Below are 113,336 nucleotides of genomic sequence, written 5' to 3'. Positions count from 1 at the left end.
CTGCCGCGCATCGTGTGGCACCTTGACGACCCGGTCGCCGACCCGGCCCTGGTGCCGCTGTTCTTCCTGGCCGAGCGCGCGGCCCGGGACGTGACGGTGGTCCTCGGCGGCGACGGCGCGGACGAGCTCTTCGGCGGGTACCCGATCTACCGCGAGCCGCTGTCCCTGGCCGGCGTCAGCCACCTGCCCGACTCGATGCAGCGCGGGCTGCGGGCCGTGTCGCGGGTCATCCCGCAGGGTGTGAAGGGCAAGAGCTTCCTGGAGCGCGGCACGACCCCGATCGAGGAGCGCTACTACGGCAACGCGCGCATCTTCACCGACGACGAGAAGGCCGCGCTGCTGCGCCACTACGAGCCGGACGTGCGCCACACCGACGTCACCGCGCCGGTGTTCAAGGAGGCCGGGGCGCTCGACGACGTCACCACGATGCAGTACATCGACCTGTACACCTGGCTGCGCGGCGACATCCTGGTCAAGGCCGACCGCATGACCATGGCGCACTCCCTGCAGCTGCGCACCCCGTTCCTGGACCGGGCCGTGTTCGAGGTCGCCGCGACCCTGCCGAGCGAGCTCAAGGTGCCGCCGCGCTCGCAGGAGACGAAGGTGGCGCTGCGGCGGGCCCTGGCGGGGGTGGTCCCTGAGCCGATCGTGCACCGCAAGAAGCTGGGTTTCCCGGTACCCATCCGGCCGTGGCTGCGCGGGGAGATGTACGACTGGGCCCATGGTCTGCTCGACACCTCCGGCGCCGGCGATCTGCTCGACCTCGATGTGGTGCGCGGGCTGCTCAAGAGTCACCGTAAGAAGGAGGCCGACCACTCGCGCAAGCTGTGGACGGTGCTCGTCTTCTGCGTGTGGCACGCCGTCTTCGTGACCGGAACCATGCGCCCCGGCTTTGCCGGCGCCCCGACCGAGGAGGTGCTCCCATGACTGGGTACGGCGTGGTGATCGGCGAGGCGCTGATCGACCTGCTCGAGTCCACGGCGGGGGGCGACCTCGTCTACCGCCCCGCGGTCGGCGGCGCGCCGTTCAACGTGGCCGTCGGCATCGCCCGGCTCGGCGCCGACGTGCACTTCCTGGGCTCGTTCGGCGACGACCCCTTCGGCCACCGCCTGCTGGACTTTCTGGATAAATCCGGCGTCGGTACCGATGGAGCCGTCACGGTCCCGAACGTCCCCACCACCCTCGCCGTCACCACCTTCCAGGGCCACGAGCCGACCTTCCGCTTCTACGGCGAGCCGCCCTCCTACGGCCTGCTCGACGCCGACGCCGTCGACGAGCGGCTCGTGGCCCGGGCGCGGCTGCTGTACTGCGGCTCGATGTGCCTGCTCGCCCCGCCCGTGCTCGCCGCGGCCCGCCGCGCCTGGGCGGTACCCGGCCCGGTCCGCGTCTTCGACCCCAACGTCCGCCCGATCGTCGGGCTCAACCCGGACGTCGTCGAGGAGTTCGCGGCCACCGCCGACCTGGTGAAACTGAGCTCGGCCGACGCCACGGCGCTCTGGGACGAGTCCCCCGAGCAGGCGGCCGCCCGCCTGCTGTCCTGCGGCGCGGGCGCGGTCGTCGTCACGCTCGGCGCCCAGGGCGCCCTCGTGGCGAAGGGTCCGTCGACGGTACTCGTACCCGCCCCCCGCATCGCCCCGGTCGACGCCACCGGGGCGGGCGACGCGACCATGGCCGGCCTGAGCTGGGGCATCCTCGCCCACGGCAAGCCGGACGACCTCGGCGGGTGGGCGACCCTCACCCGGGTCGCGGTACACGTCGCCGGGTGGGTCTGCGAGTCCCCGGGCGGCGCGGTGTCGATGCCGACCGTGGAGGACCTGCGCACCCGCTTCGTCGACCTGGCCGTGTGACGCCCCATCCGTGCTACGGTCGCCGACTCTCGCACCAGGTTCGTAGACTGGGCGGCGTGACGCCCGTGCGGTTCGGCCGGTACGTGCTGGCGAGCAAGGCGGCGGCCGTGGGCGTCGCCTTGCTGATCGTCGTGCTCCGGGTCGTGTACGAGTTCGGCGTCACCTCCGCGAACACCCCGCTGTGGGCCGCGGCCGCGCTGCTGTTCGCCCCGATCTTCGTGCTCAGCGCCGCGTTCATCGTCTTCGGCGTCGTCTTCCGCCCGATCCTGCACCCGCCCCCGGCCGCACTGCGCGTGCGCGGCGACGCGTTCGTCGTGCCCGGCTCCCCGGTCCTGATGGGTCGCCTGACCATGGGCTGGGCCCTGCTGGGCACCGTGTTCCTGGAGGGCGACCCGGCCCTGTCCCCGACCACCCGCCTCGGCGTCAACGCGGGCGCCGCCCTGGTCATCGCCGGCGCCGCGCTGCCCCTGCTGCGCGGCCCGCGGATCGTGGTCAGCCCGGCGGGCCTGAACATCCGCGCCGGCGGCCGCCGCGTGCTGGCCTGGGACGACCTGGTACGCGTGCCGGCCAACCCGCTGCCGATCCCGGTACGCTCCCCGAAGCTGGCCCTGAGCATCCGCCGCCCCGGCCGCCCGGAGCCCGGCTGGCTGCTGATACCGCTGGACCTCCTGGCCGTGGAGCCCGTCTTCCTGGGCACGGTCGTCGAGCACTACGTGGAGCACCCGGACCGCCGCGGCGCCATCGGCACCGCGGCGGAGTACACCCGCCTGACCGGCGTCGCCGCCTGACCTGCTTGCCTGCCGTTGGCAAGGCGTTTGCAAGGCTCCCGGCGGATGCTGGGAATGTGACTGCTTTGCTGCTGGTACGCCGGGTGCCGACCACCCGCCTGGAGCTCACCCGCACGACGGCCCGCCAGTGGGACGCCGCGCTCGCGGGCGACACGACCGTGCAGTGGTGGGAACTGGTCGACCCGGCCGACGACGACTCCGCCCCCGCGGCGGCCCTGGCCGCCCTGCGCCCCGACCCGGTAACCGTCCGCCTGGCGGGCGTGGCGACCGCCCCGGGCGAACGCGACCGCGCCGTACAGGTCGTCGTGGCGCTGGTGGACGCCCTGCGAGCCACGTCCGCGCGCACCCTGGAGGCGCTGCCGTCGACGGGCCTGCTGGGCATCTTGCGCGACGCGGGCTTCCGCCCCGGCCCCGACGGCCGTGAGGTCGTCGAGCTGTAGGCGAGGTACCACCGGCTTTTGGGAACTGCGCATCCCGGACCCCCGGCGAACGTGCGGAGCTGGCACGCGCGCTCGCGCAGGCTCGTAACCCGGCGCGCAGAGCAGGCCACGGCAAGGGCTGGGACGGCCTTGCGCGTTTAACAAGACGGACGTACGGTTTGGTTGAGCGACGACAGCGACACCCCCTTGCCTGGCCCCGGCGCGTGCTGGGGAAGACTGGCGTATTGGAAACACGACTTGACGGAAGAGGAGCACACGCCGTGGCGAGCCTCGACTCCTTCGGAGCAAAGAGCCAGCTGAGCGTCGGTGACGCGAGCTATGAGATTTACCGGATCGGCCAGGTCGAGGGCGCCGGGCGGCTGCCGTACAGCCTGAAGATCCTCCTCGAGAACCTGCTGCGCACCGAGGACGGCGCGAACATCACCGCCGAGCACATCCGGGCGCTGGGCAACTGGGACGCGTCGGCCGAGCCCAGCGTCGAGATCCAGTTCACCCCGGCCCGGGTGCTGATGCAGGACTTCACCGGCGTGCCCTGCGTGGTCGACCTCGCCACCATGCGTGAGGCCGTCGTCGAGCTCGGTGGCGACCCGAAGCGGGTCAACCCGCTCGCCCCGGCCGAGCTCGTCATCGACCACTCCGTCATCGCCGACCTGTTCGGCCGCCCGGACGCGTTCGAGCGCAACGTCGAGCTGGAGTACGGGCGGAACAAGGAGCGCTACCAGTTCCTGCGCTGGGGCCAGACCGCGTTCAACGAGTTCAAGGTCGTCCCGCCGGGCACCGGCATCGTGCACCAGGTGAACATCGAGTACCTGGCCCGGGTCATCATGGCCCGCGGCGGCCAGGCCTACCCGGACACCGTGGTCGGCACCGACTCGCACACCACGATGGTCAACGGCCTGGGCGTGCTGGGCTGGGGCGTCGGCGGCATCGAGGCCGAGGCCGCGATGCTCGGCCAGCCGGTGTCGATGCTCATCCCGCGGGTCGTGGGCTTCAAGCTCAGCGGTGAGCTGCCGGAGGGCACCACCGCCACCGACCTGGTGCTCGTCATCACCGAGATACTGCGCAAGCACGGCGTGGTCGGCAAGTTCGTCGAGTTCTACGGCCCGGGCGTGAGCGCGGTGCCGCTGGCCAACCGGGCCACGATCGGCAACATGAGCCCCGAGTACGGCTCGACCGTGGCGATCTTCCCGATCGACGACGAGACCATCAAGTACCTGAAGCTGACCGGCCGCGACGAGGCCCAGGTCGCGCTCGTCGAGGCGTACGCCAAGGAGCAGGGCCTCTGGCACGACCCGGCCGCCGAGCCGGAGTACTCCGAGCGCCTCGAGCTGGACCTGGGCACCATCGAGCCGTCGCTCGCCGGCCCGAAGCGCCCGCAGGACCGGGTGCCGCTGGCCAGCGCCAAGACGATGTTCCGCTCGGTGCTGGACAACTACGTCGGCGACGGCGTCGAGGGCCCGACCGACGAGGCCAGCGCCGAGTCGTTCCCGGCCAGCGACTCGCCGGCCAACCACCAGAGCACCAACGGCGACCGCCCGCACGAGCTGGTCTCGGCCGCGACCGGCGCCAACGGCCGCACCTCCAAGCCGGTGCGGGTCGAGGACTACGAGCTCGACCACGGCGCGGTCGTCATCGCCGCCATCACCTCGTGCACCAACACATCCAACCCGCAGGTCATGATCGGCGCGGCGCTGCTGGCCCGCAACGCGGTGGAGAAGGGCCTCACCCGCAAGCCGTGGGTGAAGACGACCCTGGCCCCCGGCTCGAAGGTGGTCACGGACTACTACGAGCGGGCCGGCCTGACCCCGTACCTGGACAAGCTCGGCTTCAACCTCGTCGGCTACGGCTGCACCACCTGCATCGGCAACTCCGGCCCGCTGCCGGAGCCGATCAGCGCCGCCGTGAACGAGCACGACCTGACCGTCGTGTCGGTGCTGTCGGGCAACCGCAACTTCGAGGGCCGGATCAACCCGGACGTGAAGATGAACTACCTGGCCTCCCCGCCGCTGGTGGTCGCGTACGCCCTCGCCGGCACCATGGACATCGACCTCACCAGCGACCCGCTGGGCACGGGGTCGGACGGGCAGCCGGTGTACCTGCGTGACCTCTGGCCGAGCCCGAAGGAGATCGAGGACACCATCGCCTCGGCGCTCGGTGCCGACCTGTTCTCGACCCGCTACGCCGACGTCTTCGCCGGCGACGAGCAGTGGCGCTCGCTGCCCACGCCGACCGGCGACACCTTCGACTGGGCGGGCGAGTCGACGTACGTGCGCAAGCCCCCGTACTTCGAGGGCATGGCCACCGAGCCGTCGCCGGTGAGCGACATCAGCGGCGCCCGGGTCCTGGCCAAGCTCGGCGACTCGGTCACCACCGACCACATCTCGCCGGCCGGCTCGATCAAGGCCGACTCCCCCGCCGGCAAGTACCTCGCCGAGCACGGCGTGGACCGGCGGGACTTCAACTCCTACGGCTCCCGCCGCGGCAACCACGAGGTCATGATCCGCGGCACGTTCGCCAACATCCGGCTGCGCAACCAGCTCGCGCCGGGCACCGAGGGCGGCGTGACGGTCAACCACCTCAACGGCGAGCAGACCACGATCTACGACGCCTCGGTCGCCTACGCCGAGGCCGGGGTGCCGCTGGTGATCCTGGCCGGCAAGGAGTACGGCTCCGGCTCCTCGCGCGACTGGGCCGCCAAGGGCACCGCGCTGCTGGGCGTGCGCACCGTCATCGCCGAGTCGTACGAGCGCATCCACCGCTCGAACCTCATCGGCATGGGCGTGCTGCCGCTGCAGTTCCCGGCGGGCGAGACGGCCGACTCGCTGGGCCTGTCCGGCACCGAGACGTTCACCGTCACCGGCGTCGAGCAGCTCAACGACGGCAGCATCCCGCGCACGGTCAAGGTGAGCACCGACAGCGGCGTCGAGTTCGACGCGGTCGTGCGCATCGACACCCCCGGCGAGGCGGACTACTACCGCCACGGCGGCATCCTGCAGTACGTGCTGCGCAAGATGATCGCCGCGTAACCCAGGCCCGCGGATACACCGACGGCGGCCGTCCAGTCCGGACGGCCGCCGTCGCCGTGTGTGCTACTTGCCCGCGGGGATCTGGAAGCGGTACACCTTCGCGTTGTCGCTGTCGACGAGCACCATCGAGTCGTTGCTCAGCGACACCGCCTGCAGCAGCGTCGGCACCCCGGCCGAGCCGATCGCCTTGCCGTCGAGGCCGTAGATGTACGCGTTCCAGGTGCCGGTGCCGGGCACGACGCTCTCGATGACGACCTTGTTGCCGTAGCCGGCCAGGGCGTCCTGGTTCCCCAGCCCCTTGCCCAGCTCGACCTGGTCGTTGCCGTTGGACGGGTCGAGCACGGCCGCGTCGCCGACCGAGGTGAACACGCCGTGGCCGCCGACGAGCTTGCCGTCCATCACGACCCAGTTGGGCTGCTCGGTGCCGGAGATGGTGCCGCTGCGGTCGCGGATCGACTGCCGCGTCCACTTCGCCTGGCCGTTGGTGCTGTCGATGGCGATGAGCACGTCCTTGCCGGAGTTCTGCTTGCCCGCGACGCAGACCATCTTCTCGCCGCACGGGCGCAGGTCGTCGATGTCGGTGCCGGCCGTCGCGCGGTACTCCCAGGCCTTCTGCCAGTTGCGGATGTTGTACGCGATCACGGTGCCGTCGGTGTCGGGCCGGAACATCGCCAGGTCGTTGTAGACGAGCCAGGAGTCGTTGGTGATGCCCTTGCTGTAGGTGCCGCTCGCGGTCTGCTTTCCGGTGTTGAGGTCGATCGTCGCGGCCTTGGTGTCGCTGAGCAGCTGCACCGCGAACCCGGCGTCGGCGGTGAGCGACTCCTGGAACGGCACATAGCGGGAGAACGACAGCCCGTAGGTCGGCACGATCAGCCCGGCCGGGGTGTCGGACGTCGGCCAGCGCAGCGACGGCTTCGCCCCGCGCTCGCCGTTGATGCGCTGGCCGTCACCGGCGGCCGCGGTCCACTTCGTCGAGCCGTCGGCGAGGTTGACCCGCTCGATCGACGGCTTCTTCCAGTCGCGGTTCTCCACGACGGCTTCGGTGCCCGAGTACAGCAGGTCGATCCGGCTCGTCCACGCCTTGGTCCACTTCGCCGTGTGCGTGGCCAGGTCGATGACCGAGCGCGACTCCTGCTTGCCGTCGCCGCCGAGCTTGACGTCGTCCTCGCCGTCGACGATGAGCAGACTGCCCACCACCCGCAGCGCGATCTTGGCCGGCTCCATCTGCAGCTGCACGTTCCAGGTCTGCTTGCCCGCCGTCTCGTACCCGGCCACGACCGTCGCGCCCGCGTTCACCTGCGCGGTGTAGATGTTGCCGTTGCCGGCGACCGCGGCGATCGCGCCGTCGGAGCTGAGCTGGATCGGCTCGCCGCCCTTGAGCCCGTCGACCTGGCCCGGCCCGCCGGGGCCGGAGTCCAGGCCCGGGATGCCGTTCTTCACGGACTCGAACTGGGCGCCCATCCAGTTGAAGAGCTGGTTTCCGCCGTACACGCAACCGCCGATGATCGCGAGCACGATCACGAGCGCGATCCAGGGGCCGGTGCGGCGGCGCGGCTGGCGCACGACCACGGGAACGCCGACGCCGTACGACGGCGGCGCGTTCGGCGGCTGCGGCATCATCCGCGGCGGCACGGGGGCCTGCGGGCTGATGGGCCGGCCGGCCGGGGAGGCGGGCCCGGCGGCGGGTGAGGCGGGCGCCGAGGCCGGGAAGCCCATCGAGACCGGGTAGGCCGTGCCCGGCGGCCCGGACGCGGGCACCCCGGACACCGGGTATCCGGTCGGCGAGGTCGGGGACATCGGGGCGCCGGTCGGGGACATCGGCGACCCGGTCGGGGACATCGGGCGCGGGGGCGCCGGCCGCGGCGGGGCCGGGGGGTTGATCGGCGGAGGCTGGGCCCCGGTCGCGGTGCCGACGGCCAGCATGCCGCCGTAGGCGACCGGCAGCTCGGGCTGCTCCGGCACCACCGGCGCCACCCCGAAGCGGGCGTGCAGCCGGCTCGCCACGAGCGGGATGCGGCTGGACCCGCCGACCAGGAAGATGCCGGCGAGCTGGCGCACGTCGACGCCGGCGCGCTCGAGCACCCGGCGGGTCTCGTCCACCGCGCGGTCGATGAGCGGCCCGGCGACCCGCTCCAGCTCCTCGCGCGTGAGGTGCAGGGCCTCGTCGGTGCCGGGCAGGTGCACGGGCGCGGAGGCGGTCCGCGACAGCATCTCCTTGGCCGCGCGGACCTCCGCCCACAGCTCGCGCCGGTCGCGCTTGGCCGCGGTGGTGTCGGGGTTGGCCAGGCGCTGCCACAGCTCGGGGTGGCGCAGGTTGATGAGCTGGCCGAGGTGGCCGACGAGGGCCGCGTCGATGTCGACGCCGCCGAGGTCGTCGAGGCCGCCGACGCCGAGCACGCGCAGCCCGTCGAACTCGCGGCGCACCACCGACACGTCCAGCGTGCCGCCGCCGAAGTCGAACACGGCCAGGCTCTGCAGCGGGGCGACCTGCTGGCCCAGCACCCGCAGGCAGTAGGTCGCGGCGGCGATCGGCTCGTCGACGAGCACCACGGGGCCCAGGTTGGCCGCCCGCGCCGCCTCGAGCAGCACGTTGCGCCGCTGGCCGCCCCAGTCGGCGGGGCAGGTGAGCACCGTCGAGCCGACCGGGTTGACCCCGGCCTGCAGCGACTCCTCGGCGGCCCGGCGCAGCAGCGAGGCGAGCATCTCCACGACCGTGACCTCGGTCGCGCCGAGCAGCACCGAGCCCTCGTCGACGCTGCGCTTCGGATACGGCTCGAAGCGCTCCGGGGCGAGCTGGGAGAGCCGTTCGGCGTCCCGGCCCACGCTGAGCCGGCCCTGTTCGTCGGCGTAGATGCCCGACGGCATGACCGGCGAGCCGTCGAAGAGCAGCGCCCGGGGGGCCTCGTCACCGCGTTGCACGACGGCGACCGTGTGGCACGTGCCGAGATCGATCGCGAGACGATGGGTCGGGGTCGGGCCCACGCGTGCTCACCTCCAAACGACTGCCCGGATGCTACGGCAGCGGTACGACAAAACCGATCGGCGGTTTGGGGTAGACAGGAACCCGACAAACCGAGGAGGCAACGCAATGCGCGCAGTGGTGTTCGGCGAGTACGGCGATCGTTCGGTACTGCGGGTGCAGGACCGACCCGACCCGAAGCCCGGCCCCGGGGAGGCGCTGGTGCTGGTCGAGGCCAGCGGGGTCAACTACATGGACGTGTACCAGCGCAACGGCACCTACCAGGTGCCGCTGCCGGCCGTGCTGGGCAGCGAGGGCGCCGGCACCGTGCTGTCCTTCGGCAGCGACGTGCGCGGCCTGGCCCCGGGCGACCGGGTGGCCTGGACGGGCATCCCCGGCAGCCACGCCCAGCAGGCGCTCGTCCCGGCCGACCGGCTCGTCCCGGTGCCGGAGGAGCTCACCACCGAGCAGGCCGCCGCGGTCATCCTGCAGGGCCTCACCGCCCACTACCTCACCCACGACTCGTACGCGGCCCGGCCGGGCTGCGCGGTGCTCGTGCACGCCGCCGCCGGGGGGATGGGGCAGCTGCTCACCCGGATCGTCACGCACCTCGGCGGCCGGGTGGTCGCGACCGCCTCCACGCCGCAGAAGCGTGACCTGGCCGAGGCGGCGGGTGCGGTACGCGCGGTGCCCTACGACGAGGCGCTGGACGCCGTGCGCGAGGTCACCGGGGGCGCGGGCGCCGACGCGGTGTACGACGGCGTCGGCGCGGACACGTTCGACACCAGCCTGCAGGCCCTGCGCCCGCGCGGCACGCTGGTACTGTTCGGCGCGGCCAGCGGCAAGGTCCCGCCATTCGACCCGCTGCGCCTGATGTCCGGTTCCTATTACCTCACCCGCCCGACGCTGGGGCATTTCATCGCCTCCCGCGCGGAATTGCTCGAACGCGCGGAAACACTGTTCGGATGGGTCGCGCAGGGCATTGTCGACCCGGCCGTCACGGGGCGTTATCCGCTGGATGCGGTCGCGGACGCATACGCGGCGCTGGAGGGCCGGCGGACCACGGGAAAGCTGCTCATTATTCCGTGATCACGATCTCAAAAATACGGACCCCGGCAAATCCGCGACGGGACCTCCCGGTAGACCTTCAATGATTCAGGGAGGTCCCGGATGAGTCACGTATCCACCGGGGGGAAGCACGAGGCCGGCGCGCAGGCCGCCGTCTCCACCCCGCTGCACGCGTACCCGAAGCGCTGGTTCGCGCTGGCGATCATCGCCGCCGCGCAGCTCATGGTCGTGCTCGACGCGACCGTGGTAAACGTCGCCCTGCCGCACGCCAAGGCCGACCTCGGCATCAGCGACTCGAACCAGCAGTGGGTGGTCACCGCGTACACCCTGACCTTCGGCGGCCTGTTGCTGCTCGGCGGGCGCATCGCCGACTACTGGGGCCGCAAGCGCACCTTCGTCGTCGGCATCATCGGCTTCGCGCTCGCCTCGGCCCTGGGCGGCGCCGCGTGGAACGACACGTCCCTGTTCCTGGCCCGCGGGCTGCAGGGGGTCTTCGGCGCGCTGCTCGCCCCGGCCTCGCTGGCCCTGCTCAGCGTGCTGTTCGTGGACCCGCGGGAGCGGGCCCGGGCCTTCGGCGTCTACGGCGCGATCGCCGGCGGCGGCGCGGCGCTGGGCCTGGTGCTGGGCGGTCTGCTGACCGAGTACGCGAACTGGCGCTGGTGCCTGCTGGTCAACATTCCGGTGGCGCTCATCGCGATCGCCCTGGCCGTTCCGGTCGTACCGGAGAGCAAGGCCCACGGCAACACCCGCTACGACATCCCCGGCGCGGTGCTGGCCACGCTCGGCCTGAGCCTGCTCGTGTTCGGGTTCACCAAGGCCGGCGAGACCGACGCGCAGATGAACCTGAAGTACGGCTGGGGCTCCCCGGTCACCCTCGGGCTCGTCGGCGCCGCCCTGGTACTGCTGGCGCTGTTCGTGGTCGTCGAGGCGCGCATCCGCAACCCGCTGCTGCCGCTGCGCGTCATCGCCCAGCGCACCCGCGGCGGGGCCTACCTGTCCTCGACCCTGATCGGCGCCGGGTTCATCGGCGCGATCTTCTTCGTCACCCTGTACTTCCAGCTGGTCCTCGGCTACACCCCGCTCAAGTCCGGCGTGCACTCGCTGCCGGTCTCGATCGGCGTGGTCACCGCGGCCGGCCTGGCCAGCGGCCTGCTCCCCCGCCTCGGACCCAAGCCGATCATGGCGTTCGGCGGCGTCGTCGCGGCCGTCGGCATGGTGCTCATGACCCGCATCGGCGTCGACACGCCGTACGCGACCACCGTGCTCCCCGCGCTGCTCATCCTCGGCTTCGGCCTGGGCTGCACGTTCGTGCCACTGGGCAACATCGCCCTGGTCGGCGTCGACCCGCACGACGCCGGCGCGGCCAGCGCGGTCGTGAACGCCTCGCAGCAGGTCGGCGGCTCGCTCGGCACGGCGCTGCTCAACACGGTGGCGATCACGGCGGCGACGGCGTACGGCCGCGACCACCTCCCCGCGTCCGCGGGCGGCCCACCGGACCCGGCCGCGCTCAAGGCCCTCCAGGCGCACGCGATGGTGCACGGGTACGTGACCGCGTTCTGGTGGGGATCGGCGCTGCTGGTCCTGGCGGCCATCGTGGTCTTCGTGTTCGTGAAGGCCTCGAGGACCGACGTGGCCGCCGACGGCGCGGCCGTCCACCTGGGCTGAGGCCCTCCCGATCAGCGGCGCGGCGGACCACCCTCCCCGCCGGGTCCGCGCCACCGCGGCTCGCCCGTTCACGAATCGGGCGAGCCGCGGTCTGTTCGCTCAGCGGATGCCGGCGTCGTGCAGCAGCTCCACGACGAGCGGCTCGGGGTCGACCGGGAAGCCCTTGCCCGTGAACCAGCGCGCCACGTTGGCCACGTCGCGGGCGAGGAACTCGGCCCCGTTCGGGTTGATCACCACGTCGACGATCTGCGGCAGGTCGATGAAGACCAGCCGCTCCCCGTCCACGAGCAGGTTGTACGGGGACAGGTCGCCGTGGGCCAGGCCGGCCCGGGCCAGCACCCGCAGCCCGTCGACGAGCTGCCACCACAGCGACTCCAGCTCCGCCCGCGAGGGGCGGGTCTGGGCGAGCCGGGGCGCGGCGGTACCGTCCGGCGCTCCCACGAACTCGAGCATGACCTCGGTGCCGAGCAGCTGCACGGGGTACGGCACGCTGACCCCCAACGCCCACAGCTGACCGAGCGCGCCGAACTCCGCGGCCGCCCACTGCCCCGCGAGCGCCTCGCGCCCGAAGGCGGTGCGGCTCTCCATGGCGCGGGTGACGCGGGACTCGCGGACGCGGCGGCCCTCGAGATACCCGGAGTCGCGGTGGAACATGCGGTGCTCGGCGGCGCGGTAGCGCTTGGCCGCCAGCAGCGTGCGGGGCCCGTCGGGCACCGCACGCTCGACGAGGTGGACGTCGGCCTCTTTGCCGGTCTTGAGCACGCCGAGCTCGGTGTCCCGGGCGGAGAGCTCGGTGACCACCCAGTCCGGACGGGGCTCGGGGCCGTGCAGCACGCCGGGGGTGTCCCAGGACGAGTACTGCTCGTCGCCGGACGGGTCGTCCGAGGAGTCCCACGCGGTGTCGAAGTCGTGGGAGAGGCGCTTCAGGAAGTTCGGGTCGTCGTCATCGAAGCGACGGCGTGATGAAGCAAAGTTTTGGTCGCGCAACGCGAGTTCTCCTGAGTCAAGGAAGGAAGAAGGTTCATGGGCATGCGAAAGCGCGCCTTGACGGCAGTCATGTGAACCAACCCCCTTCCGACTCGGAGTTGTCGCCAGTGTGCAACGGGTCCGGAGCGGGCGCAACCGATTTTCAGCGCGAGGCCATGACCTCGGCGATCGCGGCGATCACGCCGTCGGCCGTCCGGGTCGGCGTGTAGCGGCCCTCGACCCAGGCCCGCCCGCGGTGCAGCCAGACGCTGCGCATCCCGGCCGCGTCCGCCCCGCCGATGTCGGCCTCGGGGCTGTCGCCGATCATCCACGCGCCCGACAGGCGCATCCGGGCCCGCTCGGCCGCGATGGCGAAGATCCGCGGGTTCGGCTTGCGCACGCCCGCCTCCTCGGAGATGACCCAGTCCGCGAGGTACCGATCCAGGCCGGTCTTCCGCAGTTTCTCCTCCTGCTGGCGGGACTCGCCGTTGGTGACGACGACCGGCACCCACCCGGAGTCCTCGGCGATGGCCAGGGCGCACGCGGTCAGCGGGTCCAGCCGCATGCGGTCCATGATCGCCTGGCGGATCTCCTCCACGAGGTCCAGCGCGCTGTACCGCAGCCCGTAGCGGTCGCGCAGCCCTTCGGCGACGTCCCAGGCCGACCCCATGCCGTCCGCGTCGACGGAGAGCAGCCATTCCAGGTCGTACTCGGGGGCGCCGATCTCGTCCAGAAACCCCGTTGCCCACGCGCGGAACGCCCCGGCCCTGTCCAACAGGGTGTCGTCCAGGCTGAGCAACAACAGGGGCACGCGGGCAGGGTACGTGACCAGTCCGATATCGAACAGATCCTCATGTTCGCGGGAGGGCCGACAAATTCGCGCAAACCCGGGCCAAACGCCGGGAAGAAACACGGGCGAAACGACCCTGTTCGCAAACCGTATGTACGGCTTGCATAATCGAGGCGTGCCCAGGGTGAGCCAGGACCAGCTCGACGCGCGCCGGAGGGAGATCCTCACCGGCGCCCGGACGTGCTTCGCCCGCCACGGCTACGAGGGCGCGACCGTGCGGCGGCTCGAGGAGGAGATCGGCCTGTCCCGCGGCGCGATCTTCCACCACTTCCGGGACAAGGACTCGCTCTTCCTGGCCGTCGCCGAGGACGACGCCGCCACCATGGTATCGACGGTCGCCCAGCACGGCCTGGTGCAGGTGATGCGCGACCTGCTGGCCGCGGCGGACGCCTCCGACACGGGCGGCTGGCTCGGCAGCCAGCTCGAGGTGTCGCGGCGGCTGCGCACCGACCCCGAGTTCGCCAAGCGCTGGGCCGCCCGCTCGGAGGCGGTCGCCGAGGCCACCCGCGAGCGCCTCCAGCGCCAGCTCGAGGCCGGCGTGCTGCGCGACGACGTGCCGATCGGCATCCTGACCCAGTTCCTGGAGCTCGCCTACGACGGGCTCGTCCTGCACCTGGCCACCGGCCGCCCGGTCGCCGACCTGGAGGCCGTGCTCAGCCTGGTCGAGGCGGCGGTCCGGCGTAACTGACCTGCACCTGGCCACCGGCCGCCCGGTCGCCGACCTGGAGGCCGTGCTCAGCCTGGTCGAGGCGGCGGTCCGGCGTAACTGACCGGTCGCCGTCGGCCACAAGGTTTCCTCAAGTGTCCGAACGGCGAGGTGAAACGCTCGACAGCCGCACCCACACTGAGCGCATGACGACATCGATCGTGGCGGGGCCGGGTGACACCTGGGGCATCCCGGGCCCGCAGTTCCTGTGGCTGTACTTCGGCCTCGCCGCTGTTGCGATCATCGGCGTGCTCATCTGGCGGCGCTCCATCACCGGCGGCCCGTCACTGCGCAACGCCCGCGACCTCACCCCGACCCAGGCCGCACTGATCAATGGGGATCGCCGCCTCGCCGTCTACAGCTCCCTCGCCGCCCTCCGCGCCGCCGGCAGCATCGAGAGCGACAAGCGCGGGTACCTCCACCAGACCGCGATTCCGCCCACCGGCGCCTCCGAGCTCGACCGGGCCGTCTACGCGCTCGCCCGCAACAGCATCAGCATGACGGGCCTGCTCACCCACGCGAGCGTGCGCTCCCTGCTCGACCGTGCCGAGACCGACCTGGCCCAGGGCGGCTGGATCCTCGACGCCGAGGCCCGCCGCGCCGTACGCATGGGCGCCCTGGTCGTCTTCGCCGTCGTCGCGCTCGGCATCTTCCGTGTCTTCGCCGGCGTCAGCAACAACCGGCCGGTCACCAACCTCGTGCTGCTCATCGTGCCGGTGGCCGTGGTCGCCTTCGCGCTGCTGTCGGTGCCGCGGGTCTCCGCGGCCGGCAAGAAGCAGCTCAACCGGATGCGCGCCGCGGTGCGCCATCTCTCGCCGAGCCAGAAGCCGTCCTGGTCCACCTACGGCCCCGAGGCCGCGGCCCTGAGCGTGGGCCTCTTCGGCGCCGGCGCGTTCTGGCTCGCCGACCCGTCGTTCGCCGCCGATGCCGAGCTGCAGCGCAACATCGCCCAGACCGGCTCCGGGTACTACTCCAGCGGTTCCAGCTCCGGCTCCTCCTGCTCCAGCTCCTCGTCGTGCTCGAGCAGCTCCTCGTCGTGCTCGAGCGGCTCCAGCTGCGGCGGGGGCTCCAGCTGCGGCGGCGGAGGATGTGGGGGATGACCGGCCCGCAGTACGGCGTCGGCATCGGCTGGCGCCCCGAGATCGCCGGCTACGTCGCCGCCCTGCCCGGCCTGCGCTTCACCGAGGTGGTGGCCGAGTCCCTGCACCCGCACGCGCCCGTGCCCGACGCGCTCGCCGAGCTTGTCGGGCGCGGGGTCACCGTCATCCCGCACGGCGTCAAGCTCTCCCTGGGCGGCGCCGAGCCGATCGCCGACGAGCGTGCCGCCCACCTCTACGAGTGCGCCCGGCTCCTGAACGCGCCCCTGGTCAGCGAGCACATCGCGTTCGTGCGCGCGGGCGGGCTCGAGGCCGGGCACCTCCTGCCGGTCCCGCGCACCCGCGAGTCGGTCGACGCGATCGTCGCCAACGTCCGCCGGACCCAGTCCGCGCTCGGTGGGGTACAACTGGCGCTGGAACCCATTGCCGCACTGTTCGACTGGCCGGACGCGGAGCTGACCGAGGCCCAGTTCCTCACCGAGATCCTCGACCGCACGGGGTGCGCCCTGCTCCTGGACATCGCCAACGTGTACGCCAACGCCCGCAACCGGCACGAGAGCCCGACCGCCCTGCTCGACGAGCTGCCGCTGTCCCGGATCGCGTACGTCCACGTGGCCGGCGGCATGGAGCACGGCGGTTTCTACCACGACACCCACACGGACGCGATCCCGCCGGAGGTCCTGACCCTGGTGAAGGACCTGTGCGCCCGCGCCACGCCGCCGGCCCTGATGCTGGAGCGCGACGGGGACTACCCGCCGGCCGCGGCCCTGACCGCCGAGCTGGACGCGATCGCGGAGGCGGCCGGATGGCCGGCGATCACGTGACCGACCCGGCGGCTCCGGTCGCCGCCGGCGGCGGACTCGCCGCCCGGCAACAGGCTCTCGTCGCCGCCCTCGTGGCCGGCGGTGAGCTCCCGGCGGGCTTCGACGAGGCCGCGGTTCAGGCGACGAGGACCGCGCTGCGGCGCAAGCGCGCGGGCGAGGTGGCACAGCGGTGGCCGTTCCTGGCCGCGTCGTACGGCCGGGACTGGCCGGCGACGTTCGCCGCGTGGGCCGCGACGCATCCGCCGAACGGCTCCCTGCGCGACGGCTGGGACTTCGCCCGGTCGGCGGGCGCGGCCCTGCCGGCGCTGGCCCGGGAGGAGCTGGAGGCCCGCGAGGCGGAGCTGTCGTACGACGGCGATTCGGCCCCGGTCCCCCGCCGCCGGAGCCTGTGGACCCGCCTGCGCCGGCGCTGACCCTTCGCTCCCATACGATCAAGGGCATGGATCTCGGCCTCACCGACCGCGTGTACGTCCTGACCGGCGCCTCCCGCGGCCTGGGCTTCGCCACCGCCCGGGCCCTGGCCGCCGACGGCGCGAGGGTGGTCGTCTCCGGCCGCACCGCGCAGACCGTGAAGGCCGCCGTCGAGGCCCTGGGCCCCGACCGCGCCGAGGGCCTGATCGCCGACCTGGCCGCGCCCGACACCGGCGACCGCCTCGTGGCCGCCGCCCGCACCCGCTTCGGCCGCCTGGACGGCGCCCTGATCTCGGTCGGCGGCCCACCGCACGGAGGCGTCCTGGAGACCCCCGAGGAGGCCTGGCAGTCCGCGTTCCAGACCATCTTCCTGGGCACCCTGCGCCTGGCCCGCACGCTGGCCGCGGCGATCGGCACCCGCGAGCCTGGCCACGACGCGGCCATCGGTCTGGTGCTTTCTTCGTCGGTACGTCAGCCGCTGCGTAACCTCAGCATCTCCAACGGCCTCCGCCCGGGCCTCGCGGGCGTGGCGAAGGACCTCGCCGGCGAGCTGGGCCCGCGCGGCATCCGGGTCTTCTCCCTGCTCCCCGGCCGCTTCCTGACCGACCGCAACCGCGAGCTCTTCGACGCCGCCACGGACCCGGCGCGCGCGGAGGCCGAGGCCGCCGCGGCCGTACCGCTGCGCCGGATCGGCACCGCCGACGAGTTCGGCCGGGTGGCCGCGTTCGCCCTCTCCCCCGCCGCGTCGTACGTGACCGGCGCCGCGATCCCGGTGGACGGCGGGAGCATCGTCGCAATCTGACAGTGCCCGATTCCAGACAGTACGAACCCGAACGACCGCCCCCGAACGACGCCTTCGCCGCGACGGAATCCGAAGGTCAACGCCCCCTTGCCTGTCGACGGCGCTTGATCGAACGGACACGAACGACAGGATCCGAACGATCTGCCCCACCTTGTATCAGGAACAACCACCCCGTCCTCATGTCACGAAACGGCGCCGCCCTCTCCCCAGCTCGCGGCGCCACCAGCGGGGACGGAGAACACCCATGCGGCCACGACTCACGCGGTTACCCGCGGCGGACACCGACCGGACGGACCCCGCCCGCGCCCGGCCATGACCGCCCCCGACGATCCAGACGAGTCCTTGCTGGCCGACCTGCGGCGGGTGTTCGCCCTGGCCGACCCGGTCCCCCCGTGCCCCGGCCCCGATCCCGCACACCCGCCCGCCCGCCCACCCGACCGGATCGCCTGGGAGGACATCGAGCTCCGACGTCCCCCACCGTCGCGCCGCCCCCCTGTTCACCGAACGCAGCCGCCATCGCCGTAGTTGTCCGATTTGCGCCTTTGAGCAAGGGGCGCCGATCGCGCGATACCGGCGGCCCAACCGCGGCCACCGTCCGTGACGCCATCGATGCGTAAGGTCCGCATTCGAGTCACGGGGGAACCATGAAACGCGCACTGTGCATCGGGATCAACGACTATCCCGGCACCGAGAACGACCTCGCCGGCTGCCGCAACGACGCCGACGACTGGGCGGCCGCGCTCACCGCGCGCGGCTTCGACGTACGCCGCCTGCTGGACGGCGCCGCCTCGGGCGCCGCGATCCGCACCGGCATCAGAGAACTGCTGACGACCGCAACGGACGGCGACGCGGTCATCATCACGTACTCCGGCCACGGCACCTGGGTCCCCGACACCGACGGCGACGAGCCGGACCACCGCGACGAGGCCATCTGCCCGCACGACATCGCCGAGAACGGCGTCCTGCTGGACGACGAGCTGCACGACCTGTTCGCCCTGGCCGCGCCCGGGGTGCGGACCGTCCTGATCTCCGACTCCTGCCACTCGGGCACCCTGACCAGGCTGAACCACCCGTCACGCACCCGCTTCCTGCCCCCGTCGGCGTTCCTGCCACCGCAGCAGGTCCCGCGGCTCCTGCAGTCCCCGGCCCCGCGACCCGCCACCACGTTCCCGCTCGCCGTCACGGCGCACGCGACGAGGCCGGCGGATCGACGCCCGACCGCACTGCTCCTGGCCGGCTGCCTCGACACCGAGTACTCCTACGACGCCACGTTCGACGACCGCCCCAACGGCGCCTTCACGTACGTGGCGCTCTCGGCCTTGGCCGCCCTACCGCCCACAGCGACGTACGACGATTGGATGCGAGCGATCCGCGCCGTGCTCCCGAGCCAGGACTACCCGCAGACCCCGGCCCTGCAGGCGACGACGGACCAGCTCGCCTGGCCGCTGTTGTCCTGAGCCTCGTCGACCGCGCTCAACTCGACAACGCGGTCGCGTCGGCGTGGATCGCACAGCCCGACCCTCCGCGGCGGTCGGAGAAGCCCGTCAGGGTCTCGCGGCGAGGACGGCAGACCCGTCATGTGCAGACCGCCCGCGCTGTGGCTACGGGCCGTGCGTGGATCAAGGCGCCGACGCACGACCACGAACTCGGCGGCGGCGGCGGCGTGGATCGTGCGCAGCCCATAGCGCCGCGGGCGGCCGAAGACGTTGCCAGGCGCTGCGATCGGCATTGGGCTGGGACAACGCCGAATGGACGACCGAACGCCGCCGCGGGCGGGCGCGCCCGCGGCGGCGGATGGACAGCCCGCAGGCGGCACGCCGGTGACCAGGGCGCCGATATGGGCTACGGCGCCGTCGAGCGGTCACGAATTCGTCCGAGGCGTGGGTGGTGCACGCCCCACGAGCGGTCGAGCCGAAGCGGTGGAGGAGCCGTCAGGGCGTTCTGGTCGGCGTTGCGTGGCCTCGCGGCGATTCGGCCACCGGAGAGCGCCGCATGCAGGCCGCCCGCAGTGATCAGGGCGCCGTGCGTGGGCCTGACGCCGTCGGGCCTGGGCGCCGCGCCTCGACCCGTGCGCCGTGCTTGAAGCCCGTGTGCGCGGCCTGGCCTCGTGTGCCGTCGGGCCAGGGGCGCCGGACCTAGGCTCGCGTGTTGTGCCTGGGCCTCGGGGCGCCGTCGGGCCGGGGCACCGGGCTCGGGCGCCGCGCCTGGGCCCGGACGCCGAGCATGGGGGGGCGGACGCCGAGCATGGCTCGCGCCGTGCCTCGGCCTCGGGCGCCGTTCCTGGGCCGGACGCCGTCGGGCTGGGGCACCGTGCCTGGGCTCCGGCGCCGCGTGTGGGCCTGGGCGCCGTCGGGCCGGGGCGCCGTCGTGGACCCGAGCGTCGAGCGTGGACCCATGCGTCCCGCGCGCGGACCTGAATCCCGGGCGTAGACCCGGGCTCGGGCGCCGTGCCCGGGCTCGGGCGTGTGGGCGGTTCTGGGCGCCGACCAGCGATCGCGTGCTCGTTGATGCTCGGGTCGTGCGCCGGGCGCAGGCGCAGGATCCAACCCGGAGGACAGACCCCGACCCCGCCTGACCCGGACGACAGGGCCCGACCCGGAGCGCATTGCCCGGCCCCGAGGACAGGGCGCCCGACCCCACCCGGAGCGCAGGGCGCCCGACCCGATCCGGACGACAGGGCCCGACCCGGAGCGCATTGCCCGGCCCCGAGGACAGGCTGCCCGACCCCACCCGGAGCGCAGGGCGCCCGACCCGACCCGGACGACAGGGCCCGACCCGGAGCGCATTGCCCGGCCCCGAGGACAGGGCGCCCGACCCAGCCCAGAGCGCAGGGCGCCCGGCCTGACCCGGACGACAGGGCCCGACCCGACCTGGGCCCGGGTCAGGACGGGGCGCCAGACCCGGCCCTGAGCGCAGCGCGCCCCGCCCGACCCGGACGACAGGGCCCGACCCGACCTGGGCCCGAGGCAGGAGAGGGGCGGGGCGGCGGAGTGGCGAGGACGGTTGAGGAGGCCGGCGGGCGAGTTGTCGGCGTCAGGGGGTTGCCGTGGGGGTTGGGTGGGGCAGCGGGGAGTCGAGCACGGCGAACTGGGTTCGGTACAGCTCGGCGTACAGGCCGCCCGCGGTTACCAAGGTGTCGTGGGTGCCTCGCTCCACTATGCGGCCGCCGTCGACCACCAGGATCTCGTCGGCGTCGCGGATGGTGCTCAGGCGGTGGGCGATCACCAGGGCCGTGCGGCCGGTCAGGGCCTCCGACAAGGCGCGCTGCACGGCCGCCTCCGACTCGGAGTCGAGGTGGGCCGTCGCCTCGTCCAGGATCACGATCGACGGGGCCTTGAGCAGCAGGCGGGCGATCGCGATGCGCTGTTTCTCGCCGCCCGAGAAGCGGTACCCGCGCTCGCCGACGACGGTGTCGAGGCCGTCGGGCAGGGACTCGACCAGGTCGCCCACCTGTGCGCGCCGCAGGGCCGTCCACAGCTCGTCGTCGGTGGCGTCCGGCCGGGCGTAGCGCAGGTTCTCGGCGATGGTCTCGTGGAACAGGTGGGAGTCCTGGGTGACGACGCCGATCGTGTCGCGCAGCGACTGCAACGTGGCCTCGCGTACATCGACGCCGCCCACGAGCACCGCGCCGGACGTCACGTCGTACACCCGCGGCAGCAGCATCGCGGTCGTGGACTTCCCGGCGCCGGACGGGCCGACCAGCGCGACCATCCGGCCGGGCGCGACGGAGAACGTCACGCCCCGCAGCACCTCGTCGGTGACGGTGCGGTCGAGCGCGGAGACGTCCTCGAGCGAGGCGAGCGAGACCTCGGCGGCGGACGGGTACCGGAAGTGGACGTCGCGGAACTCGACCGTCGCCGCGCCGCGGGGGATCTCGCGCGCCTCGGGCCGCTCGGCGATCGCCGGCGCAAGGTCTAGCACCTCAAAGACGCGTTCGAAACTGACGAGTGCGCTCATGACGTCGACGCGCACGTTGGAGAGGGCGGTCAGCGGCCCGTAGAGCCGGGTCAGCAGCAGCGCGAGGGTCACCACGGTGCCCGCGGTGATGCGGCCGTGCACGGCGAGCCACCCGCCCAGGCCGTAGGTGAGCGCCTGGGCCAGCGAGGCCACGAGCAGCATGCTGACGAAGAAGACGCGGCTGAACATCGCCGTCTGGATGCCGATGTCGCGCACCCGCCCGGCGCGCTCGCCGAAGCGGGCGGCCTCGTCGTCGGGGCGGCCGAAGAGCTTGACGAGCAGCGCGCCGGCCACGCCGAAGCGCTCGGTCATGGTGGCGTTCATCTTCGCGTCGAGCTGGTAGGCCTCGCGGGTGATCGCGGCGAGCCGCTTGCCGACCCGGCGCGCGGGCAGGATGAACAGCGGCAGCATCACGAGCGAGATGAGCGTGATCTGCCACGACAGGGTGAGCATGACGGCCGCGGTGAGCACGAGCTGGATGACGTTGCTGACCACGCCCGACAGGGTGGAGGTGAAGGCCCGCTGGGCGCCCTGCACGTCGTTGTTGAGCCGGCTGACGAGGGCGCCGGTCTGCGTGCGGGTGAAGAACTGCAGCGGCATGCGCTGCACATGGTCGTACACCAGCCGCCGCAGCGACAGGATGATGCCCTCGCCGATCCGGGCGGAGTACCACCGCTGGACGAGCGACAGGAGCGCGTCGACGATCGCGAGGGCGCCGATCAGCAGGGCGATCCGCACGACCGCGGTGCCGGCGTCGGGGCGGCCGCCGCTGATCTTGTTGATGACGTCGCCGGCGAGGTAGGGCGTCGCAACCCCGATGCCGGCGCCGATCACGACGGTGATCAGGAAGACCACGATGTCGCGCCGGTAGGGGCGGGCGAAGCGCAGGATCCGCCTCGTCGTGTCGCGGCCGAGCTTCTTGCCGGCCAGCTCGTCGGCCTTGCGCAGCGAGCGCAGGGTCTCCCACCCCGTCATGCTGCTCATCGGCGAAGACATTGCCGCACACCCCCGAAGCCCGAAGTACCTGCCGGGTGTGATTGTGCCCGGCAGGTACGACAACTTTTCGAGGGCGCCGCCGCTTCCCGGTCGCGACCAGGTATTTCGACCTAGGTCATTCGCCCCGGCCGGTGAGGTCCGCGATGCGCCGCCGCTGGGCCGTGCGCTCCGCGGCCTCCTGCTGGGCGAACGTGTGCCCCGCGGCCTGGGCCAGCAGCGCCTTGATCTCGATCACCGCGTCGCGCGGGCCGGCGAGAACGGCGGACGCGAGGTCCTTGGCGGCGTCGTCGAGCTCTGCCCGCGGTACCACCACATTGGCCAGGCCGATCTGGGAGGCCTCGGCGGCCGTCACGCGCCGCCCGGTGACGCACAGCTCGAGCGCCCGGGCGTAGCCGACCAGCTCGACCAGGCGCTTGGTGCCGCCGAGGTCGGGCACGAGGCCGAGCTTGATCTCGGCCATGCTGAACGAGACGTCGTCGGCCGCGACCCGGAAGTCGCAGGCCAGGGCGAGCTGGAAGCCGCCGCCGATGGCGTGGCCCTGTACCGCGGCGATCGAGATCAGCGAGGGCCGGCGCAGCCAGGAGAACGCCTCCTGGAACCCGGCGATGCGGGCGTCGGCGTCGGACTCGGAGCCGGCGGCGATCTCGCCGAGCATCTTGGTGGCCGAGGTGGTGTCGAGCCCGGCTGAGAAGGCCCGTCCCTCGCCACGGACGATGACGACGCGTACGTCACCCGGCAGTGTCCGACCGAACTCACGCAGATCGGCCCACAGGTCGGGGGTCTGCGCGTTCAGGACCTGGGGCCGGCACAACGTCACCGTCGCGACCGGCCCGTCGAGGTCGAATCGCGCCTCACCCGATCCGGGTGCGGCGCTTGCCGAGGAGGCGGTGGCGCTCACGCCTTCTTGCGGCGACGGGCGCCGCCACGCTGACGAAGCTGAACGCCGGATTCGGTCAGCACCCGGTGCACGAATCCATAGGAACGGCCGGTGGAAGCGGCGAGTGCACGGATACTCTCACCGTTGGTGTACCGCTTCACGAGGTCCTTCGCCAGCGTCTGCCTTTCGGCGCCGATGATCCGGCGACCCTTCTCGGTGCTGGTGGTGGCGGTGGCTGCCATGCTGATCCCTCACGTCCCAGACTGAGCGGTTGGTGCGGTCCCACCTATTAGACCGCCTCGAACGATCATGCGCTAGATATCGACGGGGCGCCAACCGACACGCAGAGCATTGTCGCCTACCCGATACCGTGATGCGCCGTGATGAGCGAACCGTCCGTGGACCGACCGCGCACTGCGCACCGTGAACGCCTCGATGCGCTGTGTTGGCTGCTCCTGGCCCTCGGCGGCCTCGCGCTGGCCGCGCTCGCGGTGCAGCTGGACGCGCGTCTGGGCACCGCCAGTGCCCCCTTCCTCGGCAGGTACAAGATCAGAGTCGGTCCCGGCTCGATCCTGGCGCCCGTCATCGCCGCCGGCACCCTGTGGGCCGCCGCGGCGCCGGCGTTCACCCGGCTGAGGTGGCGCGAAATTCAGCTTTTCGGGTACACCTTGGGTCTGCTGTGGGCAATCGCTTTGGCGCTTGTCGATGGGTGGTCGGGCCTTACGAAAGCCTTGGGCTCGCCCGAGGAATATTTGGGCGACGTACGCCAGGTGGGTGACTCGCCACTGGAATACCTCAGACATTTCACGGCCGACGCCGCGTACCACTCGGTAGCTTCCCGGGGCCATCCTCCGGGCCCCGTGCTCTTTTTGTGGGCGCTGCAACGAATCGGCGTCGAGGACCACATTGTGCTCGGTTTCCTGATCACCGCCGTATCGGTGCTCACGATTCCCCTCGTGCTCGCCGCGGTGCGCGACTCGGTCGGCGAGAAGGCGGCCCGGCGGTACCTGCCGGTGCTGGTTCTCGCTCCTTACGCGATCTGGACCGCGGTCAGCCTCGACGGGCTCGTCGCCGTGCTGGGCGCGGCCGCGATCGTCTCCGGCCTGCGCGCGAGCCGGCGCCGGGTGCGCGGGTGGGCGGCCACGGGCTGGGCGGGGCTGGCCGGCCTGCTGGTCGGGGTGGCCGCGCTGTTCTCCTACTCCGCGCCGTGGCTCGGCCTCTCCTTGGTTTGTGTGTACTTCGCGCGCCGCCGCGCCTCGCTCAACGTCCTCAGCGGCGTGGGGGCGTTGCTGCCCGTCCTGGGCGCGAAGCTGCTCGGCTTCGGCTGGTCCGATGGTCTGGTGGCCGCGGAGACGGACTACGCGGCCCGCGTGGCGCCGTACCGCTCCGTGCTGTGGTGGAGCGCCATCAGCGTGGTCGTGGTGCTGCTGGCCGCCGGGCCGCCGCTGTACGCCAGCGCGCGCAAGCTCCGCAACACCGCCATGTGGCCGTTCCTCGTGGGCGCGGGCGCGGCCGTGCTGTTCTCGATCGCCGCGGGTCTGGCCCGGGGCGGGGTCGAGCACGCCTGGCTGCCGTTCTTCCCGTGGCTGACGGTGGCGGCGGTGGCCCCGGAGCGCCCCGGCGGCGAACCACCACCCGCGCCGCTGCTGCTGACCGGGATCGGGGCGCTCGTGGCGGTGATCGTCGAGGGAGTGCTCGTCACGCCCTGGTGACAACCGACTTATCGCCTGTCGGGGTATAAATCCGAAATGTCGCGGCGCGGAGCGCTCGACATTTCGTTCGCACGCGGGAGCGTCCAGCACTTCGTCGCAGGTTGGAGCGGCCCGAGCGTTGCGATGCAGGTAGGAGCGTCCAGCAATGCGAGGCACGTGGGAGCGCCGAGCGTTGCGATGCAGGTAGGAGCGTCCAGCAATGCGAGGCACGTGGGAGCGCCGAGCGTTGCGATGCAGGTAGGAGCGTCCAGCAGCGCGAGGCACGTGGGAGCGCCGAGCGTTGCGATGCAGGTAGGAGCGTCCAGCAGCGCGAGGCACGTAGGAGCGCCCAGCAATGCGAGGCGCGCAGGAGCGCCGAACGCTGCGTCGCACGCGGAAGCGCCCAGCAATGCGAGGCACGTGAGAGCGCCAGCGCCGCGTCGTCGCACGTGGGAGCACCCAGCAGCGCAGGGCACGTAGGAGCGCCGAGCGCTGCGTCGCACGTGGGAGCGTCCAGCACTTCGTCGCAGGTTGGAGCAGGTAGGAGCGCCCAGCAGCGCGAGGTACGTAGGAGTGCCGAGCACCGCGTCGCACACGGAAGCGTCCAAGCGTCACGACGCCCACGAGAGCGTCCGAGCGCCTACGTCAGGCGAGCTCGACCAGCTCCAGCAGATCGTCGCTCCACGCGTCCTCCACGCCGTCCGGCAGCAGGATCGCGCGGTCCGGCTTCAGGGCCTGCACGGCGCCCGGGTCGTGGGTCACCAGCACGATCGCGCCGGGGTACCGGGCGATCGCGTCCAGCACCTGCTCGCGGCTGATCGGGTCGAGGTTGTTCGTCGGCTCGTCCAGGAGCAGGACGTTGGCGCCGGAGCAGACCAGGGTCGCGAGCGCCAGGCGGGTCTTCTCGCCGCCCGACAGTACGCCCGCCGGCTTCTCCACGTCGTCGCCGGTGAACAGGAAGGCGCCGAGGATCTTGCGCAGCTCGGTGTCGTTCTGGTCCGGGGCGGCCGAGCGCATGATCTGCAGGATGGTGCGGTCGACCTCGAGCTGCTCGTGCTCCTGGGCGTAGTACCCGCGCTGGAGGCCGTGCCCGGGCATCACCTCGCCGGTGTCGGGGTCGAGCTCGCCCGCCAGCATGCGCAGCAGCGTGGTCTTGCCGGCGCCGTTGAGGCCGAGGATGGCCACGCGCGAGCCGCGGTCCACGGCGACGTTCACGTCCATGAAGATTTCGAGGGAGCCGTACGACTTCGACAGGCCGCGCGCGGTCAGCGGGGTCTTGCCGCAGGACTTGGGCTCGGGGAAGCGCACCTTCGCCACCTTGTCGGCGACGCGGGTCTCCTCCAGGCCGTCGAGCATGCGCTCGGCGCGGCGGGCCATGTTCTGGGCGGCGACGGTCTTGGTGGCCTTGGCGCGCATCTTGTCGGCCTGGGCCATCAGGGCGCCGGCCTTCTTCTCGGCGTTGGCGCGCTCGCGGCGGCGGCGCTTCTCGTCGGTCTCGCGCTGCTGCTGGTACAGCTTCCAGCCCACGTTGTAGAAGTCGATCGTGGCGCGGTTGGCGTCGAGGTACCACACCTTGTTGACGATCGCGTCGAGCAGGTCGACGTCGTGGGAGATGACCACCAGGCCGCCCTTGTGGCTCGACAGGAACCCGCGCAGCCAGGTGATGCTGTCGGCGTCGAGGTGGTTGGTGGGCTCGTCGAGCAGCAGGATGCCGCCGCCGGTGGCGCTCGCGTCGCGGAAGAGGATGCGGGCCAGCTCGATGCGGCGGCGCTGACCGCCGGACATGGTGCCGATGGTCTGGGCGAGCACGCGGTCGGGCAGTCCGAGATTGGCACAGATGCGGGCGGCCTCGGCCTCGGCCGCGTAGCCGCCGAGCCCGGCGAACTGGTCCTCCAGCTGGCCGTACCGCCGGATCAGCCGTTCGTCGTCGCCCAGACGCTCCTCGAGCGCCTTCATCTCGGCGTAGATGGTGTCCAGGCCGCGCGCGGAGAGGACCCGGTCGCGGGCCGTGACTTCGAGGTCGCCGGTGCGCGGGTCCTGCGGCAGGTAGCCGACCGGGCCGCGCCGGTCGACCTGGCCCGCGTGCGGGGTGCCCTCGCCCGCGAGGACCTTGAGGGTCGTGGTCTTGCCGGCGCCGTTGCGGCCCACGAGACCGATGCGGTCGCCGGGCTGGATGCGCAGGTTGATGTCGCTGAGCAGGATGCGCGCGCCCGCGCGCAGCTCAAGGCCGTTCGCCGTGATCACGGAAAGCTCTCTCTTCTGAAAAAAGGACAGACCCCGGGTGTCGTACCGGAGTCACTCCCTCTGCGTGATCACGCCAATAGTCTACCGTGCGACCCCGGCAGGCCCGCCACACGATTACGTCACACGGTCAACGGGTAACTTGCCGTTCGAGCAGACGCCGGTCGATACCCTACCCCCGAGGTGTGCGATGGAGTTCAACGACGACGCCGATCTTGACACCAGCCAGGTCAGCGACCTGCGCGGGTCGGGCGGCGGTGGAGGCGGAGGCGGTGGCCTCGGCGGCATCCCGATCCCGATCGGCGGCGGCCGCGGCGGCATCATCGTCACGGTGATCATCCTGGCCGTGGTGCTGTGCGGCGGCGGCGGCCTCTTCGGCAGCGGGCTGCTGGGCGGCGGCGGGGGCGGCGACAACGCCAAGCCCGACAACTCGGCCCTGAACACGCAGTGCGACAAGTCGAACAAGGACCGCTTCAAGAACGCCGACTGCCGCAACGTGCTGTACATCAACTCGGTCCAGGCCTACTGGAAGACCGAGATGCCGGCCGCGTTCGGCAAGCAGTACACGGTGGCGAAGACCAACTTCTTCAGCGGCTCCGTCAACACCGGGTGCGGCGCGGCCGACTCCGGCGTCGGGCCGTTCTACTGCCCGGCGGACAGCCAGGTGTACATCGATCTGACCTTCTACAACGAGCTGAACAGCCGCTTCGGGGCATCGGGCGAGTTCGCGGCGCCGTACGTGCTCGCGCACGAGTACGGCCACCACATCCAGAACCTGCTCGGCACCAACGCCAAGGCCGAGCAGGGCGGGCAGCAGGGGGCGAACTCTGCCTCCGTGCGCCTGGAGCTGCAGGCCGACTGCTACGCCGGCACCTGGGCGAACCACGCGACGGAGACCAAGGACCCGCAGGGCGACGCGCTGTTCAAGTCCATCACCGACCAGGACATCGCCGAGGCCGTGCAGACCGCCGAGGCGATCGGCGACGACACGATCCAGAAGAAGGCCGGCCAGAAGGTCAACCCGGACGGCTTCACCCACGGCACGTCGGCGCAGCGCAAGAAGTGGTTCCAGCAGGGCTTCAACACCGGCGACCCGCGCCAGTGCGACACGTTCAACACCAGCAACCTGTGATCCTGCAACGACTGGAGCACATCTTCGGCGCGGCCGCCGATCCCGGGCAGGCCGCGCCGATGCGCGCCTACATGCGGAACCGCTTCGAGTTCCTCGGCATCACCAGCGTGCCGCGCCGCGAGCTGACCCTGGACGTGCTGCGCGGCACGCCCCGCCCCGGCGAGCCCGACCTGCTCGCCACCGCGCGGGCGTGCTGGGCGCTGCCGGAGCGGGAGTACCAGTACTTCGCCTGCGACTACCTGCGCAAGCACGCCGCGGTGCTCACGCCGGCCGCGGTACCGGTGCTGCGCGAGCTCATCACCACCAAGTCCTGGTGGGACACCGTCGACACCCTGGCGGCGAACGTGTGCGGCCCGCTGGTGGCCGCGCACCCGGCGCTCGTGTCCACCATGGACACGTGGACGGCCCCGGGGACGGACCTGTGGCTGGTACGCACCGCGCTCCTGCACCAGCTGCGGTACCGCGACCGGACCGACCGCGCGCGGCTGTTCGACTACTGCGAGCGCTGGTCGCACGAGCGGGACTGCTTCATCCGCAAGGGGATCGGCTGGGCGCTGCGCGAGTACGCCAAGAGCGACCCGGCCGGGGTGCGCGAGTTCGTGACCGCGCACCCCGGCCTGTCGCCGCTGTCGGTTCGCGAGGCGCTCAAGAACCTGGGATGACGAGCATCACGGCGAGCACCGCGATGACCGCGCTGGAGCTCAGCGCCGTCCACAGCCGCCCCCGGGCGCCCGTCAGCACCCGCCCGAGCAGCGATCCACCGGCCGCCAGGAACAGCTGCCAGCTCGCCGACGCCACGAACGCGGCGACGACCCACAGCGCCTCGGCCCCCGCGGAGAGCCCGTCGTCGGCCCGCCGCCCGAGCACGAGCGATCCGAAGTAGACGATCGTCGCGGGGTTGAGCAGCGTGAGGCCGAGCAGCGTCAGATAGGCCCGCCGCCCGTCGGTCGGCCGGGCCACGGCGGCCTCGTGGCGGTGCCGGAGCGCGTCCCGGGCGGTCTTGCCGGCCAGCGCGAGCAGTACCGCGAACGCCACCCAGCGCAGCACCCCGGAGATCGGCGCGATGAGCCCGGCGAGCGCGGCCCCGCCCAGGACGGCGATGACCGCGTAGAGCCCGTCGGCGGTGGCGACGCCCAGCGCCGCGGCCGCGCCGACCCGCCACGAGTGCCGTGAGGCGAGCGAGACGATGAGGGCCCCGATGGCCCCGACGGGGACGGCGACGCCGTACCCGGCCAGGAGGCCGCTGAGGACGACCTCGGCGCTCACGAGAGCGGCTTGCGGCTCGCCTCCGTCAGGGCGCCGGCCTGCTGTCGCTTCGACCCCTCGCCGACGGCAAGGGACCATACGAACGACGGGAAAGGGCCTCGGCTCATGCGGGGATCATGCCGCCCGCGAGGCCCGTCCGCCAGCGATTTCAGACGTTGAAGCCGAGGGCCCGCAGCTGGTCGCGGCCCTCGTCGCTGATCTTGTCCGGGCCCCACGGCGGCAGCCACACCCAGTTGATGCGGATGTCGGAGACCAGGCCGCCGCCCGGGCCGGTGCACAGGGCCTGGCGCGTCTGGTCCTCGATCACGTCGGTCAGCGGGCAGGCGGCGGACGTCAGGGTCATGTCCAGCGTCGCGATGTTCTCCTCGTCGACGTGGATGCCGTACACGAGGCCGAGGTCAACGACGTTGATGCCCAGCTCCGGGTCGACGACGTCCTTCATCGCCTCTTCGATGTCGGCCAGCACGGCGGTCATGAGTTCTCCTTGGACACTTCGGGTGAAGAGGCGGAGGCCCGGGACAGCGCGTCCTTGAAGGCCATCCAGGGCAGCAGCGCGCATTTCACGCGCGCCGGGTACTTGGCGACGCCCGCGAAGGCGACCGCGTCCTCCAGCAGCTCCTCGTCCGGCTCGACCTGACCGCGGCCGCCCATGAGCTCGGCGAACGCCTCGTGCCGGCGCAGGGAGTCGGTGACCGTCGCACCCTTGAGCAGGTCGTACAGCACGCTCGCCGAGGCCTGGCTGATCGAGCAGCCCATGCCCTCGTAGGAGACGTCGGAGACGCTGCCGGCCTTGAGCGACACGCGCAGGGTCACCTCGTCGCCGCAGGTCGGGTTGACGTGGTGGGCCTCGGCGTCGAAGGGGTCGCGCAGGCCCCGGCCGTGCGGGCGCTTGTAGTGATCCAGGATGATCTCCTGGTACAACTGGTCGATCTGCATCAGGCGAAGACCTTCCGGACCCGCTCGACCCCGCGGACCAGGGCGTCGATCTCGTCGTGGGTCGTGTAGAGGTAGAACGACGCGCGGGTCGTGGCCGGGACGCCGAAGCGCACGCAGGTGGGGCGCGCGCAGTGGTGGCCGACCCGGACCTGCACGCCCTCGTCGTCGAGGATCTGGCCCACGTCGTGCGGGTGGACGTCGTCGACCGTGAACGAGATCGTGGCGCCGCGGTCCACAGTGGACGTCGGTCCGATGATGCGGATGTACGGCAGCGAGCCGAGCGCGTCGAGGGCGTACGCGGTCAGGGACTTCTCGTGCTCGACCACGTTGTCCATGCCGACGCCGCTGAGGTAGTCGACCGCGGCGCCGAGGCCGACGGCCTGGGCGATCGGCGGGGTGCCGGCCTCGAACCGGGCCGGCGGCGGCATGAACGTGGTGCCGGTCATCGACACGGTCTCGATCATCGAGCCGCCGCCGAGGAACGGGGGCATCGCGTCGAGCAGCTCGTAGCGGCCCCACAGCGCGCCGATGCCGGTCGGGCCGAGCATCTTGTGGCCGGTGAAGGCGACGAAGTCGGCGCCGAGCGCGGCGACGTCGACCGGCACGTGCGGCACGGACTGGGAGCCGTCGAGCAGCACGAGCGCGCCGGCCGCGTGGGCCTTGGCGACGAGCAGCTCGACCGGGTTGATGGTGCCCAGGATGTTCGAGTAGTGCACGACCGCCAGGAGCTTGGTGCGCGGCGTGATGAGCTCGTCGATGTCCGACAGGTCGAGGCGGCCCTCGTCGGTGAGCCCGAACCAGCGCAGGGTCGCGCCGGTGCGCCGCGCGAGCAGCTGCCACGGCACGATGTTGGAGTGGTGCTCCATCTCGGTCACGACGATCTCGTCGCCGGGGCCGAGCCGGAAGCGCGGGTCGTCCGCGTCCGCGGTGAAGGCGTGCGCGACCAGGTTGATGGCCTCGGTCGAGTTCTTCGTGAACACGATCTCGGTCGGCGACGGGGCCCCGATGAAGGCCGCGATCCGCTCGCGGGCCCCCTCGTAGGCCGCCGTCGACTCGGTGCCCAGCGTGTGCACGGAGCGCGCCACGTTGGCGTTGTGCCGCTCGTAGTGCTCGCGGATCGCGTCGATCACCTGGCGCGGCTTCTGCGAGGTGTTGCCCGAGTCGAGGTACACCAGCGGCTTGCCGTTGATCGTCCGGTCGAGGATCGGGAAGTCCTTGCGAAGCGAATCGACATCGAGGGCCGTCATCAAAACCCCTTAGAGAGAAGCCGGGCCCGCGCCGGCGAGGTGGCGCTCGTACCCGCTGTTCTCCAGCTGGTCCGCAAGCTCCGGGCCGCCCGCTTCGACGATCCGGCCACCGACGAACACGTGCACGAAGTCCGGCTTGATGTACCGCAGGATGCGCGTGTAGTGCGTGATGAGCAGCAGGCCGGTCGAGCCCTGCTCGCGCACCCGGTTGACGCCCTCGCTGACGACCCGCAGCGCGTCGATGTCGAGGCCGGAGTCGGTCTCGTCGAGCACCGCGATCTTCGGCTTGAGCAGCTCGAGCTGCATGATCTCGTGGCGCTTCTTCTCGCCGCCGGAGAAGCCCTCGTTCACGTTGCGCTGGGCGAAGGCCGGGTCCATCTGCAGCTTCTCCATGGCCCCGCGCAGCTCGCCGGCCCAGGTGCGCAGCTTCGGCGCCTCGCCGTCGATGGCGGTCTTGGCGGTGCGCAGGAAGTTGGCCACCGAGACGCCGGGGACCTCCACCGGGTACTGCATGGCGAGGAACAGCCCGGCGCGGGCCCGCTCGTCGACGGTCATCGCGAGCACGTCCTGGCCGTCGAGGGTCACCGTGCCGCCGGTGACCTCGTAGCGCGGGTGGCCGGCGATCGAGTACGCCAGCGTGGACTTGCCGGAGCCGTTGGGTCCCATGATGGCGTGGGTCTCCCCCGCCCGGACGGTCAGGTCGACGCCGGCGAGGATCGGCTTGAGCTCACCGTCGGGCAGCTTGACCGAGACCTGCAGGTTGCTGATCGAAAGCTCGCTCACTTGATTACTCCGTTGCTCGGGTTCGGGTCGATGTAGACGTCGCCGTCGCGAACCTCGACCGGGTAGACCGGGACCGGCTCGGTGGCGGGCAGCCCGCTCGGGGCGCCGGTGCGCAGGTCGAAGCGCGAGCCGTGCAGCCAGCACTCCAGGGTGCAGCCATCGACCTCGCCCTCGCTCAGCGCGACCGACGCGTGCGAGCATTCGTCGTAGGCGGCGTAGAAGTTGTCGTCGTCGGCGTGCACGAGCGCGATCTCGATCCCCTCGACCGTGACCTGCACAACCTCGCCCTTGGCCACATCGGTGGCCGCGCACACACGGATCACGCCGTCACCTCCGCAGGCTCCGGCGCCGCCGCGACCAAACTGAGCCCATGGTGAGCGGCCCCTGCGCTTCGCTCCGGACCGCTCACGCGTCAGCTTCTTCCAGCCGGGCGTCGATCGCCGCGCCCAGCCGGTCGCGGAGCTCCTCGACCGGGATCTTGGCCAGCAGCTCGTGGAAGAAGCCGCGCACGACCAGCTTGCGGGCCTGCTCGTCCGGGATGCCGCGGGACATGAGGTAGAACAGCTGCTCGTCGTCGAAGCGGCCGGTGGCGCTCGCGTGCCCGGCCCCCGCGACCTCGCCGGTCTCGATCTCCAGGTTAGGCACCGAGTCGGCCCGGGCGCCGTCGCTCAGCACGAGGTTCCGATTGATCTCGTACGTGTCCGTGCCCGTCGCCTCCGCGCGGATGAGCACGTCGCCGACCCACACCGTGTGCGCGCCGTCGCCCTGCAGCGCGCCGCGGTAGGCGACGTAGCTGCGGCAGTCCGGCACCGAGTGGTCGACGAGGAGCCGGTGCTCGAAGTGCTGGCCGGCGTCGGCGAAGTACAGGCCGAACGCGTCGATCTCCCCGCCGCGGCCGGCGTAGTCGACGCTGGTGTACTGCCGGACCAGGTCGCCGCCGAGGGTCACCTGCACGTGCGTGACCCTGGCGTCGCGGCCGATGCGGAAGCGCACGTGCTGCGCCTGCACCGCGTCGGCGGCCCAGTCGGTCACGGTGACGAGGGTGAGCTTGGCGCCGTCGGCGACGAGCACCTCGACGTTGTCGGCGAGCGTGACCGTGCCGGTCTGCTCGAGCACGACGACGGCCTCGGCGAACCGGCCCACCTCGACCACGGTGTGGCCGAACGCGAGATCGGACGTCCCGCCGACCAGACGTACAACCGCGGGCGCTTCCAAAACGGCGTCGGGAGCCACCGCGATCAGCAGTGCCTCGGCCGCACTGCCGGCGGCCAGGGCGCTGATCCGGTCGAACGGGGTCAGCGCCGAGCCGACCCGCGGGTCGGCTCGGTCCACTGTGGACACCGTGGCGCCGGACGGCAGCTCGGCCACCTCGACCTTCGGCGCGGTCGCGCCCGGGCCGGTGGCGGTGTCGAGGCCGCGCAGGCGCTTGAGCGGCGTGAAGCGCCACTCCTCCTCGCGGCCGTTGAGCGCCGGGAAGTCGTTGACGTCGAACGAGCGGACCTGTTGGGCACGAGTCTTCGGGGGAACCAGGGCGGGGGCGCTCATCCGACCGCGCCCTCCATCTGCAGCTCGATGAGCCGGTTGAGCTCCAACGCGTACTCCATGGGCAGTTCCTTGGCGATCGGCTCGATGAAGCCGCGCACGATCATCGCCATGGCCTCGTCCTCGGTGAGGCCGCGCGACATGAGGTAGAAGAGCTGGTCGTCGCTGATCTTCGACACCGTCGCCTCGTGCCCCATGGAGACGTCGTCCTCGCGGATGTCGACGTAGGGGTACGTGTCCGAGCGGGAGATCGTGTCGACGAGCAGGGCGTCGCACTTGACCGTCGACCTCGAGTGGTGCGAGCCCTCCAGGACCTGCACCAGGCCGCGGTACGACGTCCGGCCGCCCGCGCGGGCGATCGACTTCGACACGATGGTCGAGGATGTGTGCGGCGCCGCGTGCACCATCTTCGCGCCGGCGTCCTGGTGCTGGCCCTCGCCGGCCATCGCGACGCTGAGGACCTCGCCCTTGGCGTGCTCGCCGGTCATGTACACGGACGGGTACTTCATCGTCACCTTGGAGCCGAGGTTGCCGTCGATCCACTCCATGGTGGCGCCCTCGTGGCAGACCGCCCGCTTGGTGACGAGGTTGTAGACGTTCGTCGACCAGTTCTGGATCGTGGTGTACCGGCAGCGCGCGTTCTTCTTCACGACGATCTCGACGACCGCGGAGTGCAGCGAGTCCGACGAGTAGATCGGCGCGGTACAGCCCTCGACGTAGTGCACGTAGGCGCCCTCGTCGACGATGATCAGGGTCCGCTCGAACTGGCCCATGTTCTCGGTGTTGATCCGGAAGTACGCCTGCAGCGGGATCTCCACGTGCACGCCCTTCGGCACGTAGATGAAGCTGCCGCCGGACCAGACCGAGGTGTTGAGCGCGGCGAACTTGTTGTCCCCGACCGGGATGACGGTGCCGAAGTACTCCTTGAAGAGCTCCTCGTGCTCCTTGAGCGCCGTGTCGGTGTCGAGGAAGACGACGCCCTGCTCCTCGAGGTCCTCACGGATCTTGTGGTAGACGACCTCGGACTCGTACTGCGCCGCGACGCCCGCGATCAGCCGCTGCTTCTCGGCCTCGGGGATGCCCAGCCGGTCGTACGTGTTCTTGATGTCGTCGGGCAGCTCGTCCCAGCTCGCCGCCTGCTTCTCGGTCGAGCGCACGAAGTACTTGATGTTGTCGAAGTCGATGTGCGACAGGTCCGCGCCCCACGCCGGCATCGGCTTGCGGTCGAACAGGCGCAAGCCCTTCAGGCGCAGGTCGAGCATCCACTGCGGCTCGGATTTCTTCGCCGAGATGTCGCGCACGACCTCCTCGTTCAAGCCGCGGCGGGCCGAGGACCCGGCGGTGTCGGAGTCGGCCCAGCCGTACTCGTACCGGCCGAGGCCGGCAAGCTGATCGGCAGTCGTCATCTCACGATCCTTTGCCTATCGGGACGGGCACCGGGCTGAACCCGGGCCGGTATGTGGGTGGTGCAGACGCCGTCGCCGTTGGCGATGGTGGCGAGCCGTTGGACGTGCGTGCCGACGAGGCGCGAGATCACCTGGGTCTCGGCCTCGCACAGCTGGGAGAATTCCGCGGCGACGTGGGCCACCGGGCAGTGGTGCTGACACAGCTGCCCGCCGGTGGCGATCGTCGTCGCGCCGGCAGCGTAACCCTCCGCGGTCAGGGCGCTCGCGAGGGCCTCGGCCCGCGCGAGCGGGTCGTTGCCCGCCTCGGCCATGGCCGTCCGGCACCGCTCCTCGAGCCCCGCGACCTGCGCGGCGGCGAAAGCGGCGACCTCGACCGGCCCGCCGTGCTCGGCGATCCACCGCAGCGCGGCCGTGGCCAGCCCGTCGTACGTGTGCGGCAGCGTCTCGCGAGCGGCCGCGGTGAGCGTGAACACGCGCGCGGGCCGGCCCCGCCCGCGCGGGCCGCGCTCGGGCCGCTCACGGCACTCGACCAGCCCTTCGGCGTGCATGGCGTCGAGGTGACGGCGCACGCCGGCGGGGCTCAGCCCGAGGGCCAGCCCTAGCTCGGTCGCGGTCGCGGTCCCCTCCTGCAGCAGAAGCTCGGTGAGGCGATCACGGGTCCGCACATCAAGTGCTTCGCCGTTTTTCACAACACCAACGTTACGTAAATCGGAGGACCACGGCAAACCACCGCTCGGGTGATCCACCGCACGGAAGGTAACCCTAAGCTGAGTTTCGCGGTCGTTTCACTCCCTCCCCAGCCGGGGGCTCCGCCCACCCGCACCCCCTGCCACACTCCGGTCACCGTCCGCGACGGGGAGCCGGACTCGTCGTGCGCGGCGCCTTCGCCAACCGCACCAGCTCCGGCGCGATATGTAGCCTCGCGTAGTATCGCCGCGTGAGCTGGGTGAAGGAGTGGCTGGACCGGCCGACGACGCTGCGGCGGGCGGCCCTCGCCTTGCTCGTGGCGAACATCGGCATCGTGTGCACGGGCGGGCTCGTGCGCCTCACGGGGTCCGGGCTGGGCTGCCCCACGTGGCCCCAGTGCACCGACGACTCGTACGTGACCACGCGCGAGATGGGGTACCACGGCGTCATCGAGTTCGGTAACCGCACGCTCACGGGCGTCCTCAGCGTGTTCGCCCTCGTGGCGATCGCGGCCGCCTGGCGGCAGCGGGCGCGCTCGCGGAAGGCGCTGCGCGGGGCCGTCTGGGTGCTCGCCGGCATCGCCGCGCAGGGCGTGCTCGGGGGCATCACCGTGCGGATGACGCTCAACCCGTGGACCGTCGCGGTGCACTTCCTGGCCTCGATCGCGCTCATCGCGCTGGTCTTCGCGCTGTGGGACCGCACCCGCGGAGAGCTACCGCGCTGGACGGCGCCGCGGGCCATGCGGACCGCCGGGGTCTTCGTGACGGTGGTCTCCGCGGTGGTACTCGTCCTGGGCACGCTCGTCACGGGCAGCGGGCCGCACTCGGGGGACACCAAGGCCACGCGCACCGGCTTCGACCCGGAGGCCGTGTCGCAGCTGCACACCGACGCCGTGATGGTGCTCGTCGGGCTCTCGGTGGCGATGTGGTTCGGGCTGCGCGCGCTCGGGGCGCCGCTGCGGGTCACCCGGGCCGCGGCGATCCTCGTGGCCGTGGAGCTGGCCCAGGGCGTGGTCGGCTTCGTGCAGTACTTCACCGGCCTCCCCTGGCAGGTCGTCATCCTGCACATGCTGGGCGCCTGCCTGGTCTGGACGGCGACGCTCAACCTCCTGGCCCGGGTCACGGCCCGGCCCGGCGCGGCGGAAGAGGTTCAGGACCGCGACCACTCGCTGGCCAGCACGGCGTAGCGCGCGTCGTCGGTCCACTCGCCCTTCCACCACTGGCTCTGGACCTCCAGCCCCTCGCGGCGGAAGCCGAGCCGCTCCAGCAGCCGCGCCGAGCGCTCGTTGCGCGCGTCGACCGAGGCGTGCACCCGGTGCAGCCCCTCCTCGGCGAGCAGGTGCCCGACGACGCGCCCGACGGCCTCGGCGGCGTACCCGCGGCCCTGGTACGCCGGGGCCAGCGTGAACCCGATCTCGGCCTGGCGGCCCTCGTCGTGCCGGTTCACGCCGACGTCGCCGATCAGCGCGCCGCCGTCGGTGAGCTCCAGCGCGTACTGGAACCAGCCCTCGGCCCGCGGATCGCGCCCCTCCAGCCCCGCCACGACCCTGAGCGCCGACTCCATCGGGAAGGGGGCGTCCCAGCCCTGGTACCGCGCCACCTCGGGGTCCGACCGGTAGGCGGACAGCACGGGGGCGTCAGCGACGCGGAACGGCCGCAGCGAGAGGCGCTCGGTCAGCAACATCAGCCGACTGTACGGCCAGAGCCCCGGCCAGCAGCGCCAGCGCCCCGGCGACCATGAGCCGCACGAAGAACACGTGCAGGTGCCCGGCGTAGTACTGCCGATCGCCCAGCGCCCACGTGAGCGCGAAGCCCGTGGCCAGCACGGCGAGCGTCACGCCCCAGAAGCGCGCCGGGCGCACCGGTGTTTCGGGGGGCGCCCCGTGCCACTCGCGGAGCTTGCGGCGCATCCCGACGTACACCACGAACACCGGCAGCAGGAAGCACGCCGCGGTGTCGCTGGCCTCGCGGATCGGCCACCACGCGGCGACCGGGCCGGGGTGCGTCACCAGGTCCCACAGCAGGTGGCTGACCGCGCCCAGCAGCGCCGAGGACGCCGCGATCCACCACCGGTGCCGCACCTGGCCCAGCACGCCGTAGTCGCGCAGGCCGAACCACGGCGGGAGGTGTGCGGCCACGGCCGGCGCGCCCCAGCGGCACAGCTGGGCGACCACGAGCGCGCACGGCAGGCTCCACCACAGCAGCGCCGGGATCGTGTGGCTGGGGATGCGGATGCCGGGGCCGTCGAGGGCGTACGCGAAGTCCGGCGCGCACGCCCCGGTCGCGAGGGCGACCCCGTCGAACCAGCGGGGCCGCCAGAGCTTCAGCGGCAGTACGGCGAGCGGATGCGTCGGCAGCGTCGAAGGCACGGCCCGATGCTGCCCCGGGAAGGCGGCTCCAGCGGCCGCCTCCACGGGATCATCACCGGACCCTCACCTGCCCGCCCGGGTCACACAGAACTCGTTCCCCTCCGGGTCGCCCAGCACGGCCCAGCCGTCGTCCGGGCCGTTGCGGTGGTCGGCGAGCAGGGTGGCGCCCAGGCCGAGCAGCCGGTCCACCTCCTCGTCGCGGGAACGGTCGCCGGGCTGGAGGCACACATGCACCCGGTTCTTGATCGTCTTGGTCTCCGGGACGCCCTGGAAGTACAGCCGCGGGCCGCCCGGCGGCTCGATGACGACCTCCGCGTCGCCCGGCCCGCACTCGGGGTGCACCGGGTGCCCGACGACGCCGCTCCAGAACTGCGCGAGCGCGAAAGGATCACCGGCGTCGAACGACACATTGCGGATGAACGCGACCATCGGCCCTACCCATCATTGCCAGGTTGTAAATTCATCTGCACTTTCTATGGTGCCGGACGGCCGATGTGCAAGTCTCTTACAATGGGGCAAACGGAACCGCTCATCATGCAGATCTACTGCCGCCTGGAGGTTGCGGTCACCGATCCGGAGACCGTTGCGAAGCTGGCCGGCCTGCAGCTGCGAGAGGCTGACATCGACTGGTCACGGCGGGAGGAGGACCTCGAAGAGGCGGTCCACCAGCTCGAGTCCGATCTCACACAAGCATTGGCGTGTGTGATTGAACACGATCGCATGATCGAACATCTGCCGGGCGTCGAACCGCGGGGCGGCCTGGCGTTCACGACATTCGGCAAGCCCGATGACCGATTTCGGCCCGGGTTCACCGACTTCCTCTGACCGGCCACGGCGCCGGCCCGCGGGGCCGGCGCCGTCCGCGGTCAGAACGGATATTCGGGGATCGAACCGCGCATGGTGATCCAGCGCAGATCCGTATACGCGTCGATGTTTCCGGAGCCGCCGGCGCGCGCCCCCGTGCCGGAGTCCCGGACCCCGCCGAACGGGGCCACCGCCTCGTCGTTCACGGTCTGGTCGTTGATGTGCACGATCCCGGTCGGGATCCGCTCGGCCAGCGCCAGCCCCCGCATCGCGTCGCCGGTGAGGATGCCCAGCGACAACCCCAGCTCCGAGCCCGCGGCCAGGGCGACCGCCTCGTCCTCGGTCGCGAACCGCACGACCGGCGCGACCGGGCCGAAGATCTCGTTCGCGTACGCCGGCGTGTCCGGGCCCACGCCGTCGAGCACGGTCGGGCGGTAGAACAGCCGGTCGAAGCGCCCGCCGGCGGCCAGCCGGGCCCCGCCGTCGACGCTCGCGGTGACCAGTGCGTGCACCTTGTCGCGCTGCCCCGCGTCGATGAGCGGGCCGAGCGCGACCGGCTCGGTGTGCGGGTCGCCGACGGGCAGGGCCTCGGCGTGGGCGGCGAGGCGCTCGACGTACTCGTCGGCGATCGACTCGTGCACCAGGTGCCGCCCGGTGGTCATGCAGATCTGGCCGGAGTGCAGGTAGGCGCCCCAGGCCCCGGCGGAGACGGCGCGGTCCAGGTCGGCGTCGGGCAGCACGATGAGCGCCGAGTTTCCGCCCAGCTCCAGGTGGACCCGCTTGAGGTGCCGCCCGGCCACCTCGGCGACCTTGCGCCCGGCCGCCGTCGAGCCGGTGAAGGCCACGACCCGCACCAGCGGCTCCTCGACCAGCGCCGCGCCGACCGCGGCGTCGCCCGGCAGCACGTGCAGCAGGCCCTCGGGCAGCCCGGCCTCGCGCAGGAGCGCCGCGATCGCGAACCCGCCGCCGACCGCGGTGCGCGGGTCGGGCTTGAGCACGACGGCGTTGCCGACGGCGAGCGCGGGCGCCACCGCGCGGATGGCCAGGACCAGCGGGAAGTTGAACGGCGCGATCACCCCGACCACCCCGACCGGCGAGCGGCGGGCCAGGCTCAGCCGGGGCAGGGCGCCGGGCAGGATGTCGCCGAGCGGGCGGGAGGCCAGGGCGGCGGCCTCGTAGCACTCCTGGGCCGCGACGTGCGTCTCCACGCCGGCCTTGGGCGGGATCGAGCCGGCCTCGCGGACCAGCCACTCCTGCACCTCCGCGGCCCGCGACTCGAACAGCGCGCCCGCGCGGCGCAGCACCCCGGCCCGCTCCTCGAACGGGGTCGCGGCCCAGGCCCGCTGCGCCTCGGCCGCGACCGCCGCGGCCGCGCCCACGTCGCCGGGTGCGGCCAGCCCGACGGTGCCGAGCACGGCGCCGGTCGCGGGCTCGATCACGTCCCTAGTCCCGGCCCCGAGCGGCTTCTCGACCAGAAAACTCATCTCGCACCTCCGCGTTCGTATAGCGCACAATTGTTCGGCGGTGCCCGGGCGCCCGCAAGGCTCGGCAACGTGGCCGGTCGCCACCGGGCGGCTCGGTAGCATTACGTGCCGCTCTACTCACAGCAGGGAACGTATGGAACCGACTTCGAACCTGTTCGGCGAGGTACTGGCCCGTGGCGAAGTTGCCGCGGCGGTCGGCGACGACGCGTGGCTGACCGCGATGCTGCAGGTCGAGGCCGCGCTGGCCGAGGTGCAGGCGTTCACCGGGCTGCTGGACCAGTCCGCCGCCGACGCGATCGGCGCCGCCTGCGCCCGCCCCGAGGCCTTCGACGTCGTGGCGATCGGGCGGGCGGCGGCCGAGAGCGGCAATCCGGTGGTACCGCTGGTGCAGGCCCTGCGCCGCGCCGTGCCCGAGCACGCCGAGGCGGTGCACCGGGGCGCGACGAGCCAGGACGTCATCGACACGGCGGGCATGCTGGTCGCCGCCCGGGCGCTGCGCCCGCTCCTGGCCGACCTGCGCGCCGCCGCCGACCTCACCGCCCGGCTGGCCCGCGAGCACCGCGACACGCCCATGATCGGCCGTACCCTCCTGCGCCAGGCCGTCCCGACCACCTTCGGCCTCAAGGCGGCCGGCTGGCTGACCGGCCTCGACGCCGCCCGCCGCCGCCTCGACCAGGTGCGGGCGGAGCGGCTGGCGGTGCAGTTCGGCGGGGCCGCGGGCACCCTCGCCCCCTTCGGCGACGCCGGCCCCGAACTGCTGGAGGGACTGGCCTCGGTGCTCGGCCTCACCGAGCCCGCGCTGCCCTGGCACACCGAGCGCACCCGCATCGCCGAGCTGGCCGGCGCCCTGGGCGGCGCGGCCGGGGCGGTGGCCAAGGTGGCCCGCGACATCACCCTGCTGTCCCAGAACGAGGTCGACGAGGTCTCCGACTCCTCCCCCGGCGGCTCCTCGACCATGGCGCACAAGCGGAACCCGATCGCCGCCGTGTGCGCGTTCGGCTGCGCCGCGTCCGCGCCCGGCCTCGTCGCCAACCTGCTCGCCGCGATGCCCCACGAGCACGAGCGCGCGGCAGGCGCCTGGCACGCGGAGTGGCGGCCCCTGCGCGAGCTGCTGGTCACGACCGGCTCGGCCGCGTCGTGGCTGCGGGCGGCGCTGGAGCGGCTACTGGTGCACCCCGACGTGATGCGGGACAACCTGCAGCGCAGCGGCCTCACGGGCGACCTGGGCGGCACCGGGCCCCTGGTCGACCGGGCCCTGGACGCCTTCGGAACGAAGCGGTGACCGGCCCCGGCCGTGAACCCGCCCCGCACGAGCCCGGAGGACCGGACGGGTCGGCCGCCCCGCACGAGCCGGGAAGACCGGACCGGCCGGCCGCCCCGCACGAGCCGGGAAGACCGGACCGGCCGGCCGCCCCGCACGGGCCCGGACGACCGGACCGGTCGCCCGGGTCGCTCCGCGAACGGGGCGCGGCCGTGCGCCGCGAGGTGCTCGGGCCGATGGCCGACCGGCCGCCGTCCGCGTTCGGCGAGCCGTTCCGGGAGTGGGTGCTCGAGGCGGCCTGGGGCGGCGTGTGGGACCGGCCCGGGCTGGACCGGCGCACCCGCAGCTGCATCACGCTCGCCGCGCTCACCGCGCTGCACTGCGAGGACGAGCTGGCGATGCACATCGAGGCGGCGCTGCGCAACGGCGTGACCCGCGACGAGATCGCCGAGATCCTGCTGCACACCGCCGTGTACGCGGGCGCGCCGGCCGGCAACGCGGCCTTCGCGACGGCCACCCGGGTGCTGGCCGCCCTGGACGAGGCCGCCGGAGATGAAGCGGCCGGGAACAAGGCGGCCGGAGATGAGGCGACCGGCGGTAAGGCGGTCGGGGATGAGGCGACCGGCGGTAAGGCGGCCGGGGACAAGGCGACCGGCGGAGGAGCGGCCGGGGACGAGGCGGCCGGTTCGTGAGCGATCCGCGGAGCGCCGACTTCGTGCAGTCGCTCGAGCGCGGGCTCGCCGTCATCCGGGCCTTCGACGCCACCCGCCCCGAGCTCACCCTCAGCGAGGTCGCCGCGCTCACCGACATGACCCGCGCCGCCGCGCGCCGGTTCCTGCTCACCCTGGCCGAGCTCGGCTACGTACGCAGCGACGGCCGGCAGTTCTCGCTCACGCCGCGGGTGCTCGAGCTCGGGTACGCGTACCTCTCCGGCCTCTCCCTGCCCGCCATCGCCGAGCCGCATCTGGAGGCGCTCGTCGCCCAGGTGAACGAGTCCTCGTCGGTGTCGGTGCTCGACGGCGGCGACATCGTGTACGTCGCGCGGGTGCCCACCTCGCGCATCATGACCGTGATGATCTCGGTGGGGACGCGCTTCCCGGCGTACGCCACGTCGATGGGCCGCGTCCTGCTCGCCGGGCTGGGGCCGGCGGAGCTGGAGCGGTACCTGGCGGGCGTCGAGCCGGCGGCGCTCACCCCGCGCACGGTGACCGGCCCGGAAGCGCTGCGGGCCGAGATCGGACGCGCCCGGGAGCAGGGCTGGGCACTGGTCGACCAGGAGCTCGAGGAGGGCCTGCGCTCGGTCGCGGCGCCGATCCGCGACCGCGCCGGGCAGGTCATCGCGGCCGTGAACCTGTCGACCGCGGCGAGCCGGCGCACCGCCGGCGAGGTCCGCCGCGACCTCGTCCCCCCGCTGCTGGAGACCGCGGCCCGGATCGAGGCCGACCTGCCGCACGGCGCGGCCAGACGGCTCCCCTGACGCGCCGATCCGGCTCAGCGCAGCAGCTTGACCAGCAGCGGCGCCAGGGCCGCCGGGTCCACGCCGTGGGTCTGGTCCTCCAGGACCTCGAACCGCGCGCCCGGGATCGCCGCCGCCGTCGCCCGCGCCGCATCCTGCAGGAACGCGGGGCTCGCCCCGCCGGCCAGCAGGGTCGTGGGCACGGCGACCGCCGCCGCCACCTCGGGCGGCAGGTGCCCGGGCGCGAGCACGGCGTCGTCGTAGGCGAGGGTCGGCGCGATGCCCTCCAGCACCGCGAACCCGGGCGAGGCCCGGAACCCGGCGATCGCCTCCGGCGGCATTCCGACCCGGCGCTGGAACAGCTCGACGGCGTCGCCGTGGCGGCCCGCGGCGAGCAGCTCGTGCAGCTGAGACGTGTAGGCGGGGTCGGGCCCGACGTACGGCGGCTCGTAGACGGCCAGCGCCTCGATCCCGGAGCCGAGCGCGGCGGCGGCGAGGCCGATCGCCCCGCCCGAGGACATGGTGTACACGCCGGCCGAGCCGCCCGCGGCCGCGATGACCGCCTGGAGGTCCTCGGTCTCGCGCGGCGCGGCGTAGGGCGGGACGGAGCCGCTCTCGCCGCGGCCGCGCCGGTCGTAGCAGTACACCGTGAAATGCTCCTGGAGCAGGGCCGCGAGGGGGCGCATCGGGCCGAAGGCGCGGAAGCAGCAGGCGCCGTCGACCAGCACCAGGGCCGGGCCGGAGCCGGTGGCCTCGTAGCCGATCGGCGTGCCGTCGGCGGACGTGACGGTGGGCATGGAACCTCCTACAGGGTCGCCAGGTAGGCGTCGAAGCGGTCGAGGCTGGTGTTGAAGCCGGCCCGCGCCTGCGCGCTCAGGTAGGCCTCGGGGACGTTTGTCTGGTGGGTGGTCACCTCGGTGCGCCCGTCGCCGAGGTCGGCGAAGGTGATCTCGGTGCGCATCCCGCCCTCGACGTCGGGCTCGATCCAGACGAGCCGGTGCGGGCGGTCGATCTCGGCGTAGCGGGCCCGCATGGTGTACGCCGAGCCGTCCCCGCCCACCATGGTCGTCTCGAACCGGCCGCCGGGCCGCAGCTCGACGACGATCCCGTCCAGCGGCGTGGTGGTGCCGGTCGGGCCCCAGAAGTGCGTGAGGTGCTCGGGCCGGGTCATGCAGTCGAACAGCCGCTCCGGCGAGGCGCGGTGGACCCGGCTGAACGTCAGGTCGCTCACAGCTGCTCCAGGTAGGACGCGAGGCGGTCGTGGCGGTCCGCCCACAGGGCCCGGTGCCGCTCGATCCAGCCGGCCGCCTCGGCCAGGCGCTCGCCCTCCAGCGCGCAGGGGCGGGCCTGGGCGCTGCGGGTGCGCGAGATGAGCCGGGCCTTCTCCAGCACCTTGAGGTGCTTCGAGACGGCCTGCTGGGTCATCGCGAAGGGTTCGGCCAGCTGGTGGACCGTCGCCTCGCCCTCGGCCAGCCGCGCCAGGATGGCGCGGCGCGTCGGGTCGGCCAGCGCCGCGAAGACGAGGCTCAGCTCGTCGGTGACAACCATGCCCCGACGGTACCGACAACCGAGTGTTTTAACAACCAGAAGGTTGTCATTGCAGCTTGTGGGTCACCCGCTCGGACTCGGCCAGGGCGGCGAGCGCCTCCGGGCCGGCGTTGGCCGCGACCACCACCGACGCGCCCGCGGACAGCGGGGCGAGCAGCCACTTCAGCGGGTGCTCGTGCACGGCCGCGTCGACGAGCAGCCGGTCCCCCGGCCGCAGCCCGATCTGCCCGGCGATCTCGCCGGCGATCGCGCCCCACGCGCCGTAGCTGGTGCCGTCCGGCGTGGCGGCGTCGCCGGCCCGGGTGCGCGCGGGTGGGGGCAAGTGCGGCGAGAACTCGTCGAGGGCGGCCTCGAGGTCGCGGTACCCCTCCGGCGCCTCCTCGGCGAACACGGAGAACCGCTGCTTGGCGTCGGGCACGTGCTCCAGCCACGAGCCGATCCGGTCGCCGGCCACGAACAGCACGTCGTAGGGCGTGTCGGCGCCCGGCTCGAGCACCTGCAGCCCCGCGGTCGCCTTGCCCTGCAGCGACAGTTGCAGCCCGGCGGACCAGGCGCCCATGAGCACCGCGGCGGTGAGCCAGTGCGGCGGGAGCATGACCGCGGCCCGCCCGCCCTCGGCGATCCCGCAGCCCTCGCGCAGCAGCCCGGCGACCTGGGCCGCGCAGCCGCCCAGCTCGGTCGCGCTCAGCGCCGTGTGCTCGCCGGTGGCGGCGTCGTGGTACGTCAGCAGGGTTGGCTCGGTCAGCTCGGGTGCGCGGTGGTTGCCCATGCCCTACAGCATGACTGTCGCGTTGCTGCGGGCCACCTCCGGCTCCGAGGGGGGCAGCGACTCGTACTTCTTTGAGCACGGCGTGGACGACGAAGCCGTACGGCACCTGGGAGCTCAGCCCGGTGACGGTCGCGCTGACGCGATGGCAACCGGCCCGCCGGCCACGGGCCCATGTAGAGGTCCTGGGACACGGCGGCGAGCCGGTACTCGACGAGCGCCGGGTCGCCGATGTTCCACCAGCTGACCACCGCGGAGGTGGTGCCGGGCACGACGTCGGCCCCGTTGACCACGCCCTGGCGGTGGACGCCGGTGCACTCGGTCGGGCTGAAGCTCGGGGTGGCCGCGGCCCCCGTGCGGGCCGTGAACGGCGACAGCGACGCGATGGGGCCGCGCACCGGGGCGCCCATGGTGAGCCCGGTGGAGGGGTCGGCGTCGCCGCGCAGGTACACCGTCTTCTCCGGCAGGTTCACGACCTTGCCCGAGCCCTTGCCGCCCGAGCCGGTGCCGGTGCCGGTGCCGGTGCCGCCGAGCCCCGGCAGCATGCTGCACCCCGCCGCCCCGGTCATCAGGGCGGCGGCGAGGGCCGGGCCCGCGCCGATGCGCCGCTTCACCACCGTCACATCGGCGCGGGCGCGGCCTACCTGAGCGCGACCCGTCGCCGCACGGCCGCGGCGAACCGCTCGGCCGAGCCCTCGGCATGGCCGAAGAACAGCGACGGCTCCGCCAGCTCGACCTCGATGACCACCGGGCCGTCCGGAGTGGGCAGGAGATCCACGCGGGTGTACAGCAGGTCGCCGGGCGGCACCGGCAGCGCGTCGAGCACGCGGTCGCCGAGCGTGCGCTCCGCCGCCGAGGGGGTGCGCGCCGAGATGTCCTCGTTCTGGTACAGCAGGTCGCCCTCGACGTACGGGCCGGTGAGGATGGCACCCTTGCGGATCGCGTGGCTGAACGCGCCGTCGACGTACAGCAGCGCCGTCTCCCCCGCGGTGTCCACGGCGTCGAGGTACGGCTGGATCATCACCAGCCGCCCGGCCGCCTGCAGCGCGCGGACCTGCGCGACGGCGAGCCCGGCCTGGGTGGCCAGGTCGTACCGCCCGGTGTCGATGCTGCCGGCGCTGACCGCGGGCTTGATCACGATCTCGCCCGAGCCCTCGGGCACGAACGCGTCGCCGGGCTCGACCCAGGTGGTGGGGACGATCGGGATGCCGGCCGCGGCGAGCTCGCGCAGGTACCGCTTGTCGGTGTTCCACTCGATGACCTTCGCCGGGTTGGCCAGCCGCGGCACCGAGCGGGCCCAGGTCACGAACTCGGCGCGGCGCTTGGCGTAGTCCCACGTGTTGCGCACCACGGCCAGGTCGTAGGCGGCCCAGTCGACGCCGGGGGCGTCCCACGCCACCGGCTCGGCGGTGACGCCTTGCGCGGCGAGGGCCGGGATCAGGGCCCGGTCGTCGTCGTCGAGCTCCGGCAGGTCGGCGCAGGTAACGAGAGCGACCCGGGCGGCGGCCCGGGTCGCGTTGACAAAGGAACGATCTTGGTTCACGCAGCGAAGATACCCGCGACGGGCGGGTTCGGGTCCTAACGGGACAGCGTGCGGCGTCCCATGGAGCGCCAGAGGTCGTTGCTCGGCCGCATGTGCTCGAGCAGCTCGCGCTCCCACGCATTCTCGATCGTGACGCCGGCCTGGGTGCAGGCGGAGCGTGCGATGTCCGTGCCCTCGGCGAACTGGTCGCCCCAGACGCCGTCCTCCCCGACGAGCACGATGCGAGCACCGCGCCGGCCGACGTACTCGATAACCGCTTTCGCGCCCCCATGATCGTCCGCGAAGGACTTGAGACCCGCGATCAGGCCGCCCGGGGCCGGGCGGTTCAGGGTCATCGTCGTATCGGAACCATCTGCCATGAGGGCCACAGTAGAGGGACGAATTGCCACGTGCCGGTGAACTCGGGGCCCGTTGTGATCGTTCTTACTGACGCGTTTAAGAGCAACAGCGGTCGATTGGACCGACTATGTCCGTAAATTTCCGGATTTTTTTCGAGGCGTCGTGCGACCGAAAGCGAGAGATGGGTCACGCCGGGCGAACCGCTGAGCGGGTGTGCCAAAAAATCGGGCGTTTCTGCCTTAACTTTCGCTTAGGCCCCCATATCACCGGGGGTTGCGGCCACTCCCGATTGCCGTCGGCGAGGCCTGAAAATTGCGGGGCTACTGGATGAACACGTCGACCGCGACGGCGGCGAACAGCAGCGTCAGGTAGGTCACCGACCAGTGGAAGAGCCGCATCGGCTTCAGCGGCTCCTCGCGCCGGGCGCGGCCGTGCAGGCGGTGGGCCTCGACCAGCAGCAGCGCGCCGGTGACGACCGCCACCACGCCGTACAGCGGCGTCATCCCCATCGGCCAGAGCGCGACGGAGGCGCCGACGGTGAGCCAGCTGTAGATGACCGTCTCCAGCCCGACGCGGCGCAGGCTGCGCACGACGGGGAGCATCGGGATGCCGGCCCGGGCGTAGTCGGCCTTGAACTTGATCGCCAGGGCGTAGAAGTGCGGCGGCTGCCACAGGAACACGACGGCGAAGAGCACCCAGGCCGTCCACGACAGCCCGCCGGTGACCGCGGCCCAGCCGATGAGCACCGGCGCCGCGCCGCACGCGCCGCCCCAGACGGTATTCTGCGGCGTGGTCCGCTTGAGCCACATCGTGTAGACGAGGTCGTAGTAGGCGATCGCGCCGGCCGTCAGCAGCGTGGCGAGCAGGTTGGTGAAGGTGGCCATCAGCACCGTCGAGACGACGGCGAGCGTGAGGCCGAAGATCAGGGCGCTGCGCGGCGAGACCGTGTGCGTGGCCAGCGGCCGCCGCGACGTGCGCTTCATCAGCTGGTCGATGTCGCGGTCGATGTAGCAGTTCAGCGCGTTGGCCGCGCCGGCCGCGAGCGAGCCGCCGACGAGCACGACGAGGACCAGCCACAGCGAGGGCAGGCCCTTGTCCGCGAGGAACATCACCGGGACGGTCGTGACGAGCAGCAGCTCGACGATGCGCGGCTTGGTCAGCGAGACATAGGCCTTGAGCACCGGGCCGAAGCCGGGGTTCTGGGCCTTCTGCCTCCGGGCCAGGGCGGCCGCCGAGGTCGGTCGGACCGGGGCGGACGTGAGCTGGTCAGCGACATCGTGGTCGACGATTTGCGTCACGTCTGGTTTGCCACCTTCCCGGGGCGAAGCCATGCGGCGGAGCGAGGGCACCGCCGAGATCAGCGGGCTCCCGCATCGTAGAACAGGATCAGGGCAGGTCGGACGGCGCCCCCGGGAGACCGTCCGGCACGGCCCCGGGCCGACGCGGGTTTCGCTCAGAGCTGAACCGATCTAGGTTGGCCCGCATCGCGGCTCTCCGGGGCCCTGAGGCCGGATGCGCCCATCGACTACGGTTGCCGCAGGCAGTGTCGCCGATGTCCGAAACATGGCCGCCTGCGCGTGGGGCCACCCGAACGTGGGTAGGGTCGACCTGATAACCCTTCGAAGCCTGAATAACCCCGTCGAGGACTGTACGCACCTCGCCGTTCGACAGGAGCAGCACCGCCGTGAGCGATGAAGAGGTCAAGGGTCCCGAGCTTTCCTGGTCCGACGTCGACCGGCGCGCCGTCGACACGGTCCGGGTCCTGGCGATGGACGCCGTCGAGAAGGCCGGCAACGGGCACCCCGGCACCGCGATGAGCCTGGCACCGGCCGCCTACCTTCTCTTCCAGAAGGTGATGAAGCACGACCCGACCGATCCGAACTGGCTCGGGCGCGACCGCTTCGTGCTCTCCTGCGGCCACTCCAGCCTGACGCTGTACATCCAGCTGTACCTGGCCGGCTACGGGCTGAGCATCGACGATCTGAAGTCGCTGCGGCAGTGGGGCTCGCTGACCCCGGGCCACCCCGAGCACGGCCACACCGCCGGCGTCGAGACGACCACCGGCCCGCTGGGCCAGGGCATCGGCAACGCGGTCGGCTTCGCCATGGCGGCCCGCCGCGAACGCGGCCTGTTCGACCCGGAGCCGGGGGCCGGCCAGAGCCTGTTCGACCACGACGTCTACGTGATGTGCTCCGACGGCGACATCGAGGAAGGCATCAGCCACGAGGTCAGCGCGCTCGCCGCGCACCAGAAGCTGGGCAACCTCACGGTCATCTACGACGACAACGAGATCTCGATCGAGGACGACACCAAGGTCGCCAAGAGCGAGGACGTGGCCAAGCGCTACGAGGCCTACGGCTTCCACGTGCAGGTCGTCGACTGGCGCAAGGGCCACGACGCCGGCGACGGGGTCTACCAGGAAGACATCCACGCGCTGTGGGACGCGATCCAGGCCGCCAAGGCCGTGACCGACAAGCCGTCGTTCATCGCGCTGCGCACCATCATCGGCTGGCCGGCCCCGAAGAAGCAGAACACCGGCAAGATCCACGGCTCGGCCCTCGGCGCCGACGAGGTCAAGGCCACCAAGGAGTTCCTCGGCTTCGACCCGGCGCTGACGTTCGAGGTCACCGAGGAGGTCCTCGCGCACACCCGCGGCGCCATCGAGCGGGGCAAGACGCTGCACGCCGAGTGGGACAAGGGCTTCGTCCAGTGGCGCGAGGACGCGGGCGAGCGGGCCGCGCTGCTCGACCGCCTGCTCGCCGGCGCGCTGCCGGACGGCTGGGAGAAGGCGCTGCCGGAGTTCCCGGCCAGCGAGAAGGGCGTGGCCACCCGCAAGGCCTCCGGCGACACCCTCGGCGCGCTCGCCGCGGTGCTCCCGGAGCTGTGGGGCGGCTCGGCCGACCTCGCGGAGAGCAACAACACGACGATGGAGGGCGAGCCCTCGTTCCTGCCGTCGGAGTTCGCCACGAAGGCGTTCCCGGGCGACGAGTACGGCCGCACCCTGCACTTCGGCATCCGCGAGCACGGCATGGGCGCGATCCTCAACGGCATCAAGCTGCACGGGCCGACCCGCCCCTACGGCGGCACGTTCCTCGTCTTCTCCGACTACATGCGCCCCGCGGTGCGCCTGGCCGCGCTCATGCACCAGCCGGTGATCTACGTGTGGACGCACGACTCGATCGGCCTCGGCGAGGACGGCCCGACGCACCAGCCGATCGAGCACCTCTCGGCGCTGCGCGCGATCCCCAACCTCGCGGTGGTCCGCCCCGGCGACGCCAACGAGACCGCGCAGGCGTGGAAGGCGGCGCTGGAGCGCAAGGACCAGCCCGTGGCGCTCGCGCTCACCCGGCAGAACCTGCCGACCCTGGACCGCACCGTCTACGCGCCGGCCGACAACGTGGCCAAGGGCGGCTACATCCTCAAGGACGCCTCCGACGCCCAGCCCAAGGTGATCCTCGTCGCCACCGGCTCGGAGCTGCAGCTCGCGGTCGAGGCCCAGAAGCGCCTGGAGGCCGAGGGCACCCCGACCCGGGTCGTGTCGATGCCGTGCCAGGAGTGGTTCGAGGAGCAGGACACGGCCTACCAGCAGCAGGTGATCCCGCGGGGCGTGAAGGCCCGCGTGACGGTCGAGGCCGGCATCGCGATGTCCTGGCAGAAGATCCTCGGCGACGCCGGCGTCCCCGTCAGCATCGAGCACTACGGCGCGAGCGCCCCCTACACGGTGCTGTTCGAGCAGTTCGGCTTCACCGTCGACAAGGTCGTCGCGGCCGCGCACGCCTCTCTCGCCAAGGTCGGCGAGATCACCGGCAGCACCACCGGCAACTGAAGTTCTAAGGAGACCGCGATGAGTTCCGATCGGCTGGCCGAGCTCGCCGCCGCTGGCGTGGCGATCTGGCTCGACGACCTTTCCCGGCAGCGGCTGAGCAGCGGCGGGCTGGACAAGCTCCGCCGCGAGCAGCACGTCGTCGGGGTGACCACCAACCCCACCATCTTCGCCAAGGCTCTCAGCGCCGCCGAGGACTACGCCGGCCAGGTCAAGGACCTGGCCCTGCGTGACGCGGCCGTCAACGAGGCGATGCGCACATTGATGACGTACGACGTGCGCTGGGCCTGCGACGTGATGAAGCCCGCCGCCGACGCCAGCAAGGGCGTCGACGGCCGCGTGTCGATCGAGGTCGACCCTGGCCTCGCCGCCGACACCGCCCGCACCGTGGCCGAGGCCAAGGCGCTGTGGTGGCTGGTCGACCGCGACAACCTGTTCATCAAGATCCCGGCGACCAAGGAGGGCCTGCCGGCGATCACCGCGACGCTCGCGGAGGGCATCAGCGTCAACGTGACGCTGATCTTCTCCCTGGAGCGGTACGAGGCCGTGATGAACGCGTTCTTCGAGGGCCTCGAGAAGGCCAAGGAGAACGGCCACGACCTGTCCAAGATCGGTTCGGTGGCGTCGTTCTTCGTGTCGCGGGTCGACACCGAGTACGACAAGCGCCTCGACAAGATCGGCAGCGACGAGGCCAAGGCGCTCAAGGGCAAGGCCGCCATCGCCAACGCGAAGCTCGCCTACAAGCTCTACGAGCAGCTGTTCTCCTCGGAGCGCTGGCAGTCCCTGGCCAACGCCGGCGCGCAGCCGCAGCGGCCGCTGTGGGCCTCGACGTCGACGAAGAACCCGGAGTACCGCGACGTCCTCTACGTCGAGGAGCTCGTCGCCCCCGGCACGGTCAACACCATGCCGGAGGCCGTGATCCACGCCTTCGCCGACCACGGCGAGGTGCGCCTCGACGCGATCACCGGCGGCTACGACGAGGCCCAGCAGGTCATGGACCGGCTGGCCGCGGTGGGCATCGACTACAACGACGTCGTCGAGGTACTCGAGCGCGAGGGCGTCGAGAAGTTCACCGTCAGCGGCAATGAAATGATCGAGACCGTGCAGAAGGCGCTGGACGCCGCGTCCTGACGTTCGCGCGTTCTTGCCGCGCCCGCCATCCGCGGGCGCCAAGATGAGGGCATGCAAGGGGTGGCGGGTGTCTGATCTCCTCGACGACGTCGTGGCGGCGGCCGGACTCACGGTCTTCGGCGCCGCCGCGACCGCGCGTCCGGCCGGCGCACCCGCCCCCTTTCCCTTACTTCCCGGCCCCGAGCTGACCGGCCAGATCGCCGCGGTCCGCGCGCGGGGGCTGGATCGGGTCGTGCTCTGCGGGCCCGGCGCCGGGGCCGCGGCGATCGCCGCCACCCTCGGCCTCGACCTGACCGTGCTCGACACCGCCGATCCGCACCGGGTGCACGCGGCGCTGGCCGACCGGCTGGAGCGGACGGTGGTCGTGCTGGCGGTGCCGGCGCCGACCGTCGTCACCGACGCCCATCGGCGGGCGTTCCTGCAAGCGTTCGAGGACGCCGGCCTGCACGATGTGGGCCGGCGTTTCGTCGTCGTGACCGCGCCCGGCTCCGGCCTGGAGACCGCGGCGCGCGAGATGGGGGCGCCGCTCTTCCTCGCCGCGCCGACCGCCTCCGCGCTGAGCGCCTACACCCTCGTCCCCGCCGGCCTGGCCGGGGCGGACACCGCGGCGCTGCTCGCCGAGGCCGCCGCGTTCCAGACCCCTCCCCCGCCGCGGGCCCCCGCCGGGTTCGCCGCCCCCGCGCCGCGCGCCCCCGCCGAGCCGCCGGCGGTGCCGGTGCTCCCCGGCGTCGCCCTCGGGGAGACCATCGCCGCGGCCGTGCGCGCGGGGCGGGACAAGCTCGCCGTCGCCCCCGACGGCACCGGCATCGACGGCCTCGGCCCTTGGATCGAGCGCCTCTTCGGCGCCGCCCTGGTCACCGTCGCCCTGGAGAACCCGTCGTCCTGGGGGCACGAGGGCCCCGACGTCCTCGGCGTGACCGTCGGCGGCGTCCTGGGCCGCGCGATCATGCCCGGCGGCGGCATCACCCCCGACCTGTCCGTCAACGGCCCGCTCGGCGCGCAGCTGCTCGCCTGGGAGCAGGCCGCGCTCGTGGCCGGGGCCGCGCCGAGCCCCGCCCCCGGCGACGACGCGCTGCTGCACCGGCTCGACAGCGGCGTCCCCGCCGAGACGCCCGCCCTCGTCGAGGGGGCGGTCGAGGTGTACGGCCGGACATCGGCCCCCACGCTCATCGCGGCGATCGACGAACTTGCCCGGGCCGTCGCGCCCGGCGGCCGGGTGGCGATCGAGGCGTACCTCGACCCCGACGGCGACGCCGCGGCGGCCGGGGTGCGCGACGCCCTCGGCGGCCGGGTGGCCCGGGCGGTGACCTTCGGCTGGGGACCGCGCGCCGCCCCCGGCACCGGCGCCACGCTGCTCATCACCGGCGCGGTGGACCACGATGTGCGGGTGCCCGGCCGGCCGTACACGTTCGGCGAGCTCCAGGCCGCGTCCGCCGCCGCCCCGAATGCCGGGCCGTGGCTGCGTTTGCATCTGACCGACCGGGCAACCGGTGTAGGACAACTGTTGGCCGCCCTCGGAGGGTGAGAACTGATGACCAATCCGCTGCGGGACCCGCAGGACCGGCGACTGCCTCGGATTCCCGAGCCGTGTGCGCTGGTCATCTTCGGCGTCACCGGTGACCTGGCCCGCAAGAAGCTCATCCCGGCCGTCTACGACCTGGCCAACCGGGGTCTGCTGCCGCCCAGCTTCGCGGTGCTGGGCTTCGCCCGGCGCGACTGGGGCGACGGCGACTTCGAGGACCTCGCCCGCAAGGCGGCCCAGAACGGCGCCCGCACCACCTGGCGGGAGGAGGTGTGGTCCCGGCTGGCCGGCAACATCAAGTTCGTGCCCGGCTCGTTCGAGGACGACCAGGCCTTCGACCACCTGGCACAGACGCTGAACGACCTGCACGACGAGTCCGGCATCCCCGGCAACGCGGCGTTCTACCTGTCGATCCCGCCCTCGGCCTTCCCGGTCGTGCTCAAGCAGCTCGAGCGCACCGGCATGTCGGACAACGCAAAGTCCGGCGGCTGGCGCCGGGTCGTGGTGGAGAAGCCGTTCGGCTACGACCTCGTCTCGGCCAAGCAGCTCAACGACCTCGTCGACGACGCCTTCACCGCCCAGGACGTGTTCCGCATCGACCACTACCTGGGCAAGGAGACTGTCCAGAACATCATGGCGCTGCGGTTCGCCAACAACCTCTTCGAGCCGGTGTGGAACTCCAACTACGTCGACTCGGTGCAGATCACCATGGCCGAGGACGTCGGCATCGGCACCCGGGCCGGCTTCTACGACAAGGTCGGCACCGCCCGCGACGTGCTGCAGAACCACCTGCTCCAGCTGCTGGCGCTGATGGCGATGGAGGAGCCGACCGCGTTCGACGCCGACGCCATCCGCACCGAGAAGCTCAAGGTGCTCAACGCCATCAAGGTGCCGACCGACGTGTTCACGAACACGGTCCGGGGGCAGTACCTGACCGGCTGGGTCGCCGGGGAGCGCGTCCCGGGGTACCTCGAGGAGAAGGACGTGCCGTCGGACTCCAAGACGGAGACTTACGTGGCCACCCGGCTGGGCATCCAGAACCGCCGGTGGGCCGGGGTGCCGTTCTATATCCGGGCCGGCAAGCGCCTCCCGCGGCGGGTCACCGAGCTGGCCGTGCTGTTCAAGAAGGCCCCGCACCTGCCGTTCGCCGACGCGGACGTGGAGATGCTCGGCCACAACCAGCTCGTCATCCGGGTCCAGCCGGACGAGGGCGTGATGCTGAAGTTCGGCTCGAAGGTGCCCGGCACGACCATGGAGGTCCGCGACATCGCGATGGACTTCCAGTACGGCGAGGCGTTCACCGACGCGAGCCCCGAGGCCTACGAGCGGCTCATCCTCGACGTGCTCATCGGCGACAAGACGCTGTTCCCCGACTCGGCCGAGGTCGAGGCGAGCTGGAACGTGATCGACCCGCTCGAGGCGGCCTGGGCGGGTTCCACGCCCGAGCCGTACCGCGCGGGCGAGTGGGGACCCCGGGCCGCCGACGAGATGCTGGCCCGCGAGGGCCGCGCCTGGCGCCGGGCCTGACCGGGGCCGAAAGGGAGACATGGACATGATCGGTTTGTGGGACACCACCGGCATCGAGGTGGTCAAGGCCCTGGCCAACGAGCGGCGCAGCGCCGGCGGGCTGACCAGCGGCCTGGCGCTGACCCTGATCGCCGTGGTCGACGAGCGGCAGGTCCGCGAGGCCGAGGCGGCGGCCACCATCGCCGCCTCCGCGCACCCGTGCCGCCTGCTCATCATCGTGCGCGCGGACGTCACCCAGCAGCGGTCACGGCTCGACGCCGAGATCGTCGTCGGCGGGCGGCTCGGCCCGTGCGAGGCGGTCGTGATGCGCATGCAGGGCCGGCTGGCGCTGCACGCCGAGTCGGTCGTCATGCCGCTGCTCGCCCCGGACGTGCCGGTGGTGACGTGGTGGCAGTGCTCGCCGCCGGAACGGATCGCGTACGACCCGCTGGGCGTGGTCGCCGACCGCCGCATCACCGACAGCGCCCAGGCCGACGACCCGGTCGCCGCGCTGCGGGTGCGCTCCGACGACTACGTTCCCGGCGACACCGACCTGGCCTGGTCGCGTATCACCCCGTGGCGCACCCTGCTGGCCGGGGCGTTCGACGCCAGCAGCATGGGCGTGCGCTCGGCCGAGATCGTGGGGCCCGAGCACGACCCGACCGCGCTGCTGCTCGGCGGCTGGCTGGAGGCCCGCCTCGGCGTGCACCCGACCCGCCGCACCGGCTCCGGCAAGATCATGGAGGCGATCAACATGGAGCTCGAGAACGGCGACTCCATGAACCTGATCCGCGATCTCAACGCGGGCGTCGCCACGCTGGAGCGCACCGGCCAGCCGGACCGCATCCTCCCGCTGAGCCGCCGCCCGCTCGGCGACGAGCTCGCCGAGGAGCTGCGCCGGCTCGACCCCGACCAGCCCTACGCGGCCGCGCTGGCCGCCGGCACGGGCAAGCGCCGCCTCGACGAGCGCGGCGCGCCCCGCGTGCACATCTGGAAGGACCCGGCCCTGGCCGAGAAGCCGGAGGCGGCCGCCACCGCACCGCTGCAGGAGGCCGTGCCTTCATGACGCAGAGCAAGGTTGTCGTCCACACCGAGCCCCGGCTGCTGGCCGAGGCGGCCGCGGCCCGGCTCATCGTCCGGCTCACCGATGCCCAGGCGGCGCGGGGCGAGGCCACGGTCGTGCTGACCGGCGGGCGGATCGCCGCGCAGATCTACCAGGCGATCCGCGACAGCCCGGCCCGCGACGCGGTCGACTGGGCGCGGGTCAACCTGTGGTGGGGCGACGAGCGGTTCCTGCCGGCCGGCGACCCGGAGCGCAACGAGACCCAGGCCCGCGCGGCCCTGCTCGACACGCTGAAGGTCGACCCGGCCCGGGTGCACCCGATGCCGGCCTCCGACGGCCCGGACGGCGACGACGCCGAGGCGGCCGCCGCCCGCTACGCCGACGAGCTGGCCCAGGCGGCCCGCCCCGGCCACGCCGAGCTGCCGCACTTCGACGTGGTGCTGCTCGGGGTCGGCGAGGACGGCCACGTCGCCTCGGTGTTCCCGGAGCACCCGGTGACGCTGGAGTCGCGGCCGGTCTCGGCGGTGCGGGGCAGCCCGAAGCCGCCGCCGGTGCGCACCACGCTGACCCTGCCGGCGATCAACACGGCCGACGAGGTGTGGCTGATCGCCGCGGGCGACGGCAAGGCGAAGGCGGTGGGCCTGGCCCTCGCGGACGCCGGGCCGCGCCAGATTCCGGCGGCCGGAGTACACGGGCGGGAGCTCACCCTGTGGCTGCTCGACTCGGCCGCGGCCCACGAACTGCCACCGAAGTTCCGCAGTCTGGTGTGAAAGCGAGGGCGCCGGTTTTCACCGGCGCCCTTCGCTCATCATCGACCTGTGCGTTGGCGGAGGCGCGCCAGCGCCTCCTGGAGAATGGCCTCGCCGTCGGCGTCGCTGCGCCGCTCCTTCACGTAGGCCAGGTGGGTCTTGTACGGCTCGGGCCGCGGACGCTCCGGGGGTGCCTGCTCGTTCTGGCCGGCCGGGAGGCCGCAACGGGGGCAGTCCCAGGTGTCCGGGGGCTCGATCTCGGCGGCGAACGCCGGCTCGGTCAGGTGCCCGTTGGAGCACCAGTAGGCGACACTGCGCCGGGCGGCCTGTTCACCGCGCTCGGCCCAGCGCACCGGGCCGGAGCCGACTCGTGTTCCGCGGATGGCATTGCCAGTTGCCACGGCTGCTTGCTCCTGTTCGTCGGGGGGGTACGACGTCTTACGGAGTGCAGGAGTGTGGGCGTAAACACCTGCGCGCGGCCCGCAAGTTGCACGGGACCGCGCGCTGAGTCTAACGCCTGCCGGCCGGGGGCTCAGGCGCCGCCGTTCTGCACGATTTTCAGCCACAGGCCGAGGCCCACGATGCAGGCGAACCAGATGATGCCGACCAGCAGGGTGTACCGGTCCAGGTTCTTCTCGGCGACCGAGGAGCCGGCCAGGCTGGAGGACACGCCGCCGCCGAACATGCTGGACATGCCGCCGCCCTTGCCGCGGTGCAGCAGCACGAGCATGGTCAGCAGCACGCTGGTGATGACCAGCAGCACGATCAGGGTGTAGGCGAACGCCGTCATGGCGCGGTCGTCCTCTCAACAGGGCGGTCAGGGCACGGTCCGGGCAGAGCGGATGTCAGCTTACTAGGCGAGTCCGATCGCGCACAGGTCGGGCTGGCCGAACTGCGGATGTATGAAGCCGCCGCGGATGTTGGTGCCCGCCATGCGCAGCGCCTTCATGTAGACGATCGGGATCGTCACCGCCTGCTCGGCGATCTTCTGGTCCAGTTCACCCCAGAGCTTGTACTGCCGGTCGGGTACCGACTCGGCGAGCGCCGCGGAGATCTGGTCGTTGACGCCGGCGTCGTTGAGCAGGCCGTAGTTCTGGTTGTTGGTGGCGTTGGCCTTGGTCGGGATCAGCCGGCCGTCGAAGAGCGGCGGGATGACCGCCGAGCCGTTCGCCCAGTCCGGGATCCAGCCGGCCCACAGCAGGTCGTTGGTGTTCGCGGGGTTGCCGATGACGTCGAAGTACGTCTCCGGGTCGATCCCGTTGATCTTGATCTGGATGCCGATCTGCTGGTAGGTCTCCACGACCGTCGTCGCCAGCCGCCTTATGTCCTTCTGGTCGGGGATGGACAGCGTCAGCGTGTTCGCGCACGGCTTGCCGCTCTTCTGCTGCTGCTCGATCAGCTTCAGGGCCACGTCCGGCTTGCCCTCGACGTTGTTGGCGCTGTCGTACACGTCGAAGTCCTTGTGGGCCTTCAGCTGCGGCGCGATCATCGTCGTCGCGTAGTCGCCGTAGACCGATCCGCCGGCCGCGGCACGGAACTTGCGCTTGTCGAACGCGTACACCAGCGCCTGACGGCAGGCGAGGCTCGGGATGCGGCGGCTGTTGATCGCGAGGTACCGGATCCCGCCGTAGCTGCCCTGGACCGCCCGCGCCGACAGGTCGGGGTCGTTGATGACCTGCTGCACGAAGTTCGGCGCGACGTTCTTGTCCAGGTCGATGGTGTCGGCGTTGTCGCCGTCGCTGGTGATCAGGTTCGAGGTGACGGTCGGCAGGTCGCCGTTGGCCGCGACGACGATCTTGTCCGGGTAGGCCTTGCGCACGCCGTCGGTCTTGCGGTCCCAGTACGGGTTGCGCACGTAGACGAGCTGCTGGTCGGTGACCTCCTGCAGCTTGTACGGCCCGGAGGAGAACGGGTGCTTGTCGTAGTCGGCCTTGGTGTCCTGCTTGGCCGGGACCGGGGCGAAGACCGACATGGCGACGGTGTACCCGAAGTCGCCGATCGGCTGGTTGAGCGTGAAGCGGATGTTGCGGTTGTCGACGCACTGCACGGACGTGAGGCCCTTGCCGCCGTTGTTGCCGCCGACGAACGGGCCCGCGTAGTCGTCCGCGTCGGCGAGGTAGGTCTTGGCGTACGGCTGGGCGACGGAGAACAGCCCGGAGAAGCTGCGCTCGACGCCGTACTTGACGTCGGGGCAGGTGATCGGGGTGCCGTCCTCCCAGCGGACGTCCTCCTTGAGCTGGAAGTCCCAGACCCGGTTGCCCTCGCTCGGGCGGCCGGCGTCGGTGGCGAGGTCGCCCACGATCTCGCTGGAGGCCGCGCCCGGCTCCGACCGGAAGGTCGTGAGCGTCCGGGTGATCAGGCGGCTGACGTTCGCCTCGGTGGCCGTGGCGACCCGCTGCGGGTCGAGGTGGGCCGGCTTGGCGCTCACCACCACGTGCACGGTGCCGCCGGTCCGCGGCGGCCTGGGCCCGTTCTTGGCGTCGGCGTCGCTGCACCCGGCGATGGCCAGCAGCGCGAGTCCGACGATGGTCGCGGTGATACGACGACGGGGCATGCTGGTCCTTCACGGCGCGCTCCGCGGCCCGGGCTCACCCGTTCGTGGCGGGATGCGCCCTGGCCCGGTGGCTTGACGCCAGGTCAAGGGGTGGTGGACGGAGCCACTTTAGGCGTCATTCAGGCGCGGCGGAACGGGGGGTGGCGCTGACAACAAAGCGTCGCGCGGTCCGATCGGACCGCGCGACGCTGGGTGTTCCCGATGTTACTTTCCGAGGCGGACAATCCTCGCAAAACCCTCGGCGTCGATGCTCGCGCCGCCGACGAGCGCGCCGTCGATGTCGGGCTCGTCGATGATCGCCGCGATGTTGTCGTGCTTGACCGAGCCGCCGTAGAGGATGCGCACCCGGTCGGCCGTGCCGCCCGTGTACTTCTCGGCCAGACGGGTGCGGATCGCCCCGATGACCTCCTGCGCGTCCTGCGGCGTCGCCACCTTGCCGGTGCCGATCGCCCAGACCGGCTCGTACGCGACGACGATCTTCTCGACCTCGTCGGTCTTGATCTTCTCGAGGCCGGCGTCGAGCTGCGCGAGGGTGTACCCCACGTGCTCGCCCGACTCGCGGACCTCCAGGCCCTCGCCCACGCACAGGATCGGCGCGATGCCGTTGGCCAGCGCCGCCTTCACCTTGGCGTTGACCAGGGCGTCGTCCTCGCCGTGGTACTGCCGCCGCTCGGAGTGACCGACGACCACGTACTGGCAGCCGAGCTTGGCCAGCATGGCCCCGGAGATCTCGCCCGTGTAGGCGCCCGCGGTGTGCGCGGAGATGTCCTGCGCGCCGTAGCCGATCTGCAGCTTGTCGCCGTCGACCAGCGTCTGGACGCTGCGGATGTCCACGAACGGCGGCAGGACGACCGTCTCGACGTCGTTGAGCTGCTTCTCGTTGAGCGTGAAGGCCAGCTTCTGGACCAGCGCGATGGCCTCGAGGTGGTTCAGGTTCATCTTCCAGTTGCCCGCCATGAGCGGGCGGCGTCCGGTGACCTCAGCCATGACTCAGGCCCCCAGTGCCGTGATGCCGGGCAGGGCCTTGCCCTCGAGGAACTCGAGGGAGGCGCCGCCGCCGGTGGAGATGTGGCTGAAGCCGTCCTCCGGGATGCCCAGCGCGCGCACGGCCGCGGCCGAGTCGCCGCCGCCGACGACGGTGAAGCCGTCGACCTTGGTGATCGCCTCGGCGACGCCACGGGTACCGGCGGCGAAGGGGGCCAGCTCGAACACGCCCATCGGGCCGTTCCAGAAGACCGTCTTCGCACCGTCGAGGGCCGCCGCGAAGGCCGCCACCGACTCCGGGCCGATGTCCAGGCCGAGCTCCTCGGCCGGGATCGCGTCCGCGCCCACGGTCTGCGTCGCCGCGTCGGCCGCGAACTTGTCCGCGGTCACGACGTCGGACGGCAGCACGATCTTGTCGCCGCCGCGCTCGAGCAGGTCGCGGCAGGTGTCGACCATCTCGTCCTGCAGCAGGCTCTTGCCGACCTCGTGGCCCTGGGCCTTGAGGAAGGTGAAGCACATGCCGCCGCCGATGAGCAGCTTGTCGACCTTGGGCAGCAGCGCCTCGATGACGGCGAGCTTGTCCGAGACCTTGGAGCCGCCGAGCACGACGACGTACGGCCGCTCGGCCTCGCCGGTGAGCTTCGAGAGGACCTCGAGCTCCTTGGCGACCAGGTAGCCGCTGTAGTGCGGCAGCAGCGCGGGCACGTCGTACACGCTGGCGTGCTTGCGGTGCACGGCGCCGAACGCGTCGTCGACGTAGACGTCGCCGTGCGCGGCCAGCTCCTGCGCGAACGCCTTGCGCTCGGCCTCGTCCTTGCTGGTCTCCCCCGGGTTGAAGCGGAGGTTCTCCAGCAGTACGACGTCGCCGTCCTTCTGGAAGGCAACCTCGACGCCCAGCAGCTCGCCCAGGCGGGCGGCGACGGGCGCCAGGGTGTACTTCGGGTCGGGCGCGCCCTTCGGGCGGCCCAGGTGCGACATGACGGTGACCTTCGCCGCGCCGGCCTCACGCAGGGCGTTGAGGGTCGGCAGGACGGCGCGGATGCGGCCGTCGTCGGTGATCCGGTCGCCGTCCAGCGGGACGTTCAGGTCGGCGCGCACCAGCACGCGCCGACCGGCGACGCCCTCGCTCAGGAGGTCGTCGAGCGTCTTCACAGGCCGGTGCCGACCAGGGTGACGGCGTCGACGAGGCGGTTGCTGTAGCCCCACTCGTTGTCGTACCAGCCGACGACCTTGACCTGGTTGCCGATGACCTTGGTCAGGCCCGCGTCGAAGATGCACGACGCCGGGTCGGTCACGATGTCGCTGGAGACGATCGGGTCCTCGGTGTAGGTCAGGATGCCGGCCAGCGCGCCCTCGGAGGCGGCCTTCAGCGCGGCGTTGACCTCCTCGACGCTGGTGTCACGGCCGACGGTGACCGTGAGGTCGGTCGCCGAGCCGGTCGGGATCGGCACCCGCAGCGCGTACCCGTCGAGCTTGCCCTTGAGCTCGGGGATGACCAGGCTGATCGCCTTGGCGGCGCCGGTCGAGGTCGGCACGATGTTCAGGGCCGCGGCGCGGGCGCGACGCAGGTCCTTGTGCGGGCCGTCCTGCAGGTTCTGGTCCTGCGTGTACGCGTGGATCGTGGTCATGAGGCCACGCTCGATGCCGAACGTGTCGTTGATGACCTTCGCCATCGGCGCGAGGCAGTTCGTGGTGCACGACGCGTTCGAGATGATCGTGTGCTTCGCCGGGTCGTACTGGTGCTCGTTGACGCCGAACACGATCGTCAGGTCCTCGTTCTTGGCCGGGGCCGAGATGATGACCTTCTTGGCGCCGCCCGCGACGTGGACCTTGGCCTTCTCCGCGTCGGTGAAGATGCCGGTCGACTCGATGACGACGTCCGCGCCGAGGTCGCCCCAGGGCAGCTTCGACGGGTCACGCTCGGCGAGGGCCTTGAAGGTCTTGCCCGCGACGGTGATCTCGTCCGAGGTCGCCTTGATCTCCTCGCCCAGCCGGCCGAGGATGCTGTCGTACTTCAGCAGGTGCGCCAGCGTCGCGTTGTCGGTCAGGTCGTTCACACCGACAATCTCGATGTCGGCGCCCTTCGCCAGGGCCGCACGGAAGAAGTTGCGGCCAATACGGCCGAAGCCGTTGATGCCAACCCGGATGGTCACTTCGACACATCTCCTCGTCTCTTCGCGCTCCGGCCGCGTTGAATTGCCGATGCCGTGCGCCAGATGAGTGTTATTGGCTCGCCCACCCTGGTCCCGCCGGTCCGGACCCACCCGTTGGTGCGGAGCCCGGCCGCGTGCTGCGGCGGCGATCGAACAGCGAGGAGCGACCCGAGTCGGCCTCATCGCCGAACACGGGAAACCCTATCGTCTCGAACCGGTCACGACCCCGCGGGGGTGTCGGAGCCCACGTTCGAGAGTACGGCGGCGCGCGGCCGGGGGCGGCACGATAGCGGGGCACGGTCCGTCGCAGGCACGCTCCGCGCGGCCTTTCAGTGCGCGCGCACCGCTCACACCCGATAAGTCGGGCGCTCCGCACGCACCGCTCACACCCGATAAGTCGGGCGCTCCGCACGCACCGCTCACACCCGATAAGTCGGGCGCTCCGCGCCGCGACTTATCGGATTTATACCCCGACAGGGCCTATGTCGGATTCCGCGGTCAGCCGACCAGCATCTCCGGGGTCACCGCGGACTCGGTGTCGGGAATGCCCAGGTCACGGGCCCGCTTGTCGGCCAGGGCCAGCAGGCGCCTTATGCGGCCGGCGATGGCGTCCTTGGTCAGCGGCGGATCGGCGAGGGCGCCGAGCTCCTCCAGCGACGCCTGCCGGTGCTCCAGCCGCAGGGTACCGGCGCTGAAAAGATGCTCCGGCGCGTTCTCCGCGAGGATCTCCATCGCCCGGGCGACCCGCGCCGCGGCGGCGACCGCGGCCCGCGCCGAGCGGCGCAGGTTGGCGTCGTCGAAGTTGGCCAGCCGGTTGGCGGTGGCCCGGACCTCGCGCCGCACCCGGCGCTCCTCCCAGGTCAGCACGCTCTGGTGCGCCCCGATGCGGGTGAGCAGCGCGGCGATCGCGTCGCCGTCCTTGACCACGACCCGGTCGACCCCGCGCACCTCGCGCGCCTTGGCGGTGATCCCGATCCGCCGGGCCGCCCCGACCAGCGCGAGCGCCGCCTCGGGCCCCGGGCACGTGATCTCCAGCGCACAGCTGCGCCCGGGCTCGGTCAGCGAGCCGTGTGCGAGGAACGCACCCCGCCACGCGGCGACCGCGCAGCACATGTTCGCCGACACGACGTGCGGCGGGAGCCCGCGCACGGGACGTCCCCGCACGTCGAGCAGCCCGGTCTGCCGGGCGAGGGCCTCGCCGTCCTTGACCACGCGCACGATGAAGTGGCTGGCCTTGCGCAGGCCGCCGGACGCGAGGACATGGATCTCGCTGCCGTACCCGTACACCTCCGACACCTCGCGCCGCAGCCGGCGCGCGGCCGGGTTGGTGTCGAGCTCGGCCTCGACGACCACCCGGCCGGAGACGATGTGGAGCCCGCCCGCGAAGCGCAACAGCGCGGCCATCTCGGCTCGCCGGCAGCAGGGCTTGGCCACGTCCACCCGGCTGAGCTCGTCCTTGACCGCAGCGGTCATCGCCATTCTGTCGTCACCTCGCGGATTTCGTGTTCGCCGTCATGTCGTCGTCTGTACCGGCTCGCGCCCGTCCGCCGTTGCCGGCGTGGGCCCGCGAGCCGTTGTCGCCCCTCGTACCGCCACCCGAACGACTTGCACCGCCCGGCGCACCGGCACCCGTACTCGCGCGCGCCTCCGCGCCGCTCGTGCTCGTACCGTCGCCGCGGTCGTTCTTGTTCGCACCGCCCCCGCGGCTCGCACCGCCCCCGCGGCTCGCACCGCTCGCTTCGGTCCTGCCCGTTCCGGCCCTGGTCGAACGACTCGCGTCGCTCGGTCGGCCCGCACCCGTCGCGGTGGCGGGGTCGACGCGCAGCAATGGCTCAAGGGCCGCCGCCAGCGCCTGCGGGTCGTGCCGGGGTGCGCCGTCGACGACGGCGACCGGGGCCAGTACCAGCCGCGCACCAAGCGATTCTGCCGCACGATGGACCGGTTCGGGGTCGCCTACGGCTTTCCCGTCGGCAAGAACTACATCGACGTGCAATCCAGGTAGATAACGAGGCAGGGCGGCCAGGTGTTCCGGCAGGGTCAGCCCCGCGGTCTCGCTGTCGGCGGCCAGGTTGAGCGTGACCAGCCGCCGGGCCGGGCTCTCGCGGATGGCGTCGGCCAGCCCGGGCACCAGCAGGTGCGGAATCACGCTGGTGAACCACGAGCCGGGCCCGAACAGCAGCCAGTCGGCCTCGCGTACCGCCCGTACCGCCTCCGCACACGCCTCGGGCGCCGCCGGCGTCAGCCGCACGCGGTCGATGGTCTTGGCGGTTACGGCGACCTCGTGCTGCCCGCGTACGGTGACGACCTCGCCACCCTCCGAAAGATCCGCCTCGATGTGCAGCGGATCGCGCGACATGGGCAGCACCCGGCCGCGGCAGCGCAGCATCGCCGCCGCCCGGTCGAGCGCGGCCACCGGGTCGCCGGCCTGCTCCATGAGCGCGACCAGGACCAGGTTGCCGACGGGGTGCCCGGCGATGTCGTCGTCGCCGGTGAACCGGTGCTGGAACAGGTCCGCGGTCGCGGTCTCGTCGGCGAGCGCCGCGAGCGCCTGGCGCAGGTCCCCGGGCGGCAGGATGTCGCGCGTCCGCCGGAGCCGCCCGCTGGACCCGCCGTCGTCGGCGACGGTCACGACGGCGGTGATTTCGAGCGGACGCCCACGCTGTACCACGCGCAAGGCCCGCAGGGTCGCGGACAGCCCGTGGCCGCCGCCGAACGCCACGACCCGGACGGGCTCGCCCGCGCGTTCGGCATCGGGAGCGGGCTCGGCGTCAACGGCAGCAGGCACGCGCACTTCCACCCGGCCGCGGCCGGAGTCGCTCGCCGCGACGGCCCGAGTACGTGCGCGCCCCTCCGACGGCGCCGCGCCGGCGGACGGACTTGCACTCGGCAGCGCCGCGCCGGCCGACGGACTTGCACTCGGCAGCACCGCGCCGGCCGACGGACTTGCACTCGGCAGGACCGCGCCGGCCGCGTCAACTGCGGACGGGCTGCGCTTCGAGGGCGTCGGGTCGGCCGGGGGCGCGGGGTCGCTCGCGGCCGGGGTTCGTGCGGCTCCGGTGCCGCCCGTGGGCCGGCTCGTCATTCGCGTCCCAGGTCGCGGTGCTGCGGCGAGGCCGAGAGCCGCATCTCGCGCAGCCGCCGGGCGAGCTCCTCGGCGATCGCCACGCTGCGGTGCTTGCCGCCCGTGCAGCCGACGGCGATCGTGAGGTACCGCTTGCCCTCGCGCTCGAAGCCCGGCGCGGTCGCGTTGATCAGGCGCGCGTACGTCTCCACGAACGTGATCGCCCCGCGCTGCCCCAGCACGTACCGGCTGACCTCCGTCTCCCGCCCGGTGTGCTCGCGCAGCTCGGCGACCCAGTACGGGTTGGGCAGGAACCGCGCGTCGAGCACGAAGTCGGCGTCGGGCGGCAGGCCGTACTTGAAGCCGAAGGAGAGCACGGTGACCCGGATCTGGGTCGTGTCCTCCTCGCCGAACATCTCCTCCACGCGCCCGCGCAGCTGGTTGACGTTGAGGTGGCTCGTGTCGATCAGGACGTCGGCCTGCTCGCGCGCCTCCTGCAGCAGCTTCCGCTCGGCCGCGATGCCGTCGGAGAGCCGCCCGGCGCCCTGCAGCGGGTGCGAGCGCCGCACGCTCTCGAAGCGCCGGATCAGCACCTCGTCGTCGGCGTCTACGAACACCATCCGCGGGTTGAAGCCCCGCTCCCGCAGCGACTTCATCGCCCCGGGCAGGTCGGTGGAGAAGGCGTGACTGCGTACGTCCAGCACCATCGCCGTGCGCCGCACCGCCCCCTGCGCCGCATGCGCCAGCTCGGCCATGTCGAGCAGCAGCGCCTGCGGCAGGTTGTCCACGACGTAGTACCCGACGTTCTCCAGCGCCCGCGCCACGGTGCTGCGCCCGCCGCCGGACACCCCGGTCACGATCACCAGGTCGGTCGTGTTGCGCCCGGGCAGGACCCCCTCGTCCGGGTCCACCTCCCCGACGCCGAAGCCCTCCACCACAGCACGCTCCGCACCGGCGAACACACCCTCCGCGAAGTCGACGGCGGTGATGGCGGGCGGTTCGTCGCCACTGTCCGGGGCGGTGGCGTCTCTCGGCACGTCGCCTTGTCTCGACACGTCGAAGAGTTTATGTCGTACGGCGCGCCGCATCGGACGGTCGGTCAGTTTGCACTAGTTCGCGGTATCTCTCACCGGCACCTCGATTTCCGCTCCGCCCCAGCTTGCCCCGGTTCCTGACCCGCGTTCGGGCGTGTCGCCGGACTCCTCCGCGACCTCGGGCGTGTCCCCCGTTCGTGTCGGCCGGACGCCCGCCGGGGCCACCGCGGCGCCCTCGACTGACACATCGAGGTCGTCGCCCACGTGCGTGACGTCGACACGCGGCCGCTCGGGCCCGCCGGAGCCCGAAGCACCCGGATGCGCCGGCCCACCCGAGTCCGAAACATCCGAATGACCCGACCCGTCCGAGTCCGAACCGTCCGAATGGGCCGACCCGCCAAGCCGCCCGCCCGAGTCCGAAACGCCCGGATGCGCCGACCCGCCAGGCCGCCCGTCGGAATCCGAAACGCCCGAATGAGCCGATCCGTCCGGCCCACCGGCGCCCGAAACCTCCGAATCCGCCGAGCCGCCCGAAGCCCCCAGGTCGTCCGGAGGTCCCAGATCGTCCGGCTCCCCCGAAGCCTCCAGATCGTCCGGCTCCTCCGAAGCCTCCAGGTCCTCCGAAGCATCCGGAGCCGACAGCACGGCATCCGCCGGCGGCCGCGCCGACGCCAGCGGATCGCCGTTCAGCGCCGCCTGGATCGCCTCCGCCGTCCGCCGGCCGATGCCCGGGACCTCCGCGATCTCCTCCAGGCTCGCGGCCTTCAGCCGTTTGAGCGACCCGAAGTGCCGCAGCAGCGCCTTGCGGCGGATCTCCCCGAGGCCGGGCACCGAGTCGAGCGCCGAGGCCGTCATGCGCTTCGAGCGTTTCTGCCGGTGGTACGTGATGGCGAACCGGTGCGCCTCGTCGCGGACGCGCTGCAGGAGGTACAACCCCTCGGAAGCTCGCGGCAGGATCACCGGGAACTCGTCGTCCGGCAGCCACACCTCCTCGAGGCGCTTGGCGAGCCCGCAGATCGTGATGTCGTCGATGCCCAGATCGAGCAGCACCTGCGCGGCCGCGTTGACCTGCGGCTGGCCGCCGTCGACGACCACCAGCTGCGGCGGGTAGGCGAACTTGCGCGGGCGCCCGGTCGTCGGGTCGATGCCGGGGCGGGAGGGGTCGGTCTCGGCGGCCTCGTCGATCTCGATCTTGGCGTCGAGGTAGCGCGCGAACCGCCGCCGCAGCACCTCCGAGATCGCCGACACGTCGTCGGTCGCGCCGTTTATCGCAAAGCGCCGGTACTCGCTCTTGCGCGACAGCCCGTCCTCGAAGACCACCATGCTGGCGACCACGTCGGTGCCCTGGATCTGCGAGATGTCGTAGCACTCGATGCGCAGCGGCGCGGTGGCCATCCCGAGCGCCTCGGCGATCTCCTCGAGCGCCTTGCTGCGCGTGCTCAGGTCGCCGGCGCGGCGCAGCTTATGCTGCATGAGCGCCTGCTCGGCGTTGCGCGCGACGGTCTCGGCGAGCGCCTTCTTGTCGCCGCGCTGCGGCACCCGGATCGACACCCGGCTCCCGCGCAGCCGGGTCAGCCAGTCGGCGAGCGCGTCGACGTCGGCCGGCAGTTCCGGCACGAGCAGCTCGCGCGGCAGGTCGGCGGCCTCGGCCCCGGCCTCGCTGCCGTAGATCTGCGTGCAGAAGTGGTGCACCAGGTCGCCCGGGGTCAGGTCCTCGGTCTTCTCCACGATCCACCCGCGCTGGCCGCGCACCCGCCCGCCGCGCACATGGAAGACCTGCACCGCCGCCTCGAGCGGGTCGTCGGCGAACGCGACAACATCGGCATCGGTACCGTCACCAAGCACCACCGCCTGCTTCTCCATGGCCCGCCGCAGCGCCCCGAGATCGTCGCGCAGCCGCGCCGCGCGCTCGAAGTCCAGCTCGTCGGAGGCCTGGTACATCTCCCGCTCGAGCTGCTTGACCATCACGTCGGTCTTGCCCGCCATGAAGTCGCAGAAGGCCTCGACGATCTGGCGGTGCTCGTCCTCGCTGACCCGGTCGACGCACGGTGCCGAGCACTTCCCGATGTACCCCAGCAGGCACGGCCGCCCGATCTGCCCCGCGCGCTTGAACACACCGGACGAGCACGTGCGGGCCGGGAAGACGCGCAGCAGCAGGTCGAGCACCTCGCGGATGGCCCACGCGTGCGCATACGGCCCGAAATACCGCACGCCCTTGCGCTTCGCGCCGCGCATGACCTGCAGCCGGGGATAGCCCTCGTCGAGCGTGACGGCGAGGTAGGGGTAGCTCTTGTCGTCGCGATACCGGACGTTGAACCGCGGGTCGTAGGCCTTGATCCAGTTGTACTCCAGCTGGAGCGCCTCGACCTCGGTGCCGACGGTGACCCAGTCGACCCGCGCCGCCGTCGTGACCATCTGCTGGGTGCGCGAGTGCAGCGTCCAGAGGTCGGCGAAGTAGCTGCTGAGCCGTTGCCGGAGGCTCTTGGCCTTGCCCACGTAGATGACCCGGCCGGAGGGGTCGTAGAAACGGTAGACACCCGGGGTGTCCGGAATGGTCCCCGGTGCTGGTCTATACGTGGACGGGTCAGGCACGCTTCGAGACTATCCGGGGGGTACGACAAAAAATCGGGGGCCGGTCGCGGCGACCGGCCCCGACTCAGGTCACGTCGCCAGGTAGATGTCGTCGCCGTCGACGCGCAGCTTCTTCTCCTTCAGCGGCGCGTTCGCGGGCGGGTTCGTGACGCTCCCGTCGGCGGCCGAGAAGGTACTGCCATGGCATTTGCAGTTGATGTTGTTGTTCGCCACGTCGGTCACCACGCACTGCTGGTGGGTGCAGATGGCCGTGAAGGCCTTGTACGTCCCGGCCTCCGGCTGGGTGATGACCGTACCGCCGTCGTCCGAAGTGATTTTGCCGCCACCCACCGGGATGTCGGCCTTCTTCGCGATCGGGCCTCCGGGGGTGGAGGCGGAGCCGGCGGTGCTGTCCGATCCACCCTTGTCGTCTCCACAGGCGGCGAGGACGGACACGGCCGTCACGCCGACCGCCCCGGCGAGCACCGCACGGCGGGTCGTCTCACTCATCAAGCTCCTCCAATGGTCGTTGGCCCGCAGGCCGCGGCCAGAGATACACAGATCATGGAGGGTACGGTTCAATGCTCAACAAAAACTGTGAATTCGGCACCCAAACCGCAATCGAGGCACCACGGATCGTGACTTTCAGCTCCGAACGATGTACCCACTCTTCACAGCAACCTTGATGGTCTTGAGCCCGCCCGGCGCCGGTCCTTCGACCTTGGACCCGTCGGCGACCTTGAACTTCGAGTTGTGGCGCGGGCACATGATGATCGGGTTGCCGTCGAACGGCGGGTCGACGATCGCGCCCTGATGGGGGCAGACCGCGTCGTACGCCTTGAAGGACCCCTTGGCCGGCTGCAGCACCAGCACCGTGTCCTTGACGATCACGCCGCCGCCGACGGGCACCTCACCAACAGCGACAAGAGCATTTGACGGTACCTGGGGATCGCCGCCCCCGCCGGAGCCGTTGTCGTCGAACGGGTTGCCGCCGGTCGTGGCCGGCGCGGTGGGCGCGCTCGAGCCGCCCGGGTTGCCGCCGGCGCTCGGCGCGGGATCGTCCCCGCCGCAGCCGGCCAGCACGGCGATGCCCATCGCGCCCGCACCGAGCAGCAGCGTGCGCCGAGCGGCGCAGAGGTTGAAGACGTCCTCGTCTGGCACGTGGTTCCTCCTGAGGTCAGCCTCGCCAGCGGCAACCGTAGCAGCGGCGCGTGACCGCCCCATGGGACCCCTGAATGCGACATAGGACCTGTCGGGGTATAAATCCGATATGTCGCGGCGCGGAGCGCTCGACATATCGGCGGCCGGGCTTGCCAACGTGCTTGGACCACGCCGTTGGGGCCCCGCGCATACCGAGCCCGCGCCCGGCGCGCTCGACCAGCCATCCCCGGAGACCGGCGCCGCTCCCGTCCGCCCCCGGCCCGCGCCGCCGGTTTCGGGACGGTACGTCAACCTCGTCGGCAGCGACCGCCTCGCGAAGTCGGTCGCCGAGGACCCGGCCGTTGTTCCGCCCCGGCCCGCGTTGCCGGTTCGGGACACGACGAGTGTGCGAAGGGGTTCTGCACATCGCCGGCCCGTACAGGCCAAGCCGACGCCCTCAAGACAAGCCGCTCAACGGCCACGCCCGACGCGCTTACCGCACCCACTCAGCCGCAGTTGACCTGTCCAGCCGTCTCCGAGCCCTGCATGCCGCCGGCCCGCACGAGACCACGCCGACGCACTCAAGCGCCGCACTTGACCTGCCCAGCCGATCCCGGGCTCTGCATATCGTCGACCCGCACGCGACCAAGCCGCCCCGCTGGAGCGCCACGCCCCGAACTCGGCGTATGCGACATAAGACCGGTCAGGGTATAAATCCGATATGTCGTGGCGCGAAGCGCCCGACATATCGTGAACAGAACCCCGGCGCGCACCCCGAACGCGAAGGCCCCGAGCGATCAACCGCGCCCAGGGCCCACCGCACGTCAGCGCTTCGCGGCCGCCTTCTTCGCGGCCGTCTTGCGCGGCGCCGCCGCCTTCTTCGCCGGCGCTGCCGCCTTTGCCGGGGCCGCGGCCTTCGCGGCCGTGGTCTTGGCCGGGGCCGCGGCCTTCGCGGCGGCGGTCTTGCGCGGCGTCGGGGCCGGCTTCGTGCCGTTCGCCTGGGCCGCCCGGTTCCGCGCCGCCGGGTCGCCCGTCGGCTCGCCCGACAGGCCCAGGGTGTGGCGCAGGAACTGGCCGGTGTAGCTCTCCGGCAGCTCGGCGACCTCCTCCGGCGTGCCCGCCGCGACCACCGTGCCGCCCTTGTGGCCGCCCTCCGGGCCCATGTCGATGAGCCAGTCGGCGGCCTTGATGACGTCGAGGTTGTGCTCGATGACGATCACCGTGTTGCCCTTGTCGACCAGGCCCTGGAGCACGATCAGCAGCTTGCGGATGTCCTCGAAGTGCAGGCCGGTGGTCGGCTCGTCGAGCACGTACACCGTCCGCCCGGTCGAGCGCTTCTGCAGCTCCGAGGCCAGCTTCACGCGCTGGGCCTCGCCGCCGGAGAGGGTCGGGGCCGGCTGGCCCAGGCGCACGTAGCCGAGGCCCACGTCGACCAGGGTCTTGAGGTGGCGGTGGATCGCCGGGATGGCCTCGAAGAAGCCCGCGGCCTCGTCGATCGGCATGTCGAGGACCTCGGCGATGGTCCGGCCCTTGTAGTGCACCTCGAGGGTCTCGCGGTTGTACCGCGCGCCCTTGCACACCTCGCAGGGGACGTACACATCCGGGAGGAAGTTCATCTCGATCTTGATCGTGCCGTCGCCCGCGCACGCCTCGCAGCGGCCGCCCTTGACGTTGAAGGAGAAGCGGCCCGGGCCGTAGCCGCGCACCTTCGCCTCCGTCGTCTCGGCGAAGAGCTTGCGGATGTTGTCGAAGACGCCGGTGTACGTCGCCGGGTTGGACCGTGGCGTGCGCCCGATCGGCGACTGGTCGACCCCGACCACCTTGTCGACGAGGTCGAGCCCGGAGATGCGGGTGTGCCGCCCCGGCACCATGCGCGCGCCGTTGACCGTGTTGGCCAGCACCGCGTGCAGGATGTCGTTGACCAGCGTGGACTTGCCGGAGCCGGAGACGCCGGTGACCGCGGTGAGCTGCCCGAGCGGGAACGACACCGTCAGGTTGTGCAGGTTGTGCTCGCGCGCGCCGACCACCACGAGCTCGCGCCCGGGCGTGCGGGGACGGCGGATCTCCGGCGTCGGGATGCTGCGGCGGCCGGAGAGGTACGCCCCCGTCACCGACTCCTCGGTCTTGATCAGCTGCTCGTAGGGCCCGCTGTGCACGACCTTCCCGCCGTGCTCGCCGGCGCCGGGCCCGATGTCGACGATCCAGTCGGCGGTGCGGATCGTGTCCTCGTCGTGCTCGACCACGATCAGCGTGTTGCCGAGCTTCTTCAGGCGCGTGAGGGTCTCGATGAGCCGGTGGTTGTCCCGCTGGTGCAGGCCGATGCTGGGCTCGTCGAGCACGTAGAGCACGCCGACCAGGCCGGAGCCGATCTGCGTGGCCAGCCGGATGCGCTGGGCCTCGCCACCCGACAGTGTGCCGGAGGCCCGGTCGAGCGAGAGGTAGTCCAGGCCGACGTCGACCAGGAAGCGCAGGCGGGCGTTGATCTCCTTGAGCACCCGCTCGGCGATCAGCTTCTGCCGGTCGGTGAGCTCCATCGAGCCGAGCAGCTCGGCGCAGTCGCCGACGGACAGGTTGCACACGTCGGCGATGCTGCGCCCGGCGATCGTCACGGCGAGGATCTCGGGCTTGAGCCGGGTGCCGCCGCAGGTGCCGCAGGGCACGTCGCGCATGTACCCCTCGTACTTGTCCCGCGACCAGTCGCTCTCGGTGTCGGCGTGGCGCCGCTCGATCCACTGCACCACGCCCTCGAAGCCGGTGTAATAGGAGCGCTCGCGGCCGTACTTGTTGCGGTACCGCACGTGCACCTGGTCATCGGAGCCGTACAGGATCGCCTTCTGGCCCCGCGACGACAGCCCCTGCCACGGGGTGTCGAGGTTGAACCCCTCCTCCTCGCCGAGCGCCTCGAGCAGCCGCAGGAAGTAGTCCAGCGTGTGCCCGGTGGCCCAGGGCGCGACGGCGCCGTCGCGCAGCGTGCGCTCCGGGTCCGGGATGATCAGCTCCGGGTCGACCTCTTTCTTGGTGCCGATGCCGGTGCAGTCGGGGCAGGCCCCGTAGGGCGCGTTGAACGAGAACGACCGGGGCTCGAGATCCTCGACCGACAGCGGGTGCTCGTTGGGGCAGGCGAGGTGCTCGGAGAACAGCCGCTCGCGGTGCTCGTCGTCCTCGGGCAGGTCGACGAACTCGAGGATGACGATGCCGGCCGCGAGCTTCAGCGCGGTCTCCACCGAGTCGGTGAGCCGCTGCTTGGCGCTCTTCTTGACCGCGAGACGGTCGACGACCACCTCGATGGTGTGCTTCTCCTGCTTCTTGAGCTTCGGCGGCTCGGTCAGCGGGTGTACCACGCCGTCGATGCGCGCCCGCGCGTAGCCCTTGGACTGCAGCTCGGCGAACAGGTCGACGTACTCCCCCTTGCGCCCCCGCACGACCGGCGCGAGCACCTGGAACCGGGTGCCCTCGTCCATGGCCAGCACGCGGTCGACGATCTGCTGGGGCGTCTGCTTGGTGATCAGCTCGCCGCAGACCGGGCAGTGCGGCTCGCCGACGCGCGCATAGAGCAGGCGCAGGTAGTCGTACACCTCGGTGATGGTGCCGACCGTCGAGCGCGGGTTGCGCGAGGTCGACTTCTGGTCGATGGAGACCGCCGGGGACAGGCCCTCGATGAAGTCCACGTCGGGCTTGTCCATCTGGCCGAGGAACTGCCGAGCGTAGGACGACAGCGACTCGACATAACGCCGCTGCCCCTCGGCGAAGATCGTGTCGAACGCCAGGCTCGACTTGCCCGAGCCGGAGAGCCCGGTGAACACGATCATCGCGTCGCGCGGCAGGTCGAGGCTGACGTCGCGGAGGTTGTGCTCCCGTGCGCCACGGATGATCAAGCGGTCGGACATGCTTCCCCTTGGCAGTATTCGTCCGGTTGGAACACCGTCCCGGTGCCAGCCGACAACTCTAGCCAGGGGGTATGACATTTTTTGGCTGCCGCCCGCCCGAGGGGTCCTCGAACGGGGGAAGCGCACCAGCTAGCCCCGGGCCGGACGGCGGCGCTCGCGGCTTTCACGACGCACCCGGCGTACCGCTGCCAGCTTCTGCTCTTTTTGCAGTTTCTGCCAACTCGCATAGCGCCGCGGGCTCAGCTCGCCCTCCTCGACGGCCGCGCGTACGGCGCATTCGGGCTCGTCGCCGTGCCGGCAGTCGTCGAACCGGCAGGCCTGGGCGAGCAGCGTCACATCCGCGAAGGCCCGATCGAGGCCGGTGACGGTGTCGAACATGCCGACCAGACGGACGCCGGGCGTGTCCAGGACCGCCCCGCCGTCCGGCATGGGGATCAACGCCCGGTATGTGGTGGTGTGCCGCCCGCGCCCGTCCGCGCGCAGTGCCCGCGTCTGCATCACCGGCGCCCCGGCGAGCGCGTTGACCAGGCTCGACTTGCCCGCCCCGGACGCGCCGAGCAGCCCGAGCGTGCGTCCGCGCGCGACGAGGGGGCGCAGCCCGTCCAGGCCGAGCCCGGTGCGCGCGCTGACCGCGTGCACCGTGACGCCCGAGGCCCGGCCCGGCATCTGCGCCGCGATCGCCTCGGGGTCCGCGGCCAGATCGGCCTTTGTCAGTACCAGATGAGGTTTTGCCCCTGACTCCCACGCGAGCGCCAGCAGGCGCTCGATGCGGCCGGGGTCGGGCGACGGGTCGACGGGCTCGACGACCGCCACGGCGTCGATGTTCGCCGCGAGGACCTGTCCGAACGACTCCTCGCCGGCCGTCGCGCGGACGATGGCGGTGCGTCTCGGCAGTACCGCCTCCGCCGTCAACCGCCCGTCCGGCCAGTCGCGCACGACCAGCCAGTCCCCCGCGCACGGCAGCGCGCCCGGGTCCTGGGCGGCCCGGGCGAGCAGCCCACCGGCCACGCTGGCGCGCACGGGTCCGCCGGCCGCGAGCGCGGTGCAGACGCCCCGGTCCACACGGCTCACCCGCGCGGGACGCTGCCCGAGCACGGCGAAGCGCCCGAAAGCCTCGGCGAAACCGTCGTCCCATCCGAGGGCCGACAGGTCAATACTCACAGTAATCCTCTCAGAACCGAACTGGCGTTCGGAAACCCACGGTAGGTAGCGCGTCCACAACGCGAAACCGAATATCGGGGCTATGGTCGGGGACGTGCTCCCCTCGCATGTCTTGGCCGGTGCCGTCGGACTCCGCCTCGAGCGGGCCGACGTACAGTGGCACGTATCCCCTGGGCAGGACGACTCGCTGATGCGGTTCTGGCTCACCTTCGGCGGGATGTGCTACGGCTTTCATGTGGGGGCCGAGGACGAGATCCTGGACGTGATCGTCGAGGAGCGCGGGACCGACGCGGACATGGGCATCTACGGCCGCCTGGAGGTGCGCACCGCGCGCGGTGAGGACCCCGCGGCTTTCGCGGTCGGCCAGCGGCTGGTCGTGGTGCACGATCTTTTCGCGGGGTACCTCGGAAAGCCCATCGGCGCCCGCCTGTCCTTCGAGACCGTCGACCTCAGCGTGGCCGACTGGGAGGACGAACTGCACTGGGCCGTCGGCGACCTCCCGCCCGCGGTGGGGGTACGACAGCGATAATGTGTTCGGTGTGACCGCCGATCCACTGGTCCTCTCGCCCGAGCTCGGGCGAGCCACCGAGCGCCTGCTCACCACCATCGAATCCCTTGACGACGCCGGCCTCGCCGAGCCCTCGCTCTGCTCCGGCTGGACGCGCGGCCACGTGGTAACGCACCTGGCCCGCAACGCCGACGCGTACGTCAACCTGCTCACCTGGGCCCGCACCGGCATCCGTACCCCCGCCTACGCCGGCGCCGACGCCCGCGAGGCCGACATCGAAGCCGGCGCGGGCCGCCCGGCCGCCGTCCAGCGCGCCGACCTCGCCGCCGCCGCGACCCGCCTGGCCACCGCGATCGACGCGCTGCCGCCCGAGGCGTGGTCCGCGGTCGTCGCGCTGCCCTCCGGCGCCGAGATTCCCGCCGCCCGCCTGGTCTGGACGCGCCTCTGCGAGGTCGAACTGCACCACGTCGACCTGGCTGCCGCGTACCGACCGGCCGACTGGCCCGAGGCCTTTCCCCTGCGCCTGCTGCACGACCCGGCCACCCCGCGCGCGGCCACCCTCGCCACGCCCGACGGCACCGTCCTGCTCACGGTCCCCGACGCCCCGACCGTCACCGGACCGGTCCACGCACTCGCCGCCTGGCTGACCGGCCGCGGCGACGGAGCCGGCCTGACCGGCGAACTGCCCGACCTGGAGGCCTGGAAATGAGCACCGGACTCGAGATCTCGTCCCTGTCCGTCGGCCCGATGGACAACAACGCATACCTCCTGCGCTGCCGCGCCAACGGCGAGGCCGTCCTCGTCGACGCGGCCAACGACGCCGAGCGCCTGCTGCGCTTCATCGAGCCGGGCGGCATCCGCGCGGTCGTGACCACCCACCGCCACGCGGACCACTGGATGGCCCTGCAGGAGGTCGTCGACGCGACGGGCGCACAGTCCCTGGCCCACCCGGCCGACGCCCCGGAGATCCCGGTCGTGACGGCCCACCTGAACGAGGGCGACACCCTGCACGTGGGCGACTGCAGCCTCTCGGTCATCCACCTGGTGGGCCACACCCCGGGTTCGATCGCCCTGTACTACCCCGAGGAGGGCGGCCACCTCTTCACGGGCGACGCCCTGTTCCCGGGCGGCGTGGGCAACACCCACGGCAACAAGGCCGACTTCGACTCCCTGTACCACGACGTGACCACGAAGCTCTTCGACCGCCTGCCCGACGGCGTCACCTTCTACCCGGGCCACGGCAAGAGCTCGACCATCGGCACCGAGCGCCCGTCCCTGGACGAGTGGCGCGCCCGGGGCTGGTAGCCGGTCATCTCCACAACGCGTCGAGGGGTACGACCGACGCACCCTCCTCGTGCGTGAACGCAAGATCCCCCGTGTACAGGAGGACGGCGGCGACCAGCCGATCGCCGAGCCGGCTCCGCAAGGCCCGGATCCCGCGTAGATCCTCGCCGTGGATACGAGAGCCGGCCTTGATCTCGAAAGCAATGACGTCGCCGTCGTCGACCTCGAGGACAAGGTCGACCTCGTCGCCGGTCGCGGTTCGGAAATGACCTGCCGCGACCGGGGCGTCCCACCAACTGAGCTGCTTGAGGATCTCGCCCACGGCGAACGTCTCGATCAGGTGACCGTAGTCGGTCAGAACGGCCGGGTCCGACCGCGAGATTTTCTCCGGGCTCAGTCCGAGCAGCCAGGCCATCACGCCGGCGTCGACCATGTGCACCTTGGGCTGGCGCGCAACCCGGGAGCCCAAGGTCGTACCCCAGGCGGGCAGGCGCTGAATCAAGAAGACCGCTTCCAGCAGTCGCAGGTAGTTCTCTGCGCTGCTCTTCTCCATCCCGACCGCCTGCGCGGTCGCCGCGATGTTCAGCACCTGTCCCGATCGCACGGCGAGCTGGTTCAGCAGGCGGGGAAGCATCTCGCGCTGCCGGACACGACTGAGCTCGATGACGTCACGCTCGATGACAAGATCGAGATAATTGCTGTACCAGCGCGACCGCGACCTCCCCGGAGGACGCCGCAACGCGACGGGCAGGCCACCGGAGGTCACCCGCCGGGCGTACTCGTCCCGGCTCGTCATCGAGCGCTCCGCCGAGTTCGCGAACGCGCGGCCGGCGAGCACCCGGTGGACGAATGGCTCCGCGTCGTTGCCGTCGATCTCCATCTGAGCGAGCGGCAGAACATCGATGATGTCGACGCGCCCCGTCAACGACTGGCCGGCCTGGGGCAGCGTCGAATACCGGGTCGATCCGGCGAGCACGAAGCGCCCTGGGCTCAGCTCACGATTGAGCTCGGCCTTGATCGCATCGAGAAGCTCCGGAACGTGCTGAAACTCGTCGATAAAGATCGGGTCGGGCCCTTCCACGAACCGCCCGGGATCGTTCCGGACCGCGGCCCGAGTGGCCGGATCGTCGCAGTCGATCACGGTCCTGTCGAGCCGCTGGGCACACCCGGTGAGCAGGGTGCTCTTGCCGACCGTCCGCGGCCCGTTCAGCACGACGGTCGGCTCCTCGTTCAACCGATCGACAAGCACGGCCGCCAAGCGCCGCTCGGCCAGGCCCGTCAGCGCACCATCCACCCGTCAACCATGCCCTAAATCCGCAGATCAGCCAAATATTTTCCGCATCTGCATGCACTTAACTTCCGCGTTTACGAGGCGCGTCCGAGGCTGGTGACCGCCGGCAACATGGTTCACAGTGCGTGACACAAGGGTTGGCGTCGTGTGAGCACCCGTCGCTAGGGTCCTCGGCTGTGCCATCACTTCCACACGATCCTCATCGAGATGCCCTGGGACCGCCCGACGTTGACGGCAGAGCTCTCGGCGACCCGCTCCACCGTGCTGTCAGCACCTACCCGCGGCAGCGAGCCGGGCCTCATCGCCGTGTTCGAACCCTGTTCACGGCCCGCAACGCCTGCGATCACGGACGCGCAGGCCTGTTGCTACGCGCGACGGCAAGGGGAAGCCCAGGGCAGGGCCGAAGGCAGCGCGGAAGGCGAAGCGGCAGGCAAGGCCAAAGGCGGTGCCCGCGCGGTGCTGATCGTGCTCGACGCCCGCGGTGTGGAGGTGCCGGAAGACGTCCGCGCCGACATCGCCAACTGCACGGATCTCGTCCAGCTCGGGGCATGGATCCGCCTTGCCGCGACCGCCCGCAGGATCGAGGATCTGGGCCTCGATGCGTTCGTATGACGGGTTGTCGAGCACCGGGCCCCATCGTGCTGGATGTGCTCTTCCGGCTCGAACCGCGACCACGGAGCCCGGCCCCGCAAAGCGCTCGATAGATTGCGGGCCATGACCGTCTACCTCCTGGACTTCATGCCCGAGGACTGGCGCGAGGCGGTAACCCCGCACGTCGACCCCGGCGTCGTCGCGGCGCTGTCCGAGTTCGTCGTCGAGCAGTACCGGTCCGCCACGGTGTACCCGCGGAAGCAGGACATCTACGCCGCGTACCGGTTGTGCCCGTTCGCCGCCACCCGGGTGCTCATCCTGGGCCAGGACCCGTACATCCGGCCCGGGCAGGCCCACGGGCTGAGCTTCAGTGTGCCGCCCGGTGTCCCGGTCCCGCCCTCCCTGCGCAACGTGTACCAGGAGATGCGCGACGACCTCGCCGTCGAGCCGCCGCCGTCCGGGGACCTGACCGCGTGGTGCCGGCAGGGGGTGATGCTGCTGAACTCCGTGCTGACCGTCCGCGCCGGCACCCCGAACTCGCACAAGGGGCACGGCTGGGAGAACATCACCGATGCCACGATCCGGGCCCTGAACGAGAAGCCGGACCGGGTCGTGTTCGTGCTGTGGGGCGCGGCGGCGAAGGCGAAGGCGCCGCTCGTTACGAACGACCGTCATGTCGTACTGCGGGCCGGGCACCCGAGCCCGATGAACCAGAGCGGTTTTCTCGGCAGCCGCCCGTTCAGCCGGGTCAACGCGGCGCTCGTGGCGGCCGGAACGCCGCCGGTGCGCTGGTCCCCGGCAATGCCGCGACAATGAACCGAGCCACGCCGCGACAGCGAACCGAGCAATGCCGCGGTAGCGAACCGAGCCGTGCCGCGGCAGCGAACCGAGCCGTGCCGCGGCAAAGGCCCGAGCAATGCCGCGGCAGCGAACCGAGCACTGCCGCGGCAAAGGCCCGAGCCATGCCGCGGCAGTGACCCGAGCTAGCACACGGTGATCGTGCCGCGCAGCGGGATCCAGTCGTACGCGCTGGTTCCGGGGTCCGCCACGCCGTCGTGGTCGAGGTCGAGCCACCAGTCGACCTGCGCGATCGGCCGGTAGACCTTCCCCGAGGTCAGCGTGCTCGGCACGGTGAAGGAGTGCGTCAGCAGATCGGAGTTGTTCTCGCCGACCTCCTGGGCGAACGCGTCGGCGGACTTGACGTCCCCGGTGGTGGTCCACACGTCGTCGCCGGTGGAGAACCACATGTGCAGCGAGGTCTGTACGTCGTCGGTCGCGTAGTTGGCCAGCGCCACCCGGGTCACGATGCCGCCGCCGGTGCACACCGTGGTGGAGCCGCCGATGGTCGGCCGGCCCGGGCCCCCGTAGCTGGCGCCGCAGTACGCCGCGAACGGGTTCTCGAGGTCGGTGCTGAGCACCACTCCGGTGCTCGGCATGCAAAGTTCCTTCTGCTGGGCCGCGCCGTGGTCGGTGTCGTCCGGGTCCATCCAGGTGTTGAGGAGCGCCACCTCGGAGCGGGTGCTGGTGGCCGGGTACAGGTCGCGCAGGCCGTGCGCGTCGTCGGGCAGGGGGCGGATCGCGTCGGCCGCCGCGCGGTTGGCCCACGGGCGGGCGCCGTAGTTCATGAAGGCGTACGAGCCGTGCGTGTGGTGCAGCCCGAAGGCGTGGATGACCTCGTGCAGGTAGGACGGGCGGAACCAGGTGTCCCCGGCGGCGTTCCAGCGGCCGGCGCCGTAGAGCGTCTCGCCCGCGTCCAGCGGGGTCCGCACGTCCCAGTCGAAGGCGGCCTGGTCGAGGAACGCGATCTGCACCTCGTTGTAGGCGCAGGACGCGATGCTCATCTGCTTCGTCTGGCCGATCGCGTCCTTCTCCTTGATCGACGACACGAAGCCGACGTGGATGGTCGGCACGGTGTCGTTGAACGGAGTCCCGTAGACGAACGGCGTGGTGGTGCTCGTCGTCGAGGTGATTTTCGCGGCGGTACCGCCGACAAGCCCGATCTGGCGGTTGACGTCCTTGAGCGCCTGCAGCAACGCGGCGGCATCGTTGTCGCCGGTGCCGGTGTACTCCGCGGTGTGCAGCACGACCTTCACCTGCCCGGAGGTGAACTTGATCGAATCGCAGACCACGTTGCCGTCCTCGTCGTAGCCGTGCAGCGGGATGTAGGCGGCGGCGGGCGTGGCGACGGCGAGCGTGGCGACGAGGCCGGCGAGGGCGCCGAGCAGGCGCCGGGCGAGGGTGTCCATGGCGGCAGTGTGGCCCCGGTCACCGGGGCCGATCCGCGTCGAAGGACGCATACGAGGTGACGCCTGCCCGACGTCCGGCTTGGATGCGCTCGCGAGTGAGGTGCAACCCGTAGATTTGCGGTGTGAGCGACCCCGCACCGGGGCTGGACTCCGAACAGCTGGGCGCCTACTTCGCCCTGATGGAGGTCAGCAGCCTTCTGCACTACGCCGTCGAGGAGCATCTGCGCGCCGACGGTGACCTCAGCTACGTGCAGTTCCAGATTCTCGCCCGGCTCGTCGACGCGCCCGGGGGCCGGCTTCGCATGACCGATCTGGCCGACGGTGTGGTGTACAGCCGCAGCGGGCTCACCTATCAGGCCGGACTGCTGGACAAGCGCGGCCTCATCACCCGCTCGCCCTCCCCCGACGACGAGCGCAGCGTCATCGTGGCCGTCACCGGCGCCGGGCGCGACCTCGTCGCGCGGGTGCTGCCCGGGCACGTGGACAGCATCCGGCGACTGTTGTTCGACGCTATGGCCGACGGCGACCTGGCCGCGCTCGGCGACGTGCTCGGCCGCGTCCGCGCGCACATGCGGGCCGCCCCGCCGCGGTCGGCCAAGCCCCGGACCGGGCGTGGCCAAGGCGGAAGTACCGGCTAGCCCAAGGCGTGACCCGCGTCACGTCGGCATCCATCGACGGCAGGAAGATTGACCCGCCCGTACGTGTTGCATAACGTGCTGATCATTCGTTCAGGTCCGCGGGGCGGCAATGGTCATCACCCTGGTCATCGACACGTTCAACGTCGGCAACAACGGCACCACCATCTCGGCGATGCGCTTCGCCGACACGCTCGTCTCGCGGGGGCACACCGTGCGGGTCGTCGCGTGCGGGGAGCCCGGCGGTGACTCGCCGTTCGAGATGTTCTGGGTGCCCGAGCTCGTCGTGCCCGTCGCGAGCCGGTTCGCGCACCGCCAGCACACGGTGTTCGCCCGGCCCGTCCGCGAGACGCTCGTCGCGGCCATCGCCGGGGCCGACGTCGTGCACATCTACCAGCCCTGGCCGCTCGGGCGCGCCGCCGAGCGCATCGCGCGGCGGCTCGGGGTGCCGGCGATCGCGGCCTTCCACATCCAGCCCGAGAACATCACGTACAACATCGGGTTGGGCTGGTTCCCGCCCGCCGCCCATTTCGTCTACATCCTGCTGCGCCTGCTGTTCTACCGGCGCTTCACCGACATCCACTGCCCGTCGACGTTCATCGCGGCGCAGCTGCGCCAGCACGGGTACCGCAGCCGCCTTCACGTCATTTCCAACGGCGTCGGGAGCGCCTTCCGGCCCGGTCCCGCCCCGGTGCGCGCGCCCGGCGAGCCGTTCCGCGTGCTCATGGTCGGCCGCCTCTCCCCGGAGAAGCGCCAGGACGTGCTGATCCGCGCCGTGCGGCGATCCCGCCACGCCGGGCGCATCGAGCTGCACTTCGCCGGGCACGGGCCCCGCGAGCCGCGACTGCGCCGGCTGGCGGCGAGGCTCCGGGTGCCGGCCCGGTTCGGCCACTACGCCCAGCCCGAGCTGGTCGAGCTGATTCGTTCCTGCCAGTTGTACGTTCACGCCTCCGACGCCGAGATCGAGGGCCTCTCGTGCATGGAGGCGTTCTCCTGCGGGCTCGTCCCGGTCATCTCGGACAGCCGCCGCAGCGCCACCGGCCAGTTCGCGCTCGAGCCGGCCAACCTGTTCCGGGCCGGCGACCCGTCCTCGCTCGCCGAGCGGATCGACGCGTGGATCGAGAACCCGGAGGCCCTCGCGACGGCGTCGGCGACCTACGCGCGCTACGCCGAGATGTACACGGTCGAGCGCAGCGTCAAGGCGATCGAGCGCGTCTACGCCCGGGCGGGCCACGGGTGGGAGGCGCCGACGGGGTACAGCGGCCGGGTCTACCGCCTGCTCTCGAACGCCTTCTACTACGCGGTCGCCATCCCGCTGCTGTTCGTGCTGACCCGCCTGATCCTGGGCGTCCGCACCGAGGGCGACGCGCGCCTGCCCCGCACCGGCGGCGCGCTGACCGTGTGCAACCACGTGCACCTGCTCGACAGCGCGCTCGTCGGGCTGGCCCTGTTCCCGCGCCGCCCGGTCTTCACGGCGGCCGCGATGAACCTGGACAACCCGTGGTACGGCGGTCTCGTACGCCTCCTGGGCGGCGTCGCCGTCCCCCCGACCGCGGCCGGCCTGCCCCGTTTCCTCGACGAGATGGAGCTCTTCCTCGCCCAGGGGCGGATCGTGCACTTCTTCCCGGAGGGGGAGCTGCGGCCGTACGACACCGGCCTGCGCGATTTCAAGCAGGGCGCCTTCCACCTGGCGGCCCGGGCGCGGGTGCCGGTGATCCCGCTGTCGATCCGCTTCACCGCCCCGTCGGGCGTGGGCCGCCTGTTCCGCCGCAAACCGACGATGGTCATCGTGCTGGGCGCCCCGATCGTGCCGGCGACGACTGACCCGCGCCGCGACCGCCGCATACGCATGGAGCTGGCCCGGGAGCGCATGCACGACCTGATCACGCGCGCGGCCTAGGGGCTGTATCGAAGTGGGGGTCGGAGCGAGGCGAGGCTCAGGCGTCGGCTGGGGCCGCGCCGGGCGCGCCCCGATACCGGGGTTGTATCGGGGTGTGACCGGGGTGGTTCCAGCCGACGCCTGAGTCCGCCGCAGCCCGGCCATCCACTTCGATACAGCCCCTAGCGGCTCAGGCCTCCCCCGGTGAGGCCGGGCCGCCGAGCTCCGGCGGCACCGGCCAGCCCAGCACCTCGAGCAGGTGGGCGAGCTTGCGGTCGAGCTCGCGCCCGACCGCCGCGATGGCCGGGTCCCCGAACGACGCGAACTGGCGGCTGGGCTGGTCGATCGAGAACCGGACGGGCTCGGCGGCCACCTGCGTGATGACGGTGCGCAGCGGGGCGTAGAGCATGGCGACCGGGTCGTGGCGGTACATCCGCTCGGCGAGGACGTGGTTGCCCATGAGGTACATCCGGCAGCGCGCGGTGTTCCCGGCGATCCCCATGAGCGGGTCGGCGAGGAACCTCCAGTAGATGAGGAAGCCGTGCGCGGCGATGCGGTCCGTCAGCTCGGTCACCGCCTGCCAGTCGGCGAGCCGTTCGAACTGTTCGGCCGGGAACGCGGGCACCGCCGCCTCGTACCGCGCGACGGCGTCGTCGAACGATCCGTCGACGTCGACGGCGAGACGCGACTCAGTCATGGCGGGGCGCTACCCGCACGGCGTGGCCGAAACCTCAGGCGCCGGCCGGCCACGATCTCGTCCGCGTGCGTGCGTTTCGCGGATGCTCCAGGGCATCGTCAGTCGGTGCCGAACTCCATCGCGGCATTGTCCAGCAGTTCGCCGTCGTGGTCGGCCTGGCCGCGCGACGCGATCGCGGCCGCGCCGCCCGCCGGCATGGCGCCGAGGAGGTCGGCGGACGGGGTCTGGTTGGCGCCGATGAGCATCGGGTGCGGGCTGCCGATGATGTTGAGCGAGACGTACTGCTCCAGGCGCGCCCGGGAGTCGGCGATGTCGAGGTTGCGCATGGTCAGCTGGCCGATGCGGTCGCCCGGGCCGAATGCCGCGTCCTCGGTACGTTCCATGGACAGCTTGTCCGGATGGTACGACAGCGCCGGGCCGGTGGTCTCCAGGATCGAGTAGTCCTCGCCGCGGCGCAGGCGCAGCGTGACCTCGCCGGTCACGGCCGAGCCGACCCAGCGCTGCAGCGCCTCGCGGAGCATGAGCGCCTGGGGGTCGAGCCAGCGGCCCTCGTACAGCAGGCGCCCGAGCTTGCGGCCCTCGTTGTGGTACGCCGCGACCGTGTCCTCGTTGTGGATGGCGTTGACAAGCCGCTCGTAGGCGGCGTGCAGCAGCGCCATGCCCGGCGCCTCGTAGATGCCGCGGCTCTTGGCCTCGATGATGCGGTTCTCGATCTGGTCGGACATGCCGAGCCCGTGCCGCCCGCCGATCGCGTTGGCCTCGAGGACCAGGTCGACGGCGGTCGCGAACTCCTTGCCGTTGATCGAGACCGGGCGCCCCTGCGCGAAGCCGACGGTCACGTCCTCGGACGGGATCTCGGCCTGCGGGTCCCAGAAGCGCACGCCCATGATCGGGTCGACGATCTCGATGCCCGCGTCGAGGTGCTCCAGCGACTTGGCCTCGTGGGTGGCGCCCCAGATGTTGGCGTCGGTCGAGTACGCCTTCTCCGTGCTGTCGCGGTACGGCAGCTCATTGGCCAGCAGCCACTCCGACATCTCCTTGCGCCCGCCGAGCTCGCCGACGAAATCGGCGTCCAGCCACGGCTTGTAGATGCGCAGGGCCGGGTTGGCCAGCAGGCCGTACCGATAAAAACGCTCGATGTCGTTGCCCTTGAAGGTGGAACCGTCGCCCCAGATCTGCACGTCGTCCTCGAGCATCGCGCGCACGAGGAGCGTGCCGGCCACGGCCCGGCCCAGCGGGGTGGTGTTGAAGTAGGCCCGCCCGCCGGAGCGGATGTGGAAGGCGCCGCAGGCGAGCGCCGCGAGGCCCTCCTCGACGAGGCTGGCCCGGCAGTCGACGAGACGCGCGATCTCCGCGCCGTAGGCGGTGGCGCGCCCCGGCACCGAGGCGATGTCGGGCTCGTCGTACTGGCCGAGATCGGCCGTGTAGGTGCAGGGGATGGCGCCCTTGGCGCGCATCCACGCGACAGCTACCGAGGTGTCGAGACCGCCGGAGAACGCGATGCCGACCCGCTCGCCGACAGGCAGGGAGTTGAGGACCTTGGACACGACTCAAGCATATACGACGGAGTGCATAACCATGCAACCCCCCGTGAGGTACGACCTACTCAGCCACCTGAACCAGCTCCGGACATCTGTTGCGATAGTGCCCAGGCACGCGGCAGTGACCGCAACGACGCCGTCCCGCGGCGTTGGCCGCCGGCGCCGGGTCCACCCGGAGATCGTCGAAATAGTCCGGCACCCCCAGTGCGGCCGCGGCCGCACGCAGTTGCCGCAGCTCGCCCGCGGTCAGCACGCCGTCGGCGAACGCCGCCTCCCGCAGCGACTCGAGAAACCGCTCGTTGAGCGCCGCCACCTGCGCCGAGCCGAACCCCGCGGCGCCCGCGAGCCGGGCGAGGGCGTGCGCCTCGTCCCCGACGATCCGCCCGTCGGCGAGCGCGATCGCGAGGTAGTCGAGGTACCGCTCCGCGTCCGCGCCGCCCGCCTCCGCCGCGCTCATCGGCAGCCGCGCGAGGATGGAGGCCATCCACCCGTCGGTACCCCGGCGTAGCCCGACGGCGCGCGTCCGCGGCTGGAACGCCACGGGCGGCGGCAGGCGCAGCGTCGCGACGGCCAGGGGCGGGCCGGCGTACCCGAGCTCACCGCCGGCTCGCGCGATCAGCGCGGGCAGCAGCGCCGCGACCGCGCGCACGTCGCCGAGCGCGGCGTGGGCGTCGGGCATCGCGATGCCGGCGTGCCGGGCGAGCGTGGCCAGCTTGTGGTTCGGCGTGTTCAGCGTGCGCCGAGCCAGCCAGAGCGTGCACAACGCCGGTACCGGTCCGATGCGCAGTCCCGCCCGCGCGAACTCGGCGGCCAGGAACCGTTCCTCGAACGCGGCGTTGTGCGCGACGAACACGCAGCCGTCGAGCTGCCGCACCACCTCGCCGGCGATGTCCGCGAACCGTGGCGCGTCGCGCACCGCCGCGTTCTCGATTCCGTGCACGAACACCGGCCCGGTGTCGCGTCCGTCCGGGTTGACCAGCGTGACGAACTCGTCCTCGACGCGTCCGTCGCGGTCCACCCGGGCAATCGCGATTTCGACGATCCGGTCGCCGGCCTCGGGCGCGAGCCCGGTCGTCTCGACGTCGACGATCGCGAACGGCCCGGCGTGTGGACGGAGCAACGGCGCGTTCGCGAGCAGGTCGGCGTACGCGAAGAGCCGCCCCTGCCGCCCGGGCGCGGCGAACGGCGTCTGCGGCGGCCGCGGTTGTACCGGCGCCGTACGGGCCGGGGCGGGCGCCCGGAGCATCGGCGGGTGACGCAGCGCGGTCGCGGTCCACTCGGCCGCGTCGGCGCGGGAGCAGTCGACGATCCACCAGAGCCCGCCGGGCGATCGGAGTTCGAGCTCGCCGTACTGCATGATCGGCAGTTGGCGGTTGCTCTTGAACCGGCGGTCGGGACCACCCTTGGCGTTCACGTACTGCCACGTCGAGCCGATCCGGCGACCGTCCCGCGGCACCGCGCCGGATTCGATGAACGAGGTCACCGACGCGGCGACCTGCAGTTCGCCGTAGGCCACGTCGGTCCAGCGCCGACCCGAGCGAACGAGCACCCGGTCGGGCAGGAAGAGCAGCGCATCCTGGCCGCACGCGAGCGTGGGCACGTCGATGTTCGTGATGGGGACCCGGTTGAGCTGCGCGACGAGGTCGCCCGGGCCGGTCGGTTCGAGCGCGGCGGCGTCGTGCCCGGTGGTGTGGTGCATGACGACACCGCCGCCAGGAACGGATCCGGGGGAGGGCAGAGCGGCCGATCGGCGCGGCCACCGCCGCAGAGCGTCGCCCTGTAGCGAATGCCGGCGGCTCCGGCGCTGACACTGACCCCGCGCGGCGAGAGGCCCGTCCGTAACGGTCCGGCTTCCAGGCTGGTGCGGGTGCGTCCGGGTCCAGCACACGCCGCGACCGCAGATTCAACACTTGTCAACAAGTTCTACCAAAGACCACCGCGAATACGCATACTGAGACATCGATGCTGCCGGGGTCCGCCGCCAATCGGGCCCCTCCCCCTCCACGACCCCTGAACGAAAGAGGTCTTCCCGTGGTCGATCGATCACGACCGGGCCGGCGCCGGCGAGTGCTTCTCTCCGCCGCCGCCAGCCTGGCCCTCACCGCCGCCGCCATCGTCGGGCTCGCCGGAACGGCCCAGGCGGCCGGTCCGCTGCCCTGTGACATCTACGCGTCCAACGGCACGGCGTGCGTGGCCGCCCACAGCACGACCCGCGCACTGTTCGCGACGTACAACGGGCCGCTCTACACCGTGCAGCGCGCCGACAACGGGGCCACACACAACGTCGGGCTGCTCGCCGCCGGCGGGTACGCCAACGCCGGCGACCAGGACGCGTTCTGCAACGGCACCACGTGCCGCATCACGCGGATCTACGACCAGACGAGCAACCACAGCGATCTGACGATCGCGCCGGACGGCGGGGCCGGGTCCGGCGACCGCGGCGCCGACGCGGGCGAGATCGCGGTGACCGCGGGCGGGCACAAGGTGTACGGCCTGTGGGTGTCGCCCGGCGTCGGGTACCGCTTCAACGGCCGCGCCCCCGGCGTGGCGGTCAACGGACAGCCCGAGGGCGTCTACATGGTCGCCAGCGGCACGCATGTCGGCTCCGACTGCTGCTTCGACTACGGCAACGCCGAGTCGACGCCGTACGACACCGGCAACGGCCACATGGACGCCGTCAGCATCGCCACCACGTGCTACTTCGCGCCTTGCCAGGGCTCCGGCCCGTGGATCGAGGCGGACATGGAGAACGGCATGTTCCAGGGCGGCAACGGCTCCAACCCGAACCCGGGCAACAACTCCGCGTACGTGACCGCCGTGCTGAAGAACAACGGCCAGACGACGTACGCGCTCAAGGGCGGCAACTCGCAGTCCGGCGGGCTCACCACCTGGTGGAACGGCGCGCTGCCGACCGACAAGCAGGGCTACCGCCCGATGCACCAGGAGGGCGGCATCATCCTGGGCATCGGCGGCGACAACTCCAACCGAAACCGCGGCACCTGGTTCGAGGGTGCGATGGTGTACGGCTACCCCTCCGACGCCGCCGAGAACGCGGTCCAGGCCAACGTCGTCAGCGTCGGCTACGGCGGCCAGACCAACGTCCCGAACGGCCCGCAGGGCACCATCACGGGCCCGGGCGGCAAGTGCGTGGACGTGGCCGCGGACGACACCGGCGCCAACGGCACCGGGGTCCAGCTGTGGGACTGCCAGAACTACGCCGAGGACCAGCACTGGACGCACTTCGCCGACAACTCCCTGCGCACCCTGAACCGGTGCCTGGACATCAACGGCAACGGCACGGCCAACGGCACCCAGGTCGAGCTGTGGGACTGCAACGGCGTCGGCGGCCAGAAGTGGGTCCAGCAGGCGGACGGTTCGCTGCGCAACCCGCAGTCCGGCCGCTGCCTCGACTCCCCGAACGGCAACACCGGCAACGGCACGCGCCTGCAGATCTGGGACTGCAACGGCTCCGCGGCGCAGAAGTTCGCCGTCAACGGCGGCGGCACCAACGTCGGCCCGGGCAGCAAGTGCGTCGACGTGGCCGCGGACGACTCGGGCACCAACGGCTCGGCCGTCCAGCTCTGGGACTGCCAGTCGTACGCCGCGGACCAGCACTGGTTCCACCAGTCCAACGGCGCCCTGCGTACCCTGGGCCGCTGCCTCGACATCAACGGCAACGGCACCGCCAACGGCACGCTGGTCGAGCTGTGGGACTGCAACGGGGTCGGCGGCCAGGTCTTCCAGCAGCAGGCCGACGGCTCCCTGCGCAACCCGCAGTCGGGCCGCTGCCTGGACTCCCCGAACGGGGCGACCGCCAACGGCACCCGCCTGCAGATCTGGGACTGCAACGGCTCCGCGGCGCAGAAGTTCGCGCTGAGCTGAGAAGAGCAGAACCGCAAGAACCGGGCGCGGGGGTACTGCCTACCCTCGCGCCCGGGCCACGACCTCCTCCGGCGTCAGGGGCGCGGAAGGATGGTGGGACAGGCACATCGGCGCGGCAATCTTCACGAATGAGAACCCCTCCCCCGCCGCGAAGAACGCCCCGCTGGACAGCCGCCCGATGTCCGGCAGCCGCCCACCCTTGGCCTGCGCCAGCTCCTTCGCCGCATCGATCTGCGCCGGCGCGTTGAGCAGCCCGAAGAACTGCGTCGTCGCGTTGCCGGAGATCTGGTTGTGCAGCCCCTTCGGCGCCTGGGTCGCGAAGACCAGCCCGAGCCCGTACTTGCGGGCCTGCGACGCCAGCGCAATCGTGCTCGCGGTGCAGGGCGTGCTCCCGGTCGACGGGGCGAGGGTCTGCGCCTCGTCCATCACGAACAGCCCGCCCAGCGGCCGATCCCCGGCCGGATGCCGCTTGATCCAGGCGAACAGCGCCATCTGCAGCTGGTTGACGAAGCTCTGCCGCTGCTCGTCGGAGCCCAGCCCGGCCAGGTTGATGACCGACACCCGGGCCCGGCGCCCGGCCCGCGGCGTCAGCAGCTCCCCCGGGTCGACCGGCGCCCCGTGCCCGCCGAACAGCGGGTCCGTGACCATGGCGGCCTTGAGCGTCTCGGCGCTCTCGGCGGCGAGCTTGCCGGCCTTGGCGATGCTGCTCACGCCGTCCGGGAGGTCGCTGAGGTACTCGGTGAAGCCCCGCAGCCCCGAGTTCCCCGCGCGCGTGTAGGCGATCAGCGCCTCGGTCAGTACCGCCCGGCCCTGCTTGGCCAGGCGCGCCCCGGTGTGCACCCCGGCCCTCGGGGCCAGCGCCTCGACGGCGGACGTGATGGCCTGGTCGAACTCGTCGGGCGAGTCCCGCACCGGCCCGAAGTCCGGCAGCGGCTGAAACGCGAGCGGCCGCCCGCTGGTCACCCGCGGCGTCCAGACGACGACGTCGGTGTTCGCCAGGTAGTCCGCGGCCCGCCGGTCGTCGCCCGGGCCCCATCCGGCCGGCGCCTCGGGCCACGCGTCGCCGAGCCGGGCCAGGTCGTTGTTCGGGTCCAGCACGATCGACGAGACCCCGGCCCGCGCACACTCCTCCACGAGCCGCCGGATGAGCACGGTCTTGCCGGACCCGGACCCGGCGAACACCACGGTGTGCCGCCGCAGCGACTCCAGCCCGATGCTGAACGCCGCCCCGGACTCGGCCACCTTCCCCAGCGTGATCCGCCCCTCGGCAACGGGCACGGCCGTGTCGGCCACCGGTTCGCGGACTGGTTCGCCCTCCGACGGGGCCGGCTCCAGCACCGCCGAGAAGAGCACGGTCCGGCCGGCCGGCCGGCGGGCGCGCAGCCACTCCTGAAAATGCGGCGGCGGTGCCACGGTGAGGTGCTTCAGCGCGGCGAAGACCTTGAGATCCTGCTCCGAGATCCGCGCCACGACCCCGCCGGCCTTGAGGAACTCCTCGGTGACCTCCTTGGTCCGCTTCCCGGACGGCCACGGCGAGTTCCGCAGCACCACCAGCCGCCGCTGCGGCACGGCCCGGTCGAGCCCGGCCATGGTCGAGGCCGCCTTGACCCGGCTGATGACGGCGACCGCGCTCGGGCTGTTGATCGCGCGGAACGCCCAGTGCGCCTCGTTCTCCGTCGACTCGTTCAGCACCTCGATGAGCCGGCCGTGCAGCGCCGGCTTCCGGCTGGGCAACGGGTCGTGCTTGTAGGTGGCCCCGGTCGGCGCCTGCTCGTCGATCCAGGCGGTGAGCCCGGCGGCCAGCAGTGCCGGCATCTCCGCATCCTCGGTCGCGTACTGCAGCGCCGCAGACACGTCGAGCGCCCCCACCAGTTCCTTGAACCGCGCGTCGATCTTCGCCAGATGGTCCTGGGGCGCGGCCTGCTTCACGACGCCCGGCCTCTCCGGCTCCGGCTCGTCGTCGCGGAACTGGCCCAGCTCGACGATCCGCTCCTCGTCGAGGCACCAGCGCACGTGGGCTTCGACCTTGCGGAGCAGGGCGCGCGGCGTGTACCGGTTCGCGATCCCCTTGAACGCCTCGGGCCGGACCGGCCAGGTGTCGTGCTCGGCGCCGAAACTCTTGGCGCGCAGCCGCCGGGCCACGATCGCCTCGGCGATCTCGTCCTTGGGGATCCGGTCGGGCAGCAACTCCTTCCGGAACCGCTCCCGCACGGGGCCCGGCGCATTCCGTTCGATGAGCGCGAAGGTGTCCGGCAGGCAGGAGACGACGACCAGCGTGCGGCGCGTGATCTCGCGGAGGTTCAGCAGCCCGTCGGCGACCTGGCCGAGGAGGCCGGCCTCGTCGTCCTCCATGCTCTCCGCGGGACCGAACGCCGTGGTGGTGGTCTGCGCGAAGAGCGTGTCGATCTGGTCGATCGCGATCACCGTCGGGTCCATCGGCAGCGCCATCAGCCGGGAGATGTCCTGCACGATCTGCTGCGGGCTGCGGACGGCCGGGGAGAGACCCCACCTGCGCCGCCCCTCGGGGTCGCCGAGCTCGGAGATGAGGTGCGCGTAGCCGACGTCCTGCGCCTCGAAGTCCTTCGACCCGTTGAGCACGAGGGCCCGGGCCGTGTCCTGGCACTGTTTGCCGACATCGTTGTGCTCGTTGCGCAGGGCCAGGATGAAGGCGTCGAGGTGAGCCCGGGTCAGCACCGCGTCGCCGGCGATGGCGTCGCGCACGTCGGTCGGCAGGTGCAGGTCGACGGTGATCGTGCGCAGGAACCGCACCAGCTGACTGGGCCAGCCCTTCGCCGGCTGATCGAGGCACTCGACCATGCACAGCGCGGTGCTGGCCCAGAACGTCCGCCCGCTGATCATGTTGACCAGGACGAAGTAGCCGCCGCCGGCCTGGATCGTCTCCCGGATGGCGCCCAGGAGGTGCGTCTTGCCCGCACCGGCCCGGCCCTGCATCGCGACACTCAACGGCTTCGACACGTCGTCCCGCCGCGCCCGGTTGACCCCGCTGACGATCTCCTTGGCCGCCTTCTCGTGCAGCTCGGGAACGTTGTACCGCGACTCCCGCCAGACGTCGTCCGGAGTCGGCGCCGGGTTGAAGTCGAACGCCTTCAGGACCGCACGTTGCATCTCGGTGATCATGACGACTCGATCGCCATCATGTGGCTGTCCTCGCCACCGATCCGGACCGCGGCCTCCCGGTCCCGGGGCTGCAGCGCCTTCAGGTTGGCCACCGGAATGACCCGGACGCCGGGCTGGGACAGCATGACCCGCAGGGCCGCGTCGACGGCGGCCCGGTCGACCCCCGGCAACCGGTCCCGCACATCGGCGAGCCCGACCCAGCCACCGGGCGGGTTGGCCAGCGCGACATAGGCAGCCCGGATCGCGCCCTCGACGTCCTGCGGCATCACGGTGACCGCCTGCGTCTGCTTGAAGAACTCCCCGTGGCTCATCTGCAGCCGGTCCAGCGCCCGGCCGACGTTCGCCATCAGGCTGAAGAGGGTCTGGATCGCCGAGCGGCCCTCCTTCGGCGGCTCGGTCTCATGCAGCGTGCGGACGAGGCTCCAGCCCGCATCGGTGAGCTGATGCGAGAACGGTCGGGCGCTCTTGTCGGTCTCGACCAGTCCGCGCTGCACCAGCACGGCGTTGTCCCGGCCGTTGAGCGGGAAGCCGGCGATCGCGGCGAACTCCGTGTTGGTCAGCTCCCGGGCCTCGGCCATGAGCACGACGACGGCGAGGATCTGGTTCGGCGACAGGCCGGCCGGTGGCCGCGCCGGCACCGGCTTCTTCACCGGCTGAGGCTTCTTGACCGGCGCGTCCAGGTAGTCCCGTCCCGGCTGCGTCAGCGTGTGGACCAGTACTCGCCCGATCTTCGTCGTGGTGATCAGCCCCTGGTCCACGAGCTCGGCGTTGTCCCTGCCGGTGAGGCTGCTGACACCGAGCTCGTTGAGCTGTCTGTTGGTCAGGGGGCCGTGCGCGCGCAGGGCGGTCAGGACTTTGATCAGGGACTGCTTCATTGCGAGGAGCCTCTCCGCCGCTGCTCGAGCAGCTGTCCGATGTTGTGAACGACGAGCCGGACGTCGGTCAGGACGTCCTCGTTGGTGAAGCGCAGGACAACGTGGCCGTGGAGGTGGAGGTGCACGTCGCGGCGGTGGTCGTCGGCGAACTTGATCGCGCCGCGGTGCTCCTCGCCGTCGACCTCGACCACCAGGCGCTCGGCCGGCCAGAACAGGTCCAGCCGGTAGCGGCGGCCCAGGATGTCGGGGTCGTAGTCGTGGTTCCAGTGGCGGCCGCGGGCCCATTCGCAGGCCGCCAGGGCACGCTCCAGGGCCTGCTCGGCCCGGCTGTCGGCCCGCGGGTAGCCCGAGCGCGGCGGGTACGTCACCCGCGGGCCCGGAGCCGGGCCGGCCGCCGGGGGGCCCAGGGTGGCGATCGGGGGCGGCAGGGCGATCCGGACCGAGCGGACCCGGTCGACGCTGCGCAGTGCCGACCCCGCCAGCCAGACGGTCACGCCGGCGTGGCGGACCAGCCATTCGGCGGCGTGCACGAGCGCCCGCTCCGCGGCCGGGTGCTCACCGGCCGGCAGCTCGATGATGACGACGAGGTGGTCGCGGCCGTACGCCGCGGCGATGACCCGGGCCAGGCCGGCCGCCCGGACCTCGGCCGGCAGGGCGGGGGCGCGCTCCGCGGCGCCGCGCAGTGCGCGGGTGGCGAGGTCGGCGAGGAACGGGCCGAAGTTGTGCGAGCCGGCGGCCGCGCGCTCGGCCAGGGCCCGGACCGCGGCGACCCCGAGCGCGCTCGGGCCGTCGAGGGCGTCGGCGCCCGGCAGCCACAGCGGGTACAGGGCGATCGCCGCCCGGTCGAGCTCCCGGAGGATGACGTGCACCTGATCGCCGGGTGTCCCGGGCGGGGCGGGGCGGAACGACACGACGGCCGGCGCGGCGGACGGCAGCGGGTCGAGCGCCACGCTGAGCAACTCCGGCGCCGCCCCGTCGAGATGGCTCACCTGGCGGCGCGGCGGCCCGTCCCACCAGTGCGCCAACGTTGCCGCAGGGGACATGCAGGCACCGTACTGTCGGTTCCCATCCGGAAGCACTCCGTTGACCAGACGCAGCGAACGGCGCAACGGGCGAGGCATTCCGGGTGACCGGCTCTGCGAAGATGCAGGGCATGCGGATGCTCATCGTCGGCGGGACGCAGTTCGTCGGGCGGCACATCGTCGAGGCGGCCCTGGCGAACGGGCACGACGTCACGCTGCTGCACCGGGGGAAGACCGGCGGAGATCTCTACCCGGAGGCGCGGCACATCATCGCCGACCGCAACGGTGACCTGAGCGCGTTGGAGCACGAGCGCTGGGACGCCACCATCGACGTGAGCGCCTATCAGCCGGAGCAGGTCGGGCGCCTCGCCGACGTGCTCAGCACCGGGCACTACACGTTCATCTCCACAGTGTCGGTGTACGCCGACCCGCCGCCCGGTTACACCGAGGACGCCCGCCTCCGGGAGGACGACTCCTACGGCGGCCGCAAGGTGGCGTGCGAGCGGGTCACCCAGACCCGCTTCAAGGATCCCCTGATCCTGCGCCTGCCGTACGTCGTCGGACCCTACGACCACCTCGTGCGGTTCACCTGGTGGGTCAAGCGGATCGCGGCGGGTGGGGAGATCCTGGCACCCGGCCACCCGGACGAGCCCATCCAGCTCATCGACGCCCGCGATCTTGCCAAGTGGACGCTCACGATGACCGAAATGCCCAACCCGGGCATCTTCCACCCCTCCGGACCGGCGGAGCGGCTCTCGTTCGGCGAGCTGCTGACCGCGATGCAGCAGGGTACGGACGCCACCCTCACCTGGGTCGATCCCGAGTTCCTGATCGCGCGCGGTGTCGGCCACGAGGACCTGCCGCTCTGGCCGGCCCTCGACGAAGAGGCCGCCGTCAACCAGGCCGACCCGGCGAAGGCCATCAATGCCGGCCTCACCCTGCGGCCGCTGCGGGAGACGATCGAAGACCTTCGCAACGAACCTCCGCAGCCCGGCCGCCTCGGCCGGGAGCGCGAGGCCGAACTGCTCCGCGAGTGGCGTCAGAGGTAGGCCGGCAGCCCCGCCCGCAGGCACGCCAGCATCGCCGCGCTCTCCGCCGGGGACAGGGTCGCCGCGGCGCGCCCGATCGCGGCCAGCACCTCCTCCAGTGACACGGTCGCGTCCGCGCCCGGCGCGTGGTAGCGCGCCTGGGCGATCAGGTCGGCCACGTAGGGCACCACGTCGTCGCTCGAGGTCTCCCAGAGCCACGCCAGCACCGACCCGAACGCCTCGCCCGCGTGCAGGCTCGCGCCGCGGGCCCGCTGGGCCAGCAGCGCGGTCGCGGACTCGCAGACCAGCGCGCCGATGAGCTTTTCGAAGATGTGGTCAGGCACCTCGCGCGTTCGCACCATCGCACTCCCACCGATCGATGTAACGACCGGTGATCCTACCGCTTCGAAGGGTTAACGGGAATAGATGACGACCCCGGCCGGGGGCAGAGTCAGCTGGACCGCCTTGCCGTTGCGGGCCGAGACCGAGACCTGGCCGCCGGCGAAGGCCGGCTCGCTGGAGTACCGGCAGGTCAGCCGGTCGCCCTCGGCGTGCAGGTCGTTGTCGACGGTCACCCAGGCCGTGCGCACGCGGTCCGGGTCGGTGTTGACCGCGACGAGCACCTCCTGGTCGGCGAAGATCCGCGACCAGGGCAGCAGGCCCCGCGGGCCCGGCGGGCCGAAGACCACGCCGTCGGCCGAGACCGGGCGCAGGTACTGCCGCCCGCGCCGCAGCGCCGGTAGCCGCCGGCGCACGGCCAGGACCTGCTTGAGCTGGCGATACGTCTCGCGCTCCTCGTCGAACGCATGGCCGCCGCGGCTGCGGAACGGGCCGAAGGCGCCGCCGAACATGGCCTCGCGGATGTACCGGTCGTGCCCGCCCTCGCCGTCGAACTCCTGCTCGGAGCCGTAGTAGATGCACGGGATGCCCAGCGTGACGGCGTTGAAGGCGAGCGCGACCAGGGCCAGGCGCCGGCCCGGCTCGCCGGCCGCGAACCGCGCCTTCCACGGGCCCTTGCGCACCTGGTCGTGGTCGTCGTAGCTGGTCACGACCTTGTCCCGGAACCAGGCGTGCGACTCGCGGCCGACCTGCAGCGAGTTGCGGAACAGCGCGAAGTACTCGGCCGGGTCGGACGTGCCCTTCACCACGCGCTCGAGGCGGTCCTGCACGTCGGCGAGGCCGAGCGCGGCGTCCATGCCGACCGCGTCCAGGGTCTGGTACGCGAACGCCCGGTCGCCGGTGATCTCCGCGACGAGGTAGAAGCGCTCCTTGCCGATCGACTGGGCGAACTCGTGGACGGCGGAGGCGAACCAGCGCGCCGCGCCCGGGTCCATGTGCTTGACCGTGTCCACGCGGAAGCCGTCGAGGTCGGCGTAGGCGATCCAGTACTGGTACGCGCGCGCAAGGGCCACCAGCGCCGCCGAGGGCCGGTAGTCGTCGGCCGGGCCCTCCCCGAGCGCGATGTCCTTCAGGCCCTCGAAGTCGCCCTCCAGGTACTCCGGGAACCGGTCCCAGTCGACGATGCGCCCCTTGCCGGTGAACGTCGCGGTGCTCTGCAGCTCCGCGGGCCAGACGCCGCCGTCGGGGTACGCCTGCGGGACCGGGCCGACCGGGAGCACCGCGGCGCCGTCCGCGTCGCGGAAGCCCTTGACCGGGTAGCGCTGCCCGGTCCACACCGGCTGGCGGTCGCCCTCGTAGCCGAAGACGTCCCCGGCGTGGTTGAGCACCACGTCGAGGATGACCCGCAGCCCCTGCGCGTGCGCCTCGGCGACCAGCGCCCGCAGATCCTCCGGCCGCCCGAAGTGCGGGTCGACGTCGAGAAAATCCTGGATACCGTACCCGTGGTAGGACGCCTGCCCCGCGACCTGCTTGAGCACGGGGCTCACCCAGATCGCGCTGACCCCGAGCCGGCGCAGGTAGCCGAGCTTGCCCCGCAGCCCGGCCAGGGTGCCGCCGGCCCAGTCGACGCCGGCCGCCCGCCACCGCTCCGCGTCCTGCGGCGTGGCGACCGCGTTGCCGTGGTCGGCCTCCGTCAGCGGCGGCGTGCTCCCGGTGGCGACGAGCTCCCCGTCGTTGCCCCGGTAGCCACGCTCGCCGCCGTCGGAGAAGCGGTCGACCAGCAGGAAGTACAGGACCTCGTCGGCCCAGTCGTCCGGGGACGGGTGGAACGGCCCCCGGGTGAGCTCGGCGAAGTCGATGTCGGCGATCCGGCGGTACGGCACCCCCCGATGGTGCCACGAGCCGTACTCAGACCGTCGCCGGCCGTCGCCTGCCCAACACCCGGCGGGCGATCCCCGGCCGCAGCAGCGCGGTCGGCGGGTCCAGGAGGTTCGTGACGCGGCTGAACGCGAGCGAGACGACCTCGTCGTGCGCCGCGGTGGCGTACAGGCGGTCCATATATCGGTTTGTGTACCGGTTCACCATCCGCGTCCGCGCGTCCCGGGGCCCGTCCACGCCCGGCAGGGCCGCGTCGCCGCCGGTGGCGATCTGCCACGGGATGTCGACGACCGGCCGGACGGCGCGGAAGAACCGCAGCGCGTCGAGCTCGCCGCCCCGGGCCAGCGACTCGCCGAGCTTGAGCGCCTCGACGCCCGCGACCGACATGCCCTGGCCGTACATCGGGTTGAACGAGCACATCGCGTCGCCCAGGACCACGAAGCCCAGCGGGAAGCGGCGCAGGCGGTCGTAGCGGTACCGCGTGCTGCCCGGGTAGCGGAACTTGACCGCCTCGTCCTCGAGCGGCTCGGACGCCTCGATGATGTCGGAGACGTACGGCAGCGGCAGCCGCTTGGCGTACGCGCGGTAGCCGGCGTCGTCCAGCGGCGCGTGGTCGCCGAGGATGCCGAACAGCGTGATGACCGCGCGCCCGCCCTCCTGCAGCATGACCGCGCCCCCGCGCGGCGCCGCGGCCGACGGCCCGATGATGATCGCGATGTCGCCGTCGAGCAGCGCGGGATCGACCCGGTACCGCCGGGAGACGTACGCGAGATCGACGTGCAGCCGCTCCTCCCGCGGCTGCTCGTAGCCGAGCTCGGCCAGCCAGCGTGGGGCCCGCGAGCCGCGCCCGGTCGCGTCGACGACCAGATCGGCCCCCAGCACCTCCGGATCCCCGCCCCGGGCCTGGATCCGCGCACCGGTCACCCGCGTCCGCGCGGCGTCCGCCTCGACGCCGACGACGTCGGTCCCGCCGCGCACGGTGACCCCGGGCCGGGCGAACACCTTGGCCCGCACGTACGCCTCCAGGTACGGCCGGCTGAACGACAGCGCCTCCATGCCGATCGGCGCCTGCTTGAGCCGGTACCCGTTGGCACAGAAGCGCACGTTGCCCAGCACGTCGCCGACCGGCACCCCGGCCGCCGCCAGTTCCCGCGCGGCCCCCGGGAACAGCCCCTCGACGACGTTCAGCCCGGCCGCGAGCAGCCCGTGCGCGTGCCGCCCCTGAGGCACCCCCCGGCGCACCGCGTGCTCCACGGACTCCGCGCTCCAGTCCCCCTCCACCTCGTCGCGCTCGACGATCGTCACGCGCTCGAAGTGCTCGGTCAGGACCCGCGCGGTGAGCAGGCCGGCCATGCTGCCGCCGAGTACGACGGCGTGTCTGTGCGTCATGCTTCCCCCGGCGTTCCATCCCGGGCCAGGGCGCGGAACGGCCGGGTTCCCGACACTTCCCCCGGGTCGAATGCGGTGCGGTCCGCGAGGGCCTCGAGCGCACGCTCCCGGCCCCTTCGCCCCCGGACGGCGACCCACGTGCGGGAGGGGGTTCGGGTGGAGCGGAGCTCCCCCGATGGGGAGCGACCGAAGGGAGCGCGAAACACTTACCGGATGACGACGTTGGGTGCCGTGTTTCTGCCGCAGCTGCCGCCTGAGCGGCTGCGGTCCATCGTGACCGCCGCCGACGAGGCCGGGCTCGAGGAGCTGTGGCTGTGGGAGGACTGCTTCCTGGAGGGCGGGCTGACCACGGCCGCGGCCGCGCTCGCCTGGTCGAGCCGGCTGCGGGTCGGGGTCGGGCTGCTGCCGGTACCGCTGCGCAACGTGGCGATCGCCGCGATGGAGACCGCGACGCTGTTCCGGATGTTCCCGGGCCGCGCGACGATCGCCGCCGGGCACGGGGTGCAGGACTGGATGGGGCAGGTCGGGGTGCGGGCGGAGTCGCCGCTGACGCTGCTGCGGGAGTACACGCTCGCGCTGCGCGCCCTGCTGGCCGGCGAGCGGCTGTCGACCCAGGGCCGCTACGTCCGCCTCGACGACGTCGCGCTGGACTGGCCGCCGCCCGGGCCCGCGCCGATCCTGGTGGGCGCCACGGGGCCGAAGACGCTGCGGCTCTCCGGCGAGGTCTCCGACGGCACAGTGCTCACGGCGGGCAATGACGTCGCGACGGTACGCCGGGCGCGCGCCCTGATCGACGAGGGCCGCACGGCCGCGGGACGCACCGACACCCACGAGATCGTGATGTACCTGCACTGCGCGACCGGCCCCGACGCCGAGGCCCGGCTCGCGGCCGAGCGGGTCCGGTGGAAGTACGCCGCGGACGCCGACGTGCTGGTCGCCGGGGACGAGCACGCGGTCGCGGACAGCGTGCGGCGCTGGGCCGAGGCCGGCGTCGACCGGGTGATCCTGCAGCCCACGCCGGACGACCCGGACCCCGAGGGCTTCGTACGGTTCGTGGCGGAACGCGTCCGCCCGCTGGTCCCATGAGCGGTCCGGAGCGGAGCGGAGGGGCCGCTCATCATGAGCGCAGTTCTGGCGCGCCGGCACCGGAGCCCGCGGAGGTGACGGCGTGAGCGACAACCCGGCGATCGCGGGGGTCGCGGCGAGCGGGATCGCCTACCGGGTCGTCGAGCACGGGCCGGTCCGCAGCCTGGCCGAGGCGGCGGCGGTCCGCGGGGTCGAGGTCGCCGACGTCGTGAAGACCATCGTCGTACGCCTCGCCGACGACGACTTCCGCTTCGTGCTCGTCCCCGGCGGCCGTGTCATCTCCTGGCCGAAGCTGCGCGGCCTGCTCGGCGTGGCGCGCATGTCGATGCCGGACGCCGCCACGGCCAAGGCCGCGACCGGGTTCGAGCGCGGCACGATCACCCCGTTCGGCGCCACGACGGCGTGGCCGGTCATCGCCGACGAGCGCATCCGGGGCCGCGAGATCAGCCTGGGCGGCGGCCGGCACGGCGTGGCCCTGGCCGCGGACGCCGCAATCGGGGCGCTGGGCGCCACGGTGGCCGACATCTCCGATCCGGAGCCACCGGCGTCGAATGGTTGATCGACGGGACATTTCTTCCGCGGTACACCCGGAATGAACCACCGCCGATGCGGGGATTTTTCGGCAAATGACGGACATATCTGTTCTGTCGGTTCTAGTTTGGCTCTCGGCAGTGATCACTGCCCGGGTCTCCGATCCGGCGCGGCGGGCCCATTCCGCCGTCGCGCCGGCGCACCCGCGCCGCCACACCAGCGGCGCGCGGTGCGCCTCGGGGAGCGCATGCGTGCCCCGGGCCGAACGGGGAGCCACACCTGTCCAGTCATGACGTACGCCGCCACCTGGCGGCGGCCACGACCGCCTGCACCATCGTCTGCATCGTCCTCGGCTGGGCCGTGATCAGCGCGAACACCACCCATGCGGCCCCGGCCGCGGCGGCCCCCGAGGTCCGCACGGCGGCCGTCGCCGCCGAGTTCCCGGACCGCCTCGCCGAGCTCCGCGGCGCCTACCGGGGGATCCACACGGCGGCCGTCGCCGCCGAGTTCCCGGACCGCCTCGCCGAGCTCCGCGGCGCCTACCGGGGGATCCACCGCGCCGAGCCGCCCGCGCCCCCGCCCGCACCGCCGGCGGCGGCCGCGCCCGTCACCGAGTCGGCCCGGGCCCCGGGTACCAGGGCCTCGCGGGCCACCCGCGGCAAGCCCCGCACGACGAAGCCCCGCGCCGTCCGGCCCGCCGGGACCCGGCCGCTCGCGACCAGGCCCCGCGTGACCCAGAAGCGCCCGCCGGCCGTGGCGGTGCCCTCGGGCGGGGTCGTCGGGTTCGCGATGGCCCAGGTCGGCAAGCGGTACTCGTTCGGCTCGACCGGCCCGGACGCGTTCGACTGCTCGGGGCTCGTCGTCGCCGCCTACCGCGGCCTGGGCCTCGCGCTGCCCCGCTCGACCGGCGGCCTCGCGGGCGTGGGCCGCCCGGTGTCCCGGGGCGAGCTGCAGCCGGGCGACCTCGTGTTCCCGAGCTCGGGCCACGTGGGCATCTACATCGGCGGAGGCCGCATGGTGCACGCCTCGACCGAGCGCGGCGGCGTGAAGATCTCGAACATCTACGCGTTGCGCTTCGCGCGGCGAGTGACGGGCTGAGGCCCGGCCGCGCGGCGGGCGGAGATCAGGCCACGTGGCGAGCTGAGGCCGGGCCGCAGAGCGGGTCGAGACACAGCCGCTGGCGGCTGAGGCCGGGGTGTGCGGCAGCGAGCAGAGGCCGGGCCGTGCAGCGCCGCCGCTGGCGGCTGAGGCCGGGGTGTGCGGCAGCGAGCAGAGGCCGGGCCGTGCAGCAGCGAGCAGAGGCCGGGCCGTGCAGCGCCGCCGCTGGCGGCTGAGGCCGGGGTGTGCGGCAGCGAGCAGAGGCCGGGCCGTGCAGCGCCGCCGCTGGCGGCTGAGGCCGGGGTGTGCGGCGGGCTGAGGCGGGCGAGACCGGGCCACGGCGGTGGACCGAGACCGAGCCGCGTGGCGGACCGAAGTCAGTCGGCCAGGCGGAAGTCGGCGAAGTCGAAGCCGGGCGCCACGACGCAGCTGACCAGCACCGGCTCGTCGCCCGCGGGCGCCGCGGCCTGCCACGTGCCGGCCGGGATCAACACCTGGGGGCGCTGCCCGGCCGCGACGTCCGCGCCGAGCAGCGCCTCGGGGCCGGCCCCCGGGCGCTCCCCGGAGCCGCCCAGGCGCAGCGTCAGCGGGCCGCCCGAGTGCCAGAACCAGAGCTCGTCGGAGCGCACCACATGCCAGGCCGACTCCTCGCCGGGGTGGAGCAGGAAGTAGATCGCGGTGGCCGCGCTGCGCGGGCCGTCGTAGCCGGGCGGGGCGAAGGTCACCGGCGAGCGCCAGGTCTCGCGGAACCAGCCGCCCTCGGGGTGCGGCCGCATGTCGAGCTGCTCGGCCAAGTGCGGTCTCATGGGGGTACCGTATCCGCCCTTTCGCCTGAAGTGAGCGCCCCTGCGGTTTGCGATGCTGGGCCGGTGAGACTGCAGACGCGCACCGGGGCCTTCGTCGAACTGCGAGTGATCAAGGCGGTCGGCGAGCTGCTCGTGGAGGGGGTCGTCGACGCGCTCGACGGGCGGGCCTGGCGGTTCCGGGAGCCGTGCCTGACCGCGGAGGAGGCCAAGCGCCTCGCGGACTGGCTGCTCAAGGCGGCGAAGGGGCGCATCGAGCTGCCGGAGCGGCTCGCGTTCGCCGACCTGTCGTTCACGATCGACGAGCACGAGGTCGGCGAGCCCCGCCTCGTCGTCGGCTTCTCCCGCGCGACCGCGCCCGCGTGGCTGGGCGACGACGAGCAGGCGATGACGTTCGACTATCCGGTCACGCTCGACCTCACCACAGAGGCCCTGGAGGCGGCCGCGGTCGATTGGGAGCGTGAACTCAAGCGTCGCCGCTGAGTAGGATCGCCCAATGCGAAAGCGGCTCGGGGCACTACTGCTGGTGACCACGCTCGCGCTGGCGGGCTGCGGCGACGACAAGCCGGCGACGGCCGACCCCGGCGCCCGGCCGTCCGACAGCTCCGCCGGGCCGTCGTCCGGCTCGGCCGACCCGGGCGGCTCCGGCGCCCTCGGGGCCGCGCCCGGCGCGTCGAAGACCGGGGCGGCGGCCTCCCAGCCCTTCGCGTTCGGCAACCCCAACGGCAAGGCCGCCGTGCCCGCCGAGGCCAAGGCCGAGAACGCGTCCGCGCCGACCACGGTGGTCGGCGACGGCAGCGCGGCCGGCTGCACCTCCGAGAAGTTCGTCGCCGCGGTGTCGACCGGCGGGGTGATCACCTTCAACTGCGGGCCCGACCCGGTGACCATCGTGGTCAAGCAGACCGCGAAGGTGCGCAACCGCTCGGCCAAGGTCGTCATCGACGGCGGCGGCAAGGTGACCCTCAGCGGTGAGGGCAAGCGCCGGATTCTGTACCAGAACACCTGCGACAAGGCCCTGGAGTGGACCACCGACCACTGCCAGGACCAGGCGACCCCCGCACTGACGGTGCAGAACATCCTCTTCGCCGACGGCAACTCGACCGGCGACAAGACCGAGGGCGGGGGCGGAGGCGCGATCTTCGTGCGCGGCGGCCGCTTCAAGGCGGTCAACACCAAGTTCGTGCGCAACCGCTGCGACGACACCGGCCCCGACCTCGGCGGCGCGGCCGTGCGGGTCCTCAGCCAGTACCACAACCAGCCCGTCTACATCGTCGGCAGCACGTTCGGCGGCGCCTCGGGCCAGGGCGGGGTGTGCGCCAACGGCGGCGCGCTGAGCAGCATCCAGGTGTCGTGGACGGTGCTCAACAGCGTCTTCTCGTACAACTCGGCGGTCGGGCGGGGCGCGAACCCGGCCCGCTCGGGCACCCCGGGCGGGGGCAGCGGCGGCGCGATCTACCTCGACGGCGACAACTTCACCCTGAAGCTGGCCGGGACCCTGATCGAGCAGAACAAGGCCAACGAGGGCGGCGGCGCGGTGTTCTTCGTCAGCAACGACCGCACCGGCACCATGTCGATCGACGGCTCGACGCTGCGCAAGAACCCCAGCGCCGGCTTCGAGACGGACGGCTTCCCCGGCATCTTCTTCCTGGGCGCGCGGCCGCCGTCCGTCTCCGGTTCGAGCCTGACGCGGTAACTACGAACGCAGGCAGGCGCAGAACGGGTGGCCGGCCGGGTCGAGCAGCACCGTGTACCGGTCGCCGCCCGGCTGGAACTCCGGCTTCGTCGCGCCGAGCTTGATCGCCCGCTGCTCCGCGTCGGCGAGGTCGTCGACGTAGAAGTCCAGGTGGAACTGCTTCGGCGTCGGCCCCTCGGGCCACGTCGGCGCCTCGTAGGCCGGCAGCTGCCCGAAGCCGACCGACGTCGTGCCGTCGCTGATCATGGCGTACTCGGCCTGGCTGTGCGTCACGTCCCAGCCCAGGACCTCGCCGTAGAAGGTGGCCAGCGCCGGGGGCTCGGCGCAGTCGATGTTGACCATGATGAGGCTCGCGAATCCAGTCATGCCTCAGATCCTCGCGGCTATTCCTGCCACCTTGTGTCAGGAATGCTCCGGCGGATTCGGGCTCGGCGTCGGCGCCGACCAGTTGCGGCGAATCGCCACCATGCGCAGCACGAAGGTGAGGGTGGCGGCCAGCGCGATGGCCGCCGGGCGCTGCACCCCGGTGGCGTCCAGCGCGGCCACGGAGGCGCACCCGAGCAGCCCGGCCACCGCGTAGATCTCGCGGCGCAGCACGGTCGGGATCTCGCCGGTGAGCAGGTCGCGGGCCAGCCCCCCGCCGATCCCCGTGATCATGCCGATGATGCAGGCCCCGATCGGCGGCACCCCGGCGTCGAGCGCCTTGAGCGTGCCCGTCACCACGAAGAGGCCGAGCCCGGCGGCGTCGAGCACGAGCACCGTCCAGCGCAGCCGGCTCACGGCCGGGTGGAGCCAGAAGGCCGCGCCCGCGCACAGCGCGGCGACCACGGCGTAGCGCCAGTCCACGAACGCGTTGGGCTGGACGTTGATGAAGACGTCGCGCATGATCCCGCCGCCCAGCGCCGCGGTGAAGCCGACGAACACCACGCCGAAGAGGTCGAGCCGCTTGACCACCCCGGCGGTGGCGCCGGAGGCCGCGAAGACGGCGATGCCGACGAGGTCGGCGACGAGCAGCGGGCTGAGCGAGGTCACAGGGATCATGTATAACGGCCGCCCGGTGCGCGGGGAGGCGCTCCGGGCGGCCGGCCGGCGAACGGGTCAGATGTTGTTGATCACAGTCATCGCGGTCTCGTGCTGCATCTCCATCATGTCGGAGACCGCACCGGCGTCCCAGTAGCCACCGCCCGAGGACGCGTCCCCGGCGCCGGAGACGTCGCCGTCGAGGTTGCCGCCCGAGCCGTCGTAGTCCGGCGCGGCGTCGTCGGTCAGGTCCGTCGTGACGCCCGTGGCCGGGTCGTAGGCCTGCTCGTACACGCCGTCGCCGTCGCTGTCGAGGGCCGCGATGTCCATCTGGCCGTCGTGGTCGAGGTCGCCGACGAGCACGTTGCTGCCGTCGTCGAGCGTGTAGATCGCCGCCGGGTCGTCGGTGCCGTTGCCGTCGAGGTCGGTGCTGAAGTTCGTGTAGTCGTCGCTCATATCCGTCGTACTCCAAGGTCGCTCGATCAGAAGGTGCGTCAGGCACGCTAGGCGCCCGCCGGGGGCGTTCACTCCCCCATTGCTGCCAAGCCGACAGCGAAAGCGACCCAGGTCACGGGCGGGGTTTGCCACAACCCGGCCCGGGGGTATCTATCCGTCGATCTCTTTCAGAAGGAGGCAGGCTGTGGGCAGGGGTTCCTCGATCGGCGGGGTCATCCTCGTCATCTGGCTGATCATCGGCATCATTGCGGCCGGTCAGCGCGGATACTTCAACAGCGACGACGCGAACTGCGCCAAGGCCGGCACCATCGTGGTCACCATCATTGCCGGGCCGCTGAACTACCTCGGGGTCAACCCGAAGATCAACTGTGAGCTTCCGCAGCCGTCGAAGTGACGGTTTCCCGCCGTCGTACATGATCCTCGCGCCTCGCGTTCAGGCATCTCACAGCGTTACGAGCTAGCGTTCCGGGATGGATGAGTTCGAGGCGCGAAGGGTCGTCGACGCGCTGCGGCAACGCGGCGTGCCGGCTCATGTGGAAATGGCGCAGGCCGGACTGAGCCAGTTCGGCGTGCGGGTACAGCTCTTCGACGGCCGGCTCGCGGTCTGGGACACCGACGGCACCGCGGGCCTGGAGGCGCAGGTGATGCGCGACGGCATCCTCGTGGGGTTCGTACCGATGATCGAGGGCTCCGAGCACTTCACCGAGGAGCAGATCATCGACGCGATCGCGCGGACCGACTACGACCGGCCGATCGCCCGGCAGCGCACGACCGCGCCCCCGGCCGCACCGTCGCTGCCCCAGGAGGGCGGCTTCTTCCGCCGGTTCCGCGGCGGCTTCCGCTAGAGGGCGTCAGCCGTAGAGCTCCGCGCGCTCGATCTCGGCGAAGGCCGGCGTCAGCCGTAGGGCTCCGCACGCTCGATCTCGGCCAAGGCCGGCGTCAGCCGTAGAGCTCCGCACGCTCGATCTCGGCCAAGGCCGGCGTCAGTCGTTGATCTCCGCGCGCTCGATCTCGGCCAAGGCCGGCGTCAGTCGTTGATCTCCGCGCGCTCGATCTCGGCGAAGGCCCGGGTCAGGAGCGCGGCGAAGCTCCGCTCCCCCAGCAGGTCGTCGATGAGCAGTGGCGCGTGCGCGGCGAGGGCGCGCGGGGGCACCGGGGCGTCCTCGTCGGTCTCGTGAATGCCGAGCGCCCCGACCAGCAGCACCGCCATGACCTGCGGGTCCACCTCCCGCCAGGCCGCGGCCGAGCGCACCGCGTGCTCCAGCGCCGCCCGGATGTCGTCGCCGTCGAGCCCGTCCGGGTGCCGCTCCTCCAGCAGCGTCCGCACCACGGCGCCGAGCACCCGCCCGGTCTGCTCCGGGTCGAGCCCGCCGAGCCGCTCCGCCGCGTCCGCGTACGCCGCCTCGTCGCGCGCCCGCGCCGCCTCGACGGCCTCGGCGGAGGCCACGGCGATCGCGCGGGCGGCCGGCGGGAGATGGCGCCAGTTGCTCATGGGGGAACCCTAGTGGTAGAGGCACGTATGGACTTCGTCGAGCACCGGCCGATGCTCTACGGCCTCGCGTACCGGATGCTCGGCAGCGTCCACGACGCCGAGGACGTGCTGCAGGAGGCGTACCTGCGCTGGAGCGCCGCCGACCGGTCCGACGTCTCCGAGCCGCGCCGCTACCTCACGCGGGTGGTGGCCCGGCTCGCCGTGGACGTGCTGCGGGCCCGGCAGGCGCGGCGCGAGGAGTACATCGGCACCTGGCTGCCGGAGCCGGTGTCGACCGAGCCGTCGCCGTTCGGCGCCGTCGACACGTCCGACCTGTCGATCGCCGTCCTGCACCTCATGGAGCGCCTGACGCCGCCCCAGCGCGCGGTGTACGTCCTGCACACCGCCTTCGCCGTGCCGTACCCCGAGATCGCCGCGATCCTGCGGCGCTCCCCGGAGGACTGCCGCCAGCTGCACCACCGCGCCACCGATGCCCTCGGGCAGAAGGCGCGCTTCAGCACCGACCCGGCCGAGATCGCCCGCCTGCTCGAGGGGTTCCTGGCCGCGGCCCGCGACGGCGACGTCGCGCGGCTGGAGCGGCTGCTGCACGACGACGTGGTGATCTGGAGCGACGGCGGCGGGCGGGCGCGCACGGCCCGCAAGCCGATCCTGGGGCGGGTCAAGGCGATCCGGTTCTTCGTCGCCATCGCCGGGCGGTACCTCACCGACCGGCCCGCGCTGCTCAACGGGCACCCGGTGCGGCTCATTGACGGCCGCCGCCGGTACACCCTCAGCGTCAACGTCGTCGACGGGCGCATCGCGGGCGTTTACATGGTCGCCAACCCCTTGAAGCTGAGGGCCATCGACGAGTACAAGTGAGGCATGCCTGCGGCGAACATTGCGCCGGACGGCGCAGACTATGTGATCGTGGGGGCCGGCCCCGCGGGGTGCGTGCTGGCCAACCGGCTCTCGGCCGCGCCCGGCAACCGGGTCGTCCTGCTGGAGGCGGGCGGCCCGGACAAGGCCCGCGAGATCCGTATCCCGGCCGCGTTCAGCAAGCTGTTCACGACCGAGTACGACTGGAACTTCCGCACCGCGCCGCAGCCCGGGCTCGCCGGGCGGGAGCTGTACTGGCCGCGCGGGAAGACCCTGGGCGGCTCGACCTCGATCAACGCCCAGATGTGGATCCGGGGCTGCGCCGCCGACTACGACGGCTGGGGCGTGCCCGGCTGGTCCTACTCCGACGTCCTGCCGTACTTCGAGCGCATCCTGCACCCCGAGGGGCCGCTGCACGTCGAGGCGCTGCGCAGCCCGAGCCCGATCACGGCGGCCTTCCTGGAGGCGTGCCGCGAGGTGGGCATCGCCGAGCGGCCGGACCTCAACGGCCCGGACAACAGCGGCTTCTCCCCCACCCCGGTCACCCAGCGCCGTGGCGCCCGGCACAGCGCGGCCGACGCCTACCTGCGCCCGGCCGTGCGCCGCGCCAACCTGACCGTGGTGACGGGGGCGACCGTCGACCGGCTGCGGCTGTCCGGGCCGGGCGACACCAAGCGGGTGACGGGGGTGACGTACCGCGCCGCCGACGGCACCGTCCGCGAGGTGACCGCCCAGCGCGAGGTGCTGCTGTGCGCGGGCGCGGTCGGCTCCCCGCAGATCCTGCAGCTCTCCGGCATCGGCGACCCCGACCGGCTGCGCGCGGCCGGGATCGCCCCCGTGCACGAGCTGCCCGGCGTCGGCGCCGACCTGCAGGACCACCTCAGCGCCGGGGTCGTCGTCACCTGCCCGCAGCCGATCACCATGGTCTCCGCCGAGTCGCTCGGCAGCCTGGCCCGCTACCTAATCGGGCGCACCGGCATGCTCTCGTCCAACGTGGCCGAGGCCGTCGCCTTCCTCGCCCGCGACGGCGGCGCGCCCGACATCGAGGTGATCTTCGCGCCGGTACCGTTCATCGAGCACGGCCTGGTCCCCCCGCCCGGCCACGGCCTGACCATCGGCGTGGTCCTGCTGCAGCCGGCCAGCCGCGGCACCGTCACGCCGGCGAGCGCCAACCCGGCCGAGCCGCCGGTGATCGAGCCCGGCTACCTCGACGACCCGCGCGACCTCGACACGCTCCTGTGGGGCCTGCGCCAGGCCGAGCGGATCGCGGCCACGGCGGCGCTCAAGCCCTTCGTCGGGGAGCCCATGGCGCCGTACGACGGCGTGCTGGACGACGACGGCACGGCCGCCTCGATCCGGCGCAACTGCGAGACGCTCTACCACCCGGTCGGCACCTGCCGCATGGGCGACGACCCCGGGTCGGTGGTCGACCCCGAGCTCAAGGTGCGCGGGCTGGCCGGGCTGCGGGTCGTGGACGCCTCGGTCATGCCGCGCATCAACCGCGGCCACACGATGGCGCCCGTCTACATGATCGCGGAGAAGGCCGCGACCCTCATCGACGGGTGACGCGCCGTAGCAGCAGCACGGTGACCAGGGGCCAGACCGCCTGGGCGCCGGCCGCCAGCCGCTCGGCCAGCCCGACCAGCACGCCCGTGCCCAGCGCCACGGCGAACAGCAGCACGAGCACGGCCAGGACCAGGGCGGCCGGGACCATCACGCGCACCGGCGGCCGGACCGGGCCGCTCCCCGCCGGCCGCCACAGGGCCGGCCACAGCGCGAGGCAGGCGAACGCGACAGTGGCGGCGGCCTGGTGCGGGGCCGACCGCCCACCGGCCGGCAGCGGGAAGGCGGCGACGAGCACGGTCGCGACCCCGCCCGCGCCGAGCATCACCCGGGCCGGCCGGGCCAGCGGCGCCAGCCCGCGCGCGGTGACGACGTGGCCGACCCCGACGCCCAGCAGCGCCACGGTCATCACCCAGCGGTGGTCGGCGTCCGCGGCGGCGAGGGCGCTGATCGTCTCGTGCAACGCGTCGAACCCGCCGCGCTGCAGGGCCGCGGCGAGCGTCCAGCCGCCGATGAGGAGCACGGGCGCGGCGGCGGAGGACCACAGGGCGTACCGGGGCACGGGCACGGAACGAGTATGACGGAGGCAACATAAGTCGCGCGCGACTTAATCGCGCGCTAGGCTCTACCCGTGGACGTCCTTCCGCTCGACCGACAGGTCTGCTTCGCGCTGTACACCGCCGGCCACGCGGTCACGGCGCGCTACCGGCCGCTGCTCGACGAGCTCGGTCTCACCTACCCGCAGTACCTCGTCCTACTCGCCCTCTGGGAGCAGGACCGGCGGACCGTGAAGGATCTCGGCGCGGCGCTGCGGCTGGACTCCAGCACGCTGTCGCCGCTGCTGAAGCGCCTCGAGGCGGCCGGCCTCGTGGCGCGGGAGCGACGCCGCGACGACGAGCGCTCCGTCACCGTGCGCCTGACCGCCGAGGGCTCGGCGCTGCGGACCCGGGCGGCCGGCATCCCGGCCCGCCTGGTCTGCGACGGCGGCCTCGACATGGGCGAGCTCGCGGAGCTCCGCGACACCCTCGTGCGGCTCACCGCCGCACTCCAGCGACAGGGAGAAATCGATGCAGGTGCTGTACACCGCTGACGTCACCGCCTCCGGCGACGGCCGCAACGGGCACGTGACCAGCTCCGACGGGATCCTCGACTTCGACGTGCGCACGCCCAAGGAGATGGGCGGCGCGGGCGAGGCGACAAACCCGGAGCAGCTGTTCGCGGCCGGCTACGCGGCCTGCTACCACAGCGCGCTGCGTAGCGTGGCGCGCCGCCAGAACGCGCTCCCGGCGGTCGAGGGCTCGCAGGTGCAGGCGCGCGTCGGCATCGGCTCCAACGGCGCCGGCGGATTCGGCCTCGAGGTCTGGCTCACGGTCACCCTGCCCGCCGCCGACGCCGGCACCGCCCAGGCGTTGGCCGACGCCGCGCACCAGGTCTGCCCCTACTCCAACGCGACGCGCGGCAACATCGACGTGCACATCGAGGTCGCGGCATGAGCGGTACGGAGCGAAGCGGAGTGGCCGCTCATCAGCTAGCACAGCCTTCCTCATGGCGCGGCCGGAGCGAAGCGGAGGTTGCGGCATGAATGGTACGGAGCGAAGCGGAGTGGCCGCTCATCAGCTAGCACAGCCTTCCTCATGGCGCGGCCGGAGCGAAGCGGAGGTTGCGGCATGAATGGTACGGAGCGAAGCGGAGTGGTCGCTCATCAGCTAGCACAGCCTTCCTCATGGCGCGGCCGGAGCGAAGCGGAGGTTGCGGCATGAATGGTACGGAGCGAAGCGGAGTGGCCGCTCATCAGCTAGCACAGCCTTCCTCATGGCGCGGCCGGAGCGAAGCGGAGGTTGCGGCATGAGCGCGACGAACCGGGTCTGGCACCTCGCGGCGCGCCCGACCGGCTTTCCGTCCACATCGGACTTCGAGCTCAGGACCGAGCCCGTGCCGGAGCCCGGCCCCGGCCAGGTCGTGGTCCGCAACGACGTCATGTCGGTCGACCCCGCGATGCGCGGCCGGATGAACGACGTGAAGTCCTACGTGCCGCCCTTCCAGCTCGGCGCGCCCCTCGACGGCGGCGCGGTCGGCACCGTCGTCGCCTCGCAGAGCCCGGACGTGAAGGTCGGCGAGAGCGTCCTGCACGGGCTCGGCTGGCGGGAGTACGCGCTGCTGGACGCCGAGCGGGTCCGGACCGTCGACACCGCGGCCGCCCCGGCCTCGGCCTACCTCGGCGTGCTCGGCATGCCCGGCCTGACCGCCTACGCCGGCCTGCTCGACGTGGCCCGGATGCGCCCCGAGGAGACGGTGTTCGTCTCCGGCGCGGCCGGGGCCGTGGGCACGCTGGTCGGGCAGATCGCCCGGCTGCGCGGCGCCCGCCTGGTGATCGGCTCGGCGGGGTCGGCCGAGAAGG

Annotated in this window: 105 protein-coding genes and 3 pseudogenes (2 of these 108 only partly in view); 49 read left to right on the top strand and 59 right to left on the bottom strand. The window is 72.1% G+C overall.

Translation table 11 applies throughout. The features are described 5' to 3' along the window. The 5 genes from asnB to acnA form a co-directional block, all read left to right on the top strand. A protein-coding gene (asnB, locus tag ACPPVO_RS10305) for an asparagine synthase (glutamine-hydrolyzing) (protein ID WP_426510989.1) crosses the window boundary here: on the top strand, nt 1-927 show its final stretch. It extends 1,002 nt beyond the left edge of the window; the window shows 927 of its 1,929 coding nt (coding positions 1,003-1,929); its start codon lies off the left edge, out of view; it ends in the stop codon at nt 925-927. Beyond that, nucleotides 924-1,847 carry a carbohydrate kinase family protein gene (locus ACPPVO_RS10300; RefSeq protein WP_426510988.1) on the top strand — a complete coding sequence of 308 codons (924 nt, stop codon included), beginning with the start codon at nt 924-926 and terminating at the stop codon, nt 1,845-1,847. The genes asnB and ACPPVO_RS10300 overlap by 4 nt, the downstream gene beginning before the upstream one ends. 56 nt (nt 1,848-1,903) lie before the next feature. Then, complete coding sequence (locus ACPPVO_RS10295; RefSeq protein WP_426510987.1) at nt 1,904-2,635, top strand: hypothetical protein; 732 nt, start codon at nt 1,904-1,906, stop codon at nt 2,633-2,635. A gap of 56 nt (nt 2,636-2,691) precedes the next feature. Then, the gene (locus ACPPVO_RS10290; RefSeq protein ID WP_426510986.1) at nt 2,692-3,075 is read left to right on the top strand and encodes a hypothetical protein; all 384 of its coding nucleotides are present in this window, start codon (nt 2,692-2,694) and stop codon (nt 3,073-3,075) included. Between the two features lie 260 nt (nt 3,076-3,335). Next, nucleotides 3,336-6,101, top strand: coding sequence for an aconitate hydratase AcnA (gene acnA, locus ACPPVO_RS10285; protein ID WP_426510985.1), 2,766 nt, complete (start codon nt 3,336-3,338; stop codon nt 6,099-6,101). A gap of 63 nt (nt 6,102-6,164) precedes the next feature. On the opposite strand, the gene ACPPVO_RS10280 is transcribed toward acnA, so the two are convergent. Next, nucleotides 6,165-9,020 (bottom strand): Hsp70 family protein, encoded by a 2,856-nt coding sequence (locus ACPPVO_RS10280; RefSeq protein ID WP_426510983.1) that lies wholly within the window; start codon nt 9,018-9,020, stop codon nt 6,165-6,167. 169 nt (nt 9,021-9,189) lie between these two features. On the opposite strand from ACPPVO_RS10280, the gene ACPPVO_RS10275 reads away from it, so the two are divergent. Together ACPPVO_RS10275 and ACPPVO_RS10270 are read left to right on the top strand one after the other, a co-directional pair. Then, complete coding sequence (locus ACPPVO_RS10275; protein ID WP_426510982.1) at nt 9,190-10,149, top strand: quinone oxidoreductase family protein; 960 nt, start codon at nt 9,190-9,192, stop codon at nt 10,147-10,149. An 81-nt stretch (nt 10,150-10,230) separates the two neighbouring features. After that, entirely contained in the window at nt 10,231-11,793 is a 1,563-nt protein-coding gene (locus tag ACPPVO_RS10270) for an MFS transporter (RefSeq protein WP_426510981.1), read from the top strand. A 99-nt stretch (nt 11,794-11,892) separates the two neighbouring features. Here the strand turns inward: ACPPVO_RS10270 and ACPPVO_RS10265 are convergent, their stop codons facing one another. Next, on the bottom strand, nt 11,893-12,780 hold the full coding sequence (locus ACPPVO_RS10265; protein WP_426510980.1) for a serine protein kinase RIO: 888 nt from the start codon (nt 12,778-12,780) through the stop codon (nt 11,893-11,895). Between the two features lie 142 nt (nt 12,781-12,922). Beyond that, nucleotides 12,923-13,570 carry an HAD family hydrolase gene (locus tag ACPPVO_RS10260; protein ID WP_360382821.1) on the bottom strand — a complete coding sequence of 216 codons (648 nt, stop codon included), beginning with the start codon at nt 13,568-13,570 and terminating at the stop codon, nt 12,923-12,925. 154 nt (nt 13,571-13,724) lie between these two features. Between ACPPVO_RS10260 and ACPPVO_RS10255 the strand changes: the two genes are divergently transcribed. The 6 genes from ACPPVO_RS10255 to ACPPVO_RS10230 all read left to right on the top strand — a co-directional run bounded on the left by ACPPVO_RS10255 (nt 13,725) and on the right by ACPPVO_RS10230 (nt 18,906). Next, nucleotides 13,725-14,297 carry a TetR/AcrR family transcriptional regulator gene (locus ACPPVO_RS10255; RefSeq protein ID WP_360382819.1) on the top strand — a complete coding sequence of 191 codons (573 nt, stop codon included), beginning with the start codon at nt 13,725-13,727 and terminating at the stop codon, nt 14,295-14,297. A 164-nt stretch (nt 14,298-14,461) separates the two neighbouring features. Then, a complete protein-coding gene (locus ACPPVO_RS10250) occupies nt 14,462-15,415 on the top strand; it encodes a TIGR04222 domain-containing membrane protein (protein ID WP_426510979.1) in 954 nt (317 codons plus the stop codon). Then, on the top strand, nt 15,412-16,236 hold the full coding sequence (locus tag ACPPVO_RS10245; protein WP_426514594.1) for a DUF692 domain-containing protein: 825 nt from the start codon (nt 15,412-15,414) through the stop codon (nt 16,234-16,236). Before ACPPVO_RS10250 ends, ACPPVO_RS10245 begins: the two co-directional genes overlap by 4 nt. Further along, entirely contained in the window at nt 16,218-16,649 is a 432-nt protein-coding gene (locus tag ACPPVO_RS10240) for a hypothetical protein (RefSeq protein ID WP_426510978.1), read from the top strand. The genes ACPPVO_RS10245 and ACPPVO_RS10240 overlap by 19 nt, the downstream gene beginning before the upstream one ends. 26 nt (nt 16,650-16,675) lie before the next feature. Next, a complete protein-coding gene (locus ACPPVO_RS10235; RefSeq protein WP_426510977.1) occupies nt 16,676-17,449 on the top strand; it encodes an SDR family oxidoreductase in 774 nt (257 codons plus the stop codon). A 644-nt stretch (nt 17,450-18,093) separates the two neighbouring features. Then, nucleotides 18,094-18,906 (top strand): caspase family protein, encoded by an 813-nt coding sequence (locus ACPPVO_RS10230; protein ID WP_426510976.1) that lies wholly within the window; start codon nt 18,094-18,096, stop codon nt 18,904-18,906. A gap of 1,576 nt (nt 18,907-20,482) precedes the next feature. Here ACPPVO_RS10230 and ACPPVO_RS10225 read toward each other — a convergent pair. The 3 genes from ACPPVO_RS10225 to ACPPVO_RS10215 all read right to left on the bottom strand — a co-directional run bounded on the left by ACPPVO_RS10225 (nt 20,483) and on the right by ACPPVO_RS10215 (nt 23,521). Next, nucleotides 20,483-22,402: an ABC transporter ATP-binding protein gene (locus tag ACPPVO_RS10225; RefSeq protein WP_426510975.1), complete on the bottom strand. Its 1,920-nt coding sequence runs from the start codon at nt 22,400-22,402 to the stop codon at nt 20,483-20,485. Between the two features lie 115 nt (nt 22,403-22,517). After that, nucleotides 22,518-23,300, bottom strand: a complete 783-nt coding sequence (locus tag ACPPVO_RS10220) for an enoyl-CoA hydratase/isomerase family protein (protein ID WP_426510974.1) — start codon at nt 23,298-23,300, stop codon at nt 22,518-22,520. Then, complete coding sequence (locus ACPPVO_RS10215) at nt 23,297-23,521, bottom strand: helix-turn-helix domain-containing protein (protein WP_223102223.1); 225 nt, start codon at nt 23,519-23,521, stop codon at nt 23,297-23,299. Before ACPPVO_RS10215 ends, ACPPVO_RS10220 begins: the two co-directional genes overlap by 4 nt. A 618-nt stretch (nt 23,522-24,139) precedes the next feature. Between ACPPVO_RS10215 and ACPPVO_RS10210 the strand changes: the two genes are divergently transcribed. Beyond that, nucleotides 24,140-24,991 (top strand): hypothetical protein, encoded by an 852-nt coding sequence (locus ACPPVO_RS10210; protein WP_426510973.1) that lies wholly within the window; start codon nt 24,140-24,142, stop codon nt 24,989-24,991. On the opposite strand, the gene ACPPVO_RS10205 is transcribed toward ACPPVO_RS10210, so the two are convergent. Continuing rightward, nucleotides 24,978-25,490, bottom strand: a complete 513-nt coding sequence (locus ACPPVO_RS10205) for a DUF3106 domain-containing protein (protein ID WP_426510972.1) — start codon at nt 25,488-25,490, stop codon at nt 24,978-24,980. The two genes, ACPPVO_RS10210 and ACPPVO_RS10205, sit on opposite strands and share 14 nt — an antisense overlap. A gap of 125 nt (nt 25,491-25,615) precedes the next feature. Beyond that, entirely contained in the window at nt 25,616-27,214 is a 1,599-nt protein-coding gene (locus tag ACPPVO_RS10200; RefSeq protein WP_360382803.1) for an ABC-F family ATP-binding cassette domain-containing protein, read from the bottom strand. Between the two features lie 187 nt (nt 27,215-27,401). On the opposite strand from ACPPVO_RS10200, the gene ypfJ reads away from it, so the two are divergent. Next, complete coding sequence (gene ypfJ, locus ACPPVO_RS10195; RefSeq protein WP_426510971.1) at nt 27,402-28,343, top strand: KPN_02809 family neutral zinc metallopeptidase; 942 nt, start codon at nt 27,402-27,404, stop codon at nt 28,341-28,343. Further along, nucleotides 28,340-29,005: a DNA alkylation repair protein gene (locus ACPPVO_RS10190; RefSeq protein WP_426510970.1), complete on the top strand. Its 666-nt coding sequence runs from the start codon at nt 28,340-28,342 to the stop codon at nt 29,003-29,005. The genes ypfJ and ACPPVO_RS10190 overlap by 4 nt, the downstream gene beginning before the upstream one ends. Here the strand turns inward: ACPPVO_RS10190 and ACPPVO_RS10185 are convergent. From ACPPVO_RS10185 to ACPPVO_RS10145, 9 genes are all read right to left on the bottom strand, one after another. Next, the gene (locus tag ACPPVO_RS10185; RefSeq protein ID WP_426510969.1) at nt 28,989-29,609 is read right to left on the bottom strand and encodes a LysE family transporter; all 621 of its coding nucleotides are present in this window, start codon (nt 29,607-29,609) and stop codon (nt 28,989-28,991) included. The genes ACPPVO_RS10190 and ACPPVO_RS10185 overlap by 17 nt on opposite strands. 148 nt (nt 29,610-29,757) lie before the next feature. Further along, nucleotides 29,758-30,168 carry a metal-sulfur cluster assembly factor gene (locus tag ACPPVO_RS10180; RefSeq protein ID WP_426510968.1) on the bottom strand — a complete coding sequence of 137 codons (411 nt, stop codon included), beginning with the start codon at nt 30,166-30,168 and terminating at the stop codon, nt 29,758-29,760. Continuing rightward, nucleotides 30,081-30,545 carry a Fe-S cluster assembly sulfur transfer protein SufU gene (sufU, locus tag ACPPVO_RS10175; RefSeq protein ID WP_360382797.1) on the bottom strand — a complete coding sequence of 155 codons (465 nt, stop codon included), beginning with the start codon at nt 30,543-30,545 and terminating at the stop codon, nt 30,081-30,083. Before sufU ends, ACPPVO_RS10180 begins: the two co-directional genes overlap by 88 nt. Beyond that, nucleotides 30,545-31,792: a cysteine desulfurase gene (locus ACPPVO_RS10170; RefSeq protein WP_426510967.1), complete on the bottom strand. Its 1,248-nt coding sequence runs from the start codon at nt 31,790-31,792 to the stop codon at nt 30,545-30,547. The genes sufU and ACPPVO_RS10170 overlap by 1 nt, the downstream gene beginning before the upstream one ends. 9 nt (nt 31,793-31,801) lie before the next feature. Beyond that, nucleotides 31,802-32,575 carry a Fe-S cluster assembly ATPase SufC gene (gene sufC / locus ACPPVO_RS10165; protein WP_426510966.1) on the bottom strand — a complete coding sequence of 258 codons (774 nt, stop codon included), beginning with the start codon at nt 32,573-32,575 and terminating at the stop codon, nt 31,802-31,804. Then, nucleotides 32,572-32,898 (bottom strand): non-heme iron oxygenase ferredoxin subunit, encoded by a 327-nt coding sequence (locus ACPPVO_RS10160; RefSeq protein ID WP_426510965.1) that lies wholly within the window; start codon nt 32,896-32,898, stop codon nt 32,572-32,574. The genes sufC and ACPPVO_RS10160 overlap by 4 nt, the downstream gene beginning before the upstream one ends. Nucleotides 32,899-32,980: 82 nt before the next feature. Continuing rightward, on the bottom strand, nt 32,981-34,120 hold the full coding sequence (gene sufD / locus ACPPVO_RS10155) for a Fe-S cluster assembly protein SufD (protein ID WP_426510964.1): 1,140 nt from the start codon (nt 34,118-34,120) through the stop codon (nt 32,981-32,983). Beyond that, a complete protein-coding gene (sufB, locus tag ACPPVO_RS10150; RefSeq protein ID WP_426510963.1) occupies nt 34,117-35,523 on the bottom strand; it encodes a Fe-S cluster assembly protein SufB in 1,407 nt (468 codons plus the stop codon). The genes sufD and sufB overlap by 4 nt, the downstream gene beginning before the upstream one ends. Further along, nucleotides 35,520-36,248 (bottom strand): helix-turn-helix transcriptional regulator, encoded by a 729-nt coding sequence (locus ACPPVO_RS10145; RefSeq protein WP_426514593.1) that lies wholly within the window; start codon nt 36,246-36,248, stop codon nt 35,520-35,522. Before ACPPVO_RS10145 ends, sufB begins: the two co-directional genes overlap by 4 nt. 212 nt (nt 36,249-36,460) lie before the next feature. Here ACPPVO_RS10145 and ACPPVO_RS10140 point away from each other — a divergent pair, with 212 nt between their 5' ends. Next, nucleotides 36,461-37,396 carry a COX15/CtaA family protein gene (locus tag ACPPVO_RS10140; protein WP_426510962.1) on the top strand — a complete coding sequence of 312 codons (936 nt, stop codon included), beginning with the start codon at nt 36,461-36,463 and terminating at the stop codon, nt 37,394-37,396. Here ACPPVO_RS10140 and ACPPVO_RS10135 read toward each other — a convergent pair. The 3 genes from ACPPVO_RS10135 to ACPPVO_RS10125 form a co-directional block, all read right to left on the bottom strand. Continuing rightward, nucleotides 37,360-37,893, bottom strand: coding sequence for a GNAT family N-acetyltransferase (locus ACPPVO_RS10135; protein WP_426510960.1), 534 nt, complete (start codon nt 37,891-37,893; stop codon nt 37,360-37,362). The two genes, ACPPVO_RS10140 and ACPPVO_RS10135, sit on opposite strands and share 37 nt — an antisense overlap. Beyond that, a complete protein-coding gene (locus ACPPVO_RS10130) occupies nt 37,847-38,578 on the bottom strand; it encodes a DUF4184 family protein (protein WP_426510959.1) in 732 nt (243 codons plus the stop codon). Before ACPPVO_RS10130 ends, ACPPVO_RS10135 begins: the two co-directional genes overlap by 47 nt. Nucleotides 38,579-38,641: 63 nt before the next feature. Continuing rightward, complete coding sequence (locus ACPPVO_RS10125; RefSeq protein WP_426510958.1) at nt 38,642-39,007, bottom strand: VOC family protein; 366 nt, start codon at nt 39,005-39,007, stop codon at nt 38,642-38,644. A gap of 105 nt (nt 39,008-39,112) precedes the next feature. Between ACPPVO_RS10125 and ACPPVO_RS10120 the strand changes: the two genes are divergently transcribed. Beyond that, a complete protein-coding gene (locus ACPPVO_RS10120) occupies nt 39,113-39,403 on the top strand; it encodes a hypothetical protein (protein WP_426510957.1) in 291 nt (96 codons plus the stop codon). 41 nt (nt 39,404-39,444) lie between these two features. On the opposite strand, the gene ACPPVO_RS10115 is transcribed toward ACPPVO_RS10120, so the two are convergent. Further along, nucleotides 39,445-40,866, bottom strand: coding sequence for a benzaldehyde dehydrogenase (locus ACPPVO_RS10115; RefSeq protein WP_426510955.1), 1,422 nt, complete (start codon nt 40,864-40,866; stop codon nt 39,445-39,447). A gap of 133 nt (nt 40,867-40,999) precedes the next feature. On the opposite strand from ACPPVO_RS10115, the gene pcaB reads away from it, so the two are divergent. The 3 genes from pcaB to ACPPVO_RS10100 are packed head-to-tail and all read left to right on the top strand — an operon-like array spanning nt 41,000 to nt 43,604. Continuing rightward, on the top strand, nt 41,000-42,148 hold the full coding sequence (gene pcaB / locus ACPPVO_RS10110; RefSeq protein WP_426510954.1) for a 3-carboxy-cis,cis-muconate cycloisomerase: 1,149 nt from the start codon (nt 41,000-41,002) through the stop codon (nt 42,146-42,148). Next, nucleotides 42,145-42,819 (top strand): carboxymuconolactone decarboxylase family protein, encoded by a 675-nt coding sequence (locus ACPPVO_RS10105; protein ID WP_426510953.1) that lies wholly within the window; start codon nt 42,145-42,147, stop codon nt 42,817-42,819. Before pcaB ends, ACPPVO_RS10105 begins: the two co-directional genes overlap by 4 nt. Next, the gene (locus ACPPVO_RS10100; protein WP_426510952.1) at nt 42,816-43,604 is read left to right on the top strand and encodes an IclR family transcriptional regulator; all 789 of its coding nucleotides are present in this window, start codon (nt 42,816-42,818) and stop codon (nt 43,602-43,604) included. Before ACPPVO_RS10105 ends, ACPPVO_RS10100 begins: the two co-directional genes overlap by 4 nt. 14 nt (nt 43,605-43,618) lie before the next feature. Here ACPPVO_RS10100 and ACPPVO_RS10095 read toward each other — a convergent pair whose 3' ends face one another. From ACPPVO_RS10095 to ACPPVO_RS10080, 4 genes are read right to left on the bottom strand one after another with little or no spacing between them, the layout of a single operon-like run. Next, on the bottom strand, nt 43,619-44,380 hold the full coding sequence (locus ACPPVO_RS10095; RefSeq protein WP_426510951.1) for an alpha/beta fold hydrolase: 762 nt from the start codon (nt 44,378-44,380) through the stop codon (nt 43,619-43,621). 8 nt (nt 44,381-44,388) lie between these two features. Beyond that, nucleotides 44,389-44,814 (bottom strand): SRPBCC family protein, encoded by a 426-nt coding sequence (locus ACPPVO_RS10090; RefSeq protein WP_360382770.1) that lies wholly within the window; start codon nt 44,812-44,814, stop codon nt 44,389-44,391. Continuing rightward, nucleotides 44,811-45,131, bottom strand: a complete 321-nt coding sequence (locus ACPPVO_RS10085; protein WP_426510950.1) for an ArsR/SmtB family transcription factor — start codon at nt 45,129-45,131, stop codon at nt 44,811-44,813. The genes ACPPVO_RS10090 and ACPPVO_RS10085 overlap by 4 nt, the downstream gene beginning before the upstream one ends. 46 nt (nt 45,132-45,177) lie before the next feature. Beyond that, the gene (locus ACPPVO_RS10080; RefSeq protein ID WP_426510949.1) at nt 45,178-45,900 is read right to left on the bottom strand and encodes a TIGR03089 family protein; all 723 of its coding nucleotides are present in this window, start codon (nt 45,898-45,900) and stop codon (nt 45,178-45,180) included. A gap of 228 nt (nt 45,901-46,128) precedes the next feature. Between ACPPVO_RS10080 and ACPPVO_RS10075 the strand changes: the two genes are divergently transcribed. After that, nucleotides 46,129-46,545: a hypothetical protein gene (locus tag ACPPVO_RS10075; protein ID WP_426510948.1), complete on the top strand. Its 417-nt coding sequence runs from the start codon at nt 46,129-46,131 to the stop codon at nt 46,543-46,545. On the opposite strand, the gene ACPPVO_RS10070 is transcribed toward ACPPVO_RS10075, so the two are convergent. From ACPPVO_RS10070 to ACPPVO_RS10060, 3 genes are all read right to left on the bottom strand, one after another. Next, nucleotides 46,538-47,440, bottom strand: a complete 903-nt coding sequence (locus ACPPVO_RS10070; protein WP_426510947.1) for an ATP-grasp domain-containing protein — start codon at nt 47,438-47,440, stop codon at nt 46,538-46,540. The genes ACPPVO_RS10075 and ACPPVO_RS10070 overlap by 8 nt on opposite strands. Before the next feature lie 35 nt (nt 47,441-47,475). Next, nucleotides 47,476-47,799: a hypothetical protein gene (locus ACPPVO_RS10065; RefSeq protein WP_360382763.1), complete on the bottom strand. Its 324-nt coding sequence runs from the start codon at nt 47,797-47,799 to the stop codon at nt 47,476-47,478. 300 nt (nt 47,800-48,099) lie between these two features. Next, nucleotides 48,100-49,002: a heme o synthase gene (locus ACPPVO_RS10060; protein ID WP_426514592.1), complete on the bottom strand. Its 903-nt coding sequence runs from the start codon at nt 49,000-49,002 to the stop codon at nt 48,100-48,102. A gap of 461 nt (nt 49,003-49,463) precedes the next feature. Between ACPPVO_RS10060 and tkt the strand changes: the two genes are divergently transcribed. From tkt to pgl, 6 genes are all read left to right on the top strand, one after another. Next, complete coding sequence (tkt, locus tag ACPPVO_RS10055; protein ID WP_426510946.1) at nt 49,464-51,605, top strand: transketolase; 2,142 nt, start codon at nt 49,464-49,466, stop codon at nt 51,603-51,605. An 18-nt stretch (nt 51,606-51,623) separates the two neighbouring features. Next, complete coding sequence (tal, locus tag ACPPVO_RS10050; RefSeq protein WP_426510945.1) at nt 51,624-52,733, top strand: transaldolase; 1,110 nt, start codon at nt 51,624-51,626, stop codon at nt 52,731-52,733. A gap of 67 nt (nt 52,734-52,800) precedes the next feature. After that, nucleotides 52,801-54,258: a glucose-6-phosphate isomerase gene (locus ACPPVO_RS10045; protein WP_426510944.1), complete on the top strand. Its 1,458-nt coding sequence runs from the start codon at nt 52,801-52,803 to the stop codon at nt 54,256-54,258. Between the two features lie 6 nt (nt 54,259-54,264). After that, a complete protein-coding gene (zwf, locus tag ACPPVO_RS10040) occupies nt 54,265-55,782 on the top strand; it encodes a glucose-6-phosphate dehydrogenase (protein WP_360382756.1) in 1,518 nt (505 codons plus the stop codon). Between the two features lie 25 nt (nt 55,783-55,807). Then, nucleotides 55,808-56,827 (top strand): glucose-6-phosphate dehydrogenase assembly protein OpcA, encoded by a 1,020-nt coding sequence (locus tag ACPPVO_RS10035; protein ID WP_426510943.1) that lies wholly within the window; start codon nt 55,808-55,810, stop codon nt 56,825-56,827. Further along, nucleotides 56,824-57,594: a 6-phosphogluconolactonase gene (pgl, locus tag ACPPVO_RS10030; protein WP_426510942.1), complete on the top strand. Its 771-nt coding sequence runs from the start codon at nt 56,824-56,826 to the stop codon at nt 57,592-57,594. Before ACPPVO_RS10035 ends, pgl begins: the two co-directional genes overlap by 4 nt. Nucleotides 57,595-57,632: 38 nt before the next feature. Here pgl and ACPPVO_RS10025 read toward each other — a convergent pair whose 3' ends face one another. The 14 genes and pseudogenes from ACPPVO_RS10025 to rsgA form a co-directional block, all read right to left on the bottom strand. Further along, the gene (locus tag ACPPVO_RS10025; protein WP_360382751.1) at nt 57,633-57,974 is read right to left on the bottom strand and encodes an RNA polymerase-binding protein RbpA; all 342 of its coding nucleotides are present in this window, start codon (nt 57,972-57,974) and stop codon (nt 57,633-57,635) included. A 131-nt stretch (nt 57,975-58,105) separates the two neighbouring features. Beyond that, the gene (gene secG / locus ACPPVO_RS10020) at nt 58,106-58,363 is read right to left on the bottom strand and encodes a preprotein translocase subunit SecG (protein WP_345122998.1); all 258 of its coding nucleotides are present in this window, start codon (nt 58,361-58,363) and stop codon (nt 58,106-58,108) included. 63 nt (nt 58,364-58,426) lie between these two features. Beyond that, a complete protein-coding gene (locus tag ACPPVO_RS10015) occupies nt 58,427-60,127 on the bottom strand; it encodes an ABC transporter substrate-binding protein (RefSeq protein WP_426510941.1) in 1,701 nt (566 codons plus the stop codon). A 204-nt stretch (nt 60,128-60,331) separates the two neighbouring features. Beyond that, entirely contained in the window at nt 60,332-61,114 is a 783-nt protein-coding gene (gene tpiA, locus ACPPVO_RS10010) for a triose-phosphate isomerase (RefSeq protein ID WP_426510940.1), read from the bottom strand. 3 nt (nt 61,115-61,117) lie between these two features. Beyond that, nucleotides 61,118-62,263 (bottom strand): phosphoglycerate kinase, encoded by a 1,146-nt coding sequence (locus tag ACPPVO_RS10005; protein WP_426510939.1) that lies wholly within the window; start codon nt 62,261-62,263, stop codon nt 61,118-61,120. After that, nucleotides 62,260-63,264, bottom strand: coding sequence for a type I glyceraldehyde-3-phosphate dehydrogenase (gene gap / locus ACPPVO_RS10000; RefSeq protein WP_426510938.1), 1,005 nt, complete (start codon nt 63,262-63,264; stop codon nt 62,260-62,262). The genes ACPPVO_RS10005 and gap overlap by 4 nt, the downstream gene beginning before the upstream one ends. Before the next feature lie 498 nt (nt 63,265-63,762). Next, nucleotides 63,763-64,743 (bottom strand): DNA-binding protein WhiA, encoded by a 981-nt coding sequence (gene whiA / locus ACPPVO_RS09995; RefSeq protein WP_426510937.1) that lies wholly within the window; start codon nt 64,741-64,743, stop codon nt 63,763-63,765. A 334-nt stretch (nt 64,744-65,077) separates the two neighbouring features. Further along, a pseudogene (locus ACPPVO_RS09990) lies at nt 65,078-65,983 on the bottom strand (gluconeogenesis factor YvcK family protein); the annotation flags it as partial. Nucleotides 65,984-66,342: 359 nt separating this feature from the next. Next, nucleotides 66,343-67,236, bottom strand: a complete 894-nt coding sequence (gene rapZ, locus ACPPVO_RS09985; protein WP_360382904.1) for an RNase adapter RapZ — start codon at nt 67,234-67,236, stop codon at nt 66,343-66,345. Between the two features lie 774 nt (nt 67,237-68,010). Then, nucleotides 68,011-69,951: pseudogene (gene uvrC / locus ACPPVO_RS09980) on the bottom strand (excinuclease ABC subunit UvrC); the annotation flags it as partial. Nucleotides 69,952-70,020: 69 nt separating this feature from the next. Continuing rightward, nucleotides 70,021-70,440: a Rieske (2Fe-2S) protein gene (locus ACPPVO_RS09975; protein ID WP_426510936.1), complete on the bottom strand. Its 420-nt coding sequence runs from the start codon at nt 70,438-70,440 to the stop codon at nt 70,021-70,023. 135 nt (nt 70,441-70,575) lie between these two features. Beyond that, nucleotides 70,576-71,091, bottom strand: coding sequence for a Rieske (2Fe-2S) protein (locus tag ACPPVO_RS09970; protein WP_426510935.1), 516 nt, complete (start codon nt 71,089-71,091; stop codon nt 70,576-70,578). A gap of 908 nt (nt 71,092-71,999) precedes the next feature. Then, a pseudogene (gene uvrA, locus ACPPVO_RS09965) lies at nt 72,000-74,957 on the bottom strand (excinuclease ABC subunit UvrA); the annotation flags it as partial. Between the two features lie 129 nt (nt 74,958-75,086). Then, entirely contained in the window at nt 75,087-76,118 is a 1,032-nt protein-coding gene (rsgA, locus tag ACPPVO_RS09960; protein WP_426510934.1) for a ribosome small subunit-dependent GTPase A, read from the bottom strand. A 94-nt stretch (nt 76,119-76,212) separates the two neighbouring features. Here rsgA and ACPPVO_RS09955 point away from each other — a divergent pair, with 94 nt between their 5' ends. The 3 genes from ACPPVO_RS09955 to ACPPVO_RS09945 are packed head-to-tail and all read left to right on the top strand — an operon-like array spanning nt 76,213 to nt 77,931. Next, entirely contained in the window at nt 76,213-76,647 is a 435-nt protein-coding gene (locus ACPPVO_RS09955) for a hypothetical protein (RefSeq protein ID WP_426510933.1), read from the top strand. Nucleotides 76,648-76,657: 10 nt separating this feature from the next. Further along, nucleotides 76,658-77,335 (top strand): maleylpyruvate isomerase family mycothiol-dependent enzyme, encoded by a 678-nt coding sequence (locus ACPPVO_RS09950; RefSeq protein ID WP_426510932.1) that lies wholly within the window; start codon nt 76,658-76,660, stop codon nt 77,333-77,335. Next, nucleotides 77,332-77,931, top strand: a complete 600-nt coding sequence (locus ACPPVO_RS09945) for an MBL fold metallo-hydrolase (RefSeq protein ID WP_426510931.1) — start codon at nt 77,332-77,334, stop codon at nt 77,929-77,931. The genes ACPPVO_RS09950 and ACPPVO_RS09945 overlap by 4 nt, the downstream gene beginning before the upstream one ends. Nucleotides 77,932-77,935: 4 nt before the next feature. Here ACPPVO_RS09945 and ACPPVO_RS09940 read toward each other — a convergent pair whose 3' ends face one another. Continuing rightward, the gene (locus ACPPVO_RS09940) at nt 77,936-79,204 is read right to left on the bottom strand and encodes an ATP-binding protein (RefSeq protein ID WP_426510930.1); all 1,269 of its coding nucleotides are present in this window, start codon (nt 79,202-79,204) and stop codon (nt 77,936-77,938) included. A 204-nt stretch (nt 79,205-79,408) separates the two neighbouring features. Between ACPPVO_RS09940 and ACPPVO_RS09935 the strand changes: the two genes are divergently transcribed. Both ACPPVO_RS09935 and ACPPVO_RS09930 read left to right on the top strand, forming a co-directional pair. Beyond that, nucleotides 79,409-79,813, top strand: coding sequence for a hypothetical protein (locus tag ACPPVO_RS09935; protein ID WP_426510929.1), 405 nt, complete (start codon nt 79,409-79,411; stop codon nt 79,811-79,813). A gap of 102 nt (nt 79,814-79,915) precedes the next feature. Beyond that, entirely contained in the window at nt 79,916-80,608 is a 693-nt protein-coding gene (locus ACPPVO_RS09930; RefSeq protein ID WP_426510927.1) for a uracil-DNA glycosylase, read from the top strand. A 167-nt stretch (nt 80,609-80,775) separates the two neighbouring features. Here ACPPVO_RS09930 and ACPPVO_RS09925 read toward each other — a convergent pair whose 3' ends face one another. Beyond that, nucleotides 80,776-82,038 (bottom strand): hypothetical protein, encoded by a 1,263-nt coding sequence (locus tag ACPPVO_RS09925; protein ID WP_426510926.1) that lies wholly within the window; start codon nt 82,036-82,038, stop codon nt 80,776-80,778. A gap of 122 nt (nt 82,039-82,160) precedes the next feature. Here ACPPVO_RS09925 and ACPPVO_RS09920 point away from each other — a divergent pair, with 122 nt between their 5' ends. After that, the gene (locus tag ACPPVO_RS09920; RefSeq protein ID WP_426510925.1) at nt 82,161-82,676 is read left to right on the top strand and encodes a MarR family winged helix-turn-helix transcriptional regulator; all 516 of its coding nucleotides are present in this window, start codon (nt 82,161-82,163) and stop codon (nt 82,674-82,676) included. 109 nt (nt 82,677-82,785) lie between these two features. Continuing rightward, a complete protein-coding gene (locus ACPPVO_RS09915; protein ID WP_426510924.1) occupies nt 82,786-84,573 on the top strand; it encodes a glycosyltransferase in 1,788 nt (595 codons plus the stop codon). A gap of 169 nt (nt 84,574-84,742) precedes the next feature. Here ACPPVO_RS09915 and ACPPVO_RS09910 read toward each other — a convergent pair whose 3' ends face one another. From ACPPVO_RS09910 to ACPPVO_RS09900, 3 genes are all read right to left on the bottom strand, one after another. Beyond that, the gene (locus ACPPVO_RS09910; protein ID WP_426510923.1) at nt 84,743-85,249 is read right to left on the bottom strand and encodes a DUF302 domain-containing protein; all 507 of its coding nucleotides are present in this window, start codon (nt 85,247-85,249) and stop codon (nt 84,743-84,745) included. A 98-nt stretch (nt 85,250-85,347) separates the two neighbouring features. After that, nucleotides 85,348-86,796 (bottom strand): argininosuccinate synthase, encoded by a 1,449-nt coding sequence (gene argG / locus ACPPVO_RS09905; protein WP_360382706.1) that lies wholly within the window; start codon nt 86,794-86,796, stop codon nt 85,348-85,350. A gap of 55 nt (nt 86,797-86,851) precedes the next feature. Beyond that, a complete protein-coding gene (locus ACPPVO_RS09900; RefSeq protein WP_426510922.1) occupies nt 86,852-88,489 on the bottom strand; it encodes a 3'-5' exonuclease in 1,638 nt (545 codons plus the stop codon). Nucleotides 88,490-88,857: 368 nt separating this feature from the next. On the opposite strand from ACPPVO_RS09900, the gene ACPPVO_RS09895 reads away from it, so the two are divergent. After that, complete coding sequence (locus ACPPVO_RS09895) at nt 88,858-90,672, top strand: arabinofuranosidase catalytic domain-containing protein (RefSeq protein ID WP_426510921.1); 1,815 nt, start codon at nt 88,858-88,860, stop codon at nt 90,670-90,672. Between the two features lie 39 nt (nt 90,673-90,711). Here the strand turns inward: ACPPVO_RS09895 and ACPPVO_RS09890 are convergent, their stop codons facing one another. Genes ACPPVO_RS09890 through ACPPVO_RS09880 form a run of 3 tightly spaced genes read right to left on the bottom strand, consistent with a single transcriptional unit; the run spans nt 90,712 to nt 95,728 of the window. Next, entirely contained in the window at nt 90,712-93,798 is a 3,087-nt protein-coding gene (locus ACPPVO_RS09890) for an ATP-binding protein (RefSeq protein ID WP_426510920.1), read from the bottom strand. An 8-nt stretch (nt 93,799-93,806) separates the two neighbouring features. Next, nucleotides 93,807-94,685 carry a hypothetical protein gene (locus ACPPVO_RS09885; RefSeq protein WP_426510919.1) on the bottom strand — a complete coding sequence of 293 codons (879 nt, stop codon included), beginning with the start codon at nt 94,683-94,685 and terminating at the stop codon, nt 93,807-93,809. Next, nucleotides 94,682-95,728 carry an endonuclease domain-containing protein gene (locus tag ACPPVO_RS09880; RefSeq protein ID WP_426510918.1) on the bottom strand — a complete coding sequence of 349 codons (1,047 nt, stop codon included), beginning with the start codon at nt 95,726-95,728 and terminating at the stop codon, nt 94,682-94,684. The genes ACPPVO_RS09885 and ACPPVO_RS09880 overlap by 4 nt, the downstream gene beginning before the upstream one ends. Nucleotides 95,729-95,838: 110 nt before the next feature. Between ACPPVO_RS09880 and ACPPVO_RS09875 the strand changes: the two genes are divergently transcribed. Beyond that, the gene (locus tag ACPPVO_RS09875) at nt 95,839-96,756 is read left to right on the top strand and encodes an NAD-dependent epimerase/dehydratase family protein (RefSeq protein WP_426510917.1); all 918 of its coding nucleotides are present in this window, start codon (nt 95,839-95,841) and stop codon (nt 96,754-96,756) included. On the opposite strand, the gene ACPPVO_RS09870 is transcribed toward ACPPVO_RS09875, so the two are convergent. Genes ACPPVO_RS09870 through ACPPVO_RS09860 form a run of 3 tightly spaced genes read right to left on the bottom strand, consistent with a single transcriptional unit; the run spans nt 96,747 to nt 100,341 of the window. Then, nucleotides 96,747-97,097 carry a hypothetical protein gene (locus tag ACPPVO_RS09870; protein WP_426510916.1) on the bottom strand — a complete coding sequence of 117 codons (351 nt, stop codon included), beginning with the start codon at nt 97,095-97,097 and terminating at the stop codon, nt 96,747-96,749. The genes ACPPVO_RS09875 and ACPPVO_RS09870 overlap by 10 nt on opposite strands. A 51-nt stretch (nt 97,098-97,148) precedes the next feature. Continuing rightward, a complete protein-coding gene (locus ACPPVO_RS09865; RefSeq protein ID WP_426510915.1) occupies nt 97,149-98,957 on the bottom strand; it encodes an alpha-amylase family glycosyl hydrolase in 1,809 nt (602 codons plus the stop codon). A gap of 25 nt (nt 98,958-98,982) precedes the next feature. Further along, entirely contained in the window at nt 98,983-100,341 is a 1,359-nt protein-coding gene (locus tag ACPPVO_RS09860) for an FAD-dependent oxidoreductase (protein ID WP_426510914.1), read from the bottom strand. Between the two features lie 213 nt (nt 100,342-100,554). On the opposite strand from ACPPVO_RS09860, the gene ACPPVO_RS09855 reads away from it, so the two are divergent. From ACPPVO_RS09855 to ACPPVO_RS09845, 3 genes are all read left to right on the top strand, one after another. Beyond that, nucleotides 100,555-101,427, top strand: a complete 873-nt coding sequence (locus ACPPVO_RS09855) for an LLM class flavin-dependent oxidoreductase (protein WP_426510913.1) — start codon at nt 100,555-100,557, stop codon at nt 101,425-101,427. A gap of 82 nt (nt 101,428-101,509) precedes the next feature. Next, a complete protein-coding gene (locus ACPPVO_RS09850; protein ID WP_426510912.1) occupies nt 101,510-101,986 on the top strand; it encodes an aminoacyl-tRNA deacylase in 477 nt (158 codons plus the stop codon). A 332-nt stretch (nt 101,987-102,318) separates the two neighbouring features. Continuing rightward, entirely contained in the window at nt 102,319-103,056 is a 738-nt protein-coding gene (locus ACPPVO_RS09845) for a C40 family peptidase (protein ID WP_426510911.1), read from the top strand. Between the two features lie 377 nt (nt 103,057-103,433). On the opposite strand, the gene ACPPVO_RS09840 is transcribed toward ACPPVO_RS09845, so the two are convergent. Then, on the bottom strand, nt 103,434-103,862 hold the full coding sequence (locus ACPPVO_RS09840) for a cupin domain-containing protein (RefSeq protein ID WP_426510910.1): 429 nt from the start codon (nt 103,860-103,862) through the stop codon (nt 103,434-103,436). A gap of 63 nt (nt 103,863-103,925) precedes the next feature. Between ACPPVO_RS09840 and ACPPVO_RS09835 the strand changes: the two genes are divergently transcribed. Together ACPPVO_RS09835 and ACPPVO_RS09830 are read left to right on the top strand one after the other, a co-directional pair. Then, nucleotides 103,926-104,342 carry a WapI family immunity protein gene (locus tag ACPPVO_RS09835; RefSeq protein ID WP_426510909.1) on the top strand — a complete coding sequence of 139 codons (417 nt, stop codon included), beginning with the start codon at nt 103,926-103,928 and terminating at the stop codon, nt 104,340-104,342. Nucleotides 104,343-104,355: 13 nt separating this feature from the next. Next, nucleotides 104,356-105,552, top strand: a complete 1,197-nt coding sequence (locus ACPPVO_RS09830) for a hypothetical protein (RefSeq protein ID WP_426510908.1) — start codon at nt 104,356-104,358, stop codon at nt 105,550-105,552. Here the strand turns inward: ACPPVO_RS09830 and ACPPVO_RS09825 are convergent, their stop codons facing one another. The 3 genes from ACPPVO_RS09825 to ACPPVO_RS09815 all read right to left on the bottom strand — a co-directional run bounded on the left by ACPPVO_RS09825 (nt 105,553) and on the right by ACPPVO_RS09815 (nt 107,028). Then, nucleotides 105,553-105,918: a VOC family protein gene (locus tag ACPPVO_RS09825; protein WP_426510907.1), complete on the bottom strand. Its 366-nt coding sequence runs from the start codon at nt 105,916-105,918 to the stop codon at nt 105,553-105,555. It abuts the gene before it with no gap. 36 nt (nt 105,919-105,954) lie between these two features. Further along, a complete protein-coding gene (locus ACPPVO_RS09820; RefSeq protein ID WP_426510906.1) occupies nt 105,955-106,584 on the bottom strand; it encodes a trimeric intracellular cation channel family protein in 630 nt (209 codons plus the stop codon). Between the two features lie 66 nt (nt 106,585-106,650). Next, a complete protein-coding gene (locus ACPPVO_RS09815; protein WP_360391768.1) occupies nt 106,651-107,028 on the bottom strand; it encodes a hypothetical protein in 378 nt (125 codons plus the stop codon). Nucleotides 107,029-107,212: 184 nt separating this feature from the next. On the opposite strand from ACPPVO_RS09815, the gene ACPPVO_RS09810 reads away from it, so the two are divergent. Both ACPPVO_RS09810 and ACPPVO_RS09805 read left to right on the top strand, forming a co-directional pair. Next, nucleotides 107,213-107,422 (top strand): hypothetical protein, encoded by a 210-nt coding sequence (locus ACPPVO_RS09810; RefSeq protein ID WP_426510905.1) that lies wholly within the window; start codon nt 107,213-107,215, stop codon nt 107,420-107,422. A gap of 76 nt (nt 107,423-107,498) precedes the next feature. Further along, entirely contained in the window at nt 107,499-107,873 is a 375-nt protein-coding gene (locus ACPPVO_RS09805) for a hypothetical protein (protein ID WP_426510904.1), read from the top strand. 182 nt (nt 107,874-108,055) lie between these two features. On the opposite strand, the gene ACPPVO_RS09800 is transcribed toward ACPPVO_RS09805, so the two are convergent. Continuing rightward, a complete protein-coding gene (locus ACPPVO_RS09800) occupies nt 108,056-108,520 on the bottom strand; it encodes a hypothetical protein (RefSeq protein WP_426510903.1) in 465 nt (154 codons plus the stop codon). A 27-nt stretch (nt 108,521-108,547) separates the two neighbouring features. On the opposite strand from ACPPVO_RS09800, the gene sigJ reads away from it, so the two are divergent. Continuing rightward, a complete protein-coding gene (sigJ, locus tag ACPPVO_RS09795; RefSeq protein WP_426510902.1) occupies nt 108,548-109,378 on the top strand; it encodes an RNA polymerase sigma factor SigJ in 831 nt (276 codons plus the stop codon). Between the two features lie 3 nt (nt 109,379-109,381). Beyond that, nucleotides 109,382-110,941 carry a GMC family oxidoreductase gene (locus tag ACPPVO_RS09790; RefSeq protein WP_426510901.1) on the top strand — a complete coding sequence of 520 codons (1,560 nt, stop codon included), beginning with the start codon at nt 109,382-109,384 and terminating at the stop codon, nt 110,939-110,941. On the opposite strand, the gene ACPPVO_RS09785 is transcribed toward ACPPVO_RS09790, so the two are convergent. Further along, entirely contained in the window at nt 110,928-111,506 is a 579-nt protein-coding gene (locus ACPPVO_RS09785; RefSeq protein ID WP_426510900.1) for a DUF998 domain-containing protein, read from the bottom strand. The genes ACPPVO_RS09790 and ACPPVO_RS09785 overlap by 14 nt on opposite strands. A gap of 63 nt (nt 111,507-111,569) precedes the next feature. Between ACPPVO_RS09785 and ACPPVO_RS09780 the strand changes: the two genes are divergently transcribed. The 3 genes from ACPPVO_RS09780 to ACPPVO_RS09770 all read left to right on the top strand — a co-directional run. Further along, nucleotides 111,570-112,028 (top strand): MarR family winged helix-turn-helix transcriptional regulator, encoded by a 459-nt coding sequence (locus ACPPVO_RS09780; RefSeq protein WP_426510899.1) that lies wholly within the window; start codon nt 111,570-111,572, stop codon nt 112,026-112,028. Then, nucleotides 112,006-112,431: an organic hydroperoxide resistance protein gene (locus ACPPVO_RS09775; RefSeq protein WP_426510898.1), complete on the top strand. Its 426-nt coding sequence runs from the start codon at nt 112,006-112,008 to the stop codon at nt 112,429-112,431. Before ACPPVO_RS09780 ends, ACPPVO_RS09775 begins: the two co-directional genes overlap by 23 nt. A gap of 352 nt (nt 112,432-112,783) precedes the next feature. After that, on the top strand, nt 112,784-113,336 hold the 5' portion of the coding sequence (locus ACPPVO_RS09770) for an NADP-dependent oxidoreductase (RefSeq protein WP_426510897.1). Its footprint extends 461 nt past the window's final position; only the first 553 of its 1,014 coding nucleotides appear in the window; the start codon lies at nt 112,784-112,786; its stop codon lies off the right edge, out of view.

Source organism: Dactylosporangium sp. McL0621 (assembly GCF_049995355.1).
Taxonomy (GTDB): domain Bacteria; phylum Actinomycetota; class Actinomycetes; order Mycobacteriales; family Micromonosporaceae; genus Dactylosporangium.
The sequence above is the reverse complement of the archived record's forward strand: the minus strand, read 5'-3'. Positions and strand labels throughout refer to the sequence as shown.

What these genes read in the sequence shown, in the direction of transcription:
- ACPPVO_RS10300 (WP_426510988.1), top strand. Translation starts at nt 924, where the DNA reads ATGACTGGGTACGGCGTGGTGATCGGCGAGGCGCTGATCGACCTGCTC.
- ACPPVO_RS09945 (WP_426510931.1), top strand. Translation starts at nt 77,332, where the DNA reads ATGAGCACCGGACTCGAGATCTCGTCCCTGTCCGTCGGCCCGATGGAC.
- ACPPVO_RS10095 (WP_426510951.1), bottom strand. Translation starts at nt 44,380, where the DNA reads ATGCCCACCGTCACGTCCGCCGACGGCACGCCGATCGGCTACGAGGCC.
- ACPPVO_RS10015 (WP_426510941.1), bottom strand. Translation starts at nt 60,127, where the DNA reads ATGCCCCGTCGTCGTATCACCGCGACCATCGTCGGACTCGCGCTGCTG.
- whiA (WP_426510937.1), bottom strand. Translation starts at nt 64,743, where the DNA reads ATGGCGATGACCGCTGCGGTCAAGGACGAGCTCAGCCGGGTGGACGTG.
- ACPPVO_RS10065 (WP_360382763.1), bottom strand. Translation starts at nt 47,799, where the DNA reads ATGGCAGATGGTTCCGATACGACGATGACCCTGAACCGCCCGGCCCCG.
- ACPPVO_RS10270 (WP_426510981.1), top strand. Translation starts at nt 10,231, where the DNA reads ATGAGTCACGTATCCACCGGGGGGAAGCACGAGGCCGGCGCGCAGGCC.
- ACPPVO_RS09910 (WP_426510923.1), bottom strand. Translation starts at nt 85,249, where the DNA reads ATGACTGAGTCGCGTCTCGCCGTCGACGTCGACGGATCGTTCGACGAC.
- ACPPVO_RS10225 (WP_426510975.1), bottom strand. Translation starts at nt 22,402, where the DNA reads ATGTCTTCGCCGATGAGCAGCATGACGGGGTGGGAGACCCTGCGCTCG.
- ACPPVO_RS09775 (WP_426510898.1), top strand. Translation starts at nt 112,006, where the DNA reads ATGCAGGTGCTGTACACCGCTGACGTCACCGCCTCCGGCGACGGCCGC.
- ACPPVO_RS09840 (WP_426510910.1), bottom strand. Translation starts at nt 103,862, where the DNA reads ATGAGACCGCACTTGGCCGAGCAGCTCGACATGCGGCCGCACCCCGAG.
- ACPPVO_RS09885 (WP_426510919.1), bottom strand. Translation starts at nt 94,685, where the DNA reads ATGAAGCAGTCCCTGATCAAAGTCCTGACCGCCCTGCGCGCGCACGGC.
- ypfJ (WP_426510971.1), top strand. Translation starts at nt 27,402, where the DNA reads ATGGAGTTCAACGACGACGCCGATCTTGACACCAGCCAGGTCAGCGAC.
- ACPPVO_RS10085 (WP_426510950.1), bottom strand. Translation starts at nt 45,131, where the DNA reads ATGGTTGTCACCGACGAGCTGAGCCTCGTCTTCGCGGCGCTGGCCGAC.
- ACPPVO_RS09855 (WP_426510913.1), top strand. Translation starts at nt 100,555, where the DNA reads ATGACGACGTTGGGTGCCGTGTTTCTGCCGCAGCTGCCGCCTGAGCGG.
- ACPPVO_RS09935 (WP_426510929.1), top strand. Translation starts at nt 79,409, where the DNA reads ATGCCCTGGGACCGCCCGACGTTGACGGCAGAGCTCTCGGCGACCCGC.
- zwf (WP_360382756.1), top strand. Translation starts at nt 54,265, where the DNA reads ATGACCAATCCGCTGCGGGACCCGCAGGACCGGCGACTGCCTCGGATT.
- ACPPVO_RS09930 (WP_426510927.1), top strand. Translation starts at nt 79,916, where the DNA reads ATGACCGTCTACCTCCTGGACTTCATGCCCGAGGACTGGCGCGAGGCG.
- sigJ (WP_426510902.1), top strand. Translation starts at nt 108,548, where the DNA reads ATGGACTTCGTCGAGCACCGGCCGATGCTCTACGGCCTCGCGTACCGG.
- ACPPVO_RS10115 (WP_426510955.1), bottom strand. Translation starts at nt 40,866, where the DNA reads ATGAGTTTTCTGGTCGAGAAGCCGCTCGGGGCCGGGACTAGGGACGTG.
- ACPPVO_RS09825 (WP_426510907.1), bottom strand. Translation starts at nt 105,918, where the DNA reads ATGACTGGATTCGCGAGCCTCATCATGGTCAACATCGACTGCGCCGAG.
- ACPPVO_RS09875 (WP_426510917.1), top strand. Translation starts at nt 95,839, where the DNA reads ATGCGGATGCTCATCGTCGGCGGGACGCAGTTCGTCGGGCGGCACATC.
- ACPPVO_RS10170 (WP_426510967.1), bottom strand. Translation starts at nt 31,792, where the DNA reads ATGACGGCCCTCGATGTCGATTCGCTTCGCAAGGACTTCCCGATCCTC.
- tal (WP_426510945.1), top strand. Translation starts at nt 51,624, where the DNA reads ATGAGTTCCGATCGGCTGGCCGAGCTCGCCGCCGCTGGCGTGGCGATC.
- ACPPVO_RS10075 (WP_426510948.1), top strand. Translation starts at nt 46,129, where the DNA reads ATGTTCCACCAGCTGACCACCGCGGAGGTGGTGCCGGGCACGACGTCG.
- tpiA (WP_426510940.1), bottom strand. Translation starts at nt 61,114, where the DNA reads ATGGCTGAGGTCACCGGACGCCGCCCGCTCATGGCGGGCAACTGGAAG.
- ACPPVO_RS10230 (WP_426510976.1), top strand. Translation starts at nt 18,094, where the DNA reads ATGAAACGCGCACTGTGCATCGGGATCAACGACTATCCCGGCACCGAG.
- ACPPVO_RS10080 (WP_426510949.1), bottom strand. Translation starts at nt 45,900, where the DNA reads ATGGGCAACCACCGCGCACCCGAGCTGACCGAGCCAACCCTGCTGACG.
- ACPPVO_RS10135 (WP_426510960.1), bottom strand. Translation starts at nt 37,893, where the DNA reads ATGTTGCTGACCGAGCGCCTCTCGCTGCGGCCGTTCCGCGTCGCTGAC.
- ACPPVO_RS09860 (WP_426510914.1), bottom strand. Translation starts at nt 100,341, where the DNA reads ATGACGCACAGACACGCCGTCGTACTCGGCGGCAGCATGGCCGGCCTG.
- pgl (WP_426510942.1), top strand. Translation starts at nt 56,824, where the DNA reads ATGACGCAGAGCAAGGTTGTCGTCCACACCGAGCCCCGGCTGCTGGCC.
- sufD (WP_426510964.1), bottom strand. Translation starts at nt 34,120, where the DNA reads ATGAGCGCCCCCGCCCTGGTTCCCCCGAAGACTCGTGCCCAACAGGTC.
- ACPPVO_RS09870 (WP_426510916.1), bottom strand. Translation starts at nt 97,097, where the DNA reads ATGGTGCGAACGCGCGAGGTGCCTGACCACATCTTCGAAAAGCTCATC.
- ACPPVO_RS10215 (WP_223102223.1), bottom strand. Translation starts at nt 23,521, where the DNA reads ATGGCAGCCACCGCCACCACCAGCACCGAGAAGGGTCGCCGGATCATC.
- ACPPVO_RS10120 (WP_426510957.1), top strand. Translation starts at nt 39,113, where the DNA reads ATGCAGATCTACTGCCGCCTGGAGGTTGCGGTCACCGATCCGGAGACC.
- ACPPVO_RS10180 (WP_426510968.1), bottom strand. Translation starts at nt 30,168, where the DNA reads ATGCGCGCTGCTGCCCTGGATGGCCTTCAAGGACGCGCTGTCCCGGGC.
- ACPPVO_RS10235 (WP_426510977.1), top strand. Translation starts at nt 16,676, where the DNA reads ATGGATCTCGGCCTCACCGACCGCGTGTACGTCCTGACCGGCGCCTCC.
- sufU (WP_360382797.1), bottom strand. Translation starts at nt 30,545, where the DNA reads ATGCAGATCGACCAGTTGTACCAGGAGATCATCCTGGATCACTACAAG.
- secG (WP_345122998.1), bottom strand. Translation starts at nt 58,363, where the DNA reads ATGACGGCGTTCGCCTACACCCTGATCGTGCTGCTGGTCATCACCAGC.
- ACPPVO_RS09900 (WP_426510922.1), bottom strand. Translation starts at nt 88,489, where the DNA reads ATGCACCACACCACCGGGCACGACGCCGCCGCGCTCGAACCGACCGGC.
- ACPPVO_RS09975 (WP_426510936.1), bottom strand. Translation starts at nt 70,440, where the DNA reads ATGAGTGAGACGACCCGCCGTGCGGTGCTCGCCGGGGCGGTCGGCGTG.
- ACPPVO_RS09815 (WP_360391768.1), bottom strand. Translation starts at nt 107,028, where the DNA reads ATGAGCGACGACTACACGAACTTCAGCACCGACCTCGACGGCAACGGC.
- ACPPVO_RS09800 (WP_426510903.1), bottom strand. Translation starts at nt 108,520, where the DNA reads ATGAGCAACTGGCGCCATCTCCCGCCGGCCGCCCGCGCGATCGCCGTG.
- ACPPVO_RS09830 (WP_426510908.1), top strand. Translation starts at nt 104,356, where the DNA reads ATGCGAAAGCGGCTCGGGGCACTACTGCTGGTGACCACGCTCGCGCTG.
- pcaB (WP_426510954.1), top strand. Translation starts at nt 41,000, where the DNA reads ATGGAACCGACTTCGAACCTGTTCGGCGAGGTACTGGCCCGTGGCGAA.
- ACPPVO_RS09890 (WP_426510920.1), bottom strand. Translation starts at nt 93,798, where the DNA reads ATGCAACGTGCGGTCCTGAAGGCGTTCGACTTCAACCCGGCGCCGACT.
- ACPPVO_RS10125 (WP_426510958.1), bottom strand. Translation starts at nt 39,007, where the DNA reads ATGGTCGCGTTCATCCGCAATGTGTCGTTCGACGCCGGTGATCCTTTC.
- ACPPVO_RS09915 (WP_426510924.1), top strand. Translation starts at nt 82,786, where the DNA reads ATGGTCATCACCCTGGTCATCGACACGTTCAACGTCGGCAACAACGGC.
- ACPPVO_RS09925 (WP_426510926.1), bottom strand. Translation starts at nt 82,038, where the DNA reads ATGGACACCCTCGCCCGGCGCCTGCTCGGCGCCCTCGCCGGCCTCGTC.
- ACPPVO_RS09880 (WP_426510918.1), bottom strand. Translation starts at nt 95,728, where the DNA reads ATGTCCCCTGCGGCAACGTTGGCGCACTGGTGGGACGGGCCGCCGCGC.
- ACPPVO_RS10275 (WP_426510982.1), top strand. Translation starts at nt 9,190, where the DNA reads ATGCGCGCAGTGGTGTTCGGCGAGTACGGCGATCGTTCGGTACTGCGG.
- sufB (WP_426510963.1), bottom strand. Translation starts at nt 35,523, where the DNA reads ATGACGACTGCCGATCAGCTTGCCGGCCTCGGCCGGTACGAGTACGGC.
- ACPPVO_RS09790 (WP_426510901.1), top strand. Translation starts at nt 109,382, where the DNA reads ATGCCTGCGGCGAACATTGCGCCGGACGGCGCAGACTATGTGATCGTG.
- ACPPVO_RS10035 (WP_426510943.1), top strand. Translation starts at nt 55,808, where the DNA reads ATGATCGGTTTGTGGGACACCACCGGCATCGAGGTGGTCAAGGCCCTG.
- ACPPVO_RS10245 (WP_426514594.1), top strand. Translation starts at nt 15,412, where the DNA reads ATGACCGGCCCGCAGTACGGCGTCGGCATCGGCTGGCGCCCCGAGATC.
- ACPPVO_RS10240 (WP_426510978.1), top strand. Translation starts at nt 16,218, where the DNA reads ATGGCCGGCGATCACGTGACCGACCCGGCGGCTCCGGTCGCCGCCGGC.
- ACPPVO_RS10250 (WP_426510979.1), top strand. Translation starts at nt 14,462, where the DNA reads ATGACGACATCGATCGTGGCGGGGCCGGGTGACACCTGGGGCATCCCG.
- ACPPVO_RS09805 (WP_426510904.1), top strand. Translation starts at nt 107,499, where the DNA reads ATGGATGAGTTCGAGGCGCGAAGGGTCGTCGACGCGCTGCGGCAACGC.